This is a genomic window from Hymenobacter mucosus (assembly GCF_900188255.1).
Classification (GTDB): domain Bacteria; phylum Bacteroidota; class Bacteroidia; order Cytophagales; family Hymenobacteraceae; genus Hymenobacter; species Hymenobacter mucosus.
Genome location: NZ_FZNS01000010.1, coordinates 1 through 109,954 on the forward strand (window position 1 = coordinate 1; position 109,954 = coordinate 109,954).

Annotated in this window: 121 protein-coding genes (1 of these 121 cut by a window edge); 32 read left to right on the plus strand and 89 right to left on the minus strand. The window is 58.8% G+C overall.

Annotation, left to right across the window (positions count from 1 at the left end):
* Window positions 1-72: 72 nt before the first annotated feature.
* The 7 genes from CHB83_RS18490 to CHB83_RS18520 all read right to left on the minus strand — a co-directional run bounded on the left by CHB83_RS18490 (window position 73) and on the right by CHB83_RS18520 (window position 3,894).
* On the minus strand, window positions 73-717 hold the full coding sequence (locus CHB83_RS18490; RefSeq protein WP_143437188.1) for a hypothetical protein: 645 nt from the start codon (window positions 715-717) through the stop codon (window positions 73-75).
* Window positions 718-846: 129 nt separating this feature from the next.
* The gene (locus CHB83_RS18495; RefSeq protein ID WP_089333684.1) at window positions 847-1,287 is read right to left on the minus strand and encodes a hypothetical protein; all 441 of its coding nucleotides are present in this window, start codon (window positions 1,285-1,287) and stop codon (window positions 847-849) included.
* Window positions 1,288-1,300: 13 nt separating this feature from the next.
* Window positions 1,301-1,804 (minus strand): hypothetical protein, encoded by a 504-nt coding sequence (locus CHB83_RS18500; protein ID WP_089333685.1) that lies wholly within the window; start codon window positions 1,802-1,804, stop codon window positions 1,301-1,303.
* 217 nt (window positions 1,805-2,021) lie between these two features.
* A complete protein-coding gene (locus CHB83_RS18505; protein ID WP_089333686.1) occupies window positions 2,022-2,225 on the minus strand; it encodes a hypothetical protein in 204 nt (67 codons plus the stop codon).
* Window positions 2,226-2,349: 124 nt separating this feature from the next.
* Window positions 2,350-2,865, minus strand: a complete 516-nt coding sequence (locus tag CHB83_RS18510) for a hypothetical protein (RefSeq protein ID WP_143437189.1) — start codon at window positions 2,863-2,865, stop codon at window positions 2,350-2,352.
* A gap of 16 nt (window positions 2,866-2,881) precedes the next feature.
* Window positions 2,882-3,190: a hypothetical protein gene (locus tag CHB83_RS18515; protein WP_089333688.1), complete on the minus strand. Its 309-nt coding sequence runs from the start codon at window positions 3,188-3,190 to the stop codon at window positions 2,882-2,884.
* Window positions 3,191-3,393: 203 nt separating this feature from the next.
* The gene (locus tag CHB83_RS18520; protein WP_089333689.1) at window positions 3,394-3,894 is read right to left on the minus strand and encodes a hypothetical protein; all 501 of its coding nucleotides are present in this window, start codon (window positions 3,892-3,894) and stop codon (window positions 3,394-3,396) included.
* A 122-nt stretch (window positions 3,895-4,016) separates the two neighbouring features.
* On the opposite strand from CHB83_RS18520, the gene CHB83_RS18525 reads away from it, so the two are divergent.
* Complete coding sequence (locus CHB83_RS18525; protein WP_089333690.1) at window positions 4,017-4,364, plus strand: hypothetical protein; 348 nt, start codon at window positions 4,017-4,019, stop codon at window positions 4,362-4,364.
* 97 nt (window positions 4,365-4,461) lie between these two features.
* On the opposite strand, the gene CHB83_RS18530 is transcribed toward CHB83_RS18525, so the two are convergent.
* From CHB83_RS18530 to CHB83_RS18540, 3 genes are read right to left on the minus strand one after another with little or no spacing between them, the layout of a single operon-like run.
* The gene (locus tag CHB83_RS18530) at window positions 4,462-4,713 is read right to left on the minus strand and encodes a hypothetical protein (protein WP_089333691.1); all 252 of its coding nucleotides are present in this window, start codon (window positions 4,711-4,713) and stop codon (window positions 4,462-4,464) included.
* Between the two features lie 16 nt (window positions 4,714-4,729).
* Window positions 4,730-5,089: a hypothetical protein gene (locus CHB83_RS18535; protein ID WP_089333692.1), complete on the minus strand. Its 360-nt coding sequence runs from the start codon at window positions 5,087-5,089 to the stop codon at window positions 4,730-4,732.
* A 53-nt stretch (window positions 5,090-5,142) separates the two neighbouring features.
* A complete protein-coding gene (locus CHB83_RS18540) occupies window positions 5,143-5,781 on the minus strand; it encodes a hypothetical protein (RefSeq protein WP_089333693.1) in 639 nt (212 codons plus the stop codon).
* 256 nt (window positions 5,782-6,037) lie between these two features.
* On the opposite strand from CHB83_RS18540, the gene CHB83_RS23865 reads away from it, so the two are divergent.
* Window positions 6,038-6,205 carry a hypothetical protein gene (locus CHB83_RS23865; RefSeq protein WP_179225560.1) on the plus strand — a complete coding sequence of 56 codons (168 nt, stop codon included), beginning with the start codon at window positions 6,038-6,040 and terminating at the stop codon, window positions 6,203-6,205.
* A 51-nt stretch (window positions 6,206-6,256) separates the two neighbouring features.
* On the opposite strand, the gene CHB83_RS18545 is transcribed toward CHB83_RS23865, so the two are convergent.
* The 16 genes from CHB83_RS18545 to CHB83_RS18615 all read right to left on the minus strand — a co-directional run bounded on the left by CHB83_RS18545 (window position 6,257) and on the right by CHB83_RS18615 (window position 17,410).
* Window positions 6,257-6,526 (minus strand): hypothetical protein, encoded by a 270-nt coding sequence (locus tag CHB83_RS18545; protein ID WP_089333694.1) that lies wholly within the window; start codon window positions 6,524-6,526, stop codon window positions 6,257-6,259.
* A gap of 146 nt (window positions 6,527-6,672) precedes the next feature.
* Window positions 6,673-6,948: a hypothetical protein gene (locus CHB83_RS18550; RefSeq protein WP_089333695.1), complete on the minus strand. Its 276-nt coding sequence runs from the start codon at window positions 6,946-6,948 to the stop codon at window positions 6,673-6,675.
* 3 nt (window positions 6,949-6,951) lie between these two features.
* Entirely contained in the window at window positions 6,952-7,611 is a 660-nt protein-coding gene (locus CHB83_RS18555) for a hypothetical protein (RefSeq protein WP_089333696.1), read from the minus strand.
* Between the two features lie 477 nt (window positions 7,612-8,088).
* Window positions 8,089-9,297 carry a TraG/VirB4 family ATPase gene (locus CHB83_RS18560; RefSeq protein WP_089333697.1) on the minus strand — a complete coding sequence of 403 codons (1,209 nt, stop codon included), beginning with the start codon at window positions 9,295-9,297 and terminating at the stop codon, window positions 8,089-8,091.
* A gap of 37 nt (window positions 9,298-9,334) precedes the next feature.
* Entirely contained in the window at window positions 9,335-10,027 is a 693-nt protein-coding gene (locus CHB83_RS18565; protein WP_089333698.1) for a sce7726 family protein, read from the minus strand.
* A complete protein-coding gene (locus tag CHB83_RS18570; RefSeq protein WP_089333699.1) occupies window positions 10,024-10,251 on the minus strand; it encodes a hypothetical protein in 228 nt (75 codons plus the stop codon). The genes CHB83_RS18565 and CHB83_RS18570 overlap by 4 nt, the downstream gene beginning before the upstream one ends.
* Window positions 10,252-10,269: 18 nt before the next feature.
* A complete protein-coding gene (locus CHB83_RS18575; protein ID WP_089333700.1) occupies window positions 10,270-10,623 on the minus strand; it encodes a hypothetical protein in 354 nt (117 codons plus the stop codon).
* Window positions 10,624-10,770: 147 nt separating this feature from the next.
* Complete coding sequence (locus tag CHB83_RS18580) at window positions 10,771-11,472, minus strand: hypothetical protein (RefSeq protein WP_089333701.1); 702 nt, start codon at window positions 11,470-11,472, stop codon at window positions 10,771-10,773.
* A gap of 142 nt (window positions 11,473-11,614) precedes the next feature.
* Complete coding sequence (locus CHB83_RS18585; protein WP_089333702.1) at window positions 11,615-12,061, minus strand: hypothetical protein; 447 nt, start codon at window positions 12,059-12,061, stop codon at window positions 11,615-11,617.
* Window positions 12,062-12,085: 24 nt separating this feature from the next.
* Window positions 12,086-12,577: a hypothetical protein gene (locus CHB83_RS18590; protein WP_089333703.1), complete on the minus strand. Its 492-nt coding sequence runs from the start codon at window positions 12,575-12,577 to the stop codon at window positions 12,086-12,088.
* 50 nt (window positions 12,578-12,627) lie between these two features.
* Window positions 12,628-13,005, minus strand: a complete 378-nt coding sequence (locus tag CHB83_RS18595; protein WP_089333704.1) for a hypothetical protein — start codon at window positions 13,003-13,005, stop codon at window positions 12,628-12,630.
* A gap of 145 nt (window positions 13,006-13,150) precedes the next feature.
* Window positions 13,151-13,540: a single-stranded DNA-binding protein gene (locus tag CHB83_RS18600; protein WP_089333705.1), complete on the minus strand. Its 390-nt coding sequence runs from the start codon at window positions 13,538-13,540 to the stop codon at window positions 13,151-13,153.
* Window positions 13,541-13,707: 167 nt separating this feature from the next.
* Window positions 13,708-14,730: a phage Gp37/Gp68 family protein gene (locus CHB83_RS18605; protein ID WP_089333706.1), complete on the minus strand. Its 1,023-nt coding sequence runs from the start codon at window positions 14,728-14,730 to the stop codon at window positions 13,708-13,710.
* A gap of 6 nt (window positions 14,731-14,736) precedes the next feature.
* Window positions 14,737-14,901, minus strand: coding sequence for a hypothetical protein (locus tag CHB83_RS23870; protein ID WP_179225561.1), 165 nt, complete (start codon window positions 14,899-14,901; stop codon window positions 14,737-14,739).
* Between the two features lie 26 nt (window positions 14,902-14,927).
* The gene (locus tag CHB83_RS18610; protein WP_089333707.1) at window positions 14,928-17,051 is read right to left on the minus strand and encodes a DNA cytosine methyltransferase; all 2,124 of its coding nucleotides are present in this window, start codon (window positions 17,049-17,051) and stop codon (window positions 14,928-14,930) included.
* A 5-nt stretch (window positions 17,052-17,056) separates the two neighbouring features.
* Complete coding sequence (locus CHB83_RS18615) at window positions 17,057-17,410, minus strand: hypothetical protein (protein ID WP_089333708.1); 354 nt, start codon at window positions 17,408-17,410, stop codon at window positions 17,057-17,059.
* Window positions 17,411-17,511: 101 nt separating this feature from the next.
* Between CHB83_RS18615 and CHB83_RS18620 the strand changes: the two genes are divergently transcribed.
* Window positions 17,512-17,919: a hypothetical protein gene (locus CHB83_RS18620; RefSeq protein WP_089333709.1), complete on the plus strand. Its 408-nt coding sequence runs from the start codon at window positions 17,512-17,514 to the stop codon at window positions 17,917-17,919.
* A 61-nt stretch (window positions 17,920-17,980) separates the two neighbouring features.
* Here CHB83_RS18620 and CHB83_RS18625 read toward each other — a convergent pair whose 3' ends face one another.
* The 4 genes from CHB83_RS18625 to CHB83_RS18635 all read right to left on the minus strand — a co-directional run bounded on the left by CHB83_RS18625 (window position 17,981) and on the right by CHB83_RS18635 (window position 19,397).
* Window positions 17,981-18,277 carry a hypothetical protein gene (locus CHB83_RS18625; RefSeq protein WP_089333710.1) on the minus strand — a complete coding sequence of 99 codons (297 nt, stop codon included), beginning with the start codon at window positions 18,275-18,277 and terminating at the stop codon, window positions 17,981-17,983.
* 17 nt (window positions 18,278-18,294) lie between these two features.
* Window positions 18,295-18,630: a hypothetical protein gene (locus tag CHB83_RS18630; protein ID WP_089333711.1), complete on the minus strand. Its 336-nt coding sequence runs from the start codon at window positions 18,628-18,630 to the stop codon at window positions 18,295-18,297.
* 4 nt (window positions 18,631-18,634) lie between these two features.
* Window positions 18,635-18,805 carry a hypothetical protein gene (locus tag CHB83_RS23875; RefSeq protein WP_179225562.1) on the minus strand — a complete coding sequence of 57 codons (171 nt, stop codon included), beginning with the start codon at window positions 18,803-18,805 and terminating at the stop codon, window positions 18,635-18,637.
* Window positions 18,806-18,977: 172 nt separating this feature from the next.
* Window positions 18,978-19,397, minus strand: coding sequence for a hypothetical protein (locus CHB83_RS18635; protein ID WP_089333712.1), 420 nt, complete (start codon window positions 19,395-19,397; stop codon window positions 18,978-18,980).
* A gap of 502 nt (window positions 19,398-19,899) precedes the next feature.
* Here CHB83_RS18635 and CHB83_RS18640 point away from each other — a divergent pair.
* The 3 genes from CHB83_RS18640 to CHB83_RS18650 all read left to right on the plus strand — a co-directional run bounded on the left by CHB83_RS18640 (window position 19,900) and on the right by CHB83_RS18650 (window position 25,240).
* Window positions 19,900-20,505: a hypothetical protein gene (locus CHB83_RS18640; RefSeq protein WP_089333713.1), complete on the plus strand. Its 606-nt coding sequence runs from the start codon at window positions 19,900-19,902 to the stop codon at window positions 20,503-20,505.
* Window positions 20,506-20,529: 24 nt separating this feature from the next.
* Complete coding sequence (locus tag CHB83_RS18645; protein WP_089333714.1) at window positions 20,530-23,616, plus strand: T9SS type A sorting domain-containing protein; 3,087 nt, start codon at window positions 20,530-20,532, stop codon at window positions 23,614-23,616.
* A 322-nt stretch (window positions 23,617-23,938) separates the two neighbouring features.
* Window positions 23,939-25,240, plus strand: coding sequence for a tol-pal system protein YbgF (locus CHB83_RS18650; RefSeq protein ID WP_089333715.1), 1,302 nt, complete (start codon window positions 23,939-23,941; stop codon window positions 25,238-25,240).
* Between the two features lie 76 nt (window positions 25,241-25,316).
* Here CHB83_RS18650 and CHB83_RS23880 read toward each other — a convergent pair whose 3' ends face one another.
* From CHB83_RS23880 to CHB83_RS18680, 7 genes are all read right to left on the minus strand, one after another.
* On the minus strand, window positions 25,317-25,469 hold the full coding sequence (locus CHB83_RS23880) for a hypothetical protein (RefSeq protein WP_179225563.1): 153 nt from the start codon (window positions 25,467-25,469) through the stop codon (window positions 25,317-25,319).
* A gap of 51 nt (window positions 25,470-25,520) precedes the next feature.
* Window positions 25,521-26,723 carry a hypothetical protein gene (locus CHB83_RS18655; protein ID WP_089333716.1) on the minus strand — a complete coding sequence of 401 codons (1,203 nt, stop codon included), beginning with the start codon at window positions 26,721-26,723 and terminating at the stop codon, window positions 25,521-25,523.
* Window positions 26,724-26,727: 4 nt separating this feature from the next.
* Window positions 26,728-27,660, minus strand: a complete 933-nt coding sequence (locus CHB83_RS18660) for a hypothetical protein (RefSeq protein ID WP_089333717.1) — start codon at window positions 27,658-27,660, stop codon at window positions 26,728-26,730.
* Window positions 27,661-27,913: 253 nt separating this feature from the next.
* Window positions 27,914-28,537 (minus strand): hypothetical protein, encoded by a 624-nt coding sequence (locus CHB83_RS18665; RefSeq protein WP_089333718.1) that lies wholly within the window; start codon window positions 28,535-28,537, stop codon window positions 27,914-27,916.
* A gap of 121 nt (window positions 28,538-28,658) precedes the next feature.
* A complete protein-coding gene (locus CHB83_RS18670) occupies window positions 28,659-29,600 on the minus strand; it encodes an ArdC family protein (protein ID WP_089333719.1) in 942 nt (313 codons plus the stop codon).
* Between the two features lie 137 nt (window positions 29,601-29,737).
* Window positions 29,738-30,055, minus strand: a complete 318-nt coding sequence (locus tag CHB83_RS18675; RefSeq protein ID WP_089333720.1) for a zinc finger domain-containing protein — start codon at window positions 30,053-30,055, stop codon at window positions 29,738-29,740.
* Between the two features lie 35 nt (window positions 30,056-30,090).
* Window positions 30,091-30,480: a hypothetical protein gene (locus CHB83_RS18680; RefSeq protein ID WP_089333721.1), complete on the minus strand. Its 390-nt coding sequence runs from the start codon at window positions 30,478-30,480 to the stop codon at window positions 30,091-30,093.
* A 214-nt stretch (window positions 30,481-30,694) separates the two neighbouring features.
* Between CHB83_RS18680 and CHB83_RS18685 the strand changes: the two genes are divergently transcribed.
* The gene (locus CHB83_RS18685) at window positions 30,695-31,645 is read left to right on the plus strand and encodes a helix-turn-helix domain-containing protein (RefSeq protein WP_179225564.1); all 951 of its coding nucleotides are present in this window, start codon (window positions 30,695-30,697) and stop codon (window positions 31,643-31,645) included.
* Window positions 31,646-31,663: 18 nt separating this feature from the next.
* Entirely contained in the window at window positions 31,664-32,029 is a 366-nt protein-coding gene (locus CHB83_RS18690; protein ID WP_089333723.1) for a hypothetical protein, read from the plus strand.
* A 2-nt stretch (window positions 32,030-32,031) separates the two neighbouring features.
* Here CHB83_RS18690 and CHB83_RS23600 read toward each other — a convergent pair whose 3' ends face one another.
* On the minus strand, window positions 32,032-32,580 hold the full coding sequence (locus CHB83_RS23600) for a hypothetical protein (RefSeq protein ID WP_143437190.1): 549 nt from the start codon (window positions 32,578-32,580) through the stop codon (window positions 32,032-32,034).
* A gap of 137 nt (window positions 32,581-32,717) precedes the next feature.
* Between CHB83_RS23600 and CHB83_RS18700 the strand changes: the two genes are divergently transcribed.
* The gene (locus CHB83_RS18700) at window positions 32,718-33,275 is read left to right on the plus strand and encodes a hypothetical protein (RefSeq protein ID WP_089333725.1); all 558 of its coding nucleotides are present in this window, start codon (window positions 32,718-32,720) and stop codon (window positions 33,273-33,275) included.
* 38 nt (window positions 33,276-33,313) lie between these two features.
* On the opposite strand, the gene CHB83_RS18705 is transcribed toward CHB83_RS18700, so the two are convergent.
* The 4 genes from CHB83_RS18705 to CHB83_RS18720 all read right to left on the minus strand — a co-directional run bounded on the left by CHB83_RS18705 (window position 33,314) and on the right by CHB83_RS18720 (window position 39,628).
* Window positions 33,314-34,606 carry a Y-family DNA polymerase gene (locus CHB83_RS18705; protein WP_089333726.1) on the minus strand — a complete coding sequence of 431 codons (1,293 nt, stop codon included), beginning with the start codon at window positions 34,604-34,606 and terminating at the stop codon, window positions 33,314-33,316.
* Window positions 34,607-34,611: 5 nt separating this feature from the next.
* Window positions 34,612-35,079 (minus strand): LexA family protein, encoded by a 468-nt coding sequence (locus CHB83_RS18710; RefSeq protein WP_089333727.1) that lies wholly within the window; start codon window positions 35,077-35,079, stop codon window positions 34,612-34,614.
* Window positions 35,080-35,368: 289 nt separating this feature from the next.
* A complete protein-coding gene (locus tag CHB83_RS18715) occupies window positions 35,369-38,032 on the minus strand; it encodes a DEAD/DEAH box helicase (RefSeq protein ID WP_089333728.1) in 2,664 nt (887 codons plus the stop codon).
* A gap of 12 nt (window positions 38,033-38,044) precedes the next feature.
* The gene (locus CHB83_RS18720; RefSeq protein ID WP_089333729.1) at window positions 38,045-39,628 is read right to left on the minus strand and encodes a site-specific DNA-methyltransferase; all 1,584 of its coding nucleotides are present in this window, start codon (window positions 39,626-39,628) and stop codon (window positions 38,045-38,047) included.
* Between the two features lie 157 nt (window positions 39,629-39,785).
* On the opposite strand from CHB83_RS18720, the gene CHB83_RS18725 reads away from it, so the two are divergent.
* From CHB83_RS18725 to CHB83_RS18740, 4 genes are read left to right on the plus strand one after another with little or no spacing between them, the layout of a single operon-like run.
* On the plus strand, window positions 39,786-40,805 hold the full coding sequence (locus CHB83_RS18725) for a CBASS cGAMP-activated phospholipase (RefSeq protein ID WP_089333730.1): 1,020 nt from the start codon (window positions 39,786-39,788) through the stop codon (window positions 40,803-40,805).
* A gap of 3 nt (window positions 40,806-40,808) precedes the next feature.
* Window positions 40,809-41,813, plus strand: a complete 1,005-nt coding sequence (locus tag CHB83_RS18730; protein WP_089333731.1) for a CBASS cGAMP synthase — start codon at window positions 40,809-40,811, stop codon at window positions 41,811-41,813.
* The gene (locus CHB83_RS18735; RefSeq protein ID WP_089333732.1) at window positions 41,814-43,565 is read left to right on the plus strand and encodes an E2/UBC family protein; all 1,752 of its coding nucleotides are present in this window, start codon (window positions 41,814-41,816) and stop codon (window positions 43,563-43,565) included. It abuts the gene before it with no gap.
* Between the two features lie 7 nt (window positions 43,566-43,572).
* On the plus strand, window positions 43,573-44,025 hold the full coding sequence (locus tag CHB83_RS18740; protein WP_089333733.1) for a Mov34/MPN/PAD-1 family protein: 453 nt from the start codon (window positions 43,573-43,575) through the stop codon (window positions 44,023-44,025).
* 105 nt (window positions 44,026-44,130) lie between these two features.
* Here the strand turns inward: CHB83_RS18740 and CHB83_RS24240 are convergent, their stop codons facing one another.
* The 7 genes from CHB83_RS24240 to CHB83_RS18775 form a co-directional block, all read right to left on the minus strand.
* On the minus strand, window positions 44,131-44,262 hold the full coding sequence (locus tag CHB83_RS24240; protein WP_257883430.1) for a hypothetical protein: 132 nt from the start codon (window positions 44,260-44,262) through the stop codon (window positions 44,131-44,133).
* 216 nt (window positions 44,263-44,478) lie between these two features.
* On the minus strand, window positions 44,479-45,270 hold the full coding sequence (locus CHB83_RS18745; RefSeq protein ID WP_143437191.1) for an abortive infection family protein: 792 nt from the start codon (window positions 45,268-45,270) through the stop codon (window positions 44,479-44,481).
* Between the two features lie 96 nt (window positions 45,271-45,366).
* Window positions 45,367-46,086: a hypothetical protein gene (locus CHB83_RS18750; RefSeq protein WP_089333735.1), complete on the minus strand. Its 720-nt coding sequence runs from the start codon at window positions 46,084-46,086 to the stop codon at window positions 45,367-45,369.
* Window positions 46,087-46,387: 301 nt separating this feature from the next.
* Window positions 46,388-47,986, minus strand: a complete 1,599-nt coding sequence (locus CHB83_RS23605) for a DUF7828 domain-containing protein (protein ID WP_143437192.1) — start codon at window positions 47,984-47,986, stop codon at window positions 46,388-46,390.
* Window positions 47,987-48,283: 297 nt separating this feature from the next.
* On the minus strand, window positions 48,284-49,099 hold the full coding sequence (locus CHB83_RS18765; RefSeq protein WP_089333738.1) for a hypothetical protein: 816 nt from the start codon (window positions 49,097-49,099) through the stop codon (window positions 48,284-48,286).
* Between the two features lie 40 nt (window positions 49,100-49,139).
* Complete coding sequence (locus CHB83_RS18770; RefSeq protein WP_089333739.1) at window positions 49,140-52,160, minus strand: Tn3 family transposase; 3,021 nt, start codon at window positions 52,158-52,160, stop codon at window positions 49,140-49,142.
* Window positions 52,161-52,169: 9 nt separating this feature from the next.
* Window positions 52,170-52,856, minus strand: a complete 687-nt coding sequence (locus tag CHB83_RS18775; protein WP_394340158.1) for a recombinase family protein — start codon at window positions 52,854-52,856, stop codon at window positions 52,170-52,172.
* A gap of 171 nt (window positions 52,857-53,027) precedes the next feature.
* Between CHB83_RS18775 and CHB83_RS18780 the strand changes: the two genes are divergently transcribed.
* Window positions 53,028-53,867, plus strand: a complete 840-nt coding sequence (locus CHB83_RS18780) for a hypothetical protein (RefSeq protein WP_089333741.1) — start codon at window positions 53,028-53,030, stop codon at window positions 53,865-53,867.
* A gap of 76 nt (window positions 53,868-53,943) precedes the next feature.
* Window positions 53,944-55,257, plus strand: a complete 1,314-nt coding sequence (gene nhaA, locus CHB83_RS18785; RefSeq protein ID WP_089333742.1) for a Na+/H+ antiporter NhaA — start codon at window positions 53,944-53,946, stop codon at window positions 55,255-55,257.
* A gap of 35 nt (window positions 55,258-55,292) precedes the next feature.
* Here the strand turns inward: nhaA and CHB83_RS18790 are convergent, their stop codons facing one another.
* The 9 genes from CHB83_RS18790 to CHB83_RS18830 all read right to left on the minus strand — a co-directional run bounded on the left by CHB83_RS18790 (window position 55,293) and on the right by CHB83_RS18830 (window position 64,868).
* The gene (locus CHB83_RS18790) at window positions 55,293-56,684 is read right to left on the minus strand and encodes an alpha/beta hydrolase family protein (protein ID WP_089333743.1); all 1,392 of its coding nucleotides are present in this window, start codon (window positions 56,682-56,684) and stop codon (window positions 55,293-55,295) included.
* 180 nt (window positions 56,685-56,864) lie between these two features.
* Window positions 56,865-59,690, minus strand: coding sequence for a TonB-dependent receptor (locus CHB83_RS18795; RefSeq protein WP_089333744.1), 2,826 nt, complete (start codon window positions 59,688-59,690; stop codon window positions 56,865-56,867).
* Between the two features lie 444 nt (window positions 59,691-60,134).
* A complete protein-coding gene (locus CHB83_RS18800) occupies window positions 60,135-60,563 on the minus strand; it encodes a DUF6691 family protein (RefSeq protein WP_089333745.1) in 429 nt (142 codons plus the stop codon).
* Window positions 60,564-61,124: a YeeE/YedE family protein gene (locus tag CHB83_RS18805; protein WP_089333746.1), complete on the minus strand. Its 561-nt coding sequence runs from the start codon at window positions 61,122-61,124 to the stop codon at window positions 60,564-60,566.
* Window positions 61,125-61,141: 17 nt separating this feature from the next.
* Window positions 61,142-61,783 (minus strand): class I SAM-dependent methyltransferase, encoded by a 642-nt coding sequence (locus CHB83_RS18810; RefSeq protein WP_089333747.1) that lies wholly within the window; start codon window positions 61,781-61,783, stop codon window positions 61,142-61,144.
* Window positions 61,784-61,814: 31 nt separating this feature from the next.
* Complete coding sequence (locus CHB83_RS18815; protein WP_089333748.1) at window positions 61,815-62,153, minus strand: rhodanese-like domain-containing protein; 339 nt, start codon at window positions 62,151-62,153, stop codon at window positions 61,815-61,817.
* A 105-nt stretch (window positions 62,154-62,258) separates the two neighbouring features.
* Entirely contained in the window at window positions 62,259-63,614 is a 1,356-nt protein-coding gene (locus CHB83_RS18820) for an MBL fold metallo-hydrolase (protein WP_089333749.1), read from the minus strand.
* 45 nt (window positions 63,615-63,659) lie between these two features.
* The gene (locus CHB83_RS18825; RefSeq protein WP_089333750.1) at window positions 63,660-64,478 is read right to left on the minus strand and encodes a sulfite exporter TauE/SafE family protein; all 819 of its coding nucleotides are present in this window, start codon (window positions 64,476-64,478) and stop codon (window positions 63,660-63,662) included.
* A 66-nt stretch (window positions 64,479-64,544) separates the two neighbouring features.
* Window positions 64,545-64,868, minus strand: coding sequence for an ArsR/SmtB family transcription factor (locus CHB83_RS18830; RefSeq protein ID WP_245855387.1), 324 nt, complete (start codon window positions 64,866-64,868; stop codon window positions 64,545-64,547).
* A 192-nt stretch (window positions 64,869-65,060) separates the two neighbouring features.
* Between CHB83_RS18830 and CHB83_RS18835 the strand changes: the two genes are divergently transcribed.
* The 3 genes from CHB83_RS18835 (at window position 65,061) to CHB83_RS23885 (ending at window position 66,433) form a co-directional block, all read left to right on the plus strand.
* Window positions 65,061-65,750, plus strand: coding sequence for a VIT1/CCC1 transporter family protein (locus tag CHB83_RS18835; RefSeq protein WP_089333751.1), 690 nt, complete (start codon window positions 65,061-65,063; stop codon window positions 65,748-65,750).
* Window positions 65,750-66,067, plus strand: a complete 318-nt coding sequence (locus tag CHB83_RS23610) for a hypothetical protein (protein ID WP_143437193.1) — start codon at window positions 65,750-65,752, stop codon at window positions 66,065-66,067. Before CHB83_RS18835 ends, CHB83_RS23610 begins: the two co-directional genes overlap by 1 nt.
* Window positions 66,068-66,262: 195 nt before the next feature.
* Window positions 66,263-66,433, plus strand: coding sequence for a hypothetical protein (locus CHB83_RS23885; RefSeq protein WP_179225565.1), 171 nt, complete (start codon window positions 66,263-66,265; stop codon window positions 66,431-66,433).
* Window positions 66,434-66,484: 51 nt separating this feature from the next.
* On the opposite strand, the gene CHB83_RS18840 is transcribed toward CHB83_RS23885, so the two are convergent.
* From CHB83_RS18840 to CHB83_RS18880, 9 genes are all read right to left on the minus strand, one after another.
* A complete protein-coding gene (locus CHB83_RS18840; RefSeq protein WP_089333752.1) occupies window positions 66,485-69,382 on the minus strand; it encodes a PAS domain-containing protein in 2,898 nt (965 codons plus the stop codon).
* A gap of 186 nt (window positions 69,383-69,568) precedes the next feature.
* A complete protein-coding gene (locus CHB83_RS18845; RefSeq protein ID WP_089333753.1) occupies window positions 69,569-70,174 on the minus strand; it encodes a hypothetical protein in 606 nt (201 codons plus the stop codon).
* Window positions 70,175-70,204: 30 nt separating this feature from the next.
* Entirely contained in the window at window positions 70,205-70,909 is a 705-nt protein-coding gene (locus CHB83_RS18850) for a hypothetical protein (protein ID WP_089333754.1), read from the minus strand.
* Window positions 70,910-71,083: 174 nt separating this feature from the next.
* Window positions 71,084-71,926, minus strand: a complete 843-nt coding sequence (locus CHB83_RS18855) for a hypothetical protein (RefSeq protein ID WP_089333755.1) — start codon at window positions 71,924-71,926, stop codon at window positions 71,084-71,086.
* Window positions 71,927-71,981: 55 nt separating this feature from the next.
* Window positions 71,982-72,965 carry a site-specific integrase gene (locus CHB83_RS18860; RefSeq protein WP_089333756.1) on the minus strand — a complete coding sequence of 328 codons (984 nt, stop codon included), beginning with the start codon at window positions 72,963-72,965 and terminating at the stop codon, window positions 71,982-71,984.
* Window positions 72,966-72,998: 33 nt separating this feature from the next.
* A complete protein-coding gene (locus tag CHB83_RS18865; RefSeq protein WP_179225566.1) occupies window positions 72,999-73,703 on the minus strand; it encodes a hypothetical protein in 705 nt (234 codons plus the stop codon).
* Between the two features lie 420 nt (window positions 73,704-74,123).
* Window positions 74,124-74,408 (minus strand): hypothetical protein, encoded by a 285-nt coding sequence (locus CHB83_RS18870; RefSeq protein WP_089333758.1) that lies wholly within the window; start codon window positions 74,406-74,408, stop codon window positions 74,124-74,126.
* Between the two features lie 11 nt (window positions 74,409-74,419).
* Window positions 74,420-74,872, minus strand: coding sequence for an alkaline phosphatase family protein (locus CHB83_RS18875; RefSeq protein WP_089333759.1), 453 nt, complete (start codon window positions 74,870-74,872; stop codon window positions 74,420-74,422).
* On the minus strand, window positions 74,869-75,774 hold the full coding sequence (locus CHB83_RS18880; protein WP_143437194.1) for a hypothetical protein: 906 nt from the start codon (window positions 75,772-75,774) through the stop codon (window positions 74,869-74,871). The genes CHB83_RS18875 and CHB83_RS18880 overlap by 4 nt, the downstream gene beginning before the upstream one ends.
* Window positions 75,775-75,987: 213 nt before the next feature.
* On the opposite strand from CHB83_RS18880, the gene CHB83_RS18885 reads away from it, so the two are divergent.
* The gene (locus tag CHB83_RS18885; protein ID WP_089333761.1) at window positions 75,988-76,563 is read left to right on the plus strand and encodes a hypothetical protein; all 576 of its coding nucleotides are present in this window, start codon (window positions 75,988-75,990) and stop codon (window positions 76,561-76,563) included.
* A 115-nt stretch (window positions 76,564-76,678) separates the two neighbouring features.
* Here CHB83_RS18885 and CHB83_RS18890 read toward each other — a convergent pair whose 3' ends face one another.
* The 3 genes from CHB83_RS18890 to CHB83_RS18900 are packed head-to-tail and all read right to left on the minus strand — an operon-like array spanning window position 76,679 to window position 78,519.
* Window positions 76,679-77,590 (minus strand): hypothetical protein, encoded by a 912-nt coding sequence (locus tag CHB83_RS18890; RefSeq protein ID WP_089333762.1) that lies wholly within the window; start codon window positions 77,588-77,590, stop codon window positions 76,679-76,681.
* 41 nt (window positions 77,591-77,631) lie between these two features.
* On the minus strand, window positions 77,632-78,126 hold the full coding sequence (locus CHB83_RS18895) for a hypothetical protein (protein WP_143437195.1): 495 nt from the start codon (window positions 78,124-78,126) through the stop codon (window positions 77,632-77,634).
* A gap of 48 nt (window positions 78,127-78,174) precedes the next feature.
* Window positions 78,175-78,519, minus strand: a complete 345-nt coding sequence (locus tag CHB83_RS18900) for a hypothetical protein (protein WP_089333764.1) — start codon at window positions 78,517-78,519, stop codon at window positions 78,175-78,177.
* Window positions 78,520-78,798: 279 nt separating this feature from the next.
* Between CHB83_RS18900 and CHB83_RS18905 the strand changes: the two genes are divergently transcribed.
* Window positions 78,799-80,451, plus strand: a complete 1,653-nt coding sequence (locus tag CHB83_RS18905) for an IS1182 family transposase (RefSeq protein WP_089333765.1) — start codon at window positions 78,799-78,801, stop codon at window positions 80,449-80,451.
* 41 nt (window positions 80,452-80,492) lie between these two features.
* On the opposite strand, the gene CHB83_RS18910 is transcribed toward CHB83_RS18905, so the two are convergent.
* Entirely contained in the window at window positions 80,493-83,342 is a 2,850-nt protein-coding gene (locus CHB83_RS18910; protein ID WP_143437196.1) for a Tn3 family transposase, read from the minus strand.
* Complete coding sequence (locus tag CHB83_RS24245) at window positions 83,343-83,477, minus strand: hypothetical protein (RefSeq protein ID WP_262490738.1); 135 nt, start codon at window positions 83,475-83,477, stop codon at window positions 83,343-83,345.
* Window positions 83,478-83,586: 109 nt separating this feature from the next.
* Between CHB83_RS24245 and CHB83_RS18915 the strand changes: the two genes are divergently transcribed.
* Window positions 83,587-84,201, plus strand: coding sequence for a recombinase family protein (locus CHB83_RS18915; protein ID WP_089333767.1), 615 nt, complete (start codon window positions 83,587-83,589; stop codon window positions 84,199-84,201).
* A 154-nt stretch (window positions 84,202-84,355) separates the two neighbouring features.
* On the opposite strand, the gene CHB83_RS18920 is transcribed toward CHB83_RS18915, so the two are convergent.
* The 5 genes from CHB83_RS18920 to CHB83_RS18940 form a co-directional block, all read right to left on the minus strand.
* A complete protein-coding gene (locus tag CHB83_RS18920; protein WP_089333768.1) occupies window positions 84,356-84,706 on the minus strand; it encodes a TfoX/Sxy family protein in 351 nt (116 codons plus the stop codon).
* A 108-nt stretch (window positions 84,707-84,814) separates the two neighbouring features.
* A complete protein-coding gene (locus tag CHB83_RS18925; RefSeq protein WP_218823199.1) occupies window positions 84,815-85,189 on the minus strand; it encodes a VOC family protein in 375 nt (124 codons plus the stop codon).
* 72 nt (window positions 85,190-85,261) lie between these two features.
* Complete coding sequence (locus tag CHB83_RS18930; RefSeq protein WP_089333769.1) at window positions 85,262-86,077, minus strand: helix-turn-helix domain-containing protein; 816 nt, start codon at window positions 86,075-86,077, stop codon at window positions 85,262-85,264.
* A gap of 377 nt (window positions 86,078-86,454) precedes the next feature.
* Window positions 86,455-86,895: an HNH endonuclease gene (locus CHB83_RS18935; protein ID WP_089333770.1), complete on the minus strand. Its 441-nt coding sequence runs from the start codon at window positions 86,893-86,895 to the stop codon at window positions 86,455-86,457.
* 152 nt (window positions 86,896-87,047) lie between these two features.
* Window positions 87,048-87,275, minus strand: a complete 228-nt coding sequence (locus CHB83_RS18940; RefSeq protein ID WP_089333771.1) for a hypothetical protein — start codon at window positions 87,273-87,275, stop codon at window positions 87,048-87,050.
* A gap of 306 nt (window positions 87,276-87,581) precedes the next feature.
* Here CHB83_RS18940 and gldC point away from each other — a divergent pair, with 306 nt between their 5' ends.
* On the plus strand, window positions 87,582-87,917 hold the full coding sequence (gldC, locus tag CHB83_RS18945; RefSeq protein WP_089333772.1) for a gliding motility protein GldC: 336 nt from the start codon (window positions 87,582-87,584) through the stop codon (window positions 87,915-87,917).
* A 124-nt stretch (window positions 87,918-88,041) separates the two neighbouring features.
* Here gldC and CHB83_RS18950 read toward each other — a convergent pair whose 3' ends face one another.
* The 5 genes from CHB83_RS18950 to CHB83_RS18970 form a co-directional block, all read right to left on the minus strand.
* Complete coding sequence (locus CHB83_RS18950) at window positions 88,042-88,416, minus strand: hypothetical protein (protein ID WP_089333773.1); 375 nt, start codon at window positions 88,414-88,416, stop codon at window positions 88,042-88,044.
* 36 nt (window positions 88,417-88,452) lie between these two features.
* On the minus strand, window positions 88,453-88,821 hold the full coding sequence (locus tag CHB83_RS18955) for a hypothetical protein (RefSeq protein WP_089333774.1): 369 nt from the start codon (window positions 88,819-88,821) through the stop codon (window positions 88,453-88,455).
* Between the two features lie 13 nt (window positions 88,822-88,834).
* Complete coding sequence (locus CHB83_RS18960; RefSeq protein WP_143437197.1) at window positions 88,835-89,335, minus strand: ASCH domain-containing protein; 501 nt, start codon at window positions 89,333-89,335, stop codon at window positions 88,835-88,837.
* 203 nt (window positions 89,336-89,538) lie between these two features.
* Window positions 89,539-91,200 (minus strand): ParB/RepB/Spo0J family partition protein, encoded by a 1,662-nt coding sequence (locus CHB83_RS18965; protein ID WP_089333776.1) that lies wholly within the window; start codon window positions 91,198-91,200, stop codon window positions 89,539-89,541.
* A 175-nt stretch (window positions 91,201-91,375) separates the two neighbouring features.
* Window positions 91,376-91,681 carry a hypothetical protein gene (locus CHB83_RS18970; protein WP_089333777.1) on the minus strand — a complete coding sequence of 102 codons (306 nt, stop codon included), beginning with the start codon at window positions 91,679-91,681 and terminating at the stop codon, window positions 91,376-91,378.
* A gap of 292 nt (window positions 91,682-91,973) precedes the next feature.
* On the opposite strand from CHB83_RS18970, the gene CHB83_RS18975 reads away from it, so the two are divergent.
* The 7 genes from CHB83_RS18975 to CHB83_RS19005 all read left to right on the plus strand — a co-directional run bounded on the left by CHB83_RS18975 (window position 91,974) and on the right by CHB83_RS19005 (window position 99,210).
* Window positions 91,974-92,213, plus strand: a complete 240-nt coding sequence (locus tag CHB83_RS18975; protein WP_143437198.1) for a hypothetical protein — start codon at window positions 91,974-91,976, stop codon at window positions 92,211-92,213.
* Between the two features lie 100 nt (window positions 92,214-92,313).
* Window positions 92,314-95,037 carry a TonB-dependent receptor gene (locus CHB83_RS18980; protein ID WP_089333779.1) on the plus strand — a complete coding sequence of 908 codons (2,724 nt, stop codon included), beginning with the start codon at window positions 92,314-92,316 and terminating at the stop codon, window positions 95,035-95,037.
* Between the two features lie 111 nt (window positions 95,038-95,148).
* Window positions 95,149-95,751: a hypothetical protein gene (locus CHB83_RS18985; protein ID WP_089333780.1), complete on the plus strand. Its 603-nt coding sequence runs from the start codon at window positions 95,149-95,151 to the stop codon at window positions 95,749-95,751.
* 14 nt (window positions 95,752-95,765) lie between these two features.
* Window positions 95,766-96,194 carry a carboxypeptidase-like regulatory domain-containing protein gene (locus CHB83_RS18990; protein ID WP_089333781.1) on the plus strand — a complete coding sequence of 143 codons (429 nt, stop codon included), beginning with the start codon at window positions 95,766-95,768 and terminating at the stop codon, window positions 96,192-96,194.
* 44 nt (window positions 96,195-96,238) lie between these two features.
* Window positions 96,239-97,690: a M20/M25/M40 family metallo-hydrolase gene (locus CHB83_RS18995; RefSeq protein ID WP_179225567.1), complete on the plus strand. Its 1,452-nt coding sequence runs from the start codon at window positions 96,239-96,241 to the stop codon at window positions 97,688-97,690.
* Between the two features lie 46 nt (window positions 97,691-97,736).
* Window positions 97,737-98,906 carry a hypothetical protein gene (locus tag CHB83_RS19000; protein ID WP_089333783.1) on the plus strand — a complete coding sequence of 390 codons (1,170 nt, stop codon included), beginning with the start codon at window positions 97,737-97,739 and terminating at the stop codon, window positions 98,904-98,906.
* A gap of 79 nt (window positions 98,907-98,985) precedes the next feature.
* Window positions 98,986-99,210 (plus strand): hypothetical protein, encoded by a 225-nt coding sequence (locus CHB83_RS19005; protein ID WP_143437199.1) that lies wholly within the window; start codon window positions 98,986-98,988, stop codon window positions 99,208-99,210.
* A 77-nt stretch (window positions 99,211-99,287) separates the two neighbouring features.
* Here CHB83_RS19005 and CHB83_RS19010 read toward each other — a convergent pair whose 3' ends face one another.
* The 7 genes from CHB83_RS19010 to CHB83_RS19040 form a co-directional block, all read right to left on the minus strand.
* Complete coding sequence (locus CHB83_RS19010) at window positions 99,288-99,650, minus strand: hypothetical protein (protein ID WP_089333785.1); 363 nt, start codon at window positions 99,648-99,650, stop codon at window positions 99,288-99,290.
* A gap of 172 nt (window positions 99,651-99,822) precedes the next feature.
* Complete coding sequence (locus CHB83_RS19015; protein WP_089333786.1) at window positions 99,823-100,269, minus strand: hypothetical protein; 447 nt, start codon at window positions 100,267-100,269, stop codon at window positions 99,823-99,825.
* Between the two features lie 8 nt (window positions 100,270-100,277).
* Window positions 100,278-100,649: a hypothetical protein gene (locus CHB83_RS19020; protein WP_089333787.1), complete on the minus strand. Its 372-nt coding sequence runs from the start codon at window positions 100,647-100,649 to the stop codon at window positions 100,278-100,280.
* 158 nt (window positions 100,650-100,807) lie between these two features.
* The gene (locus CHB83_RS19025; protein ID WP_143437200.1) at window positions 100,808-101,347 is read right to left on the minus strand and encodes a hypothetical protein; all 540 of its coding nucleotides are present in this window, start codon (window positions 101,345-101,347) and stop codon (window positions 100,808-100,810) included.
* 21 nt (window positions 101,348-101,368) lie between these two features.
* Window positions 101,369-103,177: a type I DNA topoisomerase gene (topA, locus tag CHB83_RS19030; RefSeq protein WP_089333789.1), complete on the minus strand. Its 1,809-nt coding sequence runs from the start codon at window positions 103,175-103,177 to the stop codon at window positions 101,369-101,371.
* Between the two features lie 103 nt (window positions 103,178-103,280).
* A complete protein-coding gene (locus tag CHB83_RS19035) occupies window positions 103,281-103,526 on the minus strand; it encodes a hypothetical protein (protein WP_089333790.1) in 246 nt (81 codons plus the stop codon).
* A 69-nt stretch (window positions 103,527-103,595) separates the two neighbouring features.
* Window positions 103,596-108,632 carry a toprim domain-containing protein gene (locus CHB83_RS19040; RefSeq protein WP_089333791.1) on the minus strand — a complete coding sequence of 1,679 codons (5,037 nt, stop codon included), beginning with the start codon at window positions 108,630-108,632 and terminating at the stop codon, window positions 103,596-103,598.
* 186 nt (window positions 108,633-108,818) lie between these two features.
* Here CHB83_RS19040 and CHB83_RS19045 point away from each other — a divergent pair, with 186 nt between their 5' ends.
* The 3 genes from CHB83_RS19045 to CHB83_RS19055 form a co-directional block, all read left to right on the plus strand.
* The gene (locus CHB83_RS19045) at window positions 108,819-109,124 is read left to right on the plus strand and encodes a hypothetical protein (RefSeq protein ID WP_143437201.1); all 306 of its coding nucleotides are present in this window, start codon (window positions 108,819-108,821) and stop codon (window positions 109,122-109,124) included.
* 68 nt (window positions 109,125-109,192) lie between these two features.
* Complete coding sequence (locus tag CHB83_RS19050; RefSeq protein ID WP_089333793.1) at window positions 109,193-109,633, plus strand: hypothetical protein; 441 nt, start codon at window positions 109,193-109,195, stop codon at window positions 109,631-109,633.
* Window positions 109,634-109,699: 66 nt separating this feature from the next.
* On the plus strand, window positions 109,700-109,954 hold the 5' portion of the coding sequence (locus CHB83_RS19055; RefSeq protein WP_089333794.1) for a hypothetical protein. The gene runs 69 nt beyond the window's last position; 255 of the gene's 324 nt are visible here — the first part of the coding sequence; it begins with the start codon at window positions 109,700-109,702; the stop codon falls past the right edge of the window.

Consider the following 109,954-nt stretch of genomic DNA (forward strand, 5'->3'; position numbering starts at 1 on the left):
CGCGGGCTGGAACGATAACTATCTGACCCGGCTCCTAACCTGCGCCCGCGAAAATAACCGAGCGGCTGCTCCCTAGATTTGATGCGTAAGCCCTGGGGGCCCTCCCACCAAGTAATGCCATTCACCCAGGGCCCCAAAGCCGCGGCGATTGTACACGTCGCAGAGTAGCTGAATACCCTCGATCTGATAAGTGCTATGCGGGGAGAAGGCACTGACTAACTGCCCTACCCCGAAGCGGGGCTCAGGCCGCTGCCGGCCGCTGCTCACGTACGCCAGCTGCCCAACAATGCCGAAGGAGCCGCGCCAGCGCTTCTCGTCCAGCGGCCCGACCGCCAGGGCACGTTTCAGGCAGGCAACTTCTTCAGCCACCTCGCGCACGCCAATGGTGCGGGCCAACACAGCAATGGCCTCCTCTGGCGTGTTGCAGAAGATGATCCGGTCGTTTTCACTAGGTAGGCGAACTTCCAGGTGCCCGCCGGCTACGCCTTCGGTATGCTGGTGCAGTAAGCCGTGGGCCACGGGTTCCGGCCCGGCCTCCAGCCGGAAATACTCGGCCGCGTCGATGCGCCGCCCATTCAGCTCAATGGAGTGGCCGGCCCCGGTGGCCCGGATAGCTGTTACCAACCCCGTGTACGGCTCCTGGCGGGTCGTGCTGGCGAGGCTGCCCAGCTGAAAGATGCCGGCCGCAGTGGTCAGCAATAGTAGGGAATTGCGCATGGCAGTAGGGGAAATGAGGCTTACGTTGTTGTTTTTTATACGCAAGAAATGCGCCTCAGTTGCTTCAAATGCGGTTTTTAGGCTAAAAACCACTTTTTATAAGCCCTATTTTTTTCTCCAAGCATCGGCTCAGGCAGCTTGGCTGTAGCTCAGCTCCTGCTGCATCGTTACCCGCAAGCCGGGAAATACCCAGTGCTCCGGCACCCCCAGCGTATCCGTTGCGAAGTCCTGCACGGCATCGAGCAAATGCAGCAGGCCCATTCCCGGCGACTCCTGCGCGTGCCCCCCGTCGAGGCGCGTTAGCAGCCACTGTTTCATTTCCGACACACCCCTCCAATACTGGCGCCGCTGGTTCAGTTCTCCGCCCTGAGCGCTGAAGGCCTCGCGCAGATTGTCGATAAACCGCAGCAGGCGGCGGCCGGCCCGATCTGTCGGCTCTTTCCGGTCCATGGTCCTGCGTAGCCACCGGCGCTGCTCAGCCAGCAGGGCATAGTCAATGGTCTGAAAGAATGCGGCCGCCGCACGTTCTGCGGCCGACTCAGGGGCGGAATCAAACAATAGTATCTGCATGGCTTGGGACTACTTAGCGGCCTTTCTCGGCTAGTTTGCGGCGTTCAATCTGGGTCTTGCACCAATCCAGCAGCAGCGAACAATCCTGTTCGCTGCCTGACTCGCCGGCATCGCGTAGGCATTCCCGCTCCCGGTCAAAATGATGGCTCATGGTAATACGGTTCAGAAATTGCAGCTGCTTTTCCGTTGCCCGGCTTTTCGGCACAACTGGGGCATCCAGCGCTACGCGCTCCGATGGGTTGATTGACGGGCAGTAAAACCAGGCACCATCGGCGTACACGTAGTTCGCCTCCTGCCAACCCACATTAAGCACGGCGGATAGGTAGCAATCGGCTTGAAACCCGCTGAGGTGGGTCAGCGCTACGGCAGTGGCCGGGTCGGTGCAATCCCGTAGGCGGGCTTCGAGCACCTGGGCGTCGGCAAAGGCGGGTACCGTTGCCACGCGCCAAAGTGTATCGTGGACCTGAACGCTGATGCTCGCGCTCACGGGGCCGGTGTAAGGGCAAATAGTAGGCATATCGGGAAGGGGTAAGGAGGCTGCGTTGTTAGTATTTATACGCAAAAAACCGCCTAAACGATGCCGTAACGATGTTTTTTTGTTGTTATATATATTCGTTCAAGGTGCTTACTGCCCGACTGCCCCGCCCCCTTGCCACGCAAGAGTAATCAGCCAAAAAAAACCGCCGTTATACGAGGATAACGGCGGCTGATTTCTTATTGCGTGAAAAATGGCACTAGCCTTTTAGGCCGCTGGCGCCAAGGTGCCAGCCATCCGTGTCGATGATGATTTTACCCGCCGCGTCCTGTATCGTGATACGGTCGTCGCGGAGCCCGTGCGTGTCGCTGGAATCACTGCACGTAAAGCAGATGGAAACCTGGTATTTGGCCAGCAAGGCTTTCAAGTCGGCGCGAAGTTGTTTCTTGGTGGCTGCGTCCATCGTAGTAAAAGATATAATAGTGCATACGTTCCCGGCCTCCTTTTGTTAATAAATAACAACAAAAAAACGGCCATACTAAAGTAGAATGGCCGTTTTACAAGCTACCTTCCCGCAGCTAGTATCTCTATTCCTGCAGGCGTTGGTACTCACTGGCTAAGTCTGCTATAAGTACCGGCAGCAGCTTGGCTAAATCCGTAGGATTCGGCCGCTGCACAACCTGGTTAAAAAACTCGTCGCTGGCATCCACGTCCTCCTCCTGCAGGCCGGCCGCCCGGAGCTGGGCCTTGCCCTCCTCAATGGCGCTGGTCAGGTTGTCGCAGAACACCTGGTCGGCCGCGGCGCGTAGTTGTAGCCGTCCTTCCGTCAGCCGCCGATATTCCCGCTGATAAAACTGCCGGGCCAGCGGACCACCGGCGCCGTAGTTGGTGCCGTTTTCCTTGCAGAAGCTCTTGGCGTGGGCAATCGGCCCCTCCAGGGCGGCCACAAACTCGAAGTACACGGAATCCCATAATTCCAGCACCTGGCTTAGCGTCAGTGCCTGCCAGGCTAGGGCCGTTCCGAGGCGCGCAGCAACGTCGGCCGGGGTCGGCAAGGGCGTTGAGCGCAGATCAACGGCCGTAGGCGTGGCGACCGAGAACATATCCATCTGCATAGGGCTAGGCTTTGCGGTTGCGTTTGCGAGGCAGGGGGCTGCTGGGGCCGGTTATCGCAGTGCCCTGCACGTGGTAGATCACCGGCTGCACGCCCCAGGCTGCGCCGTCAAGCCAGGCGTACACCAGCATACCGCTGCCCTCGGTGAAATAATGCAGACAGGCTTCCCTGTCCCGTGGCCCGGCTCCGAGTCGGATTGGAACGCCGCCTGCCAGCAGCTTCATGGACGCCCAGCTGTCCTCCATCTTCTTGTATACCCGCTTGTAATGCGCGTCTTTTTTGGGGCGGTTGCTGAGCGTCGTTTCGTAAGCCATAGTCTGGTAGGTCTGTCTACTACTTTTACGAATAACCGCTGCCATTTGATGCTTTCAGACACCCCAAAAACAGCCTTAAATCACCTAAAAACAAGCTTTTACCCCTACTGCCCACCTGCTTATTTACCCGGTTTCAAACGATCTGGCAGGGGCAAAAAAAAGCCTAGCCGAAGCTAGGCATTGGCAATATCAGGTGCGGGAAGTTACCTGGTGGCCACCGTGCCGGCACTGGCCATGCGAGCCAACTGGCTTTCCGTGCGCTGGCGGAGCAAGCAGATCTGCTGGTACCCTTTGCGCAAGGCGGGCAAGGCCTGCGCCGGGCTCTGGAGCTGCTGCACCCGCAGGGCCTCCAACGGGTCCCAGCTGCGCTCCAACTCATCGGCAAAGCTTCGCCAGTGCCGCAGTTGCTGCGGATTTTGTCGGGCTACCTGGCAGGCCTGGGTGATAACGGCGCTCAGGCGGCGATACTCGGCAAAGTACGCCTTTACCAGGGCATGCTGCCGGACGCTGCTCAGTTGAGGCGTACCGGTCCAGATCTGGTCGGTTTCGGCAAAGTTCCGGACTGACGTTAGATCATTGCTCAGCATCGAGGGCAACGAAGTGCGAGCGGCTGCCGCGTGGGGCACCTGAGCCTGCACGCGGATAACGGGGCCGGTGGCCAGACCGGCCAGCAGCAGCAGGGTAACTGGTAAGATTCGTTTCATTGCTCCGGGATAAGGGGTTGGGTTGCTGCTAAGTATTTGCAAATAAAAGGCTAACCACCCCATTATGCAACTATATTTGATAGCATAATAAGACCATTGTTTCTACTTAAACGCCTAGTCCGATGCTGAATTTTCCGGAGCCTGCCGCCGGTGAGGTAAAAACCCGTCGCCTATACTATGACTTGCCTTCCGGCGCGGAGGCTCCTACTCCCGATACCTTCCTGGTTAGCATTGGCCAGCTCGGCGGGCAGCCGCGGGTAAACTCGATATACCACGTTGTCAGCGTTCGGGCCCGCAAGGTGCAGCAACCCCATTGCTGCCGGTATTTCCTGCAGGTGCTCCTGGCGCCAGATATGAAGCCCTACACGGAGCTGGTCGTAGCTGATGGGATACCAACTGTGAAAGTGAAGGGCGTCCTTGCTTACCCGTTGTTCTGGTATCCGCGCACCAAAAGGGGTGCCGGCCCCTGACCTGCCGCCCGTTGAAAGGATAGAAATTGTAAGCGAAAAAAGGGCCTCCTGAATTCAGGAGACCCTTTTCGTCTATTGCTGGAGCCCGTAAGGGCAGCTATTCTATTCCTATACGCTGCCGGTACAGCCGCCAGAGTAACCCTGCCAGCAGCAACAGGCCAACCTCACTGAGTAGGCCCAGGGTGTACACTATACCGGCAAACCAATGGTGGGGCTGCAGTAACAGGGGGCGGATTCCTCCGAGTACCATCAGCGTTGTCCCGGATGCCAGCAGGCCTACGGCCTTACTTGACAGTCCTCGCAGGGCCTGGCCATGGTATAAGGCGCGTAGTACGGTGATGATAGTCATTGGGTAGTAAGAGGGCTTAGGCCCCTAAAGCTATGGCCCGGCGCCGGGTTTCCTGCTGGGCCTGCCGGTAGGGCCGCTCCCGCTCGTACTGGGTCGGCACGCCCGCCGCACGGCAGGCAGCTCGATCAGCCTGCCGGCGTACCGTCGTTACGTGGGTGGCCATCAGCCCGGCCGCCTGCGTGGCTTTGAGCCCCCGCGTAACTTTCGTGGTGCCTTCCGGGCAAGAACTCATGTCAACCTCGTGCAGGCCATTCGCTGCCACTTTAATAGTAATGGCGGAATCAAGGCGGGCCTCCAGCACTGGTTTGCTTTCGGGGGTTGCCTGAATATAGAGAACGGCAAAAAGCTTGGCGTCGGGTTTGGTGGCGTGGCTCATCGTTTTGGAATGGGGCTGTAGGGAATAAAAGAGGAGCGGCGGATTGCTGGAGCCTAGCTGTAAGGCTCCAGCTCCCGACCGTACACGTGGGGCAGCGGCTTGGCATTTTGCCCCCGGCAATACCAGTCGGGCAAGTTGGGTACATCCACCAGCACCCCGAGCCAGCCGTCCAGATGGAAGTAGCCCTGCACCTTGCCGGCCCCGATGCTATTCATGTGGATGGTTACGTTTTGCCCGAGCAGCGGCACGAAGCTTTTCCCGCTCCACTTGACTTCCGGTAGCGCGGGCAGGCGCCAGGGCTCAACCGTGGCCTGGCGGGGCGGTACCGGCGTGATTTCCGGAGCTACACTAGGCCACTCTGGATTCTCATTGCCGGCATTGCGGGCCTGCTGATCCGCTAGGGCGGCTTCGAGCCCTTCCGGGTAGGCAATACCCAACCGTTCCAACGTGGCAATTACTTCGGCAACCGTCATGCTGGCGTCCCCGTGGCGCAGGTTGTCGAACACGCTCACCTCCAGCTGCGGGTAGTGGGGCACGTAGGTTTCGACGTTCAGGAAGAAGTACTGCAGCGGGCGGTCCCAGCCGCATAGCACCTGAACCGGGACGCGCTGCTCGGCGGCGTCAGAATCCAGGCGAAGTGCGGGCGAGGCCTGGGCGGCAAGAGCTGAGGCGAAAAAACGATTTTGACTCATTTGAAGGCGGGTAAAGTGGCTTGCGTTGTTGCTATTTATACGCAAGCCGTGATTTATCGTTGCTTGAAAAGCAGCAAAAAACCCGCTCTATTATTTTTAAATGGACATTCTGCTAATAAAATATTTATTTCTCAACGACCTACAACTAAAGCTTAACCCGTCGATATAATTTCTAAAATAATAACACTTTATGAAGTCAATTACGACGTTCAATGTAGGGGGTAGATCAGCAGTCTGCTGCCTCCTGCCAGCTGGTATGCAAACCAGCCTGACTACAGCAATGGTAGTAGCCTACCTTGAAATAATTGTGGGGCCTGGCGGTATAGTTGCCCTACAATATCAAGGCTCGGATGAGGTTATAACCCATGTTGAGGACCCCGTTCTGCTTTCCATTCTAGCGCTGCAGTTGTTCCTGATGAACTAGCGGTGGTAAAGACAAAGAGCCGGCACACGTGCCGGCTCTTTGCTTTTGTAGCTATGGCTGCTTGACTGCCCACCAACTGTAGAGCATAATGGCGCACATCACCGTTACCATGCCGTACATCAGCCCCCGCAAAAAAGTCGGTAGGCCCTGCGCCAGCACGGCAAACGAGGAGAAGAATATCAGCTTGGAAATATGCCGCTCCTGGAAATGCCCCTCGACCCAAAAAGAAAGCATAATGAGCGCCAGGAACCAGTAATATTTCTTGCGCTTATGTGGTGCTGTCGTGACGGCCGCCGCTGGGTGCTGCTTAGGATCTATCATCTTTTCTACCGGGCTTTTGGATGTTGGAAAAATAGGACTGCATCACCCGCACGTGACGGTCGACGGCGGCCTGCTCTTGCCGGGCAATCTGAAGGCTAAGATTTCCATAAGTCTTATCTGGGCTTGAAGTAACTACAGTGAGGGCTCTAATCCCAATAATCCAGTACCGGCCGCTCCGCTTCCGGAATGGCTTCGTAGGCGGCCTCTGCGTCCGTCCTTGCCTGCGTCACGGCGGCAATGCTGGTGGTCACGCTGGCCAGCGCCTGGGCGCAGTACTGCTGCTGCTGGTCTACCGGCAGATTCGCCCGCTGTGCCTGGCGCTTGTAGCTGTTGAATGTCTGACGGTCGAGCCGCAGACGCTCCCGAGAGGCCCGCAGCTTGGTGCGGGCCTGCTCGAAAGTATCAAGTGGGGTCGTGCTCATATACTAAGCGGCGGCGCTAGTAAACATATCGAGCTGTTCGGCCGGCCGAGTAAAGGTTAAGGTATGGCCGGACTCGCGCTGGAGCTTGGCGCGCACCTGGCGGCTGAATTCGCGGTTGGCATCCACCTGCTCCCAGCGCTTGGCACTTTCTTCCTGCCGGCGCTGCTGGCCTAGGCTCTGCTGCACCTTCTCGGCCTGGTTCAGGCGCTGGTGGTAGATGTGCTGGCGGGTGTGCTGGATTACATCCCGTAGAAATACCTGCTGGCGCTCGATAGGCCGCATGTTGTAGTATACTCCAGCAAACTCGCTGGGCAGGTCCACCGGCACCCACGTAGCCAGAAATTCGCGCTGGATAGGCGTCAAGAGCTTTTCATTGCGGTCGGGGTGTTGCTCAGCCAGGCGCAGCTCGTGCAGCAGTTCGTTTAAACGGCGCTCAGCCTCGGTGGCAAACCCGGAAACGAAAGGCAGGCCTTGGTAGGGGGCAGCCTGGGCATCCTCAATGTAGGGTCGGCCAAAGCAGCCGCGGCGGTCTGGGTCGTTGCACAGTCCGATGAACTCAAACTCATGCTTTCTCATCACCTCCGGCCAGTTAACGGCGCTGAAAGCGGTAAGGCGGGGAGCAAATAACGGGGCTGATTTCGGAGCTAGGGGCAGCTTTTTCATGGGGAGGCAGGTTGCTTGCGTTGTATATAGAGGTATACGCGAGGCAGCCACTTTTGTATATAATTAGCAACAACAAAACCTCCCTATTATCCCCCCTGAACGCCTTTTTTCCCAACTGCCCACCCAGCCGCTACCGGCCTTGTCCTAGTTCCCGCCGCATTGTGGGCACGCTGGCCACCCCATGCTATCATCGAGGCAGCTGGCCGTGGTTTTGTAGCCACACCAAGCGCATTTCAGCAAGGGCTCCTTACTGGCCACGGGCGTAATCTGCCGTTGCTGGCACTTGGACTGCCGTTTAACCCGTACCGAAACAAGATCATCGAAAACAGAAGGAGTAGCCATATATGTACTAACGAAGATGGCCCGCTATCGTTAATAAAAGACAACAAAAAAGAGGGCCAAAAGCCCCCTTTTTCACGCTTGTCAGCACATTCTGCCCAACTGCCCGCTTACACTGCCGGCGGCGTCCATAGTGTTTCAGCGCCGTGCAGGTTGATATAGGCTCAATTCCTGCTTGTCCATCTTTACTAGGTACTTGCCAAAACCACCCCCACCGCGCACGAACAGCTCGCCGTCTGCTCCGCTCAGCGAGGCTAATACTTCTTTCTCTGGCTGGGATAAAGACCGCCACAACATGCTAGGCTCCGGCTCGCTGGCTACTGCCGGCAGCAGCAGCTGGTAGCCAAAAGACTCATACAGGTTGATGGCGGCGGGATATTCGGGAGAGAAAAGAGCAGCCGGGCTCAGGTGCCAGGCCATAATGACTTTGCGCCAATGTCGGTTGCGGGGGCGCAGATACTCCGCCAGAAACTTCTCCCCAGACTCTTGCAGGCAGCACCCGGGCAATTCGTCGATGAGTACGGTAGCTGGTCGATGGCCGTTGGCTACGTGGCTGTCGATGGCGTGTAGTAGCAGCCACATGAAATACTGCTGGCGCTTCTGGGCCAGCTCACCGTCGGCCAGCTCGATGCAAAGCTCCAGATACAGTAGCCGGTTGATCGGATGCAGCAGCTCGGCAACTTCTCTTGGAGCAGCATTCATTAAATTCCCCAAGGCTTCGCCATAGCAGAAGATGCGGCCTACGGAAGCAAACCAGGCCATGAACAGCGCGGCATCATCCATAGCCCAGGTTGCGGCGGCCCAAGTACGGGTTGTGGGCGCGGTTACAAACTCAAAGAAAGAAGTGAAACACGGGCCGGTTACCCCAGACCAGGGAGCCTGTTGGTAATAATACTCCAGCATAGAAAACAACTCCACCTGGAACTGCTCAATTCCGCGGCCGGACTCCTGGCCCAGCAGCTGCAGCAACAGCTGATGCAGGGCATGCAGCCCATCAGCTGCCTGAAACTTGGGCTGTAGGAACGGATTAAATCCGGCTTGCTGGTCGGCGTCCACTTCCCGGCAGGCCCCGTCCAAGTACTGCGTAAAGTGGTATAAGGCCCCTTGCCGCTGCTGCAGGCACACCATTACGACTGTTTCTCCATTCTCATACGCATTTCGGGCCAGGCGACCCAACAGGTGGCCCTGCCCGGAGCCTTGCGGACCCAGTACCAGCATGTGATCCGTAGAGGCTTCGCCGGCGCGTATTACCCGCTGATACGAACGGGTAGCAGCACCTTTCAGCCACAATTCACCTTGGGCAAGGGTAGTATTCAAATCTGGGGCAACGGCAACGATGGTTTCCATGGGATTGAGTGGGAAAAGTAAGATTGGGAATGGCGGCTTAGAGTTGCTGTAATTCGGCTTCTAGGAGGGGGGCCTGATAGCGGGCGTAGTAGTCAGGATCTTCGGCAGCGTAGCGTGCCATCAGCGCCCGTAGCTCGTCTTTGCGCTGCTGCCGGGCAATGGCGTGCTGTTGGCGCTCCAGCTTTGCCTGCTCCCGGCGCTGCAGGCGCTGGGGTAATCGGTCGATGAGCTGTTGACGGACGAAGGCGCCCAGCTCGGGTAAGGGAATGTGCTCGGCTGAGGCCAGCCAACTCCCGAGTTCGTGGTTTCGCAGCCTGCTAAGCCCTTTTTCACCCCGACTTTTGAGAAAGGCCTTTACTTCCTCAGCCAGGAGTAGAAAAGCCAGGCTGCGGCGACGGACCTGCTCATGCGGCTGTGCCGGGCGCAAAGTGGCCAGCCCTTCCTCGGTGGCCACCAGTATCCCCGCCCACAATGGAAGCTGGGCTATAAGTCCCGGCACGTGGCGCTGGGTGACCACGAAGCTTACCAGGTCGTAGGCTTGGCTGTAGCACTTCAATTGGTTGGGTACGCGCTTCAGCGTATCGGCATCTCCCTTCAGCTCGTAGCCGTGCATAAAGGACGGGGTGATGTGCACCACGTCGGCCCGGGTTGAGCCCGTAGGCAACTCGTCGACGTGGACGCCACCGAGCAGCAGGGGATACAGCAGAGGCCTGATTGCCGCGTCATTCATGGCTGCTGCTTAGCAATGCTTGCGGACCGACAACCGCTGGGCTGATTTACATAAGACGGGTAGGAGGCCTGCTGCTGCTGCAGTTGCAGGCGCTGAAGCTCCCGCCAACGTTTTTGCAGCTGCTCATCGCGGTACTCCATCACGGCGTAGGCAATCAGGCCGAGAACCGAAATAGTCAGGGATACGCCGATTAAAATGTGGTAGAGAAGTGGGTGGTAGTTCATGGTTTCGGGTGAGGAAGGTTATGGGCGTAAGTCTGTGTAGCGCCACCCTTGAAAGCCGCGCTGGGCCACCGGCGGTATGGGGCGCCACACGGCCAAGCGCACTTTAGGCCCTGTGAATACCTCGGCTACCTGCTGATTTACTCCGTAGCGGTGTATTTCTTCCTCTGTAAAGTCAAGCACCGTGAAGTAGCCGCGGATGTAGCCACTGTGCACCAGGAAGCACAGTGCGCCGGGCCCGCTCTCCTTGGGGAAGTAGCGGCAGGAAAACGACCAGAAATCTTCCTCGCTGTCGCAGCCCTGCAGGATCTTCTCCACGTCGACCCAGTGGCGTAAGTCCCCACGCTGGGGGATGGTCGTAAGTAGATTTTTCATCAAGAAATCAACTGCGCAATCCTGTCAGATAATCATGTTTCCGTTGCTACAGACGAGATGCTTGCCTGTGCCAAGGGATTGTAATGCAATTAAAAATAATTGCATTACAATCCATAGAATTCCCAGCAAAACTTCTGTTTTACTGCATTATGCGTTGTGCATCCGGATGCTGAAAGCGTACGGCATGATAAGCGAAACGACCTCCCGGAATGCGTCCCGGTCTAAGCCATGCCAGGGGCCGGCGGCGCTTGTCGTGTAACCGCTCACATCAGCCAGGGACTGTTCAGCCAGTACCACATGGTAATACACTTGCTGGCCCCGGTCACGGTATTGCTGCATCTGCCGGGCCTGCTCACCGGCACTGGCTCCGTAGCGGGTAATCCGCTCGCTTACGCCCCAACCCAGTCGCTCACCCTCGCCATAATGATACAGCCAGGTGGCGCTGTTCTCCACGGGGTCAAACTGAAGGGATATTCCGGTGACCCGGTAACTTTCGTTCTCCAGGTAAAAGCGAACAAACTCTCCCACGCCGTGCCGGGGTAGCCGACGGCTGGAAGCACCAGCGGCCAGGTAAGCTACTTGTCCGCCTGCATCCGTGAGACGGCTCGACCAACGCGTGATACCGTCGGTCAGCTGGCTTGGCCTGGCCACAACCGCGCGCACAGTTTGTTCCAGCTCCGCATCGACCCGCAGGTAGCAGTCCAGCATGCCCAGCAGCTGCTCTACCGAGTCAGCAAACAGAATCCGATGCTGCTGGCCTGGTAGGTATAATTCGTACACTCCAGCCGTCAGGCCCTTGCGGGCTTGCTGGTCAATCGAAACCGAAGCGAAGGTGGCGGTAGTAGTCATAACGGGAGGAAACTAACAATACAGGCAAAATAAGAAGTTATTTGTTGTTAATTATATACAAACAATGTGCCGTAATGATGCGGATAGCAAGTGTAATTCTGCCTGAGTGAGCATTCTTATCCCTATTGCCCAGGCTACGCCGTCAGGCGGCCAACTCGGTCGGCGGTGCTGGTCGGTTATCCTTCATGGGCGTCAGCCTAGCGGCTCTGGGCTGAAGTATGCCGGCCACAAGCTGTCCTTGCGCATCGCGGCTTTCATCGGCCTTCAGCCACACTTGTTGCACTTTGCGCAGGCTGTTGCAGGCTATCTCAATGTTGCTGGGGTAGGCTGGCTCCAACTCCTGGTTGTCATCAAACCATACCTCGGGCAGCCAGCCGCCAATCAGTTCCGTGGGTGGGCCCTGCAGGCGCAGTACGATGGGATAATCCTGGCCACTGAGTTCATTGGGAAAACCTAAGGCATCAACCTCAAAAGCATCCGTCTCCCACCCGCGCCGGCGTAAGGCCTCGCTCGTGGTAAGAAGCACCAGGTCGATCAGAGTAGCGTCCGGGTTTAACCGGAACACGGGAATGGGTGGTAACGTGGGCATTGATCAGGAAAAAAAAGAAAGGAACTACTCTGCCGTTAAGCCATGGTTACGGGGCGTGCTCAGCAGCGGGGCGCCGGCATGCACGTCGGCTTGGTCACCGGCGCGAAGCGTGGCCTCCAGCAGCCGCTGCAGCGCAGGTACCTGGTCGCGGCCTTGCTGACGGGCCGACGCCTTCTGGCGACGATAGGCCTGGCGCAGGCCGGCCGCCAGCTGCTCCAGCTTCACCCAGGCCGCTAGTTGGTCGAGGGAGGCCACATTCCAGGTGGTCGTGCAGGAATACTGGCTGATGGCGGAATACAGGGGCCCAACGTAGGTATGGCCCTGGGCCTGGCCCGCCTGGTAGTAGATAAAGGTTTCGGTTTCGTGGCCCTCCCGGGTTACATCCATTGCAATGATGGAGCCGACGAATTCACCCGGATGCTGCATTTTGTCAGTGGACGGGCTTGGATAGGCCGCGGCAACTGGATAAGGCTTGTAGTCGCTGGCCAGCGTGGCGGAGGAGGCGATGGTAACCATAACGAGGTGAAAAGGAAATAATGGGAGATGTCTAGCGCGCAAAGTCGGCGCTACTTGCGGAAGTACTCTTGTGCACTGGCCACCAGCTGCTGCATCTTTTTGGCCAGGATATCCAACTGGGCTAACTCACCCGGATCGAGGTCCTGCAGCTCCTGCTGAACCGCCCGGATCTGGGTCTGCACGTGGGCGATGTAGTCGATTTGCTCCTCTCCGTACACCAACCCTTTCTGCTGCAGCCTAACGTAGGCCTGAGCCCGCCGCTCTGGAGCACTTCCCTGCAAACCGGTTACTATGTCCAGCAGACCAGCCTGCTTCAGGGCGTTAACCTGAAATGGGGAAACGTAAGGGCCTTTATGCTCCAGGAAAGCACTCACCAGCGTCCATGGGCTCGCAGTGGCGTTGATCGAGGCAGCTAGCGTGGCAGTCATGGGCAATAGGGAGAAAAGGGTGGCACCGGATGTTGCTAAATATACGCAAGCTTAAAATATTGCGTTGCTCAAAAACCGCAAAAACCCAGATTGATTGAGCAAAAACGACTGAGGGAAGCCATCAGCTCCCCTCGTCGTTCAGCACCTAGAATGGCAGGTCGTTGTCGTCGTCCTCCGTAAAGGCTCCAGCCTTCTCGGTTTCGGCTTTGGTACCGGCCTTCCTACCCAGCAGCTCGATGCTGGTAACGCGAACCTCGATGGTAGGCACGAACTCTCCTTGCGCATTCTTGTAGCCGCCTGGCTTGGGCCGCCCCTGGATCATCACCTGCTGACCTTCCTTCAGATACTCGGCAATTCCGGTTTGACCTTCCTTGCGCCAGATGGTGCAGTCGTACCAGGTAGTCTGCTCGACCTTTTCCCCGGCCTTCTTGAAAGTTTCGTTTACGGCTACGCTGAAGCCGATAGCTTTAGCGCCCTGGGCGTCGCGGACCTGAGCATCTTTGCCGAGGAAGCCGGTGAGAATGAGTTGGTGCATGATGAGGATGAAATAATGGGTGAAAAAAGAGAAAAAAGGAAGTGCTGCTTGTTGTTATTTATACGCAAAAGAAAGCCTTGACGACGACAATTGAGAGCAAAAAAACGGGGTAAATAGGCCCAGAAAAGACTTTCTATCCCAACTGCCCACCTTGCCTTCAACTGGTTTTATTCTGGTTCCGTGTCGGCTTCAACGGGGTCGGGGACGGCATCATAGAGCTGGCAATCCAGGTGGCGGCCGGCGGCTTTTTTTCCGAGCCGCCACAGCCAGGTGCTATCCTCCGGCAGCCACGGTTGGTTACCGTTGATACCGTAATCTCCGCCGCACAGCTGGCCCTGGGGGACAAACTCCCCCCACTGCTTGAACATGAAACTTACTTGGGCCTCGTGGCACTGCTGCTGCAGGCTACGCACCCAGTCCGGGTGTATAGGCCGCGCCTTAGCTCCGGACTCGCCCCCGACAATTACCCAATCCAAGCAGTAGGGCAACACATTGGCAGGATGGTCAAAAGCCGACTGTTCCGCCGTTTCCAGAGCCGGTAAGGTGCAACCTGTAAGGGGGTGCCGGAAGCCAAAGATTTCATCGCTAATCCGGATGCGGGTAAGGTCAACCGGCCCGAGCAGCGGTTCCATACTGACGAAGTGCAGCACTGCCGGCACGCTCAGTAGCCATTGTAACCGGATATCAGCCTGCGTCTGATTTTCAACGGAGGTGCCGAGGAACACATTCGCCGGTGGCTCGCCATTTATCCAGTTGTACAGCCACGGGCCAACGGGGTGCATAAAGGGGGAGGTGGCAAAGGCGTACGAGAGTCCTTCCAGTGTCAGTTCGGGCCGCTTAGTCAGCAACAGCCAGTCCAGGTGCGGCGTTTCCCTAATCAGCATCAGTAGCCGCAGCCGCCACGGCCGCAGCTCATCGCGGTCCTCGAACACATCACCGAGCGAGAGGCAGAATACCCGCCGACGTTCTCCGGCCTGCTGGGCCTCCTCATTCCACTGCAGCGGCAGTTTCCAGTAGTTCTCGGCGGCAGGCGCCCGCCGCCCTGCCGGCCCCCATTCACCCAGCACGAGCGGGTTACGCTTGCTCTGGGTTTCAGCATAGCAGTTTTTACAGCCTGCGGATACCTTCTCGCAGCCCCGCCAGGGGTTGAACGTGTGGTGTGCCCACTCTATCGTTGTGTCTCGACCCATTGGATGCTATTGTTTTCGGGTTGCTTGCTTCCACCGCCGGGCCTGCTTCTGCCGCTCCAGCGTCTGCTGCAGCTCCCGCCAGTGCGCGATATAGAAGGATAGAATCTTGCCGACGTAGTAGGCATAGGCGCCCACGATAAGCAGTAAGGCGCATAGTAGATCTGGGAACATAGAAAGGGCGTTGGGGTGGGAAAACATCAGGCCGCGGTGGCATAGCTGCCTTCATACTCAGTCAATAAATCCTGCAGGCCAGCCTCAGTGAAGGCCTCGTAAATGGCCTCAACAATGCGCTGGCTCATTTTTGGGGGCACAGAATTTCCAATGAATTTCTTCTGATCGGTAGCGCTGCCCAGTAGCACGTAGCCTTCCGGAAAGCCCTGAATTTTCAGCAATTCCTCGACCAGCAACATCCGCATCAGCACGTCCGAGAGGCCATAGACACGCATGAAGCGCCGAATCAGGCGCATCGTGTCGCTGTCGTCGGGTTGCTCTAGCCAGTGCTGGGGCTCAGCCCCGACAACTGAGCTGGCCAGGTAGTGATTGTCACCCGTCAGGAGCGTGGGGCCGGAGTTGTCCAGGCTACGGCCGACGTTGTTGAACTTGTTATCGAGCAACCAGTCCTGCGGCTGCACCACGTAAGGATGATGGCGACTGGCCAGCAGGGGAGGGGCGGGCGCGTCGAGGCTGGTGCCCACGTTATCGAAATTGGTGTTCATCACCCAGGGCTCGGCCCCAGCAATGCGTTCCGCTTCGGTTACGACGTGATGATCATTCGTTAGAATGGACCCGGCCGGGCCGTGCACGGACTGATGGTTGTGCGCCCCGCTGCCATAGCGTTTGTCAAGCCAAACCAATTCCGCTTCCGTCTGCACGACGCCCATGCGGTCGTTGCAGGTCAGGGCACCCGATGGATCTGCAAACCCACTGACGTTGTTGCCGGAGCTGTAATACTTGGTCAGGAAACCCTGCTCGTATTCAGGCTGCACCATGCTCAATGGGGCTTTATCCTGCCGGGCGATAATGGTGTTGCCTGTATCGTCGACCGACTTGTTGCCGCCGTACCAGCCGGGATTTGTCAAAAACTCCCCCGGAAGGGCTTTACTCAGAAATTCGGGCTGCACTACGTCGGGCAGGAACCCACACGCCAGCGTCGGCCCTGGGCCATTGAGATGCACCCCGGGATTTGGCTTACCGGATGGGGCGTTGCTACTACGCTTCAGTAGCCAGGCCTGCCGGGCCTCGGGCGTCAGCTGCACTCCGCCGCTTTCGCCGGAAGCGAGGCCCTGCAGGAAGGCTGTTACCTGTTTCATGTCGCGGCCGGCCACGTATTGACACAGCCCGGCATAAATGCGCTGGAGGGTTTTTTCAACCAATGGATCGGCTACCTGCTCGCCCTTTTTGTTTGTGCGGGTCCGATTGAAAATGCTCCGCCCTTTCAAGTCCAGGCGCAAGCAGGGGCGCACCGGTAGCCACGGTTCGGTACCCAGGGTTTTGCCTCCTTTGGAATGCGTAGCCTCGGGCCAGCGCACCGGCAAGCCCACCTTGGCAAACACCATAAACAAGCGAATCCGCGACGTTCTTTCACCGTAATCTGCGGCATTTAAAAGCCGGTAGTGGCACACGTATCCCAAATCCTCAATGGACTGCTTCCAGCGCAGGAAGTCGCGGCCCTTGGTTCTGGACTCAGGAATCATAACCGGGGAATCTTCCCAGCATAGCTCCCCGATTTCATTCACTACCTGCCGCTGCACCGGCTTGCCGTTCTTGCGCAGCTTGGGCTGACCATCGGGCCGCAAGACGTCCTGCATCACCTTCACGCGGCGCGTGCATGGATTCCCCTGTTTATCGCGCTTTTGCACCAAGGGGCCCCAGGCCATAAACTCGCGTACGTTCTCGACCATGAAGTACAGGGGCTGCACGGCCCGGATGTACCGCTCCATGTGCTCAGCTAAGGTCCGCGAGTCAGCATCCCGGCTCTGGCCACCCTTGGCATTCGAGAAATTGGTGCATTCCAAGGATGCCCAAAGCAGCGCCGTCCGCACCAGCAGGTTGGCGTCTAACCTGGTTATATCCTCAATAAAGTGCTTCGCCGCCTCGTGGTTGGCCTTGTGCGAGGCAATGGCCAGCGCATCGTGGTTGACAACCTGCGTAGTGCTTACCACTTTCTGGCCCTGATAGCGAGCCGCTTCAAAGCCGCTGGTGGTGCCCCCGGCGCCGCAGAACAAATCCGTGGCGGTAAAGAGCATCCAGGAAGCCATTGCCCGGGTAACAATTTGGCGGGCCTGCCCGAACAGTGGCAGCGTTGCATAAACTGCTTGCATCCCCCTTAGCCCTTTAGTTGCACCATCCAGGCCCGCACTAACGCACTATACTCGACCTGGGCCCGGAAGGCCACCGGGCACGCCTCCAGCTCACTCAGCAGCTGCTCTCGGCTTAGCGTACGGCCCTCGCGGCAATAGGTGCCCTGGCGAAGCGACCCGATGGCAGCGCGGGTAGGCGCCGGCGTCAAGGGCTCAAGCAGTGTAATCGTGCTGCTGAGGCCCGCCTCCAGGAAGGTGCTTTCTCCCAGTTCCAGCCAGTCGGAACCGTGACGAAAATAAATGCCGGCCAGCGCAACATACGCCGCAGCTGGAACCGTCAGGGTGGCCGCCGGCGGGGCTAAAGCAAGGGAGGTAGACATGGGCAGTTGGGATTAGAAAATAAGTATTTTGTTGCTTTTTATACGCAATCCCGAATCTATAAGTTCGCCTTTTGCAACTAAATTTAATAGCGCTAATTTACATGAAAATCATTACCAAGTACATTGTTTCGGATTTAGTCGCAGCCTATCTTGCTCGCCTGATTATTGCTTTTCTAATGTCCTATTTGGCAGATACAGCTTTGGTAGACGTGGACTCAGCGTGCTGGATTTTGGACGTAACTATTATCGAAATTTTGGGAGAGCAGGCCCTGCACATTTTGCTGAGTCCGGAAGCAGGGCTGGGGGATGCGTTGGTAATTCCACTCGCCTACTTTCCCTTCCTTCAGCGGGAGCTGGCGCAACCCGAACCGGCCTGCGGCTGGGTGCCGGAAGGAAACGGCATTACCAGCACGGTATACTGGCCGGAGCTGGGCCAGCGCTGCTCGGTTAACCGGCTCCACGGCATGCACTTTGAATACCAGATGGCCACCATGTACGCGTTGGCCTGAGCCGGGCACAAAAAAGGCGGACCGTTGCAGCGGCCCGCCCCTCAGCACTATGCCCGTTTCCTTACCGGAAAGGCATGGCCTCATACACCTGCTTAAAAGAGTGGCCCAACGCTTCAATAACGGGCCGCAGGTGGGGTTCGTCAAATTCACGGCCGAGCTGCACGCACTCACCCCAATCAAGGGTATTGGGAGTGGTGGAACGATCAATCTGCAACTGGCCATCCACGTCGAGGGGCATGGTCAGCAAGGTATTGTCGACAATGCAGTACGCTGCCCCGCTGGGTAGGTGATAGGCAATCAGCAGTACGCCCGGGCTCTTGTCTGACCCTTGCTGCTCAATGGAAAGTTGTTCTGCCATGGGGAGGTAGGCGTGGATTAGGTGGAAGAAGTTGAAACGGTGTAACCGGCCGCCCGCGCCTGAAATGTGGCCTCTTGCCAAGCTCTGGTAAAGCAACCTTCCTGAATAGCGGCGCGCAACTGGGTGACGCCGGCAAAGCAGAACTGCAGACTGGTTTTTCCCAGGGGCTGCAGCAGCTGGTCGGCCTCGGTGGCAGTGAAGCAGCCAATGTCCTGGCCACTGGCCAGCACTACCGAGCATCCCGGCCGCCGCCGCCGACCGGCGGCAGCCGGGAAAATGTCATAGACGACGCCCGCGAGCTGATAGATCTGGCAATACACGGCTTGCCCAACCTGAATACTACGTGCTGACATAGGCTTAGTATTCCTGGTCAGCGGCTAGGGCAGCGCTTTCAAAATCGTCGGCGTCGCTGCTGTATCCCTCGTGGTACTCGTTATCCATTTCCCCGACCGGATCAAAGTTCCCGTACAGGTCCCCGTCCTGTTCCATATTCTCCGCCAGCGGGGTATCGGCTATCTCGTCGTACATAGAATGGTAGTTTTAAATTGCTGTTACAATCTATGTATTTATACGAATAGGGCCGTTTTTTGTTGCTATATATCAACACAAGCAACTACAAACAATAGCATAATTCTGCGGCTTCGGGTATCAATAAAAAAGCCCGGCTCTGGGGCCGGGCTTCTGTACTTTACAAGGGTGTTTAGGCAGCCACGCTCATAGCCTGCTGCCGCTGGTTGTAGCGCGCGAGGGCTTCAGCATCGCGGCGCTTCACCAAGGCCTTATCAGTAGCGGCCAGCAGTTCGAGCATGGAGGTTATCGTATGCGGCCGTTTCACGGCATCGCGGCCCCGCTGCTTTTCCTCTTCGCTCAGCAGGCTGGAGTTCGTGAAGCTGTCGAGCATATCATTCATCAGTTCTCCACCCTCGGCAAACCACTTCAGCCCCTCGCCCAGCCCGAACGAGCCCCCAATGGCCTCCGAAATAGCCGCGCAAAGCACTTCGGCCAATCGGTCCCGCTTGCGACCTGCATAATACACGTTGATGGCGTAGTGGCGGGTCTGCTCACTCAGAACATCAGAGTTAGAAACCAAGTAGCGGCGAACGTTGCTGAGCATATCCATGACGAAAGGGGGGGGGGTAAAAGTGCTTGCCTTATATGGAGTTATACGGAAAATAAGCCCCCATCCGCTAATAATTCGCAACAAAAAACCCCCTTATTTAGCTTCAAACAGGCATTTACCCCCCAACCGCCCCTAATTTCTATTGCCGGTGTAACCTGGCCCGCCTAGATCCTGTATATTTGTCCAAGCTCATATCGGCGGTTGAAGGAGGTTTGCGTTGTAACTCACCTAGTTCGCTTACGATTTGAGGCAAAAGGCCACCGTGGTAACACGGTGGCCTTTTTTTGTGCCCTGAGGGGCCGCTTTATCTAACCCAGCCGACCTTGACTGGCCCACTCGCCCGGCAGTAGAAGCCTGCCCCGTTCCCACCTGGATTGCGCTTGGCAGTCATTTGAATCCTCCTTCTGATCAGAAGTTGTGAGCCGTGTTCCGGAACCAAAAATCCCTCTAACTTCGCGACTAGAATTAGTAGCAAATTGCGATTAATTCTGATTGCTTTAAGATGAAATTCACTCCTTTCAACCTCACAAAAGCTATGCTGTTACGCCCATTTGCTTATTCCGCGCTGCTCTCGCTTCTGGCGCTGGCCGCCTGCAAAGATGATGATATACCTGCCCCCGGCCTGCCTGAGGCAACCCAAACTGGTCAGAATACTGGCGGTGCCAAGGTCGACGGCACTGTATGGTTGCCGATTCAACAGTTCCTGCTTGCCGGCAAACCCTTGGAGGCTCGTTATGCCAAGTCGTCTACGGGAAACGAGTTGAACCTGTATTTCGGCCGCTTCCCCATCGAGCAGGATGATCCATTCAACGAAACCAGCATCAATCTGCACGTGCCCGATATCCGCACTGCCGGTACCGTGCTCTTCAACCAGCCAGCGGACCCCAGATTGACCACGAGCAATCCCGCCTACGCCACCTTCACTTACGGCAAACCCAGCCCGGACCAGGTGCTCATTACCGGTCCCACGGCCACTGGGAAACTGGTGGTCACCCGTCTCGATACGATTGCCCGAGTTGTCGCCGGCACCTACGAGTTCCGTGCTCAGGCACTCTCAGGCACTGGCTCCGTGAACGTGACGGAAGGGCGCTTCGACCTGAAATACTAATCCTCTTACCCTATTCCATTTTTCATGAAAAAACTCTTTACCGGCCTTACCTTACTTCTCGGGGCGGCCTCAGCGCACGCACAAACATTTACTGATCCGCGAAGTCAGTTTACGCAGTTGGTGGACAGCCTGATTGCGCCACTGGATAAGTCGCGAATTCCCGGTAGCATCCTCTATGACCGGGTGCCGGCGCTGGCCAACCTGCATCAGTTCAACAAGTATACCCCCTCATCTGCGTCTCACTTCTTTCAAAGCTACTTCGAGCTGCGCGAATCAGCTTACGGGCTTAGTTCCTTCACGCTGGAGCGCTCGGCTTTGCGGCCCCTGGCCGAGGACCAAACGACGGCTTCAACGTCTATGGGAGGTACGCTGCCGGTCGGCGTGCTAGATTACCAGTTCGCAGTACTCGATACGCTGGCTGAGGAACGCGGTACTATCCGTGAGATTGGCGGCCTGTATTACGATGGGGTAGGCTCCCCGTATCAAACGAACCGGATAACGGTCGTTTCCCCCCTAGCTGACAGCGTGGCCCAGCAAGTGCAGCTGTCGATGCCGGCCATGTTCCAGTTCCAGAATACCAGCCGTACTGTTTCATTCGGGTTGTTGCAGGTTGGCAATTCACAGTTTTACCTGAGCAACAACAACTCCACGCTGATCAACTTCCCGGGCACCGGCGTTCAGAATCTGTCGTTCACGCTCTATTTCTCTGATGGCTCCAGCTCGATTGCGCAGGCCCGCGTCTATGTGAAGCCGCAGCTGGCCAGCCGCCCCAACGGTGCGGTTACCGCGCCGATTTCCCCCAATATCATCAGCGGTAACTGGAGGGATTACGACGGCAATACTACATACGGAGAAGGTGAAGCTATCAGCTATCTCTTTAATCCTCAAAGCAAAAGTGACGGTAAGCTTCGCAATCCACTGATCGTCATGGATGGCTTTGACCCGTCCGACAAGCGTAAAATTGACCGGATCTATGATGATTTCGCCCCGCTGGTTCCGGCACTTGAGGTTGCTGGAAAAGAACGTGACCTGGTTATCCTGAACTTCCCGAAAACTCTCCGTCGCGTAGATACGCCCAGGCAAAATACGCTCTACAAACAGATTGATGGAGGTGCCGATTTTGTTGAGCGTAATTCTCTCGTGCTTGTCGAATTGCTGAACCGTATCAAGCCCCTGATGGCCGACCCGAACCAGAAGGTTTCCATCATTGGGCCCAGCATGGGCGGTCTGATTTCACGCTATGCCCTGGCCTTGATGGAGAAGAATTTTGCCAATTCAGCTAATCCGGCTACGTTCAACAATCCTTATTGGAAGCACAATGTTGATCTGTGGTTTTCTTTCGACGGCCCCCACCAGGGTGCCAACGTACCCCTAGGCGACCAGGAATTTATTGACTACTTCAAGGGCATGTCAGAGTCTGCGGAAGTCAACGCGGCTCGTCTGAACTCCATTGCTGCAATGCAGATGCTGGTGACACACCGCCGCGACATGTCGGGCGGCAATTACCACATCCCGTTCATGCGCAACCTGCAGAATAATGGTTTACCGGGTTCGTTTGGCTACCCTACTCAGGTAAGGCGCGTGGCGCTTGCCAACGGCATCATCAATGGCCAGATGAATTCTGCAGCCGGCAGCCCAGGGGCTTCCGGGTTGCAGCTGGACGTGGCCCGAATCAACGGCAATAAGCGCCGGCAATTCTTCTACCGCTCAACCACGCCCGGAACACAGATTGCAGCCAACATGTATTTTTCCCCGGCTGCTGGCCAGCGGGGAACTGTATTCAACGGGGAAGCGCGTGTGATTGTCGCCCTGTTCAAGCCTATTGAAAAGCGTCGTGAAATTAAAATCACCAGCGGCTCCCAGGGCAGCTATGACCTGGCGCCCGGCGGCACGTATGATTCGCAGTTCCAAATCAAAGACGGCACACTGAACGGCAAGCAGCTTCCTGGCATCGAGTTCCGCTTTACGACTGTACGGCCGCTTCACAGCTTCATTCCTACGGTAAGCGCCTTGGGCTTCCAGTACAGAAGCCTGGCGAACTACAACGGTACCGGCCAGCTGCCGAATCCCTACACCGACCTGTCTACGCGCGCTCTTGCCTGCAACGACGAAACGCCGTTTGACTCGTATTACGCCTACCCTTACAACAACGGCTCGCACGTGACCCTGGATGGGCCAGCGCAGCAGTTCGTTGTTCGCGAGCTGTTCAACGTCACCCAGCCGGTCACTTTCGCGGCAAGCAATCCTACCTCTATGTGCCCGAATGCCACCACGGCCCTCGCCATTGTAGGCTGCGGTCAGCGTCAGGGACCTATTACCTACAACTGGAGCCTCACCGGCCCGGCCGTATTCATGAATACGGGCACGAATTCCTCACCCAACGCGGACATTTATCAGAGCATCCGCAGCACAGGTGCCGGCACTATTACGGTTTCCGTAGTGGCCGTGCGCGCAGGCGCTGCCCCCAGTCCTGCCGCCACCTATTCGCTTAACTCCGTGGCCACCGCAACGCCACTGAATGCTTACGTCGTACTGCAGCCTGGTCAAGTACGTATCTGCCCGTACAACACGGTTACTGTTCGGGCTGATGGCCTCACGGCCGGCCCTTACACCTGGACCAAACGTACCATCCGGCCAGGTATGACAACAACGCCGCAACGGATCACGACTACCACGCCCGAACTGCCCGTTGCTGTGCGCTACGATGAGGTAGAAGTTACCGTAACGGCTCCGGGCCTTTGCTCCGGCACCATGCTTCCACTGGAAACCATCTACGTAGGGCCGGATTACGACCCCAGCGGCGGCCGTACCATCTGCGACCCTTACACGTATGAGCTGGGTCCAGTCCCCTCGAATCAGTACCTGCAGGTAAGCACGCTCTCCTCGACGAATCCTGCTGAAGCCGCTGACGCAATGCGCCGCCCGGACGATGAAAATCCCCATGCGTATCAGGCGGATCTCTACAATGACCGCGGTAAAAAGGTCAAGTCCGGTAATACCCGAAACGGACGGCTGCGCTTCGATACCCAGGATTTACCCAGCGGTATCTACCACATTAAATTCCGTCGAGGCAGCCAATCTGAGTCCCGCAATATTGTAATCCAACACTAACCTTTTCCCGCTTCTACAGCAAGTCCCGGCTAATCATCACACGATGAGGCCGGGACTTTTCTTTTACATCGCACTTGAAATATTATAACCATATTTGCAACTAATATTAGCTGCGCTTACCTATCTATTTACCTGCCTGTTGCTTCCTCCGCCACATTCGCAGACAGTCGGTATTTGTTGACTCCTGCTCACCCTCTGAGTACAGTTCAATTTTTCCTGAAACCATCCCAATTGCTTAGGGCCACTATCCCCAGCATTGGATTACACGCAAGCTATGAGCCTGATTAGTACAAATCCTGTTTACAAGCAATTTGCTGGGAAGATGAAATACCTGGGCCTGGCCTTCTCCACCGTTCTGTTCGCGACGGCCGGAGTGCAGGCCCAACAACGAGACTCGGTAGAGCTGCCCCGTCGAATCGAGCTGCAGAACGTGGATGTAGCTCCGTCGGCCGTCGATACAAAGGGCTGGCTGCTGCTGGACAACGATGTTAAAACTGAATTGGAGGGAGGAGTCTCCAACCTCTATAACTTCAAATTCGATAGGGCTGAAAGGCAGTTCCGTTCCTTGCGCCGGCGGTATATGGACCATCCGCTGCCCTATTTCCTGATGGGCCTGAGCGCCTGGTGGAAAATCGTTCCCACCAACGTCACCACCAAGCAGTTCGACAAGACGTTCTTCGCCTACATGGATACTGCCACGACTAAGGCGGAAGCCCTTTACCGGCAGGACAACCAGAACTACGAGGCCTGCTTCTTTCTGTCGGCTGCCTACGGCTTTTCCTCCCGGCTGCACGCTGAGCGGCATGATTTCGCCCGGGCTACGATTGAGGCAAAACGGGCGCTGGACTATCTAGAGAAAAGCCGTGAGGCCAATGGCCTGAGCCCGGAATTTCTCTTTGGCCAGGCTCTGTTCAATTACTACGCGGTCTGGATCGGGGAGGAAAAACCCTGGCTAAAGCCCGTGCTGTTGTTCTTCCCCAAAGGAAACAAGCAGCTGGGCCTGCAGCAGCTGCGAAACGTGACACAAAATGCGGTGTACACGGGTCCGGAAGCAAAATTCTTCCTGGTGAAGATTCTGACAGGGGAGCGGGAAAACCGGGCGGAAGAAGCATTTCCGGTACTTCAGCAACTGGTGCGGGATTATCCGGACAACCCGTATTTCCAGCGTCTCTATGCCCTGCAATGCTTCAACAAAGGAGATTTCCGGGAGTGTGAGCGGGCCAGTCAGGATATACTGGATAAGTATAATCAGGGCCAGCCGGGTTTCGACGGGTTTGCTGGCCGCTACGCCGCCTACTTCCTGGGCTTCATCCGTAGCAACAAGTACAAGGACGTGGCCAAGGCAAAGGGGTACTATCAGCGGTGCATTGTGTTCTCGGAGACTACCGATCAGGTAAAGGGCGGCTATTACCAGTTTGCCAACCTGAGCTTGGCCCGCATTGCAGTAGCCGAAAAGGACATGCAGGCTGCCAAGCGCTATTATCAGGCCGTGCTGGGTGCCGCTGAACGCCGCTCCTCGGTATACGAGGAAGCCAGGACATTTATGCGGGTTAACCGGCGGCCATCCTCCACGACGGCCACGGATACTGCGCCAACGCGTGCCATGGCCAGCCGCGACCGGTAAAGGCGCCCGATATCGCACAAAATAAGAAGGGCCCGGTCAGATTGACCGGGCCCTTCTTGCGTTCTGTACGGCTGTCTTATGCTTTGGTGGGGGCTTCGTGCTCCACCTGCGGGCCGTCCTGGGAGGCCATCGACCATGCAGTTTCAAGGCGTTGGTCCAGCTTTTCAACCTGGAAGTTGGCCGCTACCTGCTCTTCGCTGGTTTGGGGGGTGTTCATGGGCTTGCTCATGGGTAAAAGTAAATAAGGGTTTGTACTCCGAGGAAAGATGAACCCACCGACCTACTCGGCTAGAATCGGTGGGGTTAGTGTATTCGCTGCCGCGCAGCGGCGAAGAAGATAACTGGCCAGTAAGCGCCCCCACACCAAGTAGAAGGCGGCGGCAATCAGCTGCTGCTCACTGATGGCGGCGGTGCCCTGTAGCAGCCCCATCAGCAGGGTCGGCACCTGGGCAGGCAACCGGAGAATGGCCTCCCCATGATGAAACAGCGTCAGGCTCAGCAGCAGCACGAAAAAGAAGCTGTTGCCCAGCCCGTATAGCAGCAAAGCCATCTTGGGTCGTAGCAGCACTTTTCCGCGGCTTGTAAGCACCCGCAGGGCGCTGGCACGGGTGAAGGCTTCTCGAACGACCTGCGTGGCGCTGAGCAGCAGATTTGGCTGGTTGGTCAGGTCGGCCAGCATCCAGTAGCCGTCCCGGCGCACAAATGGATTAAACTGCCAGATGGCTGAAACTGTGATAGTCGTGCTGGCCAGCAGTAGGGCGTGGGAATCCGTCGCCACATACGCCAGGGCCAGACCGGTGGCCAGCAGCAGCTGCGCCACGATGCCGCCCAGGTTGGCAATCATGCGCTGGTGCCGTGAGGCTTCCCAGATGCCGGTGATATCAGCAAACAGGACCGGAAACACGTAGGCGTAAAAGCCAAAGCCAATCCCGCCGTGACGGATTCCCAGCCGGGCACACGCCGCAATGTGGCCTACCTCGTGCAACAGTACCGAACCATAGAGCAGCGGGATAACCACGGCATATTCGGCAATGCCCGCCCCGCGTATGGGAGTGCTTTTAAGCAGTATTCCTCCCAACAGCCCTATTTGAGCGGCAACGAGCGGCCAGAATACAGCCGGCCGGTACAAGGGCCGCAATGGGACGGCCAGTAAGCCAGCAGCAGTAGGAGATAGCAACGGTATCTGCAGGGCGATATGATCCAGCAAGGACCGCGCATCGACCGGCGGGACCGGCTCATCACGAAGTAGTGAGCATCCACCGAAGCGGCCGGTAATCAGCCGGGTAAACTGCTCGATGTCAAACGCAGTCTGAAATGTCTGATTGAAACGCTCCAGTGCCTGCGCGATGGTCGGGGACTGCAGCAGAATACGGTACAATTCCGCCGCGTCGGCATTCACGCGCACATATTGACCTGACGGGGCCGTAATCAGCCACGTTTGCTTGTCGAAGGCGCTCAGGCGCGTATTATCCACCAGTAGCATAAGTTTAGGCTACTACCGTGTCGTCAGTCATTGATACGTGTTCCACCTGCATCCGAGCCTGGTCAACAGTGTGCTGCACTCGGCTCATTTGTTGGCAGTAGGTGGCAATGCGCGGCCTCAGGTAGGCAGCCAGCTGCTCCAGCCCGAGCGACGTGGCCAGATCCAGGCTGCGCTGGTAATGCTGGCACCCGAGTTCCATCAGCCTGAGCGCTACACCTGAGGTATAGAGATACTTCTGCTGCAGGCTGACTGGTACTTGGTCGGGGTCTATGTTGTGCTCCATCAGCCAGGCCGATACCTCGGAATGAGCATAGGTATACTGGTTCTGTTCCCAGTCCTGCACGAAATCTTCAATGTCATCAAAATACTGGCTGCCGATATGGATGCCGGCCAGACAAGCCAACACCTCGTCTACAGGGGCAGAATTCTCCCCCAAGCAGCTCATGGCATAAGCCATTGCAAAACAGATGGCTGATTTGCCGGCAGCCAGCTCCTCGAACTGCTGCACTGTTAGGGCCGGGCGCAGCTCAGCGTACTTCTTTTCCTCCAGATTGGCGGCCATGTAGCGCTGCTTGCACTCATCGAAATGAACCCAGAACGGGCTGCCATCGGGGAAAAGCCTCGTTAGCCCGTGTACGGCCGTCTCCTGCAGGGACATTACTTCAAACAGGTGGCGGGCCTGCAGGGCACCCTGCTGGGTGGCCGGCGAGTCCACCAGCTTATCAATCCCAATAATGAAGCTGAAATACAGGTAGCTGTGAATGGTTAGCTCCTCCAGCTGGGGCAGGCGCACGTGCGGAAACAGCGGGGCCAGAAATTGGGGTAGCTCCACGTAGAATACGTAGGCATTGAGGGTTTTCGCCCCGATAAGCTGCTGTTTGAACTGCTCGCTGATGCTTAGCTCAGCGACGAACTGCTGAAGGGCCTGGGTGAACACGGTACCGGATTTATTGCTGCGTGGGATTGCTTAGTACCAGGGCGAAGCTGGGATACACGCGTAACATTCCGGATTCTTGGAGGCCGCCCGTTACCTGCCGCTCATTGGTTCATCAAACATAGCAAGTAAATCTTTATGCTACTAAAATTAGTTGCAATAACAAACTCTGCTTGTCCCCATAACGCACAGAAACCGCCTGGTTTAGGCGGTTTCTTGCTTAGCTGCATATCGTAAGTTGAGTCCTGGCAGGCTGCTAGGAAAGATACTGGGCGACTGGTCCCCCGGCAAGCACGCCTGCCGCTGCACCCGGACGAGTGAGCATAGCATCAGCGGCCACACTTAAAACTGCCGTATCGCCTTGATCAAGCATTGTCAGCTGCTCACGCAGCACCCGGCAGAGTGGGCGCCAGAACCCGCTATCAGAGATGGCCAGCGCCCTGCTCAGGCGCACGCGACCCTTGGTGGCCGAGTCCGCCACCGGCTCCAGCAGCACGATCTGAAGCGTTGCCGGTTTGGCGGCTACCGCATCCTGAAGCCACTGCTCGATTTTGGCTCTGGGAATCTTGCTGAGTTGAATATCGGCCATTACCGGCGACAGCTCACCGGCCTGCGCCGCTAGCAGCACCAACGGGATACCCTCCAGCGGTACCATCAGGTTTACGCTAACATCCGCAAAGCCCCAAGCGTCCAACAATCGAGGCAGATCCGGCGCATCGCGGCCCGGGCCCGCGCGGTGCACCAGTACCAAGCCACCTCCCTCCAGCAGATGCAGCTGGGTGAGCCTGCGCTTAGAGGGCAAAGGCAACAGCGCATTGACGACGGGCACGGGCAGCAGCACGGGCAGTTGGGCTTGGGGAGGTTGGCAGGTGGTAAACATAACGAAAACGGGCTAAAAATGGAGAAATTACCATAGGCTGGGGGCAGGCTCGATGCCTGCCCCCAGCCTATCGCGGCCGCGCAACCACCCGGCGCGGGGCCGGGTGGCTGGGGTGGGTCGGCTACTCCTCGGCCGGGGCCGCCTCGTAGGTGGGGGCCGTTTGGCCGGTGATGTGGTAGAAAGCTTTCTGGGCAAGGCTGGCAGCGGATAAAACCAGCTTCTTGTCGTTTTTCAGGGCGTTCAGCCAGTTCTGAATGTAGGCCGTAGCGTTGTCGATGGTGGCCGACATATCAAGGCCCGCGGCGGCACTTAGGAAAGCGGCGGTCATTTCGGCCGTTAGTTCCTCCTTGGCGTAGGTGGTGCTTCCGAAACCCGCGTTTTCAACCAACTCGGGACGGTTCAGGCGGCGCTGGTGGCCGGTGCTGTGGGCCAATTCGTGGAATAGGGTGGCGTAGTAGCCTTCAACCGAGTTGAACGTCTGCGGGGCGGGCATCAGCACTTCGTCGACGGATTTGCGGTATAGTGCTTGGTCGCCCTTAAAGTACAGGCTAGGGCCTTCCAGCTCACCCATGTAATTCACGCAAATCCGCTCGGCTTCGGCGTGGGGCTCATGCTCGCGAGTTTGCAGCTCGGGCAACTTCCAGTCAACGCCGTCGATCTGGGCAATGTTGAAAACGGTCGAGTAGCGCAACAGGGGGAAAACGTCCTTTTCACCGGTCTGCTTGTTCTCCTTCTGGATGTGCGAGAAGTACACGACCATCATACCCTTTTCACCCTTGCGGACCTGTCCGCCTACCTGCTCGGCCTGCTTATAAGTCATGAACAGCGGATATTCGTAGGGCAGCATACCCAGCAAAAACGCGTTGATGCTCTGGTATACGTGACCGCTTACGTAGTTGCGCGGGGCACCGGCACCGGCGTTCCACGGCTTGCGCCACGGAATAATGCCGCCTTCTAGGGCCGTTACGATGCGGTCGGTAACCATTTGGAAAACGTCGGGCCGGGAGGCGGCAGCTTTGCTGGCGGCGGCTTTCTTGGGGGCGGTGGCAGTGCTCTTTTTCATAGGAAGGTAGGTTGCTTGCGTTGTATATAGTTATACGGCAGCCGCCCACTTTTGTATATAGAAAGCAACAAAAAAAGCCCTCTATTATCCCTGTTAAAGGATTTTCTCCCCAACTGCCCCGACTCAAAAACCGTTACTCAGGCCGCGTTACGAGTTGGGCTGTCAACGGCGGCAAACAGGCATGACTGCACGGGTGCTGCCGGCATTTTGTCTGTGGCTGGGACTGGAGCGGCCTCGGGCCGGGGGTCGTCGCCCCATGGGGTTATTTGCTTGCCATACTTCTGTATTTCCTCCTCCCGCCATACTGTATGCGCAGCGGCACGGCGGGGCTTGTGGGCCGCGACAATCGGGCCGCTGTGGCCACTGGGGCGAATGCAGTAACTGCCGGCGGCGGCGTGGCAATGAGGGCAGGCTACCTCGCGGTAATCGTAGCGGTTGGGGTCCATTTCAGCCATGCTGGGAGGGATTGGGGCAATAGGGAAGAAGTAGCTTACAGCAGGTCGCTGATGGTGGCAAAGGCCTGATTGCCGACCAGTCGCACCTGACTGGCCGAGTATACTGCGCGGCGGTCCTCCTTGCGAAAGAAGTGGCAGGCTGTGTAGGGGTCGTAGCTGATGGCCGTAAGGGGCTGGCCGGGGATACTGGTAAACGTGCCCTTTGCAAAGGCATGCACATTCTTGCACCTGTCCCGCAGCACACGCTGGCGCCCGGCTTCCTTTACTTCCAATTTCACGTTCTGCAGGTGCACGTCGGGCAACGTGGCCACCACCCGCTCTTTACCGTCGACTTTGTACAGTACTGACCAATAACCGTTGTGCTTCAGGTTGCGGTACACTTTTACCTGCTGGCCTTCTAGGTCGATGGTGAGGGGACGAATCATAGCAGCAAGTCTGTTGCTATATATACGCAAAACTGCTGATTACGTTGATAACCCACCGCGCTATTATCAGCTGCAATTGTGCTGAAATCGCACATTTACCCCTGTTGCCCCTTATTGCTTGGTCGCGGAAATGTTCCTTTTTAGAACATGCTTTCATGGCCCAACCAGACCAAATAGTTTTGTCTCATTCTACAACCCATCAACCGTAACAGCCTTGAAACTCAAATCCTTTATCGAGCTGCGCACCGCGGCCGGCTTGACCCAGGAGCAACTGGCCCGGCGCATGCACATGAGCCGAACCCCTTACCAGAAACTGGAAGCTGGCCATACTGTGCCGAATATTCTTCACCTCCAGCGGCTCGCCGCAGCCCTACAAATCAACATGAGCAACCTGTATACCTTCTCTGAGCAAGACACTCCGCGTACAGAGTTGCAGTTTATGCGCCAATCCATGGAGAGCATGATTTATTCGCGGCTGGGGGCCGTGGACGGTTACGACGAGCGTATTCCCTTCGATGAGCTGGAGGAGCATGATTGGGATTGGCTCCGCTTCAACGGCATTGAAACCAAAGCCCAGTATGAGGCCGCCCCAACTTTCGTGTCCCGTACCAGTGACGCCGCCCACGCCGTGGTTTTCGCCAAAGTTGTTCAGGATATGGATATCTATTCCTGGTTTCACCATGGGCTCATTCACGATGAGATGCTGGTGAAATGGTGGAACGAACACCAAGCCACCTATGAACCCTACTTCACGTTTGAAACTACGGCATTCGGCCGCGTAATCAAGCGCAATGAGATTCCGGCGCTGGCTGAGCCGGGTCTTACCCTACCTTCACCATCTCCTCAGCTGGAGCAGCTGCAGGGCGAGTCGGAAGAATTCTGGCAGGTTATTCAGCAGCAGTCTACCGCTCAGCATATCGCATTTGGACTGCATGAAGCTGTGTATGGGACTAATTCCTTGCGCTGTGAAACTCTACAGGCTACCCTGTCCCAGGATAAAGCGGCATATAACCGGACACTCACGCGCTTAATAGGTCTGGCCTGGATCACACCTGACCTGAGCGCGGAGGATGTGGTATTTATGGAAGAACGCCGCTTGCAGAGCGGGGAAGCTGACCCGGATGGACTGTATGCCGAGGCCGCCGGCCGGTGGCCACAAGACTAGGTGATTTATCTTTGCTGCATGGAAATTCAACCCCTTCGTTTTACTCTCCAGGCGACTGATCCTGCACGCTCTATCCTTACGCCTACTGTCGTCAACATTGACAACTGGGATCAGCTGCGTGATGTGGAGCTAACGGAGCTACGGCTAACTGGAGGCCTCGATTTATCGACGGCCACGCGAGTAATCGGTCTGAATGCCTGGCTGGCCATTTCGTGCCGTCCGCTGCCGCAATTGGCTCAGCCGGGGGGCAGCTATCAGGTGGACCTGATCGACGAAAGCGCCGTGAGCATCACAGCTACGCTTACCAGCATACAGGATGTAAGCAGCTTAGCTCAGGAATTGAACAAGCTGATTGAGCCCATGCACGGTGTAAGAGGCCGATAAGCTCACTTCTTGCGCGGCGTGATAGTGTAAGCGGCATCCAAGCCATCCAGCGCCTCTTTGATCCGGCGCAAATGCACCGCGTCGTCTGCGTAAAAGTCAATGTAATACCGATTGTCCTTAAGCTTTCCCCGGGTGTAGATACGGGTACCCTGGCTGCCGGCCCGCCATACCACGTTATAGTACTGATTCTGCAGTGCTTGATCAGCTGGGTCAACTGCCAGCAGCAGCACGCGCATAGGCATCTCGTCTGAAATGTAATCCGGCTCCTCCTGACCGACCAAAGCCAGAATGGACTCTTTGGAAACGGGTGGCGGAAGCTCCGGCAGCGGCCGCCAGTGCGTCACCCACATCCAAGGCGACACATTGTATATGTCCCCGTGTTGGTCCTGCCATTGCTGGGTTGGGTAGTGGTAACACCCGACGGATATATACCGCTCGGTAAACCTTCTCACTACTACAATTTCAACCAACTCCGACCACTCCGGCTCTTCACCGATAAAGGCGGGAGACCGTTCGGATGTCAAGTACCAGTCAGGACCATCTGAAGCCATAGAGGAGGGAGTAAGAAACTGCAGCAAGTTAGTAAGAGTGCCTACTATGCAGCTATCAAAGCAATGCGCAGCCAGGATCTAGTCTTTTTCTGCGGTCTAATTATTCTATCTTGCTTCCAATGTTTTAATCCCTCCTTATGAAAAAAACCATATTGATTTCCGCCTTCATTGTATCGACACTAATTGCTCGCGCACAGTCACAAGACTGTAGCACCGTAAAAAAGGAGAATGAAGTGTTGCGTGCCCAAGTTACCGCATACGAAGCGCGTTTAGGTATTGGCAAGCAAGGGGTCACCGTCACTAGCCCCGACCCGACGCTGCAATGTAAATTCCTATCCTGCACTGCCAGCCGTAAAACGCAAACAGCTGTGCTTTCCTTTTTGGTGAATAATACCGCTGCACCTGTTCCGATCGGTTTAATCAGCAGCCTATACATTCATTCGGGCAATCGGTCCCGTGCCGTGGATGAGCAAGGTACCGAGTTCGGCAGCGGCAAGATCTTGGTTGGAACCAGTGACACACCTACGCCATTGCCAACCGGAGTGCCAATTAAAGTGACGGTTGAGTTGCTGAACGTGCCAGTTCAAACTACCAGATTCAACCTGATTGAGGCTGTGGTAGTGAAAGATGCCCCTGGAGGCCAGCAACAGCACGTTATCGGCTTCCGCAGCGTACCCATTGTTTGGAAACCCTAGGCTCCTTTTACTTGGCGTAGTTCTGCCTATACTGCTTTCTAGCGCACTTGCAGCAAGTCGCTGAGCTGCGTGGTATAGGCAGGACTACGCCAAGAAGCCTTCGCAGCCCAGGGAGCCACCGCCAAGCCTGGGGCCGGTATGGCCGTAGCCAAGCGCACGGTATTCTTACCAAAGCGCCGGTTCAGTGCATCCATCTCTGCCATGATGAGGCTCCGCTTCTCCGATGGGGGCTCAGCGCAAAAGAGTGATAGTTGCACCTGCCCGGCCGGCTCCAGTCCATCGAGCACGATGCCGGCCTTCACGTAGCGGCCCGGCTGCCAGATGGCCGCCAGGACGGCGCGGGCCTGCGTCAGCAGCTCACCGGTATCATTGGTAGCCCTTGGAAGCGTAACGACAGCCGAAAAGGTGTAGGGTGGCGGTTCCAACCCATAGCGGCTCTTGCTGACAAAGACTGTCAGCATGTGGGCGGCATCAGCCTGCCGCCGCAGCTTTTCGGCGCCACGGGAAAGGAACGTGGCTACCGCGCCCAGCACGTCGTCGAATGATGTGAGAGCCTGACCAAAGGACCGGGAACAGCAGATACTCTGTCGACGCAAGCTCCCGTCCTCGCTGGGGGCCAGCCCGTGACAGGGGTAGCCCTGCAGCTCGCGCACCAGACGCGCTCCGACGACACCGCCCAGGTGCTTGCGGGCAAAAGAGTCTGAGCACGCGGCCAGTTCCGCCGCCGAATAGATGCCGGCGGCTGTCAGCTTGGCTGCGTACTGGCGGCCTACGCCCCAAACATCCTCCACGGCTACCTGCTCCAGGGCCCAGCGCCGGCGCTCATCCGTATCGAGGAACACCACGCCGCCGTGCTCCGGCTGCTTTTTAGCCAAGCGGTTAGCGAGCTTAGCCAGCGTTTTTGTGGGTGCGACGCCCACGCAGTTCGGCAGGCCGGTGCGCTTCAGCACTTTGGCCCGTAGGTTCCGGGCGAAGGTATCCAGGCTGCCCAGGTAGCGTTCCATGCCGTGCAGGTCCATGAACGCCTCGTCTATGGAGTAGATTTCAACCTCGGGGGCATTTTGCGCCAGGCAGTACATCACCCGGCGCGACATATCCCCATATAGCGGGTAGTTGCTGCTGAACACGTGTACCTGGTGGCGCTCCAGCAGCTCTTTGACCTGAAAGTACGGATCGCCCATCTGCAGGCCCAGAACCTTCGCCTCAGCCGAGCGGCTGATGATACAGCCATCATTATTTGACAGCACCACTACGGGTTTTCCTTGCAACCGGGGTTGAAATACAGATTCACAGTTGCAGTAAAAGTTGTTGATATCGAGCAACCCAAACATGGCTTCTAATCTCGGGTGCGCAGTAACGCGCCCATTTTACCCGGGATCAGTTCATGTAGTACATGCGTAACCACTCCCCATATCTGCACGTCGCCGGCATCGTGGATCTGCCAGGGTTTGAAGGCCGGGTTTTCGGGCTTCAGCCACCAGGCCCCGTCCTCACACCATAAGCGCTTCACGGTGCATTCTCCATCAATTACGGCCACCACAATGTGATTGTGGTCAGCTTCCATCTGTTTGTCGACGGCTAACAAGTCGCCTTCGTGGATTTCCGCGCCCGCCATACTTTCGCCCATTACCCGTACCAGATACGTTGCATCCGGATGCCGCAGCAGCAACCGGTTCAAGTCGAACATTTCCTCTATTTCATCACTGGCCGGACTTGGAAAGCCAGCTGGAACAGAGCAGCTGAATAGGGGCAGTAGAAAGGGGATGTCACTATCAGGAACCGGAATTAGTTCTACGGTTTGCATGGCGCTTGCAGTAGGTGAGGAGTACAAGTATACGCTTCTACTAACTTATTTAGCCATAAGAAGCTAAAACAGGTAGTAATTCAAGTATAGCGTTTCTACAATTGCCTACTCAATTTTATGGGCAGCCCATATGAAAGGCCCACTGCGACTCTTTACATTTGCCTCCGGTAGTCCCTTTACAGGTGTGTGGGGGACTATTAGGGCGGTAGACCGCTAACCACGCCGATTGCAACAAAAAGCCCCATCATCACTGATGGGGCTTTCCTTTTTCATGGGAGAGAGATCTGGATCAGATGCCTTTGACTAAGTTGAGAAAGTCGTCCAGCTTGTATGCTCCATCTACAACCCGGCGTTCATACACCATGAAGAAACGGAATGCGTTACCGGCTTTCTGAACCCAGTACTCACCCAGTTTGATTTTCTGCTCCGCATCGAGGTGATCTCCTTTGGTTTCTACCATCAACGTTTTGCCGCTCTTGGTCTGGATGATAAAGTCGGGATAGTGGTTTAGAAACCCATTAATCCGGAAGCCTTTGCGCTCCAGATTACGCGTCCAGAAGGCAATGTTGGGAAGGTTGGCCAACTCGTTGATAACCCGTTCCTCAAAGCCATTGATCTTGCCTTCCTTTTCGTAGAGCGACTTGGCAATGTCCTTGCCCGTGTCGCCCGGCGTAATCTGAGCCGGCAGCGCATAGGAGGGCTTCATCAGGATTTTATCCTGATCGAGGAAGTTGCGAAACTGTTTCAGCGCGTACGCCTCCGACAGCTGCCGGATTTTGTCTTTTATCTTCTGGGTATAAGTATGCTCATGATTAGCAAAGTCCGTAAACTGTTCATCCGTAAAGTCCTCCAGAATGCGCTTTAGGTAGCGCTCAATCTCTTTGTCGGCAATCGGGTACAGATTGCCGATGAGGCTCATGATACGGCTCGTAAAGTTCTTTACGCGGCTTTCCTTGCGGGACGGATCGAGAATGAACGTCATAATGCGCTCCTTCGCGTCGCCGTCGATACGGGTGAAGGTGGGGGTTGCTTCCTTTTTGGTTTCATCCAGATCCACGCGATAGAGTTCTGAGGAAACCCCATCGAACTTGATGTCCGTATTCTCCTTCCCGAGCTGGAAGCCTTCGAGGAGATAATCCTTTTCCAGCAAAACAGTATCACCTTCTCCGCTATCAAAAAGAGTGGCGGAAGGCTTTTTCCAGAAAAACTGGGGAAGCAATAACGTTGCTGCCTGCTCACGGAATAGCTCTTTGACGGGGTATGTTTTCACGAGCGACTGGAGGGCTGTTGGGAGGAAAGGAGCACCGCTGGCTGTGCTGGCGGCTACAGTTTTTTCAAACTCAGCCTGTTGAGCCAGGGCCACTTCTGTAATGGCCAGCACCGAACCCGCCGCTGGCGTGGCAGGAAGTACCTGTGGGTGTGTCACCGATACGGCCGAGGCTGCTTCATCCGTTACCGGCTCGACGGGAGCAATCTTACCGAAATCAATATCGGCCAGTTCATCGGCCGCAGACGACTGAGTAGACGGCCCATCGAAGTTTAGAGGGGCTTGCACGAAGCTGGCCAGCGGATCAGGCTTAGGAGTTAGCGTATTAGCATCAGCTACTTTATAGTCACGGGAGCTAAAGCCGGCTTTATTCAGGCCCACCACGATTTTGTCGAGCGTATCTAGAAACTTGCTGGAGGCCGTCAGCACGTAGCTCATGTTGAGCATGGGCGCCTGATGCGGGGCAACATATGGCTGGCGCAGCACGCGTCCCAGGATCTGCTCCACGTCCACGGCCGACGACTTATCGGCCAGTGAGGCCAAGATGTAGGCAAACGGCGCGTCCCAGCCCTCTTTTAAGGCATTCACCGTGATGATATAGCGAACCTGGCACTTCGGCGATGACAGGTCCTCATTCTTCAGCTCGTTGAGCCCAGCCGTTTTGATGCGTATATGTTCAGCCGGGATCTTGCGGTCGATGAGCTTCTGTTTCAGCAGCTCGAAAGTCGTATTGTCATCGGCTGTCTTAGGCTGCGCCTGAAACAGCACAATAGGACGGATATAACGGCCGCCTTCCTTTTGCTCCCTCTTGGCTTGAAGCTCCAGGTTTCGCTGCAGCTGCAAGGCAGAATTAATGACTTCAGTCCGGTCGTTGTGATTGTAAACGATAACCGGCAACTTCACCATGTGCTCCTTTTTCAGGGCCAGGGCATCTACGAAGCTGATAATGTTGCTGTTCTTGCGCGGGGTAGCCGTCAGGTCAAGAATAAAAGCCGGGTTCAGATTTTTGAGCATGTCCACGCTCAGATCACTTTCGGCGTTATGGCTTTCGTCAACAACTACTACCGGATTCAAAGCCTGAATTACGCGCATGAGGGTGATATCTTCCTCATCGCCCAATAGAGTACCGAAAGACTGTAAGTTGCCGTTTTCCTGGTACACCTTGCGGTCCTCCTTGTTGCGGGCCCGCAACGAGTCGAAGCTGAGCACTACCAGGCTCAGCTGCTCCTGCACCGAACTGGCCGAAAAGCCGCTACCCTGCAGTAGCGCCGTTTTATCATACACTTCCACGCGGCCGGCGAAGTGCGTGCTGATTTTCTGCCGGTAGGGGTGGCCAGCGTTTTTCAGATTGCGCAGCGTCTGCTCCAGAATCGTGACGGAGGGCACCAGCCACACTACCGCTTTGGGGCGGTCGGGAGGAAAAGCGCTGAATATCGTGCGCAGGGCATTGGCCGCCAGAAACGTTTTTCCGCCAGCAGTGGGCACCTTGACGCATACGTGTGGCACGCCGGGTACAGTGTTTTTGTAGGGCTCCACGGCCGCGCTGGGAAAGGGCTGCAGGGGCGTACGCGGGTGCATGGCCCAGAAGTCGTGGAACGCGTCGGGCAGGTTCTTGGTGGCCTGCACGCAGTCTAGAAAGCGGGCTAGGTCAGTAATAACCTCCTGCTGGTAGGGTTTTAGCTCCATATCGGCCGGATATTAAAAGCGCGAAATGTCGCGGGGAATTTTTTTGAAGATGATGCCGTGCCGGGTCATAAACTCAGCCGGGAGCAAGCAGTTATCGGCGTAAATAATGTACTGGCCAGCGCGGGTGCGCATGGTGGCCAGAAAATTATGGTTGAGAGTAGTTACGGCGTCCGGATCGTAATGGAAGTAGTAGGCCGTATTATCATGTTGGGCCAGAAAAGCATCATTGTCGTCGTTCGAGGGAGCGGGCAGCGGCTGCTTGGTTTCGGCGTAATAGATGTACCGGCGCAGGCCTGCCAGTCCGGCCTGCTCATTCAGCTCACCGGAGGCTGTAAATACAGCCTCCCCCAAGGTGTAGTAGTCGAAGCTACCACCAGTACCAGGTTGGCTGGCATACCCCTTCATGACCCGCTTCACCCGTTCCGCTGTGATGTGCTCAGCGTAATCTTCCATCTCCGTCAGGATGAACTTACGGTTACCACCATCCTGCTGATTCAATTTTAGTACGGCATGGGCTGTAGTACCACTGCCAGCAAAGCTGTCAAGGATTATGCAATCTGGATCGTGCGGGTCCGTCACTTGTCCAATCAACATCTCAGGAAGTGCCACTGGTTTCGGAAAGTCGAAAACACCCTGGCCCAGAATTGATCCTATAATTTTTGTTCCCTCCGCAGTACTGGTGGACGTAATGACGGAAGAAATAGACTTGTATTGACTGGCCATTTCGTCGGAAAACACCTTTTGACGGGGCCGACCATCTGGTGACGCAGGAAATAGAATGCGCCCTTCGCTAACACGTTTGGCCATTGTGTTTTTATCAAAGCGCCATCCCTTGTGAGGCGGGGGATAAATATCACCTGTAGTTGGATTAACCAAGTCATAGTGAAGGTTGGGCCGCTGCTCCTTCGTTGCCAAGCCCGTAACGTCAGCACTCCTCCATGGGCCCCGCGGGTCATTATCTGGGTTCGAGAACTTTGTCAAATCCTTCTCTACGCCGCGTAACTTCACTAAATCAGTTTTACGATAAGTCAGGATATATTCATGATCATTCGATACGCCTGTAACAGCTCTTGCATCCTCACTAACCCTTGATTTCCAGATAAATTCGGTGACAAATTGTGCCCGCCCGAATATCTCATCCATCACGATACGCAGATATGAGATTTCATTGTCATCAATTGAGATGAATATAATACCATCATCCGCTAGCAGTTTATGCAGCAGCTTCAGACGCGGGTACATCATACACAGCCACTTGTCATGGCGTGAAAGATCTTCGCCTTCTTTGCCCACTACTTGACTGAGCCACTTCTTGATTTTGGGGTCGTTAACGTTGTCGTTGTATACCCACCCTTCGTTCCCGGTGTTGTAGGGAGGATCTATGTAGATGCACTTAACCTTATTCTCATATTCGGGCAACAGAGCTTTCAGGGCTTCGAGATTGTCACCGTGAATGATGCGGTTACCGCTGTCGGCTGGCTCGGTAGTTTGAGTACCGTCGGCTAGGGCACCGTACTGGTGGTCAAGGAGCCGAAAAGGAACGTCCTGGTGATGGTTGATAACCTTATCTTTACCAATCCACTGAAGGGTAGGCATGCGTTACAGTCGTATCGGTGAAACCACTAAGGTAACTCCCGGCACGCACCCAAGCTAAATTTCGACCTGATGGCAGCCAGCACTGATAGCGCTGAGAATGCCAAGTCTCCGGGTGCAGTCATTCAATTTATTGCTCATGAAAGAGATGATAGGATAGATGGAAACAGAAGAAAAGACATTTAAAATCTTGTGCATAGACGGGGGCGGCATCAAAGGGCTCTACTCAGCTACAATTCTACAGCACTTGGAGGAGCAGTTCGACTGCTGCATCTCTGACCGTTTTGACATGCTGTGTGGCACGTCTACGGGTGGCCTCATAGCGCTGGCTCTTTCCTTAAGAATCCCTGCTGCTGAGATAGTCCAATTCTATCGGGAAGAAGGGGCCAATATCTTCCCGCAGTACACAAAAAGCCGTTGGATTCACCGCTTCATCAGCGGTTTCAAGCAGATCACTTGGAATGGCAAGTTCAGCGATGAGCCTTTAAAGAAAGCCTTGCAAAAGGTGTTTGGTGAAAAGGTACTGGGGCAAAGTGAAAACCTGCTTTGCATTCCATCCTACACTATCACGGATGCCCGGCCCTGGATTTTTAAGTTCGATCATACGGAGGGAAAGCTGAACCGCGACAACGGCATCCGCTACGTGGATGTGGCACTGGCCACCAGCGCTGCTCCAACCTATTTTCCCGTGGCCGAGAACCCGGACTATCACAATAAGCAGTTCATTGATGGTGGGGTATGGGCGAATAATCCCACGTTGGTTGGCTTTCTGGAAGCCCTGACCTACTTCGTTGGCAAGGACAAGGAATTTAAGAAGCTCAGTATCCTCTCCGTAAGTAGCCTCACCCTGACAGGTGGTACCCGAACCGGTAAGAAACGGAATAGATCCTTTTTTGGGTGGCGTGACTCGCTGTTTGAAACGTCCATGACGGGTCAGAGTCATTTCACGGATCACTTCATGACCAAGATGAATGAGGTAAACGACGTGGATGTGAACTACCTGCGCATTCCCAGCCCGGACATATCGCACGAGCAGGCCGGTCAGGTGCAATTAGACGTGGCTACTGAAAATGCCCTGGACTTACTGGCTGGCAAAGGAGATGATCAAGGCCAACGTTTCCGAAAAGACCCCAGAATTGCTGAATTCTTCGCCCACCCCAAACACTACAAAACCCACTAATACATGGCTAATTGCGACTCTATTTTCAAAGTGTTTGATGAGGATATTATCCTCCATGATACCCGGCGTGATAGCCTGAAAAAATCGCGTAAGGCACTCCGAAACCGCATCAAGGAGTATTTCAAGGAGGAGAAGCCAGACGAAATCAAGCCTAAGTTTTATGGCCAGGGCTCCTTCATGATGGGCATTGCCATCAACCCCATTCCGAAGGTTGTCACGGAGGATGGGAAGGAAGTGAGCAAGCACAAATACGACGTGGATGACGGTATCTACTTCATCGGCAAAGAGTCGGAACGTAAAGCAGTCCAGACCTACCACAACTGGATCTGGGATGCGGTAGATGGCCATACCGATACCCCTCCGGTTGACAAAAACACCTGCATCCGGGTGATTTATCACGACGGCCACAACATCGACCTGCCCATTTACTTTCTGGTCAAAGGCGACGACGATGCTGTGCCCCAACTCGCTCACAAATCCAAGAGCTGGCTGGACAGCGACCCCCGGGAGTTCGTGACGTGGTTCACCGGTATAGCCGACGCGCAGAAAAAGGACCAGCTACGCAGCCTGGTTCGGTACATGAAAGCCTGGGCCGACTACCAAAACAACTCTTCCGGCACCAGTAAGATGCCCCCTGGCATGGTAATGACCATTTGGGCGGCAGAAAACGCCTGCTACAACGAGCGGGACGATGTTGCCCTGCGCGATACGCTGCAAGCCATTCGCGATACGCTCACCGATGCGTTTGAATGCAACCGGCCTACCGTGCCGGCGGGGGAAAATCTGTTGGATGACTATAAGTACGAGGAGTACTTTCTTGGCCGGCTCGATGCGTTTCTGGAGTCAGCTAAACAAGCGGTGAACGAAACCAACCAGAAAACGGCCTGCGGAAAGTGGCAGACTCACCTGGGCCCGCGTTTTCCCTGTCGCCTCGCGGAGGATAAGGACATGGGTGCCCGGGCTTACGGTACCCCGGCCATTATTCAGGAGAATGCGAAAAGTGCCTAGATGATGGATTTCAAACGAGCCCGGCAGCAGGCACTCACGCAGCTGCAGCTGACCAACTGCTGCCGGGTTCTGAGTTCAGGTGAAGTTGCGGCGCGCAAGCTCAAAGAGTTTGTGGAAGTCTGGTTGCTGGATGCGGAAGTATTCGGCCCGGATGATCAGGTCCGGCCGCTGCAGCTGCTGGTGGGACTGCCGGCTGATTTCCCGCTGGTGCTGCCAACCATCTACCTAGAGCGAGCCGACTACCAACAGCTTCGCTACCTGCCGCACGTCGATACCTCGGGCCTGGTATGCACGTTCGACCCGGAAACCGTTCGCGTTAATCCGGAAGATCCGGGGGGCATTGTGCGCGACTGTGTGGCTCAGGCTCGACGGTTGATTGAGCAAGGCCTGGCGGGCACAAATACGTCCGAATTCCAACAGGAATTCATTGCATACTGGGAAAACGAGTACGGAAAGAATGATGAGGTAGCGGGTGGGATTTCCTTAACGGCCACGCCGTTACCAGCTGGCCCCTGTTCACTGCTTCATCTGGCCAGAAAGTTTGGCGGCTACAGATTGATATTACCTGGTGCTGACGCCGACACTACCCAGTTCAAAGAAGTCGTGCAACGGCAGGGCATTGCCATCGAGCCGTGTCCTGCTTTTCACCTGGGCGAGCTGGGAGAGGTTCAGCCGCCATTTGCGCTCAGCAACGGGACGGCGTTATCACTAGTACAACAGCATTTCCCCGGCCAGTTGGCTGCCCTGCAGCAGTATCTGAACGGCGCCACGACGCCCCCTCTCGTCCTGTTTCATAAGCTGCTGGCCGGCCAGGTGCGCTACTTCGGCTGGTGGCATGCCCTGCCCGGACTGAACCGCAAGGGGTTCCGCCCGGGCAAACTCTCCGCCGTCGAGATACTGACCAAATTTGAGCGTCCTCGTCCCGTACAACGCCTCAGCTTTGATACGCTGACCGCACAACGCCTGACCCAACGCACAGCCGGCGAAATACCTGCCAGGAAGTATACCTTGCTGCTGGCTGGCCTTGGTAGTATCGGCTCCAATCTACTGCACTATCTGGCCTCTTTTCCCTTACAGGAAATGCGTCTGGTGGACCCCGAAAAACTGGGTCTGGAAAACGTGCCCCGTCACCTACTGGGCATGGAATACGTGAACTTTGGAAAGGCAGAAGGCCTGCAGCGCTACCTGGAGCAGCAGCAGCCGCTACGCCGGGTAACCATCCGGAAGGATTCCATTGCGCAGGTGGCCCTGCAGGAACCGGCTTACCTGAATGAGTGTGATGCCATACTACTCGCTGTCGGCCGTAGTGCTGTCGAGCAGTACCTGATCGAGCTGCAGCGTCAGGGGGTGCTGACGCGCCCCCTATTCATCCTGTGGGTTGAGCCCTACCTTGCTGGTGGCCACCTGCTGTACTTTCCTCCTAGAAGTGAGGTCAATTATACTAGTCTGTTCGACGATGGCTACTATATCTACAACGTGGTGGCCACCGACGAGTACCGCAAGCCCCAGCACCGGATGCTGTTAAAAGAGGCCGGCTGTCAGACCAGCTACGTGCCCTACTCGCAGGAATATGTTACGCTGTTTTTGAGTCGTGTGCTACCCGAATTGCGCGGGCTGCTGCGGGCACCTTCTGCGGATGCTTGGGCTTACACGTGGCTGGGCAACGAGGAGGCCCTGCAGCAACAAGGCCTGGCCAAGTCAGCATTTGCCAGCGACATGGCGGAGGGTGAGTTAATCAAAACAAAACTGTAGCCCAGCTATGCTCTATCAGATTGGCAAGCATACCATTGTATTTCACGTAGGCGCCTTACGCATCCTGGAACACTACATCCAGCGCGGAAAAAAACAGCCTGAAGCCGGCGGAATAATATTGGGCAAACTCATAGGGGACGAGATCCACATCATGCGGCTGTCAGTGCCCACCCTATTCGACAAAGCATCCCGTTACAACTTCGAGCGCCACGCCCATTCCGCCCAAATTGTCATCGACTACGAGTTTCACAACAGCGGTGGGGAGATGATCTACCTGGGTGAGTGGCACACTCACCCGGAACCGCATCCTACCCCCTCGGGAACAGATAGGGATATGATTCGCAAGCAGTATCATAATAAAGGCAGGAATACAGATTTTCTTCTGTTAGTCATTCAAGGCCTGGAATCAAAGTACGTGGCCATTATGGAAAACGGCCACCTGACTGAATACGCCAGCTGATACGTCAGCAGCAGAGTAAACGCGCAACTGCCTTGACTTTTATGGGCTGAGGGCCGTATCTTTATAGAGTAAAAAATAGGGGAAGCCTTTCGGCTCCCCCTACCATTACTTCCAGTGTTCGAGCAGCGCCACGGCGCTTCCGCCCACCAGAAACCCCAACAGCCATTTGACCAGCTCCTGGGGTATGCGGAGTTTAAGCGTGAACTTAAAATCCGTTTCAGCACGTTCCTTTTCCATCTTGTCCGAAGAAGTTAAGGTGTGACTGCACCCACTTCTTGAAACCCTGGAGGCCCCCCAGCCCTCAGGGTTTCGCCGTTTATAGGCAACCGAGTTGGCGGGGTGGATACCGTGCGTTACCCCTAAGATACAAAGAAAAAACCGCATTTTCAGGCTGAAAAGGCGGTTTTTGTTCATTTCTGGCACCCTCCAGCAAGTGTATTTAGCACATTGGTATCAGGTGGTTGCGGCGGCTTCCTCAATGGATTCCACGAACTTAATGAGCGCAGTAATATTCCTGAAAATCAGAAAGCTTTCCTCTCGATTCAATAAACTGTTGTCGTGGGCCAGACTCTCATTGTTGCGCACGGCGTTGAAAGAGGAAAGCAAATTGACAGAAAATTTCAAAATCTTCAGTGACATATCGGACGTGATTCTTCCCGTGCCCTCTAACACGTTGACATACTTGCCAAAAACTGCATTCAAGGTTTCCTCTCGGGTAGTAGGAATGCCCCGATTACTGCATAGCTGCCGGAAGTATTTAATCAAAAAAGTATGCAGCCGGTCTAACCCCGTAGCCGGCTCACCTCGTTCGATACTCTCTACTACCTGCCTCGCCAGCAACCGGAAATTATCGTCGTAGGTCACCGCCTTTAGCTCCTGCAGGTGCTCTGCTCCCTCAACACCTAATAGCCGCTCATACGTCTGCTGGGAAGCTATATACGCCTCTTTCTCATCCTCAGGTATCTCCTCCTCGCCGCCTTGCTGCTCCCAGTACTTCGGAACAGCTGCCAACAGTTCTCGGAGCACAGTACCAACTACATGATCCGGCTCCTGGCGCCAGAACACGCGGAGCCTGTTTGCCTTGGAGGTGCCGTTTTCGCTGTATTTTTCATCTAAAATATTCAGGCCCACACTGCTCGCAACCAATGATTGGAGTGTCCCATTATTAAACCCGAGTACGAACCCGGTGCTCATGCGGAATAGCTTTTCCAGCTTCGTTTTTTCCTGGAATTGTAGGCTGGACATAGTTAACTGGGTTTGAAGGGCCAATGCGGCTGCTTCAAATCTAGGCATAAGCTGAATCATGCCGGCACGCTCATTTAAGGTAAAGCCCGGTATAGCTTAGGCTACTCCTATGTGCTGGTGGCCGACGTAGTGTACCATATGCCGCCGCAGAAACGCGCCCAGCTGTGGTAAGCCCAATTGCTCGGCCAAGCTCAGGCTGCGCTGGTAGTGGGCGTGGGCGTGGTTGATAGCGGGCTGGTGGTCCTCCCGGTCGTCGTAATACTGGCTGGCCAGGTGAATGCCAGCCAGACATTCCAGCAGCGGCTGCATGGAACGGCCCTGTTGGTTGAGCGTGGCCAGCGCGTGCACGATGGCGTAGCAGATAGCCGCTTTACCGGCTGCTACCTCCTCTACTTGGTCCTCATCCCATACCTGCTGCTCGGTGCATTCCCGCTGCAGGCGCTGCGCCTCCGCGTAGCGGCATTGGCACCGGTGATAGTACTGCCAGAAATCCTGCTCAGGCGCAAATAGCCGTGACAAGGCTCGAACGGCGTACTCGTGCAGGGTAAGGCAGTCAGTGAGCTGCTGGCGGGTCGGGCCGCCCTCTTGGCTCAACAGTTGATCGGCCGTCAGCACGAAGCGAAAGTAGAGATAGTTGTTGACCGTCAGTTCATCGAGCTGGCTAGCACTCACACCGGGAAACAGCGGGGCCAGAAGCGGCGGCAACTCTAGGTAAAACAGGTAGGTCTGTAACTCCATTTCACTACCAAGTTGCTCCTTGAAGCTGGCGCTTAGGGGCAGAGGGGCAAGATGCTGACGCAGTACCTGTAATGACATAATTGGAGAGGCGCGGGAAGGAAGATCGACTATCTGAACGGCACCGCCTTCCCCTCAAATCCGGTTGGTAGGTGCCTGCTCGTCAAACTTACAGACAAATTCGCATCGCAACTATATTTAGTCGCATACACTATTCACAAACTTCTCATTTTGTTAGGTCTAGTCAATACGTAGCAGGGCTTTATGTCGTGGTTTTGGTAATAGCTGAAGCCCTGTCAGCAATCGTTAACCAAGGCCAATAGTCTACCATCCTGGCGGTAAATCAATAAACTTATTAGGGATATCAGGGGCGGGATCTGTATTAAGAAAACCGCCCCTGGATAGCTCGGCTTTTAAGTTCTGACAATGCACGGTCAACTGTACGTAAGTGCGTAACAGCTCCCGTAAGGGCCTCGATTTGTTCAGCCAGTACCTCCTCTGCTCGTTGCTGGCTGGATTCCAGTTGCTGAACATACTTGACCTGCTCGGCTTGGTGGAGTTGGCCTGCAGCTTCCTGCTGTGTAATGCTGACTTCTTCTGCTGCAAGCTGCTGCTCCAGTTTTGCAAGCGATTTTTCTTCAAGTCCAGCAGCCTGCTCCTGCTCTGCCAGTCGATGGTTAGTTGTTCGGACTCGATGAAATGTTTCTCGTCGCTGCTCCAGCTCTGTTCGTCCTCGGCTAAGCGTACGGCTTCGCTCTCGTTCTTCTCCCAGAGCATCTTCAAGGAGTCGGCGAGCTGGGTCAATTCGACGCCTAGCTTCTGCACTCGCTGCTCCACTGCCTGATGAAAGGTCATGTGCTTCTGCTGCAAGCAGACGTCGTACTCGTGCTGTAGCTGTGCTAAGATCTTGCTGCTTTCCTCTAACTGCTGATTGCTCGCGGATAAGTCGGATTTCTTCCTCCTCAATTGGTCCAATGACTCGTTCCGCCTCTGCTCGATATTCAGCTTGATACGCGCGGTCCTCGTCTGCCTGAGCTGCTGCATCCGCTCGGTCCGCTGCTGCGTCCGCTGCACTGTTCTTGCGTTCCTCTGCTGCTCGAATTCGCTCACGTTGGGCAAAGAAGTCGCGGACACCAGGCTCTCCCATAAATCGTTGAAGTGCTCTAATTCCTTCTCTAAGCTCGAAGAGCTGGCATTCGTAGGCTTCGGTGCCAGCTGCTGGTATCTCGTGTAGATTCCCTCCAGCCAGGCCCGCTGCTGGGGATGCATTAAGTCCAAAGGGGGGATGCTGTTCTCGCTCATGATGATAAAGCCACTTTCGGTTGCCGACCCCATCCAGTATGCGCGCAATTTCCTGGTCGGATGCAGCAATAGGAATTGTGATTTCCAGCGTATTGAGTTGCATGCGCTGCAGGCCGACGAGTTTATGATAGTCGACGGCGTGGGTGACGTGGATTTCTATTAGAAGTAATGCGCTACCCTGGGCATCAGTAAAGGTGATATCAGGTCGGCAAATCAACTGGCGGCCGTTGGATGGCTGCTGCAACTCGTGCTCCGCCAGATAAAATATGCGCCCATCCGGCGCCGCAAAGAAGGACCTTTCCGCCAATACCTGCGCTGCCTCTAGCGGTTGCGCCCGACGCAAAACCGGTAGTCTACCCTCATACCCAGGAGCCGGGTAGGGCTGCACATCCGGAACCATCACCCATTTTCTTTCCAGCAACAGCCGCTTTGCCTGCTTGTGGGCATGAGACTCGTCCTGGTAGTCGCAATTCTCACCTGGGGCCCAGAAACGGGCCTGATGACGAAAATAGGGTGTTCGTTTAGGGCCTTTGCAAAAGGACAACGGCCGACGACAGCCACGGCAAAAGTATTGTACGTCTCTGGCTTTGCGGGCATCGGCAACATGCACGATCTGCTCCTGATCGTCCATTGCAAATACGAACCGGCGCTTCGCCAAAGAGTGTAGATGAATGCTCATGCGAAACCGCTTCGCGCGGAAATGTAAAAATCAACCACCTGGTAAGGCATGAAGTACCGAGATGCTACCACTTCATATTTAGACTAATGCCGTGCGCTGCGTGCTGGCCAGTCTGAAGCAACACAACCTCTGCTAGCCCAAGCAGCTGTCCAACTTGTTTGAGGGCGCTGAGGCGCCTGCACGTGCGCAAATTGTCAAACCGTTTCCGGAGGTGCAGGACAGCGCTTATTAAAATTCACCCCATTGACACCCAGACTTAACTACCGGCACAAAGAGCCTGAGGCAAGTAGGGAACGACTACTCAGTTGAAACAAACGCTTCCTTGCGTTTCCTTTCTTGTTGGTCAACTATGGTGCTGGTCGCTACATCAAGCATCATCCCTACGTAGACTTGCTCCCCTGCGTTTTGATCTGATTTTGTGAAACCTAAGAGCGTAACACTCGAACAATCCGCTGCAAAAGGCTTCTCGAAAGTTACCTTGAAAGTACGCGTTTGGTGGGGCTTAAATGGAAGTTGATAAGTGGCGGTAGTTGCGCGTTGCGCTCCAGCCACGTAGTGCAGATCTTGACCCGTGCTGGTCGTTAGGCTACTACCGCCCAGCTCATACACCCGACTGAACCGGTTAAAACTTGTATTAGCAGCGCCGGCCCCTTCCCCGAGGTTGAAGCATGCCGACTGCAACCGAAAGTAGTCCGGAATCGGAGCCTGCATTGGCTTATCATAAGGATTGGTCATATCAAAGGAAAACGTCAGTAGCTTTCCATCTAGAAAGGATGGGGCAGAATAGGCATCCTTTTGCAGTTGAAACGCCTTCTTGACTGTTTTAAATGCTACGTTATAAACACGCACTTGATAGTAGTAGGGGCTACCCGGAAGATTTTCTACAGCATGGGAATAGTCAGTCTGTACCGTGTCTGCTGGCCATGACGTCACGGCTGGTTCGCTTGCCGCAGGAACAGCACTGGTAAAGTCAGTAGGTTCGGAGCTACAGGCGGCAACCAGCAGCAATAGCGGAAAGTATTCGTAGCGCACGTTTGAGAACTGAAAATTAAGTTGAGCTTTCTTACTGGTGGGAAAGATGTTGAATAAGGCGCCAATTAGTGCCTTTGCCATCGGTATAGGGGTAGCGCAAGAGTAAGAACAGAAATTCCCGTTAAGGCAGTTGGGCGAGCTGTTCTTCCAAACTGGTCGGGTCGCGTAGCGGACGCAGCTGTCCGGCGGCAATGCCTTCAGGCAAACTAAAATCGTAGCGGCCCAGCATGTTGATGTGCTCGTGCAGCAAGGGCGAGAGGCGTGCCACGTCGCCCGGCTCCGGCGGTCCGTCCACGGCTTGGTGGTGTTCCAGCGCTTGCTGCAGATAGCGGGTGTTCCACAGCACCAAGGCGTTGACGACCAGCCCGAGGGCTCCCAGCTGGTCTTCCATGCCCTCGCGGTAGCGCTGGCGCAGTTCCCCTTTCTTGCCATGGAATACCGCCCGGGCCACCGCGTGCCGCCCCTCGCCCCGGTTGAGCTGGACCAGGATGCGCCGCCGGTAGGCCTCGTCCTGCACGTAGGCCAGCAGGTAGAGCGTTTTCTCCACCCGCCCGACTTCGGCCACGGCCCGCCCCAGCCCGGAGAGGGTACCGGCCCGTTGCAGGGTGCGCATCACGGCCGTGGCCTTGACCTTGCCGAGTTTGAGCGAGCCGGCCAGCCGCAGCATGTCGTCCCAGTGCTCGGCGATGAGCCGGGCATTGACCACGTGGCGGCTCAGCGCGTTGAGCGGCCCGTAATCCGCCTCTTTTTCCAGGCGCCAGAAGCGCTGGTCCGGCAGGTCGGCCAGGCGGGGGCTGAAGCGGTAGCCCAGCAGCGAGAACAAGCCGAACACCACGTCGCTGTAGCCGTGGGTATCGGTCATGATTTCCCGCGGGTCCAGGCTGGTTTGTTGTTCCAGCAGCCCGGCCAGGATGAAGAGCGAGTCGCGCAGGGTGCCAGGAATGACGATGCCGTGAAAGCCCGTGAACTGGTCGCTGGTAAAGTTGTAGTAGGTCACCCCGCGCTGGGAGCCGAAGTATTTGCGGTTCCAGCCAGCGTGAATCGTGCGCACGGTCACCACGAAGCGCATGCCGTCGGCCGAGGCCACTTCCCCGCCGCCCCAGGCCTGGGCCAAGGGCAGCCGTGCCTGGGCGTCGACCAGCTGGGCGTTGGCCGCCGTCAGGGTTTCCACCCGCAGGTAGTTTTGCTGTACCCAGGAGAGGTGTGGCAGCGTCAGGGCCGGTACGTCCGCCCGGGCGACGGTCTTCAGGCCGATGTTGCAGGCCTGCGCCAGCAGCACGGCGCAGATGCTCTGTGGCAGGTCAGGCGCAGCCGGCTGCCCATCGGCCACGTGGGTAAACGCACGGGCGAAGCCGGTGAAGGTGTCCACTTCCAGCAGCAAGGCGGCCAGTTCCACCTGGGGCAGGCGCTGGGCCAACTGCACCCGCAGTGTACGCAGGCCGTCCGACTCGGTTTGGGCGGCCAGCGCGCTGACGCTCACGTAGGGCTGTCCGTCTCGCTCCAGCACTTGCAGGGCCGTGTTGTGGGGCAGGTTCGTGCTCACCTCCGTGTAGGCCGCCACCAGTTGTTGCTGCCAGCAGGCTAGCTCGACCTGCGGGTCGGCAGAACGCCCCAGGGCCCGGGCCACCGAGTCGCGGACCTGCTCCCAGGCCTCGCCGCGCAGCAATTCGGCGCGCGGGTCGCCGTAGCGCTCGCTGCGGCGCACGAACACATCGCGGCGCCGCAGCGCCTGGTGCAGACGCTCCACCACGCAGAGCGTGTAGGCGGGCGGGTGGACCTGGCCTTTGGCCGGAAACACCCGCCGCGCCCACCGGGGCGGCACGACGGTGCGCGGGGCCGCGGCCCACTTCGGCTGGCACCGGCCGCCGGCTTCCTGAACCTGCAGGAACCGCCAGGCATCGAGCAGGGGCTTGGCGGCGGGTGTGCCCTCGAACACGACCCCGCGCAGCAACGCCGGCAGAAAGCGCCGCACCGTGGCGTAGCGCGTACTCAGGGCTTGTACCAGCGGGTCCTCGTCGCTGCGGGCCAAACTGTGTACCGCATCCGCCGCCTCGCGCAGGGTGTCCTTGCTGAAGCGGTCAAGCACGTGCTGGCGCAGGGACGCAGCCGGCACGGCGTCGTCGAGTAGCAGGCGCACGGCCTGCTCCAGTACCAGGGCCGCCTGGTCCAAATCCTTGAGCGAGCGCAGGCGCTCGCGGCGGCGGGTCGTTTCCCCGCTTAGGGCCAGCGTAGCCATCAGCCCGTCGAAGAGGTCGAGCAGGTCGTCCGTAGCCGTGCGTTCGAGCGTTTGCGCGAACACGAGCAACGTGGCCAGGCGGCGCTCGTCGCTCATGCGCCGCAGGGTCTGGGCCCAGGCGGACTGCGCGTGCCGGGCCAGGCGCGCCAGCCGGGCTTCGGGTAAGTCCTGCACAGGCACCTCGCCCACGCCCAGGGCCCGGATTTGCTCCAGCCGGCGCAGGGCGGCCACCAACGCGGGGGCCGAAATCCGGGTAGGGGCCGTGCGTAGGACTTCCAATGGGGTGAGGCGCTCCCCCGGCTCTACCTGCAGCAGCGCTTCCAGAGCCGCTTGCTGCACCGGGCTCAGGCGAGTACGCAGCTGGCGGTAAAGGTGACGCCCCGTGCGCTCGCGTACCCGGGCAATCAGGCGGGCCAGCACCGTGACGCCGGGCAGCACCACGCGCTGGGCCACCAGGTGGGCCGTGGCCAAATCGAAGAGCACGCTCGGCCGTACGGTGCTGGTGGCCACCTGGGCATAGAGCCAGCGGGTGAGCCGAAAGGCCTGCTGCCCATCAAACGCGTGGTACTGCAGGTAGGCCTGAATCAGAGGCTGGTGCTCGTAGCCGGTGTTGGGCCGGTTGCCGTACGGCGCCAGTTGCTCCGGCGCCAGACCGAGTTGACGGGCCAGCGTCTGCACCACGACGGGCGGCACCTGCAACGGGTTGACCAGAAAGGTGCCCAAAAACCGCAGCGTCCCCAGCTGCACGGCACAGCCCAGGCGGGTGTGCGGCAAGCGCCGCGCTGCCAGAAACTGCTTATCGGCCGCACTCAGATAGAAGAACCGGGTGAGCTGCTCGGGGCTGGGGTCGGCGTGGTACTGACCGTAGCGCGCGGCTTGCTCGTCACTGAGAAACTCGACGGGCATACGCGACGCTTACGGGCTGGCCGGGCTGCCGCCCGTCGGAACGCCCAGGTGGGCGAGGTAGCGGTAAATGGTGGCCCGGCCGACGCCGAGCAGCTGGCCGATTTCGGCCACCGTCTTGTCCTGCTGCAGGTAGAGCGTTTTCGCGGCTTGCGCTTTCGATAAGGCTTCTTTGGAAAGTCCCTTCGGTCGCCCGCCCTGCCGGCCGCGGGCGCGGGCGGCGGTCAGGCCGGCTTTCGTTCGTTCCCGGATAATATCGCGCTCAAACTCGGCCAGCGAGGCAAACAGGTTGAACATCAGCCGGCCCTGGGCCGTCGTCGTGTCCAAGTGGTCCTGCAGGCTGACGAAGTGGATGCCCTTGTCCTGAAAACTTGTCACCAGCGTGACCAGGTCTTTGAGCGAGCGGCCCAGCCGGTCGAGCTTCCAGACCACGAGCGTGTCGCCCGGCCGCAGGCGGGTCAGCAGGTGTTGCAGCGCCGGACGCTCTTTCACGGACGATACTTTTTCCTGGGCTACCTCGGTGCACCCGTAGGTTTGCAAGGCATCGGTCTGCAGGTGTAGCTGCTGGTCGGGGGTACTGACACGGGCGTAACCGAAAATCATAGGCGGTATTCTCAGGAAGTCAATAGACGCAAAGATAGTGAGCCGTTGATTTATGAGAACACCACATGAGACATTTATTCCCCGTCTCAGGTACATCCCAAACTACTTTGACCTCTAGGCCGAAAAAACGGCCGTTTTCCGAGACACCCTAACCTGCTAGAATCGACTAGCCAGCCTTAGCGTTGTTTTCCGTTCCTACTCTGGTGCAACCCCCGCACCCGCTAAAAGCCGCCGCCATAGTCTTGGCGTAAATTTCTGTTCTTGCCCTTGCGCTACCCCAACATCCGGACCGCTGGTGCCCCTGCAACCACGGCCGATGAGGCCATGCGGACCTGGGGGCATCAGCGTACGCTTGGTGGCCAAAACGACTGCCCGGTAAAGGTGCCGGTACCCGCCACCGGGTTTACTTTGTTGTTCACGCTAGCCGTACGCCGCCATTCACTGTTCCTACGCATGAAACTACGTTCCCTGTTGCTGCTCGCTTGGCTTGCCGCTGCCTGCCAAAGCCAGCCCGACCGCGCCACCGGGCCGGCCACACCCCCAGCCAACGCCGGGCCGCCCGCGCCCGCACCGGCCCCCACGGCTCCGCTCCGCTCGGCAGCCGGCCCGGCCAAGCTGGCCCTGACGGCTAATGCGCTCCAGATAGTGGATACTGAATCGGGCTCCACCCGCGCCATCCCCCTGGGTCAGCCCTTTGCGCAGCTGGTCCGGACCGTGACGGCGGTGCTGGGGCAGGCCCCCGCCCGCGTGGGCGTGAACGGGGAATGCGGCGCCGGTCCGCTCAAGATGGCCACCTGGGCCAACGGCCTGACGCTGGCCTTCCAAGAAAAACCCCGCCGCGCCGGAGCCGCCGGCCGGCCGTGGGAGTTTGTGGGCTGGGCGCTCTACTCCGGCCGGAGCGCGGGCCCCGCTCCAACCACCGTAGCCGGCGTGGGCCTCGGCTCCACCCGCGCCGAAATGGAACGCGCCTACGTCATCACCGTAATGGAATCGACCCTGGGGCAGGAGTTCTCCACCACCTCGGGCCTCTACGGGCTCTTCGACGGCACCGGCCCGCAGGCGCGGGTGGCGGCGCTGTGGAGCGGTACCAGCTGCGTGTTCCGCTGACCCGGGGCGCGATGCCCCGGCCCCTCCCTCGCCGCGCAATGACCGTTGCCGGCCCGCCTGCTCTTCTAAGCTGCTGATGTTTATCCGCCCCTTGATTCGCCCTTTCGCAGAGTTCTTCCGCCGCGAAGCGGCGAGTGGTATCGTGCTCATGCTGAGTGCGGGGCTGGCCTTGCTGCTGGCCAATACCACCTGGGGCGTAGCCCGCTATTTCCCCGCCATCTGGGACCTGCACCTGCGCCTGGCCGTGGGGAGCCACGTGCTCGACCATACGCTGGTGGAATGGATAAACGACGGGCTGATGACGGTGTTTTTCCTGATTGTGGGCCTGGAAATCAAGCGCGAAGTGCTCGACGGCGAGTTGGCCTCCGTGCGGCAGGCGGCGCTGCCCGTTGCCGGGGCGCTGGGCGGGATGCTGGTGCCGGCGCTGCTGTTTGCCGCCTTCAACCGCGGCACCCCCACGGCCGGGGGCTGGGGCATTCCCATGGCCACCGACATTGCCTTCGCCCTGGCCGTGCTGCAGCTGCTGGGCCCGCGCGTGCCGCTGGGCCTGAAAGTTTTTCTGACCGCCCTGGCCATCGTCGATGATTTGGGGGCCGTGCTCGTCATTGCCGGCTTTTACACCCAGCAGCTGCACGGGTCCTACCTCGCCCTGGCACTGGGCACCTGGACCCTGCTGCTAGGGCTGAACGCGCGGCGGGTGCGCAGCCTGTGGGCCTACCTGCCGCTGGGGCTGGTGCTCTGGTATTTCGTGTTGGAATCGGGGGTGCACGCCACGTTGGCCGGGGTGCTGCTGGCCGGGGCTATTCCGCTGCGCATTCCGTTCTCGCGCACCGAGCTGCTGCGCCGCGTGGATGAGCGCCTGGCTCTGCTGCGCGCCCAAACACAGGCGCCGGCGGCCGACCCGCGCGTCATCAGCGAAGAACTGGAAGAATTGTACCTACGCAGCAGCTCACCGGCGCAGCGCCTGGAGCAGCAGCTGCACGCGGTGGTGAGCTTCGGCATCATCCCCCTGTTTGCCTTCGCCAACACCAGCCTGGTGATTGCGCCGGCCGCCGTGCGCGGGCTGCTCTCGCCGCTGGGGCTGGGCATTCTGGCCGGGCTGCTGCTGGGCAAGCCCCTGGGCGTGGGGGCGCTGAGCTGGCTCGCGGTGCGCCTGGGCTGGGCCGCGCTGCCGCCCGGCGTGCGTTGGCGACACCTGTGGGGCGCGGGCGTGCTGGCCGGCATCGGCTTTACCATGGCCATCTTCGTGGCCCTGCTGGCCCTGGGCGAGCAGTCGGTGGATACCGACACGGCTAAGCTGGCCGTGCTGGTGGCTTCGGGCATGGCGGGCCTGCTGGGCTATGGGCTGCTGCGCACAGTGCCTGCTTCACCCGAAGAGCAGGCCTCCTAAACGCGGGGCGTCCACCAGCAACAACGGCCACCCAGCTAGGGCTTGGTGGTGCGCTGCACAATCCAGGCCCGGATGGCTTCCAGCGCCTCGGGCGACATGGTGGGCCGGGGCTGGCCGTTCACCAGGGGCCAAGTGGCCGGGTCGCTCTGAAACAGGTAGTTCACGCCGGGCAGCTTGCGGCTGCTCAGGTTGGGGTTGGCGCGCAGGGCTTTGGTGAGCAGCGGCAGATTAGGCTCCGGGGCCACGTTCACGTCGGCCGCGCCGTGCAGCAGCAGCACCGGGCACCGCACCCGCGCCAGGCCGGGCAGCGGGTCGAAGCGCAGGTAGTCGCGGAAGCGCTTGGTGGTCATTTCCGCCGCCCCGGCCCGGGCCGAGATGGTGTCGGTGCCGCCGCTGGCCTGCAGCAGCAGGTTGGCCACGATGGTGCGGGCCTGCTCGGCGTTGGTCAGGTTCAGCACCATGTCCACCAGCAGCTGCTGCTGCTTGGTGGCGGCGGCGACCTGCGCCGCCTCCGCGCCCATGCTCTTGAGCAGATTGACCTGCTGTTCGACCAGCAGCGCGCTGCCGGGCTGGCCGTGGGCGGCCAGCCCTACCACGAAGCTGGGCGGCAGCGGCTGGGTGGCGCTGAGCAGCCCCACGTTGGCCCCCACTCCGTGCCCGACGACGCCGATGTGCTGCACGTTGATTTCCGGACGGGTGCGCAGGTAGCCGAGCGCGGCGTGCACGTCGGCGGTGGTTTGGGCCACGTCGGCCAGCGTGCCGCCGGTCTGGCCCGAGCCGCGGCTGTCGAAGCGCAGCACGGCAATGCCGCGCCGGGTGAGGTAGTCGCCGAGCTGGGCCAGCAGCGGGTAGTCGCCCACGGTGCCTTCCCGGTCGTAGCCGCCCTGGTCGGCCACGAGCACCACGGCCGCGAACGGCCCCTTGCCGGCCGGAATGGTGAGCATCCCCCCGAAGCGCAACGCGTCGGTGGGGCTCACGTAGCTGACTTCCTCTTCGCGGTAGGGCGGCGTGAGGCGGGTTTTGGGGGCCGTGACGGGTGCCATGGGCTGCACCAGCTCCAGGGTCATGGGCGCGGAGTAGCCCGGCTGCTGCCAGCGGCCGGCCAGCTGCCGGCCGCCGCTCAGCACCCGGCCGGCAAAGCGGGTGCTGAAGTCCTCCACTTCCAGCACGATGGAGTCGCCCAGCAGCTGCACGCGCACGGGCAGGCGGTCGAGCTTGCGCTGGGGCACGTCGAGCGTGGCATAGAAGCCGCCGCCGGTGAGGCTGACGAGGCGGAACACCACGTCCATCTGGGCCCCGGGCATCTGCAGGGGGCCTTTCCAGTAGCCGTCCAGGCCCGGCAGCGCAACCGGGGCCGCGGCCCGCGCGGGGCCGGGCAGCCAGCAGCCGAGCAGCACCAATACGAGTAACACAAGAGCGTAGCGCACAGCGGTAGGGAATAAAGGGTAGAGGCAGGCCAGCCGGCCAAAAAGAGGGGTAGAGGGCAGTGCCGGTTTGCCAAAGCCGGCCCCCCGCCCCGCCGGCTGGCGGCAGGGCGGGGAGCCGGCGGTAGGGTACCCGGCGCGGGCACAGCAGCCGCTACTGCGGCCACAGCACCTGGTGGTTCGCTACAAGCCCAGCGTGTAGGCGGCTTTCAGGTAGAAAAAGGCCCCGGCCGTGCCCATCTGCACGCTCTGGTAGGGGGCAATGTCGCGGTTGTAGGGGAAGGAGGGCGTCCGGTTGTAGGTGCGGCGGAAATAGGCCTCGAACTCGGCCGTGGTGGCGAAGCCTTGGGGCGGGCGGCCGTTGGCGGCGGCCTGGCGCAGGTTGTCGGGCAGCACGTTGAGCAGGTTGCTGGCCCCGCCGGTCAGCTGCAGGCCGGCCGTGGGCTTATACGTCAGCATCAGGTCGGTTACCACTTTGGGGCGGAACACGAGGTAGTAGCTGCCGAAGTCCCAGCCCTCGAAGTTGTTGTCGTAGTAGGCCACCTCGCCGAAGTAGGTGTTGCGCAGCTGGGCGCCCACTTTGCCGGTCTGGTACTCCACGCTCAGCAGCACCTTGGCCGCGGGGCTGCCGGTGGTCAGCAGCGAGAGCTGGCGCGGGTCCAGGTACTGCTGCTGGCGCTGGGTTAGGGGCAGGTCGGGGCGGTAGCTGGCGGGCACGGCCACGGCCCCGCGCTGGCGGGTCTGGTTGAGGTTGGCGGCGGCCGTCAGGCCCAGGTTGTGGCGGCCCGGCTCGGTGCGATAAGTAGCTACCAGGTCGAGGCCGCGGGTGCGGGTATTCAGCGAGTTGGTGTAGAACTGCGCGCCCACCATGTTCACGCTAGTCAGGGCCTGGTCGAAGGCCGCGCCCAGCCCGGCGCCGCGCCCGAACAGGTTGGACACCACAATCCGGTCGTCGATGTCAATCTGGTAGGCGTCGGCCGTGAAGGCCAGGCGGGCCGTGGGCGTCAGGGCCAGGCCCAGGTTGAGGTTGCGGGAGGTTTCGGCTTTCAGGTCGGCAATGCCGGCGGCGCGGGCGGCGGGGCCGGCGTTTTCCAGAATGCCCACGAAGAAGGTGCCGGCCGCGCTGGGAAACGGAATCAGCTGCCGGTAGCGGCTCTGCTGCAGGGCCGGGGCCCGGAAGCCGGTGTTGAAGCCCGCCCGCAGGGCCAGCTGCTCGAGCAGGGCCAGGCGCGTGGATACCTTATAGATGAAGGCCGAGCCGAAGTCGGAGTAGTTTTCTACCCGCAGCGAGGTGCCCACGGTCCACTTCTTGGTTACGTCGGCTTCCACGTCGAGGAAGGCGGCGGCGTTCTGGCGGCGGGCCTCCACGCTCAGCTGCGGCGAGTAGCCCAGGAAGCCCTGCGAGCCGGGCGTGGTGCCGGGCGCGCTCTGGCCGTAGTCGGTGTAGGCGGCGGGCTCGCCGGGCAGAATGGCGTAGGCGTCGGTGCGGTACTCGCCGCCCACGGCCACGTTGGTGCCGGCCAGCAGGTTGCTAAACAGGCGGCTCAGCGTGGCATTGCTTACGTTCTGGGTGAAGCCGAAGCCCCCGGCGTAGATGTCGGTGGGCGAGGTGGCCCCCATCGTGGGGTTCACCGAGTTGGTCACGTCAAAATACATCCGGTTCAGGCCGAACGTATGGCTCACATCCAGGCTCCACGCGCCCAGCTGGCGCACCGCGCCCAGCGTGGCGTGGGCGTCGTGGATGCGGGAGTTGCCCAGCGGCTGGTAGCCCAGCTGGTAGCCGGGCCGGTTCACTACCTCGCGCGGGTTGACGGAGGGCAGCACCCAGGTGGAGGCCGACTGGCCGCGCCGGTGGGCGTAGCCGCCGAAGGCGTAGAGGCGGGTGCGCTCATTAAGCTGCCGGCCCGCGTTGAACATGCCGCGCAGATTCAGCATCCGGGCCTCGCCGTTGCGCTGCTCGTAGTCGGCGTAGGTGCGGTTGTTGGCCCGCAGGAACGAGTCTTCCCGGGCCTGAATGAACGAGTACACCGGCTGGGTGGCTCCGTCGCGGGCGTAGCCGCGACTGGTGTAGCCACGGTAGTCGGCGTCGGCCGTCAGGTTCAGGAAGCCTTTCTCGCCCAGCTTCAGGCCCTTGTTCACCGAGAGCAGCGTGGCCAGCCCGTCGCCGCGCGAGGTGAGGCCGGTTTTGAGCAGCACGTTGCCGCCCTGGTTGTCGGCCTTGAGCTGAAAGTTCATCACGCCGGCAATGGCGTCGGAGCCGTACTGGGCGGCGGCACCGTCGCGCAGCACTTCCACCCGGTCCAGGGCGTTGGCCGACAGCGCGTTCAAGTCGGTGCCCACCGAGCCCACGCCGCGGTTGCCAATCAGGTTAATCAGGCCCGTGGTGTGCACGCGCTTGCCGTTGAGCAGCACCAGGGTCTGGTCGGGGGCCAGGCCGCGCAAGGAGCTGACGTCCACGTGGTCGGTGCCGTAGGTGAGGGTCTGGCGGGTGGAGTTGAACGAGGGCACCAGGTAGTTGAGCAGATCCGTCACGTCGGACTGCGGCACCACGGGCAGCACCTGGCGCATATCCACTACGTCCACCGGGGCCACGGCGTCGAGCTGGGTGCGGTCGGCGCGGCGCGTACCGGCCGCTACCGTGGCCACGCTCAGCGCCACCTCGTACTGACTGGGCTTGTCGGGCAGCAGAAACACGTTGGTGAGCAGGCGCGGGCGGTAGCCGGGCTGGGCCAGCTGCACCAGGTAGGGCCCGCCGGCCAGCAGGGCGTTCATCGAGAACTGGCCCGTGGCATCGGTGGTGGTGGTGCGGCGGGTGCCGGTGGGCAGGTGCACCACCGTCACGGTGGCGCCGGCCAGGGCCTCGCCGGCGTCGGTGCGCAGCGTGCCCCGGATTTCGGGGCTGGCAGCCGGGGCCTGGCCGGTGGCGGGGGCCTGCGCCAGGGCGGCAGAAACGGGCAATGCCAGGCTAAGGCCGGCGGCCAGCAAAGAGCGGGTAAACGGTGTACGCATTCGGTCTAGAATAGCAGGTGTGTGCAAAAAAAGCGGAGCAAGGGCCCAACGGTCAGCGCGGGGCGGGGCAAGCAAGCCACCCGGTAGCGGGTGAAAACATTGTAACTATCATATTATACAATTGAACTATGGCGTGAGTCTTCAAGCCAACAAGCCCAACCAATTCCGCGCCGGGCAGCCTCAACAACGCGCAGGTGGCGGAATAAGCGAGCTATTGGCTCACCTATTCCACCACCTGCACGTGCAGCAGCGTTGCTGCCTACGCGACGACAAAGGTACTTTCCAAATATGAAAAAGTGAACCTTTATTTTTGGGTCAGCCTAGCTAACCACCAATAAGCGGCCGTTGCTCACCCGTTGGCAGCGTGGCCGTTAGCGCGTAATGCCGGCTCTGCTGCCGGAGGCGCATCGCCGTCCCAGTTCATCCCAATATGGGAATAAGCCCTTAGTGCGGCAGCCTTTCGCGCAGGGCGCTGTAGGTCCAGGTGCCGGCCAGGGCGGCCAGAATCAGCACGGCCGCGCCGGCCACGCCGCTGCCCAGCTGCGCGAACATGGGGCCGGGGCAGGCGCCGGTCAGGGCCCAGCCCAGTCCGAACAGAAGGCCCCCAATCCAGACGCCGTGGTTGTATTTCTTGTCAGCGATGGTAATTTCCTCGCCGTTGAGGGTTTTGAGCCGGTTGCGCTTGATGAGCTGGATGGACACCAGGCCCACCAGAATGGCCGAGCCGATGACGCCGTACATGTGGAAGCTCTGGAAGCGGAACATCTCCTGGATGCGCCACCAGCTCACCACTTCGCTTTTCGTGAGGATAATGCCGAACACTACGCCCAGCACCAGGTATTTGAGGTATTTGAGGTATTTCATAAGAGTCATTTAAAACAGCAGCGGGTAAATCACCCAGGTCATCAGCAGGCCGCCGGCAAAGAAGCCGATGACGGCCACCAGCGACACCCACTGCAGATTGGAGAGGCCCGAAATGGCGTGGCCCGAGGTGCAGCCGCCCGCGTAGCGCGTGCCGAAGCCCACCAAGAAGCCGCCCAGCACCAGGAACACCCAGCCTTTCCAGTTGGCTAGGTTATCGAGGGCGAACAGCTCTTTGGGCAGTAGGCCGGTAAAGTCGGTCAGGTGCATCTGCGTCTTTAGGTCGCGCACGGTGGCGGCTGAGATGCCGATAACATCGGGGTGGCCGAGCACCCGGTAGCCGATGAAGCCGCCCAGCGTAATGCCGAGCACGAACACCAGGTTCCAGAGTTCGGCCCGCCAGTTGTAGGTCAGGAAGGGAATGCCGGCCGGCACGCAGGCGGCGCACACGTGGCGTAGCGAGGAGCTGATTCCCAGGGCCTTGTTGCCGATGAGCAGCAGGGCGGGCACGGTCAGACCAATCAACGGGCCGGCCACGTACCAGGGCCAGGGTTGTTGCAAAAAGTCAAGCATAAACACAAAAAAGAGGGTTAGGAAGCGAGGGGTTCGTCTAGCCGGCGAAAGGCGCAGAACACGAAGGGTTGGTTGGTGTCGAAGGGGGTGGTGTGCACCGCCGACTGACAGCGCAGCCGGGCAAAGCCCGCGGGCATCTGCGCCGTCAGCGAGGCTTCGTTGTACTGGCGCACCGGCAGCCCGCTGCATCGGCCGGGGCCATCGAGGGCAAAGGCGCCTAGCACCAGGTACCCGCCCGGCAGCAAGGCCTGGCGGGCAGTTTCGAGGTAGCGGCCCACCTCCGCCGGGTTGATGAGGAAGTGGAAAGCGGCCCGGTCGTGCCACAGGGCGTAGCGCCGGTCGGGCTCCACCGTGCGGATGTCGGCCTCCAGCCAGTGAACGGCCTGGCCGGCGGCGCCCAGCCGCTGCCGGACATTGGCCAGGGCCCGGCCGGAAATATCCAGCACGGTCAGGTCCTGGTAGCCGTCGGCCAGCAGGAAGTCCACCAAGCGGCTGTCGCCCCCGCCCACGTCCAGGATGGGGGCGTGGCGGGGCAGAGCCAGGGCTTGAATGAACGCCAACGACGTAGCGGGCACGGGCTGCGTCCAGCTCATTTCGTGGGGCTGCTTGGCCGCGTACAGCGCCTCCCAGTGCTGCCGCGAATCGGGTGATACATTCATAGAACAAGTGAAAAAGCCGGGGTGAAAAGCCTTAGCGCGTCAGCGGCCCCGGCCAGTCGAGCACCCCGCCGAGCAGGTTGCTGACCTGCCCGAAGCCGGCGGCGGCCAGCTGCCCGGCGGCGTTGGCCGAGCGGGCCCCGCTGCGGCAGTACACGAAGGTGGGCCGGGTCTGGTAAAGGGCGGTGATGCGCCGGCCGAAGTCAGGCGCCGTAACGTCGATATTTATTGCGCCGGGCAGGTGGCCGCCGGCAAACTCGTCGGGCCGGCGCACGTCCACGAGCACCGCGCCGGGCTGGCGCAGGCCCTCGGCAAACTGCGCGGGCGTGAGGTTCTGGAAAGCAGGAGCGGAAGATTTACGGAAGCCGAACATGGCGGAGGTTGAGTGAATGGCAAGAAAAACAGCCCGTTGTGCTTCTGCTGCGCTCAGCAGGGCGTGCTGGCGGGGATTCTTCTTTACCGGGTAATGGGTTGGGAGTTAGTAGGTCGCCGAAGCGGACTGAAAGGATTTCACGGCCTCGCTCAAATCCAGCACTTCGGTGCCGGGCAGCGCGTCGGCCACGATGCTGGCGCCGGCCGCCGAGCGGTAGCCGCCCGCGCAGTGCACCACCACCGGCTTACCGGTGGGAATCTCACTGGCCCGCTCACGCAACTCGGGCAGGGGAATGTTGATAGAACCATCGAAAATGGGCTCCTCGCGGTGCTCGGTGGCGTTGCGAATGTCCACGATGGTGTAGTTCTCCGGGTGCTCCCGGAACTGCGCCACGTCCAGCACGGGCATGGTGGCTTCGGTGGCGGGCGTGCCCACCAGCGCGCCCTTAATCAGGGGCTCGTAGCCGATTTTGGTGGTTTTCTGAATCAGGTCTTCCCGCGTGGCTTCGTCGGCCGCCAGCAGATAGAACGACTCTTCCGGCCCCACGATGGAGCCCAGCCAGGTTTCAAATTTGCCGCCCTGCTGGATGTTGATAGCGCCTGCTGCGTGGCCTTTTTTGAACTCCGCTTCGGGGCGCGTGTCGATGACCACCACGCCGGCTGACAGCGCCGTGCCGGGAGCCAGGCGCGGCACCTGCCGCACGCTGGGCGCGTAGGCGGGCGCGCCGGCCTTGTTGAGGGTCACGTCGTAGCCGAAGTATTTGGGAATGAACGGCTGGTCGGCCAGCAGCTCTTGCACAAAGTCTGCCTCGCTCAGCTCGCGCAGCATCGGGTTGCCGAACTTTTCAGCGACGATGGTGCTGAGACTGGCCCCACTCAGGGCCTTGCCGCAGAGCGAGCCCGCGCCGTGGGCGGGGTACACCACCACGGTGTCTTCGAGCTTCATCAGCTTGTCGCGCAGCGAGTGGTACAGCTGCTTGGCCAGCTCTTCGCGCTTGGCCGTCATATTGCCGGCACTCTCGCGCAGGTCGGGCCGGCCCACGTCCCCGATAAAGAGCGTGTCGCCGGTGAATACCGCTTCATCATAGCCCTCGCGGCGGAGTACGATGCTGATGGAATCGGGCGAGTGGCCGGGGGTGTTCAGGGCCCGGAACGTGAGCTTGCCCACCGTAAAGTCCTGGCCCTCGTCAAACGCTTCGTGGGGGTAATCGGCCCCCAGCAGCTTGCTTACGCGGATGACGGCGCCGGTGGTCTGAGCAATTTCCAGGTGGCTGCTCACGAAGTCAGCGTGGGGGTGGGTTTCGATGACAGCCACGATTTTCGCGTCGTTGGCCTGGGCGTAGTCGTAGTATTGTTGCGGGTTGCGGGCGGGGTCGATGAGCACGATTTCGCGGGCGCACTCGCTGAGAATGGCGTAGGAGAAATGGGCCAGGCCCTTGTCTTCAAACTGTTCGATTTTCATGGTCGAAACGAAAAAAACGGGTGAGAGAAAGCGAAATGGGAGTGGTTAGCTGTGCTGAAACAGCAGCTCTTTGAGGAGAATAAACGTGCCCATGGCCAGCGTGAACCAGCCGAACGCGGGCTTTAATTTGGCCCCCGGAATGAAGCGAGCCAGGTAGGTGCCCAGCACGATGCCGCCGAGGGCAAAGGCCAGGAAGCCCGCCAGAAACGACCAGGCAATGGGCGTGCCCGCGCTCAGGTCGCCGGTGAAGCCAATCAGCGAGTTCAGGGCAATGATGGCCAGGGAAGTACCCACGGCCAACTTCATAGGCAGGCGGGCGCCCAGTACCAGCGCCGGAATAATCAGGAAGCCCCCGCCCGCCCCCACGAAGCCCGTGAGCGTGCCCACCACCAAGCCGATGCCCAGCACGAGCGGGTAGTTGAAGGCGTGTTTGGCGGGCAATTCCTCGTCCAGCACCTGTTCAGCTTGCTTGCTGCGAATCATCGACACAGCGGCCACCACCATCAGCACGGCAAAGGCCACCAGCACCAGCAAGTCTTTAGTAAAGACGATGCTGCCCAGGGTAAACAACTCGTGCGGGATGGCGGGCATGAGCACCTTGCGCACGGCAAACACGGCCAGCAGCGAGGGAATCAGAAAGACCAGGGCCGTTTTCAGCGACATCAGACCCTTGCGGAAGTAGCCCCACGCGCCCACCACCGACGTGCTGCCCACCACAAACAGCGAGTAGGCCGTGCTCAGCACCGGGCTCACGCCCATCAGGTACACCAGCACCGGCACGGTGAGGATGGAGCCGCCCCCGCCCATAATGCCCAGGGAGAGACCAATGAAGATGGCGGCGAAGTAGCCGAAGTAAGGAAGCATGCGGGGGTAACGTATGTAATTATGAAAGGTTGTTCATGTATTACGGCAAAAAAAAGCCGCGCTGGCTTACAAAAAGGTGCAGGTGGCCAGGCACTGAATCACGTCGATGACTTCGCGCATTTTCAGCGAGTAGTAGATGTTTTTGCCGTCGCGGGTGCTGCTGAGGATGCCCTTCAGCTTCATGCCCGTCAGGTGGTGCGACAGCAGGCTCTGCTCCACACCCAGCTGCTCGCTGATGTCCGATACCGCCAGGCTGCCCTGACTGGCCAGCAGCTGCACCACGGCAATGCGCGTGGGGTGGGCCGTGGTCTTGAGGATAAAGGCCACCTTCTCCATCTTCTCGGTGGTCAGGTTCAGGTCAACGGCCGGCGCAGGGAGGGGAGTGCTCATGGGATGGGGCAAATGTATGAAACAATCTTCATGTGTCAAATACACGGCGCTAACCCGTCCAGTGGCGAGTTGGTTCCGCGCGGCGAAAAAGGCTGGCTGCCGGCCCGGCGACTGGCCGCCCGGCCCGCCGTTTCGCGGCAACTTGCGTACGTACCGTGTTCATCCTTCTTTCCACCTTATTTCCTCTCTGCTATGCGACACCTGGAGCAACACCGCACGCACCGCATCGGCTGGCTCCGGGCCGCCGTGCTGGGGGCCAACGACGGCATCATCTCCACGGCCAGCCTGGTGGTGGGCGTGGCCGCTTCCAGCGCTTCGCGCGAAAGCGTGCTGGTGGCCGGCGTGGCCGGCCTGGTGGCCGGGGCCATGTCGATGGCCACGGGCGAGTACGTGTCCGTCAGCTCGCAGGCCGATACGGAAGCGGCCGACCTGGCCCGGGAGCGGCAGGAACTGAAAAACAACCCGCAGGGGGAGCACCAAGAGCTGGCCGCCATCTACGTCGAGCGGGGCCTGGAACCGAAGCTGGCCGCGCAGGTGGCCGAGCAGCTGATGGCCCGCGACGCGCTGGGCGCCCACGCCCGCGAGGAGCTGGGCATCTCCGAACTCCTCTCGGCCAACCCGGTGCAGGCCGCGCTGGCCTCGGCCGGCACGTTCACGGTGGGCGCGGCGCTGCCGCTGCTGGTGATTCTGGTGGCCCCGGCCGCCACGCTGGCCTGGTCCGTGTCGATTACGTCGCTGCTGTTTCTGGCCGCGCTGGGCGGGCTGGCGGCCTACGTGGGTGGCTCCGGCGTGGGGAAAGCCGCCGCGCGCGTCACGTTCTGGGGCGTGCTGGCCATGGCCCTCACGGCGGTTGTCGGGCGGCTGTTTCAGGTAACGCCCTGATGAAAGACGCGCGGCCGGTTATGGTGGGGCGGCCGGCGCGGCGGGAGAACCGGGCTTGGCCCTACTCCTACCGCCCGGACCGGACCGGGAAGCCCCGGGCGGGCCTACTCTGCCGGTTGGCACTGCCCGGAGCGGGCAACCCGCGGGGCAGTGGCCGGACTGCGGGGCAATACGGCGGCCGACGGTGCGGGCCGGGAAAGTACCGGGGGCGCGGACGGAGCCGGGGGCGTGCGCCAGCGGGCCACCTCGTGGGCGGTGTAGCGCCGCCATACCCCTTGCCGGAAGCAGGCCAGGCAGCACGCCAACAACAAGAATAAAACGTATACTCCCATAGCGAATACCTTGCAGGACAGCCAGTAGCAGCCGGCGGCTATACCCCATCGGCCGCCGAAAAGTTCGGTAGTTGGCGCGAAAAATTCTCGTTGTTGCTGGGTGGCCCAGCAACAACGAGCAGCGGTGCCCACCGGCCGCGGAGGCAGCCGGGGTAATAGGTTACTCTTATCCTGTATCCGATGACAGGCCTGGAACTTGCACTAAGTGGACTGCTACTCGTCGTCAGCGGCGTAGCCGTCGGGCTGCAGCGGCGCTACCGCGCGCTGCGGCGCCGGCACCGACGGCTGCAGCAGCTGCACGCGCAGGCCGAGCAGCAGTTGCGCACGCTGTGGGCGGGCAACGACCAGTAGCCCGGCGCGGCCGGGGCGCTTGCCGCGAGCCAGGGCGACGGCCGCCCACCCCTATCCGGCGGCGGGTTCCCCCGCGGCCAGCGGCAACTGAATCGTGAACGTGCTGCCTTGCCCCGGCTGGCTGCGCACGGTGATGGTGCCGCCGGCGTTGTCCACGATTTTCTTGACCGTGTACAGCCCCACGCCGGAGCCTTCCACGTGCGAATGCAGGCGCCGGAACAACCCGAAGAGCTGGGCCTGCTGCTCTTCCGTCAGGCCCAGCCCGTTGTCGGTGACGGCCAGGAACACGGCGCGGGGCGTGCAGTGGGCGCGCAGCTGCACCACGGGATGCCGGGCGGGGTCGGCGTACTTAACGGCGTTGCTGAGCAGGTTGTAGACGATGCTGCGTAGGTGGCGGGGGGTGAAGGAAACGGTCGGGCAGGCCGCCACGTCGACCTGCACCTGGGCGCGGGCGGCGGTCAGGGCCGGCCCCAGGTCCAGGCACACGGCCTCGACGAGGGCGGTCAGGTCCACGGTTTCGGGGGCCTCGTCCGGCGCCTGCTGCAGGCGGGTGAGGTCGGTGAGCTGGGCGATGGTGAGCTGAAAGCGCTCCACGGCCCCCTGCATCATGTCCAGCAGCTGGGGCACCAGGGCCTGGGCGGGGCCGTCCTCGGCCAGGTGCTGGCGCAGGGCCAGCAGCAGGCCCTCGATGTTGGTGATGGGGGACTTCAGGTCGTGCGAGGCCGTGTAGATGAAGTTGTCCAGGTCCCGGTTGGTGCGCGTGAGCTGCGCGTTGGCGGCGGTGAGCTGGTGGGCCACGTCCTGGAAGCCCTGCTCGGCCTGCTTCTGCTCGTGGATGTCGATGGCGGCCCCCACCCACTGCAGCACGTTGCCGGCCGTGCCCAGCACGGGCACGGCCCGGTCCAGGTGCCAGCGATACTGGCCGGTGGCGGCCACGCGCAGGCGCAGCTCGGCCTGAAAGGGCTGCCCGCCGGCCACGGCCGCCAGCCAGGCCTGCAGGAAGGGCTGCTGGTCGTCGGGGTGCACGTACTGCTGCCAGCCCAGGCCCTGGCCGTTGGCGGCGGTGGTAAACCGCTCCCAGTGCGGACTCAGGTAGGTGGTCTGGCCCTGGGCGTCGGCTTCCCACACCACCATGGGCGTGGTTTCGGCCAGGTGGCGGAAGCGGGCTTCGCTGCGCTCGGCGCGCTGCTGGGCCTGCACCTGGGCCGTCACCTCGAAGGCAAAGACCAGCACGCCGTCGACCTGCCCGTGCTCGTCGTGGCGGGCCTGCTGGATGTAGTTGAAGTAGCGCTCCTCCAGCGGGCCGCCCGCGGTGCGGGCCACCGGGATGCACATGCCCAGCTCCTGGTGCGTGCGGCCCGTTTCGTAGACCTGGCGAAACGTGTGGTGGACGGGGTGGCCGGCAATTTCGGGGAAGGCCCGCAGCAGCGGCTGACCCGCCAGCGGGCGGTCGGGAAACAGCGCCTGGTAGCCGGGGTTCACCAGCTCGTAGACCAGGTCGGGGCCGCTGAGGATGGCCACGGCGGCCGGGGCCTGCTCAAAGAAGCGGTGCAGGCGCTGGCGCTGCAACTCACGCTCCTGGGCCTGGGCCTGGGCGGCGGCCAGCACCTGGGCCTGCAGGGCCTCGTTCTGGCGGCGCGCCCGCACCTGCTCGGTTACGTCCACGCTGAATACCAGCGTGCCCGTGACCTGCCCCGCCCCGTCGGTGAGCGGCTGGCAGAGCACGTCCGCGAAGCGCGGCACCCGCTGCCCGGTGGCGGGGTCGTGCAGGGCCAGGGCCAGCTCCGCCTCCGCGAAGGGCCGGCCTGTGCGGTACACCTCGTCGAGGCGGGCCACGAAGCCCTGCGCCGCCAGCTCGGGGCAGCAGGCGGCCAGGGGGACGTTTTCGGCGGCCCGCTGGCCGGTCCAGGCCCGGTAGGCGTCATTACTGAACACGTGCCGGTGCTCGGGGCCGGCCAGCGCGGCCAGGCTGGCGGGCACCTGGCCCAGCAGCTGGTGCAGCAGCTGGTGCTGCTGCTCGGCCCGGGCCAGGGCGGCCGCCAGCTGGGCGGTGCGCTCGGCCACGCGCGCTTCCAGCTCCTGGTTGAGCTGCTGCAGCTGCTGGCGGGCCCGCACCTGCTCGGTCACGTCGTAGGAAAAGTCCAGCACCCCGCGCACCTGCCCCTCGGGGCCGCGCAGGGGCAGGAAGAAGGCGTTGAAGTACACCTGCTCCGGCTGGCCGGCGCGCGCGAAGTCCACCTGAAACGGCAGCTCCGTGCCCACGAACGGCTCGCCCGTGCGGTACACCCCGTCGAGCACGTCAAGAATGCCCTGGCCGACGAGTTCGGGCCAGGCTTCGCGGATGGGCTGGCCCAGCAGGTCGCGCCCCGGGGCCAGGCGCTGGTAGTAGGGGTTGACGAGGGTGAACACCTGGTCGGGGCCTTCGTGCACGGCCACGTGGGCGGGCAGCTGCATGAGCAGCTCGTAAAAGCGCTGGCGCTGCATTTCCGCTTCGGCGCGGGCGGCCTCGGCCGCCGCCTGGCTGTCGAGCAGGCGGGCGTGGGCCTGCACGTCGGCCGTCACGTCCTGGGCCACGTGCAGAAGGTGCGCCACCCGGCCCTGGGCGTCGAGCACCGGGGAATTGCGCGGCTGCCAGTGCCGCTCAACGAACTGGCCGGGGCGGGCGGGGTCGGGCACGTCGTAGCGCTGCGGGGCCATCTGGTGGGGCTGGCCGGTGGCCAGCACTTGTTGGAGCGAGGCCAGCAAGTTGCGCGGCCCCTGGGCCTGGGGCGTCTGCGGGTTGTCGGGGAAAGCGGCGAAGATGGTCTGGCCCACCAGCTGCTCGCGGCGGGTAAGCGTGGCGGCCAGGTAGGCGTCGCTGACGGCCTCAATCACGAAAGCCGGGGAGAGCAGCAGGCAGGGCTGGGGCAGGGCCGCCAGCAGCAGCTCCACGTCGGGACTAAGGGACATAGTGGTGCGCAGGTAGAACGGTGGCCAGGCCGAAGGTAGGGCTTTGGCGGCTGGGTTGCTACCCTGCTCAGATGGCGAAAGGCAAGCAGGTACGCACCGGCCGCAAGCGTCCCGCGCCGCGCCGCTCAGCAGGGCTAACGGGAATTTCTGTTCTTACTCTTGCGCTACCCCGTATACACGCCTTAATTAGCGAAGCGTAAGGGAATCGAGCGTTACAGATTCGCAAAGCTGTTTCGGCATCAGGCATGCACGGATATAAAACTTATGCGGGTCATCCAGATTACTCGTTTTCAGCGCAATGTGAAGTACATTATCCGTGCGGCTAAAGATGCGGCGGAAGTAATGATCCTCCGCATCGGCAAGTACCCAAGAATAGGTATCAAAGTGGCCTAGTTTTGAGTTAGACGCAATGGCCATTACGAGCTGCGTGCGCGGTGTGCTGGTCAACGTGTCAAGGGCAAAACCATGAGTGTAATCCGGTTCGCTAAAAAGCCCGCCCCCTTGGGGCTCCCATTTCCGTTCTAGCCAGGCCTCCTTGATCTGAACATCGATTGAATCGCCCAACCGAATTTGCTTACTGCTGCAGGTTAGTTGGCGGATGAATACGTTGCGGAGCCGCCGCGAAAATGCAGAAGAAGGGCTGATAGGATAGGTCGGAACTACCTCGACCGTTTCACTAGCGACTGTGGGCACCGAATGATTGACCTCAGCCTGTGGTGAACTATCAACGTTACATCCTGTGAGGACGGAAAGGAATACTATCGGCGACAGGGTAAGAAGTAGTCTAAGCATCAGGGAAGAAAGGTACTACCAACGGCTCGGCTATTCAAGCGGTGGCCCCAGGTCCCAGGCCGCTGATTCAATTCGCTCGCGCAGGTAATGCACCTCGCTGGCCAGGTCGCGGATATCTTCTGGCAGAACCTTATCACCGAGCAATAATTCTACCTCAGCGCTGAGCATATGCAGGCAGGACGCATGGTAGGCAAGTTGCTGTCGAATTTGGGTAAGTCGCTGTTGAGTCGGCCGTGTGTTTTCTCCTTTGATTTCGGATAAAACCTGCCTTGTGGTAAACTGAAGCGTGGCCACGTTCTCCTCATCCTCCTCCAACTCCAGCAGCATAAAGCCGGCGGCGAGGGCGGCACGTTCCGCAGCCTGGAAAGTCTCTTGCCCAAAGTTTCGGCTGATAGTAATTCGCTGTTCCTGGCGGTCCTGCAGCAAGTGTGGTAGGATTACATCGCGCAGAGCGTTGCTTAGGTAGTGCTGGCCGCGATGCGGCGGCGGCACGAATACGTGCAGATCTGCGAATCCGTGGTCGAGCACTATGCCGACGTACTGTTGCCCGTTGCGAATTAAGTACGCTTTGTTGCCATGCTGCATGGAATCAGACTCGTCGGGTCGTGGCATAGCCAGCCAAACCCGCGCCCAGCTAACGCTTTTCGTCAACGGCCGCTGGATGATGATTTCAGGGCCTTCTGCACCATTGGCCCGGTCAAGTAGGCGACTCAGGCTTTCGTTTGTCATGGTCATGGTATCCTATAGTAAGACTCGGCACCCTGTTGGCGTTGCGGGGCGTATTGCACTTTTCCCGCTTCCCAGGCCGTCCAATCTTCAGGACTTAGCACTAACTGTACAAAGGCATCATATACTACATCGTGTCTCTCCAACGTATGTAGGCAGGTGTAACACCGGTGCATTATCCTTCTACTCTTTTTTTAACTTACTGAGCAAGTGCGTCCGACTATCATAATTCTTTGCCAGCTCGAATTTGATATCATCCTTAATGCTGGTGTCTCCCCCAGGCCTACTCTCCATTTTTCTCCTGGAGAATGAAGGAGAATAGGCCCTGTCGTGGGCGAATGTCAGCAGTATATGATCGTCTTTGACATACAAGGATTCACAATTCTTCCGTAAACCGTTTAAGATGATCTGTTGCAAATAAGGGTCTTTTGTAATACCGCGAACCTCGGCTTCCTCCCAGAAATAATTATCCTTCCCTACCACATTGCGACTGTTTTCAAAGAACTCGAACTGCAAAGAATTGACAGCTCTTAGCAGCGTAGATCTATCATCTTCACGGGGCTCATATTGGGTAAATACCGCTAGGTTCAGTTTCTCCAGAGGGTTGTCAGCGTCCACATATAGATTAATCAGATTGAAAATCCGATTGCACTGCATGAAATCTAATACGGTAGAGCCAGAGTTGGACAGTATCAGCCTATAGCTTACATGCTTGGCCAAACTTTTATCATAAACGTCTATCTGAGCTTCTATTGTTGTTTTTCGAGTATACCCTTCTCCACTTTGTTGCTGCGTAATCTGATGCAGCTTAACGTACAAAATGCGTAGTGGGCAGGGGTAGTAAACAGCCTTATCCAAATACCCGGGACGAAGCACGTAGGTGTCAGCTTTGCCCTCTGCTCTTTCCACTTTGAGTACTGGTTCAAGCATTAAATTGTAATGCCTTCTACTGCCATAGTGAGCTATATACTCACCTAGCGTATCAACTTGCTCGATGGTCAAATAATCGACTCTATTTAGAGACATTGTTTTCGGATTTAGGCAACTAAACACATGATCGGTTACGCCTGCTGGTCATTCCTTACAGGCCTAAATCGTTGACGGCATTATGCTGGCGGACGCTATCAATACGGGTATAGCGCCGAATCATGCCTGTAGTCTTGTGCTTGGTCTGGTTCATAATCTTCGAGTCGTCGGCCCCGCCCAATTTGGCAATGGTAACAAATGAGGCCCGTAGGGAGTGAGCTGAATACGCTGCGCCCAGGTAGCGCTGTACCAACTCGTTCAGCCACATACTGCTGAGCCGCTTGCGACCGAGCCGCTGGCCTTTGTTGAAGGACAGAAACAACGGGCCGCTGCTGCGACCGTTAGCATCCAGCACTTGAAGCCAGTCCTTTACGGCCCGCACGGGGCAGGTGCGCCGATCAGAAGAGTAGACCACGGCTTTTTCTTCCGATTCACCTTGCTGGTTGGTTTTGCTTTCGCGCAGACGAATGAGTAAACCGTCGTCGTCAAACTCCAGATCCTCGACCTGCAGCTTTACAAGTTCATCGCGGCGAAACGCGCCGGCAAAGCCCAGCAGCAATAGGGCCCTGTCCCGTACGCCGTCGGGGCGCTCCAAGGAGATACCTTGCACAGTCCGCTTAAAATGTTCCAGCGTAAAGGCTTTGGCCTGCTTGGGAGCCACCTTCTTTTGCAAACTGATGCCCTTAATCAGGTCTTTTACCGTCTCATCCAAAACTGGGTTTGGCAACTTGGCCAGCCGGTGAGCCTTGCTTATTGAAGCTAAATGACGCCGCACGGTAGATACCTTCTTTTCGCGGGCCAGGTATACCAGAAAGCCTCCGACTGTAGCCGCCTCCGCCGGTAGCGGGATGCGTCCGTACTCCTGGCACCATGCGACGAAACGCTGCCAGTCACCAGCATAAGCTTGGCGGGTTTTTTCGGAGCCCTGCTGACTGCGAATCAGGTAATCGGTCGCTTCCTGGGTAAACTCGTCTATGCTTCGAGCTGGACCGACCTCGTGCGTTTCGTCGGACAAGGCCGTAGGTAAGTGCATGCTCATGTAAGTGCCTACTAGAGAATGTAGAGTGCAGGACTATTCCTCATTTGCTTGACTAGTAGTGCCTCTGGATTTGCGGGTGGTCCAGGCAGTCAGTAAAAAAGAAAGTAGAATCAGCAGGTAAATGGGTAAGGCCATCTGTTGGCGAATAAGGATAGCCCAAATTCCGGTGGCTTCCTCTGCAGACTCTGCTTCTACAACACCATCAGCGTGTGATACTTGGAGCTTATCATAGCTATATAGACTGGAATGCCAAAGCCGCACCTGACGCTTCTCTTTGCCGGCTAAATCGTCCAAGAAAATCTTACCCTGTGATTTACCATGGATCATTCGGCCATCCTTGCCCATTACTTCAAACTCCACATTCTGCGGAGCCAGAACAGCTACCTCTTTCAGCGGCTTATTACCGGCATTTTCCAGTTCCAGAACCGTCAGTTGTGGCGTGCCATCGAGAAACCTATTCAGTGGCCGTTGCAGGATAAAAGGGCTGTACATTTTGTTATAAAATTCAAAAGAATCACGCACCTGGTTATGAACAGCCAGCGGGGTCAGGCGCAATGTTCTGTAATAGGCCCAATGCATTAAGGTATCCTGGCGGGCCATGGCCGAATCCTGCTTATCATGCTGCAGCAAGTACTGGGGTACTATTAGCGGCGAAGTATGCCGCTTAATTCGCAAGTCACCCGACGGAGTATTGAACCATACCCATATACCAATAGCCGCCCCAATGGCTGTTAACATGGTAGCCGTGTTATTCCACGTAAAATCAAAACCTGAAAACTTCATTTGTACTAGCGCGTCAAGCAGGTGAAAAGGTTGATCAAATTATTGGTTGTTCGTTAGCGACGGAACAGCCAGCGTACGATGCGCTGAGACAGGAAGAAGCTGAAGGCATGGATGCGTGATATATTAAAGAATGTCAATACTAAGAGCTGCCCAGCGAAATGATCCCGATAATTCTAAATCCAACTATAGCCAACGATGTACGAGTGAGTATAGAAATTCTAAAATATAGAATCTCGAATCAGCTTCAAAGTAACAAGAATTGGTTACGATAACAAAGCGTTATCGTAACCAATTACTGAAAAAGACAATAAAAAACCAGATAGTGCAAATACCTGGTTTTTATTTTGTAACAGTGCAAGAAAGTACAATTCGGAGTTAGTCCCGCTTATATATAGAGTTGTTAATATATGCAATCCATGATAAAGGCCAGAGCAACACGTCTAAACATATTGCTTTCCATATATGCTCCTGAACGGCAGGCGCGGGCTCCGGATCGAGCACGTCGGCAAACTCCTCATTCACCTTGTCGTTCCATTCCTCGATGTGCTGCTCCCAGGATTTACCCTGCTGCTGGAGCTTCCGGATTTTGCGGAGATAAAAGTAGATGGCCGACAACGCCCCGGCCAACAGCCAAAGCAATATCTTTTGGGGGAACGACATGGTAACGGGGTCTACTTTTCTGGATAAGAATTCAGGCAAATTGCCCGGTACTTCAGATACAACTCCTGGTAAGGCGCCAGGGCCGGATGCCGGCTGAACTCCTGATCGGCCCAAGCCCAGGCCCGAACTTCCCGGCCCCGCTTTTTGGCGTTGTTGTCTTTGTCCTCCAGCGCCAGAACCTCCAGGTCGAAGCAGTGGCCCAGTTCGTGCAGTATGTCAAACACCAGTTCCGCGCGGCTTTCCATATTGACTGGATGGGGCTTGATCCGAATACGAAATAGGTAGCCATCAGTATCGTCGATCAGTGGTGAAGCATACGACCAGGGCTCATTGTTGTAGGCCACGGCTATACGTTCCAAGTCAGCGAGGCGAACCAGATCCGCTACCACGTGCTCCAGACCTGGCTCATCGACCCGCTGCAGCATCGACCCGATGCTGCGGGCCAAATCATCTTCATTCTTCATAGGGCAGCGACGCGGTAACTGAGGGCCAATTTGAAGGCAGGGCCTTTTTCTACGATGGGATTTACGGGCGTCGGCTCGTTGCCCAGGCCAATGTAGTCAATGGTCGCCGGCCACTGGTCGCCCTGCTCGAATACATCGAGCCGGCGGGTTACGGAGTAGGCCGCCGTCGCCCGCAGCGCCCAATGATGACTAAGGTATGCTTCGACAAACACGCCGTAATGCCCCTGCAAGTACTGGAAATACCGGTTGCGGTCCTGCAGCCGGTAAGCCGTATTGATGCCGTTTAAGTTGAAGCCAGCCGCGAGCCGTGGCGAAGCCGCGTAGCTTAGGGTAAACGTGGTAGGCAGGTCGCCAAAGGCCCGCCACCGCTGGCCTAACTGCCAGTCGAGCCCCAGCAGCAGCACGTATTGCGGTCCGTAGAACTGCTGCCGGTAGCCCAGCGTCAACCGGTATGCCCGGCGGGCACTGCTTCGGTAACTGGCCCGCACCACGCCGCCCCAGGTCAGGTCGGCGGCCTTTACATCGCGCAGGTCGGAATTAAGGGCCGGCAGTGCCAGGGCCGTCAGCTCCAGCTGCGGGCTTACCCGCTGCCGGTACCCGATCAAGGGTAACAGGCCCGTCACGCTGGCCACCGGGAAGCCGGGCCGTTCCCCGCTGAAGCGCAGGTGCTCCAGGCTCAGGCCAACCAGAGCGCTGCCACTACTATCAGCTGAGGCCAGTACCGGCGCAATAACATTGGCCCGGTATACATCGGCGCGAAACGTGCGCGGGGCTTCCCCTGAAAGTCTGAGCGGTAAGATTTCGTAGCTCAGGCCCAGGCCTTCAACATATCCCTGCGCCAAGCCGGCTAATGGAAGAAACGACCCTAGGCTAATGCAGGCTGCCAAACGAGTAAGTATCATGGATGAGGAGCGCCGCTGCCCTTCGCGGGTGCTAGTTACCGGCAATGAGTTTCTGAAGCGTATATATAAGGAGTAGGGGGAACACAACTACTCGGGATTCTGGGCGAAGATAAAGGCTTCTATATACGTTTGTAGCCTCTTAATTTTAATCACTATCATTGCCAGTAATCTTACGAGATACCCCATTTCTCACCCAGTATCCAGCCATTATCCATGAAGAAATTTCTGCTCTTACCGCTTCTCTTAAGCTGGACTACCACGGCTTTTGCTCAAACAACAGACTGTGCCACTCTGACAAAAGAAAATGCCACGTTAAAAGATAAAGTTGCGGCTTATGAAGCACGGCTTGGGATTGGTGTTGGAGGGGCAACCGTGGCTGACGGGGACGACGCTCTCAAATTTGCCTTCGTTACCTGCAAGGTTAGCAAGGCTACTCACAAAGGGACCTTGGTAGTGCAGGCCTCCAACTCCGGGGAGCCGGTTCTACTGGTTCTTAGTGGAGCTGGGGCGACCAATCTTGCCTCGACGCACTCCACGCTAGTAGTGGACGAGCAAGGTCAAGCTTACAAGTCAGATGATCTTAGCCCATTGGTAGGTGGGAAAGCAGATGGAGCGAATGTAATTCCAACCAAGGCACCCGTAAACTGCACAATATACCTGATGGGAGTACCTACCAGCATAACACGGCTAAATTCAGCTACCCTTGCTTTCTCCAAAACAGGCAGTGACAAAGAGCGGAAACTACTCAAAACAACTGTTAAGAATATCCCAATTACATGGGTACCTTAATTAGTGCGTGACTATTTACAAGAAGACCCCTCCTTAAAAGTGCCCCGTTTAGCTAAACGGGGCACTTTCGTTTACTACTTATCCTCCGATGTTCGGGCAGTAAGGCAGAAGGCAGTTAATTGTTTTGACAAGTATTCTTGCGGGCCTCCATGAGGCCTTGAATCATTTTCTCCAAGTCGTTCTCCCCGCTGAACATGGCCAGGTGGAAAAAGGTAGGCTTTGGCTCCCATACCCGCTGCAATTCTTTAAAGAGCTTCGCGGCCTTCTTCGGGTCGGCCTTCATTACATGGGCCACGTCCTCGACGGTAGCGTACTGGCCGGACGCAATGATGAGCGCGTTCTGGCTCAGGCCCGATGTGGCCGGGGCGGCTTCCGCTGGTGCCTGGGTTACGGGTTGCACCGTGCCGGCCCCCGGGTTTTCGTCGGCGGCAGGCTCCTGCTCCTCCGGGTAGTCCGGAATCCAGTCGCTCACGTCGTGGATACCACCCAGCAACCGGTTGATTGTCTGCTGGGCCTGCTCCTGGCCTAAGTTGTCATAATCAACAATTTCCACATTCAGGTCGGGCCGCTGGTACACGATTTCAGCTACTCCACCCGCTACGCTGATAAGCGCGTCAGGCCGACTGGCCACCTGGTCGAAAGCCTCCACTGTTTCACTGCTCAACTCAACGGCTGGGTCGGCCGGCAACCAGTACACGGGCAAGGGCGCGAAATCAGGCAGCCAGCCTGGCTCAATATCTTCCGTGGCGTTGTCGCCCAGCGCATCGAGCTTTTTGAGGTAGGGCGTAACCAGGGCGCCCAACAGGTCGGCCACGTTGTCGAGGTGTTCAATCAGGAACGGGGCCGCGCCCTGCTGCTCCAGCCGCCCCCCTAACTGCCGTAGCAACTGCTGCTGCCGGCGCAACAACGCCAGGTCATACTGCACACTGGCCACCGGCAACAGGGCTCCCAGCGCCTTGGCCCACTCGGGCATTGAGGTTGGCAGCACGTTAGGGAGCAGAGTTTCCGGGTCAAAAGAGAGTTTCATATGCTAGAATTAGAGCTAGAAAACTGGAAAAAGGGGCGGCACTAGGCCACCAGCTCGCATTCCTGCACGCCGATAACCCCGTCCGTATCGACGCGAATATCTCCCGCGTCGTAGGTGTCAATCACGGTGCCGATGGTGCGCTCACCCGCCGCCGAACGGCTGGGGTAGCTCACGCGCTGACCAATGAGCAGATATAACGCCGCCTCCGCCTGACGTACCTGGGCAATAGCTACGGCCCGCTCCGGCGTCTGGTAGGTGGCCACGAAGTAGGCGTGGGCAAGGCTAGCGGCGTGCATCGCCTCGGCCGGGCTGACCGGGTAATGATAGGTAATGAAGGCCTCCCGGCAGTAGGCCCGCATGGTGCCAGCCAGCTCGGCCACCCGTGCCCGGATGGCTACCATATCGAAACCGGCCTGCATCAGCCCCGGACAGTTATCGTCCGCCTCTATGGCCATGAAACTGTCTAGTAGCTCAGTCGCATCGCGCTGCACCTGTTCGCGGCTGGGAATGATAATCTGGGCGGCGGTAATACACATAGGAGTAGAAATTAGAAGCTGGTAATCGGAAAGCGGGTAGGCCAATACTCAGGCAGCATCCGGCAACTGGTTGAATAACTGCCACCACAAACCGGCCCGCGCGGCATCGCTCAGCCCCCGCTGAAGCTGCTGGGCTACTTCTTCCCCCCGGCCTAGCTGCTCAGCAAACTCGCGGATTTGCTGCTCGTCCTGCTCCTGGCGGTAGCCCTTCACCCAGGCCTGCATCACGGGTACACCCTGCCCCACTACCAGCCCGGAAAGCAAAGGCCAAAGGTTGGCATCCTGGGCGGGTACTTCCTGAGCGCCCCGCTGCTGGGCCTCGCGGCCGAACGCGTGGGCTTGCTGTTGCTGAATAGTAGTGTCTACGGTCGGGGCGGGGGCAATATGCAGCATGATTCGGGGGCGATTAGAAAGGCTTGCGTTGTCCTATTTAAACGAATTACGACCCTTTTTTGTTGCTATTTATCAACAAATAAACCCTCTTTTATTGCTGAAAATGCTGTTGTTTTTCAACCTATTTTTTACCCTACCGGGTTGGGCATTTGCCCCCTACCGCCCACAAAAAACCAGCCGCTGGAGCTGAGTGGGGTTCTTCTTCCAAAAGGATACTGTTGGCGAATTGGTTTCCAGCGGTGAGAGCTACCTTCAGAGGTACCTTAATCGCTTCTGCTGATGAGCCTGCACCCCCAACCCAACGCGCCCGTTCCACCCCAAACGCGCCAGGTCGCGCAGGCCGCTTTTCCGCACGGTAACCGCTACTTGCAGTTGCGCGATACGTTGGGTACGCTGTATGACGATGCGCTCTTTGCCGATCTGTTTCCCGCACGCGGCCAAACAGCCCAGGCACCCTGGCAGCTCGCGGTAGTGACGGTGCTGCAATTCGCGGAAAATCTCTCCGACCGCCAGGCAGCCGATGCCGTGCGCAGCCGCATCGATTGGAAGTACCTGCTGGGGCTGGAGCTGACCGACCCCGGTTTTGACTTTAGCATCCTCTCGGAATTTCGCCAGCGGTTAGTGGCCGGCCACGCCGAGCAGCGCCTGCTCACGCACCTGCTGGCGTGCTGCCAGGACCACCAGTGGCTGAAAGCCGGCGGCAAACAGCGCACGGACTCGACGCATGTGCTGGCGCGTGTTCGGGACATGAACCGCCTGGAGTGCGTGGCGGAAACGATGCGCTTCGCCCTCAACCGCCTAGCCGCGCTCCTGCCCGAGTGGTTGGCCCACCACCTCCAACCGGAGTGGGCCGCCCGGTATGGCCCCCGTGCCGAAGAGTATCGCCTGCCGCACACCACTGCCCAGCGGGTCGCGTACGCCCAGCAGGTTGGGCAAGATGGCTGGTGGCTGCTGGAGCGCATTGCGGACGACCCACAAGCCGCCTTCCTCTGGCAAGTGCCGGCAGTTGACATCCTGCGCCGGGTCTGGATGCAGCAGTTTCGGATAGAAGATGGTCAGGTGCGCTGGCGCGTTGAAAACCAGGGCGAATTACCGCCTTCGGCCCAGTTGATCAGCTCGCCCTATGATGTCGAAGCCCGGTATAGCCGCAAACGCGCCACGACGTGGGTCGGCTACAAGGTGCATCTGACCGAAACCTGCGAGGACGAGCAACCCCACCTGATAACGCAGGTGGCCACCACCGTCAGCACCGCAGGCGATTCGGACACGTTGCCCCACATTCAGCAGGGCTTGGCCGACCAGTCGTTGCTCCCGTCGCAGCAGCTGGTGGACACCGCGTACGTCAGCGCGGAGCTGCTCGTGCAGAGCCAGCAACGCCATCGGGTGGAGTTGGTTGGCCCCGCGCGAAAAGACCAGAAGTGGCAAGCCCTAGCGGGGCAGGGGTATGCGGCGGCGGATTTCCACGTGGATTGGGACGCGCAGCAGGCTACGTGTCCCCAGGGGCAGGTGTCGCAGTCCTGGGTCAGGACGCTGGAAAACGGCCAGCCCCGCGTCTTCATCCGGTTTTCCCAGAAGCAGTGCGGGCCCTGTCCCGTTCGGGTGCAGTGTACGCGCACGAAGCGCCGCGCCATCAAGCTGCGTGCCGATGCCCCTTATCACGCCTTGCAAGCGGCCCGGGCACGCGACAAGCGGGCGGACTGGACGCTGCTCTACAATCACCGAGCAGGCATCGAAGGCACGATTTCGCAAGCCGTACGCGGGTTTGGCATGCGGCGTTCCCGCTACGTGGGCCTGGCCAAAACCCATTTGCAGCACGTCTGTATCGCCGCGGCGGTGAATCTGTGGCGGATCGTGGACTGGCTAAATACCGTGCCGTTAGCCCAGACTCGTCAGGCTGCTTTTGAGCGATTGATGCCTCCGGCAATGACCTAAAACCAATTCGCCAACAGTATCCAAAAGGGCGGATTTACACGTTAAGCCATCGGTTCGCTGGGATGGCGGAGCGGGCGGCGGTGTAATGGGTCGAGGTGGGCCGGGTTGGCAAAGGAGTATTTACCGAGTCGGTTGATGTGCTCGTAGCGGCTAGGAGATAAGGATTCGAAGTGCGCCTCCTTGACCGGATAGCCTTCGGCCCGCAGTTGCTGCACTACCTCCTGCATGTACACGGTGTTCCACAGCAGCACGCAGTTGGTGAGCAGCGTCAGGCACCGGGCCGCTTCGGATTGGGCCTCCTGTTGCTTACGGCGAATGACGCCCTCGCTGCCAAACCACAGCCAGGCACGCAGTGCGTGCAGTTCTTCGCCCTTGTTGAGCTGGGCGTGGATGCGCTGGCGCAAGGGCTGGCTTTGCAGGTAGCGCAGGATGAAGCGGGTCTTGATGAGCTGGCCGTAGGCCTGCAGCACGTAGGTCAAGTGATTTTGCCGGGGATAGGCCTGTAGCTTACCGATGAAGAGCGAGGCCGTAACCCGGCCGGATTGGATGGAGCCAGCCAGGCGCAACAGCTCGTCCCAATGCCGTCGGATGTAGTCCGGGTTGAGCGTGCCCGTGAACTTCAGGTCGGGATAGGTCCAGTCCTGGCCCCGGATTTTGTAGAGCCGCTGGTCGGCGAGGTCCCGCATGCGGGGGCAGAAAAACAGGCCCAGCAGGTCAAACAAGGCAAAAATGATGTCCGAGTAGCCCGCCGTATCGGTGGTGTGCTCGGCAATAGCCAGGTCGGTTTCGTTGTCGACGATTTCATCGAGCACCACCGTGGCATCGCGGAGCGTTGCCGGCACGACTTTGCTGCCGTACTGCGCGTACTGGTCCGAGGAATGGGTTTGCATCGTCACGCCTCGGCCGGTGCCAAAATAGGTGGGCAGGGCCCGGGCATTGCGCACCTTGCCGCTGACGGCAAAGCGCTGGCCGTCGGACGAGGAAAAGGTGCCGTCGCCCCAGTAGGACGCTAGCCACTGCCGGTGGTGCTCGTTGACCAGGAGGTTGTTGGCTGATTTCAGGGTTTCGTCGCGCAGGTAATTCGAAGCCGTCCACCACAAGGATTGGTACGGCAAGGCGGCGCTGCGGGCCATGTCCGAGAGGGGGATGTTGCAGCCCGTGGCGAGCAGAGTGGCCAGCAGCCGGGTGTCGTGCTCCTCGCCGCGTGGCGCGTGCTCAAGCCCGGGCAAGTGCGCCGTAAAGCCCAGCCACGCATTGACTTCGACCAGAATATCCGTTAGGTCGACGGCTGGCAGCCGGCGGCCGATTTCCTGCTGCAGGGCCTTGGCACCGGCTGGCACCTCCTCGGCTGCTGGCCGCGTGACCACCAGCTCGCCGGCTTCCAGGCGCACGTCGCTGCCGGCCTTTAGTAGCTGCCGCATTGGGCCCAGCAAGTCTTCCAACTCCTGTAGGCGCTCCGTGAGCCGGTCCGTGGTCACGGGCGGTAAGCCCAGTTGAGCGCAGCGTTCCGGGCGTACCCGCTCCCATTCGGCCGGCGGGATGAGGTAGCTGCTTAGGTCCGCGTAGCGGTGCGAGGGGGCCACGTACACGTCGCCTGAGCGCAGCCGGTCACGCAGGGTGGCCAGTACGGCCAGCTCGTAGGCTGGCCGCTGCTGCTCGGCGCTGAGCTGGTCGCCCAGCACAAACTTGCGCCAGGTTGGTTTCAGGAAGTCGGTCGGGGCCTGCTCGGGCAGCTTGCGCCGCCGGCCCGTCTGCAACTCGCTGACCAGTTGCAGGGCAGCCCCGAAGTCGTCGCCGGCAAAGCCCTGCCGAAACCCGAGCTGCTCCAGCAACCGGGGCGTAAACTGCTTGAAGAGCGGGTAGCGCTTGGCCAAGAAGCTCAGGTGGGAATGGCGGGTCGGGTAAAGCATCGTTTGCACGGCTTCCCAAGCCAGGACCAAGTCCTCGCGCGGCACCTGGGCGTAGATACTCGGCCGCACCTGCCTGGCCGGGGTCCGGTCCTCGTCGAGCACGATGGCCACGGCCTGGGCCAGCGTGCGCAGGGCCGTGTCTTTGGCCGCCACCACCTGCTGCTGGTATTGGTCGTGGGCCCGGCGGGCCTTGGCCAGGCTCTGTTCCCAGAAGGCATCGACCATGCCCAGCACCTCGTCGGTCAGCGTCAGGTAGCTCTCGCGCACAAATGCCACGAGCACAGGGTAGCGTTTGGCGGCCGGCAAGCGCTCCAGGTGGCGGTTCGAGCGGCTGCGGGCCAGCAGCGCCAGGCGTTTTTGCCGGTTTGGGTGCAAGCTGCTTACATCCCAGGCCGCGACGCTGAGGCCGTCGAGGTAGCGCAGTTTGTCTAAGGCTGTGGCAATGGCGGCTGGGTTGCTGGCCGTGGCCGGCTGCACCAGCCAGCGGTGCCGCGTCAGGTTCCGCCCCGCTTCGGGCAGCAGCAGGGCATCCAGCTGCTGGCGCACCTCGTCCGTGAGCAGGGGCGCCAGGCGCCGGTACGTCTCCTGGGTGGCCAGGTCGCTAATGCCCCCGACCAAGCGCTCCAGCGTGCCGATGGCGGGCCGCACGATGCGGGCCTGGTGCAGCTTCCGGCACGTCATGGCCAGCAAGGCCCGGTCGCGGTCGTGCTCCAGGGCCCGCTCCACCAGCCACGGCTCCAGCCAACTTACGTCCAGCGGCTCCCATTTGCGGTACCCCAGGTGCTTGAGCACGGCAATGAAATGGTCGCTGCGGGTTTGCTGCCGGGCACCGTAGCCGGCCAGGCGGCCATCCCCCGTCTTGAGTTGCATCGCCACGAAGGCCACGGCTTCGGGCGGCAGCTGGCTGGTCCAGGCCTCGGGCAGAAAGCCCATCAGACGCAGCACACCCAGTTGCAGCGCCAGGCCCATTCGGTTGGCCACTCAGCGAAATGGTACCAGAAACGCGTGGTCGGCTTCCGTCAAGTGGAAGTGCTGGCGGATGTCGGCTTCGAGCAGCGTGGCCGGCACGGTCTGGTAGTGCAGGCGCTCCGGGGTGGTGAGAAAATCTTGCGGCATGGGTTATCAAAAAGGGTCAGCAAAACCACCTGCGTTTTTCGGGGCGGCAAGGCCGATTTTACGCCCCAAAAAGTAGCTTTGCAAAGGAACTCCTTTTTGATAACCCCCGATGCCCGTTCACCCGACTGACCAGCCCAAGCGCGTGGCACTCTACGCCCGCGTCTCTACCCTCGATAAAGGACAGGACCCGGAGACGCAACTGCGGCCGCTGCGCGAGTATGCCCAGCGCCGAGGCTTCGCCGTAGTCGAAGAATACGTGGACCAGGCTTCAGGCACCAGCGAGGAACGAACCCACTATAAACGGATGATGGCCGCCGCCAAGAAACGGCAGCTCGATGTGGTGCTGGTTTGGCGCTACGACCGCTTCGCCCGCTCCACCCAGGCGCTGGTCAATGCGCTGAAGGAGTTTCAAAGCCTGGGCGTGGACTTCATCTCCTACCAGGAAAACATCGACACCACCACGCCAACGGGCGAGTTGATTTTCCACGTTATGGCCTCGCTGGCGCAGTTTGAGAGCGCCCTCATCAGCCAGCGGGTGCGCGCTGGTATGGCCCGGGCCAAAGCCCAGGGCAAGCACGTGGCCCGTCCCCCGCTGGCCCAGGTTAAGCAGGAAGCCATTGCCCAGCTCCTGAGCGAAGGCCTGTCCATGAACCAAGTTAGCAAGCAGCTAGGCGTGGCCTATGGCACGGTTTACAATTACGCCCAGAAGCTAAAAAGTGCTTAGCGTATAAATCCGCCCTTTTGGAAAAAAGAACCCTTTTCAGGGGCAACTAGCGTAAACGCTTCGATGGATGGTTTTACCGACGGCTAATTCTGGGATATTCCACGCTCCTCCTGATTCTATCTGCCAGTCACTTCCCGGTGATATTTAAAATAGTCTAAGTGCCTTTTTTCTTTGACTTGTTCGATATCTTGTTGTAGTCGATGCATAAGCCTAAAAAATAGTCGAAGTCCGTTTGCCTTTTGCTACCCTCCGGATTTATGTAGCAGTAGCCCTTGTACTCTTTGCCCTTCATCAACATGGTTTGGTAACCAATCCTTTCTGCAACTTCCTCCTGTAGCACCGGATTGAAGCGCAGCATCAGCTTGTCGTCACTCACACAGACGCAGGTTTTCCCGTTCACCATAAAATTCAAAACCGCGAACATTTCCTTCTCCTCAATTTCCAACCCTGGCAGTTCTGCCAGATATTCCCTTACTCGGTCTGCAAGCTTGAGGTCGTAGGGCATGGTCTTGAAGTGTTCGGTAATGGTATCTTGAAAGACAGCTTTATGGGCTAGGAAAAGCCCCGCACAAGCAGCAACGGCTGTTACTGCCTGTGCGGGGTGAAAATCAACTTATTCTTGGGAGTGGAGGCCAATTATATTGCCTTCCGTGTCCATGAGGATGGAAACAAACCCAAACTCACCAATAGACGTCTTGGGGTTGATTACGCTACCGCCGGCTTTTTCTACCCGACGCTCTTCTGCGGTGCATTCCTTGGTAGAAAAATAAACGATGGTGTTGTTGCCATTCGCAACCCGGTCAGCCTTTTCCACCAAAGCCCCAGAAGCGTTTGGGCCTTCATTATTCGAGGGGAAAGCGGCTTGCCGGCCCCATTCGGTCGGAAACTCGACCAGCCGGATGTCAAAGACCGTTTCGTAGAAGTGCTTGGCGCGTTCCAGATTCGACACCGAGATGTCAAACCAATTGACAGGATTTGCATGCATCATTATGAGGTTGTTTGGGTTACGCAGCAAAACTACCGCGCCCTAAAACCTTAAAATTGGATAAATGCGACGGCGCTATTCCTCGCCTTCAAAGATTAGAGACATGTCCAGGGTACCGCCAAAGAACTCCTTGGGGGTGATGCCGGTGAACTCTCTAAAATCCCGGATGAAATGAGCCTGGTCGTAGTAGTTTCCTTCGTAAGCCAGCGTGGTAAGGCTGCCCGTTTTTTTGGCTCGCAACAATTTGAGCGTGGCCTGAAGCCTCGCGATTTTGGAAAGCTGCTTCGGACTCAACCCAATCATGGCGGAGAACTTGCGTTCCAGCTGTCGGCGGTTGATGTTAATTAGATTGGAAATCTCGTCGATAGAAGGCTGGCCTTTTGCCTTCAGGATGGTTTCCACGCTTGCTTTTACGAGGAAGTTATCGGCTTTGGCATCGGTTAACCGGTTGAGGAGAAACGCTTCAATCACGGTTATTCTTTCCGGGGTCGCTCTGGCATTCATTATTTGTTGTTCGAGGTCCTTTCCCTCGTCGCCGAATAGCACTTCTAACGGAATAGCGGCGTTTTCCATAGTTCTGATGGGGGCAGGTGCAAACGGTAAAAATCCGTCGGGATGAAAGCGAACGAAAAAAGTACCGGTTTCGCCCGTTGGCCCCACTTCAAACGGTCGCGTCAGCTGCCCAATTAAAAAGCACCGTGGCAGGGCAACGGGGCCTCCTTGCTTCGGGAAATGAGTGTACGGGTCGCCGTAATGAAAAATTAGTTTCATGGAGCCATCCGGCACGATAGTGTTGTTAGTCGGTGTCGCGATTCTGGGACCTTCCAATGACCAGTAACACTGGACGAACGGTCTTAAGTCGGGGGTAGGGTCAAAAATTTGATGGTTCATGACATTTCTACTTGTCTTACAGATTATTGACAAAACGTCGATAGCAGCGCACGCGGTAAAAGAGTTTCTCCTTGCTCGCTAGTTCTGTTCCTGCTTCACAGGTGCTGCTTCATAAGATTAAGTTACTACCAACAGAGAGGGGCTCTCAAATTAAGTAAGCAGGCGGTCACCCCCCTACTGCCCCACACTTTTTGATGCTCTCCACTCACGCCCAGAAGCTAAAGAATGCTTAACGTGTAAATCCGCCCTTTTGCAAGAAGAACCCCTGAGTTCTGGGTGATTACCTCTTCCTGGCCGGGGGCGGGCTCGATGCCCGCCCCCGGCCAATCGGCACCGGGCCAGCCCCGCCGCTAGGGCAGGGCACTGGTAGGGGGCGGCTACACTGGCCGCCCGCCCTGCACTTCATCCAGTACCTTGCGGCAGCTTCCGCGCTGAGCCAGCATTTCACCGGCTACCTTCGTTTTCAGCACCCGGCGCACTTGGCGACGAATGTAGGCCAGCACTTCCTGCCCTTCGCGCTGGTGGTAAGCTGCGGATACTTCTACAAAGGCTTTCAGGCTGCGGTTGCCTCGGGCGCTGTTGCAGTTCAGGCAAGCCGTAATCAGATTTTTGTGGTCGGAAATTGCCCCGCCCAAGCTGTAAGGCTTCAGGTGGTCGAGCGTCAGCGTTACGCCGGCTTCGATACCTTTACCGCAGTAAGCGCAGCAAAAACCGTCGCGCAAATAGATGGCTAGACGCTTCTTAGGGGTAATCCAGTTCTGGCCCTGCGTGCGCTTTGGGCGGTCAGTAGTTGCGGCGGTGGTTGGGGTTGGGCACATGGTCGGAGCGGTTAAGGAGAGAGGAAGGTTGCTTGCGTTGTATATAAGGGTATACGTTCGGACGCCCCTTAGCGTTTATAATTAGCAACAAAAAAACCCTCTCTATTTACCCCAAACAGCATTTTCCCCCAACTGCCCCGCTAACTGGCCAGCTATTCCTCGTCCTCTGGTACGGCTACTACAGCTTGCACGCAGTTCGGGCACCAGGCTTGTCCCTCCGGTATTTCCAGCGGTTCATCATTTTGATTCTCTACCGCCTGCGCGGCCTGGGCAGCCTCAGCCAAGTATGCTTCTCCCCCGCACGTGGGACAAGTACCGCAGACGGCAGAATCAATCTCGTCGTACACGAAATAGATATTTTCAACTGGTACATTTTGCATGGGCCAACGGGCAAATTTGTTGTTATTTATACGCAAATCGTGCTCATTTCGCTGAGGATTAGCTTGTTTTTTTCAGGCCCTTGGCTCGCTTTTCACCCTGCTGCCCATTTGATTATCTGTCATTTATAGCGGGTTTTATCAGGTGAGGGATAGGAGGGGTTCAGTCCGCAGGACCGTAGCGAAGCGGAGCCCCGGATAGCCCGACCCGCAGGGGCACCCCCAAACAGACATATTGCATTAATCGGACTTTTATTCTGCACCGCATCAGCAAACTGGGTATTTTTGACAACACCAATTGCCCTCTTTATGAAGAAGTCTGAACTCCGCTTTACCGTCACCCTCGACGAGCAAAAAGTACCCGAATCCATTACCTGGCAATCTTCCGATGAAGCCGGCGACCAACCCAACGAGCACACCGCACACGCCGTCAATATTTCGATCTGGAACAAACAGGAAGCAGGCACCATGCGAATCGGCCTCTGGACGAAAGATATGCCAGCGGCCCAGTTGAAGCGCTTCTACGTCGATACGATTGGCGCCTTGGGGGAAGATGTAGCCCGCGCCACCGACGATACGGCCATGGCCGACCGCATCAATGAGCTGTGTCACCAGCTGCTGCAAGCGCTCAACACGGAAGCGTAAACTGCACCTGCCTCCTCTCGCTGCGGCAGTTGGGAGTAGCCCCCGCACCCTATTTGCAGAAAAACAAAGGCACTTGGCTCGCGTGAACCAAGTGCCTTGCTGTTGCTAAACTAAACGAGTACCCTTACACTCGGCTGGATATTCCGGCCTGCTTCAGCAGCTCCTGCAGGGTGGAGTACAGCTGCTTCTGCTGATGCAGCAACAAGGCCTCATCTACGACCAGCAGCATTACTACGCTAAGCCACCCCAGGCTTCCAGCTACCAGCAGCGGCGGGAAGGGCGCGCTCAGCAGCAACATTGCCAAGCTGGTAATCAATGCGCCCCGCGTAAGAGGCGGGAGCGGCCGCGGTACCCGCAAGTAGCAGAGTAGCATAGACAGCAGAATACTGGTCAGGGCGCCGGATAGCAGTAGCAGCGGATACGCCTCGACGAGGGCTCGGAGCCCTTCCAGCAAAGAATCACCAATCTGATCCGGGAAAAGGTCAATGGGAGTGAGCATGGCTGGCAGCGTAGTGTGGAAGGATAGAAAATGTGCTTATCGCCGGCGCTTGGGCGGTTGCAGCACCCCCGGCATCCATTTATAAAGAAAGGTGCTGTCACTCGGCGTTAGCCGTGACGTGTCGTGCGTGGTCCCAAGCTTCGTTAGGGTCGTCACGGCTTGGCGGGCTACTTTATGACTCATACCCGGGGGCAAGGTCCAGCTCACGGTTGCTGTATCGTAGTTCTGCACTGTCTGGGCCGGGACGGGCCCGCCCTGGGCGTGAGCCCCAGCGCTGAGCAGTAGCAGGGCGGGTAGTACCTGGCGGCGGCGTTTACGCTGCCAGAAGCGTCGCACTTTCTTTCCAAGGTGAATAGCAGGCAGGCTCATCAGAAACAGGGCAAAAAGAATGGAAATAGTAGTCATGAGTGAAAGGGCCTTAGCGAGCTGCCAGCGCGAGGCCGGCATACACCTGGTCACGGATTATGTCCGGCAGCGTCCAGATGCGCTGCTGACCCGCGCAGCCTAGCAGCTCGGGCAAGGCCTGGGCGTGCTCCAGCCCCCAGGCAAAGCGCCCCGGCGCGTAGTCGCCAAATGCCCGTTCCTGCGCGGTAAGCGTTGAAGGGTCCAGGTTAAGCACATTGGCCAGGGGAGCACCGGCAGGCGCACCAGGTGCTAGAATGCGGGACATACTCCGCAGTTGGGTAAGCCCGATTACGCCCCCTCGGGGCAGCGTATCATAGCTCAGGCCGTATGCGGCCAGTGCGGCGCTGATATGCTCATCGGCGGTGCATAACTCCCGCACCTTGCGGGACGTGCGTTTGCTGGCGTGAATGGCCAGCGCCCCGCGCTGATGAATCAGCCAGGCGCGGGTTTCATTGGTTTTCAGGCCCAGAACGACAAGCGTAGCCCAGGGCTGCATGAGGGAAACTGCAAGCATAGGAGAAGAAATAAGGGATGGCCGGGGGTCTGCCGCAAAGGGGGCAGTTGGGATAAAAACGGCGAAAGTCCCCCTACTGCCCCGCCGCCAATGGGCCAGGGAAGGTAGGGTAAAGCAGCTCTTAATGCAACTAATTTTGATAGCGTAAAATCAAAGGAGCCGCAACAGTCGGCTGACTATTGCGGCTCCCGGTGCTGGCTGCGTTACGCTGCTTGGGCGGTAACTTCCTCCTGCTCGGCTTCGGCATGAGCTAGGTCGTCGTCCTCAGCGTCTAACTCCGGTGTTGTACCGGCCCCTGCGGCTGACTCCTTGCGGGGGCGCAGGGTGCGCGGGTCGTACTCGCGCTCAAACAACTCCTGCGCCGCCTCAGTCAAGCCCTCCCGCACTTGCGGGGTGCCGACCAAGCTGGCGGCGGTCTGCTGGTAGTCAGTCCATTCATTGCTCAGGCCGCGGTGGGTAACGGAGAACAGCAGCAGTTGCGTCAGCAACGCCTCGGTAGGCGCGTATTTCAGTACTTGTTTGACGACCCATTCCCGGTACGGCACTCCCTTCGTATCCGGCCCCTTCTTGCCAACTGGCTCCCAGCCCCAGGTGCGCGACAACTCGGCCAGCGTCAGCAGATCAATGTTGCGGCCCTGCATCAGGCTTTCGGCCACAACTGCTGCCAGCACCTGTACCCGCCCCTGCTTGGCTTCGTCGGTGCCCCCTTGCAGGGCGTGATAGCTCCGGTCTGCCAGCACCCGCTTTCCTGCCTCTTTCAGCAGCCGCTTCTGGCGGGTTTCCCGGTTTTTCTCCCCTTGACTAAGCTCGGTCTTTCCTGATGCTACAGCCTTAACCGCCTCTTGGGTCAACGTTACCCGTACCACTTTTGCCGCTTTGGAGCCATCGACATACACGCCGACCACAGACCCCTTTTTGGCTTTGGTTTCCTGGTATTTATCGGACTTCAACGAACCCGCTGGCGCGTCTGACCACCGGCTCGATAAGCGTACTACCGTGGCATCCCCGGCCAGCTCCTTCTGCTCGTTGAATACCCGTTCAACTTGGTTGGTCAGCTTAGTTTGCCAGCACACGCTATCAAGGCAGTGGTCTTTGTTATCGTCGGCCATATCCGAGAACAGCAACACGTTGCAGCTGCTGCGCTTGGGGCAATGGGTGCAGGCTCCGGCTGCGGGAAATACGGTGGCATCATCGAGCGGCCACGGTGCGCTGCCAAGCACTTGGCTTTCCCGGCGCACGAAATTGGTAATGCTCCAGTCCGAAGTCACCTGCTTGGGGTGTCGGACGCTCAGGCAGCGTTGCTGCACGTCGAGGGGCCACCGGCTAAGTTCCTCTGCTGCCGATAACGTGAGCTTGTCTTGGCGTAGGTCCGTCAACCACTCCGCTAACAGGCCGCTAATGGCGCGGCGCTGGGTTACCCAATATGCCGATTTCCCCAGGTAGGCACAAATCTCGTCGGTCGTCATATTTTCAGCGGCTAATTTGCCGACTGCTACCGCCTCATCAGCCGGATGGGGATTTTCCCGAACGATGTTCTCAGCTAGGCGAATTGCCTCCGCTGTTTGCGCGGTCATTCTCCGCACAGTAGCCAGAATGGTCGGCAGCCCGGCTAATTCGCTGGCGGCGTGGCGGCGAAAACCAGCAACAAGCGCGTGGGTACAGCCCTTAATCGGCTCATCAAGGGGCCGAACCGTTACCGGCTGAATCAGCCCCCCTGCCTTGATGCTGTCGGCCAAGGCCTCCAGCCCTTCACGGCTCATGGTGCTGCGGTAATTGTCGGCTACATAGATTGCCGATAGGGGGAACTCCTGCAACGTAACTGCGGTGTTTTCTTCGGGCAGAATGCTCATCGTTGGCTGGCTCATATGGGCTACGGAAAGGGGGTGAAAGATATTTGCGTTGTTGTTATTTATACGCAACAATGCCGACCAGAGTTGCAGAAACGCCCTTTTTACTGAAATTATCCTCTCGTTCTTTACGCAGAAAAAAAGGCCCGACCACCTTGGCAGGTGTCGGGCCTTTGGCCTCGTGCTGGCGGGGCTATTCCGCTCCCCAGCCGACAAATAAGTATTCGCCTTCCTGCTGGCTGGTTGGGGCACGGAGGCAGACCGCGTTGGCCTCCCGCTTGTCCAGTACGTCCATGCGCTCCTCGTCCTCCAGAAACGCCGCAGCTTCCTGCCCGCTGGCCTGCCACTCCGCAGTCAGGTCGTGGTACTCAATGATGGTATAGAACCCGCCGCTGTACGCGTCGATGCCATCCTGCTCATTAGACTCATGCTGCAACCGCCGGAAGGCGTCATTCATTGACGTACCCAGCCCGCTGACGGCAATATCTACTGCTCCCATTGTTGAGTTTATTTGTAAGCTAAAATCCAAAAACCGTGTTGCTCTTTATACGCATTTTTACCCCTCTGCGTTATGGTTTCGCAGCACGTATGCGAGAATAATTTATGAAACAAGTATGATCCCGGCAGCTTGGCAAAAAAACAACAATAGGGTTTTGAATTAGAATAACGTCATTTTTTGTTGCTTTTTATACGCAATCAATTGTAACTAGCGGCGTGGTTCTACCCCTAACGCCCAAAATGATGCTACTAGAATTGATTGCATTATCCGGGACTTTCTATCTTTGCCCATCATGGTCGTAATCAGGCACCTTATCTACCGGGCAATGCGGCTCTCTGAGCCGCTGCTGGCCAACTCTCGCTTGGTGCCTTGCCTCCGGTCGGATGGCTCCTGGACCCGGGGCCGCAATGGTAACGTGCTGGTCTGGATGGAAACAGCGGCCGGCCTTAGCCAGCAGGTGGTACCCGGCCGGCAATTAGGGTGGCAGCTGCATTTGCCAGGCCGGCCCTGGCTGCAACCCCCGGACGTGTGATTGCCCTAGCTGCCCCTACTGAATTGTGATTACCCCCCGCTCCTCCTTCCTCCACCTATCGCCAACCCCAAACCCCTTTTCCATTTTCCAACAAGAAAATATGCGCCCACTTCTGCAATTGTGCACGCTCGGCCTCATGCTGAGTGCTCCCATCGCTTCCTTTGCCCAACAGGCCGCCCCAGTAGAATACTACGGTACTGTCCAGACCGACGCTGGTGAGCCTTTACCCGGCGCAACAGTGTTCATCAAGGGAACATACATTGGCTCGACCACGAACTCAGCGGGCACTTTCCGCCTGATGGTTCCGGCCAACCTCATTCCCGCTCCGCTTTCCATTTCCTTCGTCGGCTACCTGACCTCGACGGATACCCTCACCCGCTCGGTGCGCCCCCTCTCCGTTATCATGCAGCCCTCGGCGGCCCTGATTAATGAAGTAGTAGTATCGGCTTCCCGCGTGGAGGAAAACATTCTCCGGGCCCCGGTAACGGTCGATAAGGTAAATACCCTCGGCATTGCCCGCATGAGTCAGCCAGACTTAATTACGGGCCTGGCCCGTCAGAAAGGCGTCGATGTGACGACCAGCGGCATGTTTATGGCCAGCCTCTCTACGCGCGGCTTCAGCGGGGCCACCTCCGAGCGGCTGGTGCAGCTGGTGGACTACATGGATACCCAGTCTCCCAGCTTGAACATCAACGCCGGTAATGCCCTGGGGCTGCCGGAGGTTGATATTGCCAGCGTCGAAATCCTGCACGGCCCTTCTTCGGCCCTGTACGGCGCCAACGCGTTTAACGGCGTAGTGCTGACCAACTCGAAGTCCCCCTACGAGTACGAGGGCCTGACCGTGCGCCTGCGCGGCGGCAACCGCGACTACCTGGATGGCCAGCTACGATACGCAAAACGCCTGGGCCGCAAATTTGCTTTCAAGGTGAGCGGCAGCTATGCCTCCGCTAACGACTGGATTGCCAGTAATTATGATGCCCTGGGCGAATCCTACGCCGCCGGTAACAACCGGGCGGGCTCCGGCCTCGGCTATGACGCCGTAAACCGCTACGGGGACGTGGGCAATACCTTCGGCGCGACGGGCGGGGCCCTGGCCGGAAAAACGGTGTTTATGCCTGGCTGGACGGAACGCGAGCTAATAGCTGGCGACAACAAAGCTAAGCTTTACCGTATCGTGCCGTCCCTGCACTACCTGGTGACGGACAAGGTGAAGGCCATGGTAGAATTCAAGCGGGCTTCCGGTACCACGGGCTACCAGTTTACTAACCGCTACCGCTTTAAAAACTTCGCTACGAATCAGTGGCGCGCGGAACTGAAAAGCGACAACTGGTACGTGCGGGGCTATTCAACCCAGGATTTCGGCGGCAACACCTACGACCTACCATTTACTGGCGCATTCATGCAGACGGCGGTTGATCCGAACAGCACAACCAACGCCACGTACGCCCAGCAGTATTTCCAGGCTTATGCCGTAGCCTACAACACGTTCCTGGCCCGCAACCCGGGCAACACGTCCGGCGCAGAAGCCGCCGCTCAGTCGGCTGCATCGCCTTTCCAGCTGACAGCGGGCAGCCAGGCCTTCAACGACCTGCGCAGCAAGGTAATTTCGGACCCTACGCCGGGCATCGGCTCCCGAGTGAACCCCAGCTCCATTCTCAACGATATTTCCGGCCAGTATGACTTCCGCCTGAAGCCATTTAGCCTGATCGTCGGCGGGGCCTATCGGCAGTATCGCTTGGGCTCCGACGGGCTACTGTTCAGCGACCGGGAAAACAAGCGTCTGGTCAATGACGAGTATGGCGCATACGCCCAGGCCTCGAAAGAGCTGCTGAACAATCGACTGAAGCTCACGGCGGCCGGCCGGGTGGATGATAGCAAGAACTTCGATCCGGTATTCTCCCCCCGTGCTTCTGCCGTATACTCGCTGGACAAGGGCCACTCGCATAACTTCCGCGCCAGCTACAACCAGGCGTATCGTTCACCCACTCAGCAGGGTCAGTACCTGAACCTGGATCTGGCCCGCGTGCTGCTGGTGGGCAACATTGGCAACGGGTTCGAGGGCTACACCACGGCGGCCGGCAGCCAGCTGGGCCGCATCCTGCGGAACCCAGCAACGGCGCAGCAGGAACTGGATGCCTACGCATCTACTGCTGGTCGTCTAAAGCCGGAACGCGTGGCTACCTGGGAAGTTGGCTATAAAGGGCTGTTGGCTACCAACTTGGTGCTGGATGTAAACTACTACAACTCGCGCTACAACGACTTCATTGGTCAGGTTCGGCTGATTACCAATGTCGATGGCTCCAAGCCAACGCTCCAGCAATTGGGCGCTGCGGCCGTAAGCCCCCGCCCCTTCCAATCAGGCAACACCCGCGTAATTCAGGTGCAAGCCAACGCGAATCAAGAAGTTAAGACGTCGGGTAGCGTAGTGGCCCTGACGTATACGCCCCTGAAGGAGTTCAACGTGACGGGTAACTACACCCTCAACCTGTTGAACCGCGATAACCTCCCGGAAGCCTTCCAGACGTACTACAATACGCCCAAGCACAAATTCAACCTGGGCGCTTACGGGGAAGTGAAGAAAGTACTCTCCTACTCAGTGAACTACCGCTGGGCTGAGGGCCACTTGTTTGAGTCGCCGTTCGCCGCGGGTCAGCTGCAGGATTACTCCAGCCTGGATGCTCAACTTGGTTACATGCTGCCGAAGCTGGGAACCACGCTGCAGGTGGGTGGGTCAAACCTGCTCGATTCGCGCAACATTCAGGTGTACGGCGGGCCTCAGATCGGCCGTTTGGTGTACGCTGGCTTGTCGCTCGACATTAAGTAATTCACTGAATCCGGCGGGCTCCTGGGTATTTCTTCACGGAAATCCAGGAGCCTTTTGGCTTTTAATTCCTCTGCTGTTGCCCGACACATAGCCCTTTACTGCCCCCCTATTATGAAGATTCTTCGCCTTACCTTTCTTACCCTGCTTACCGCAGTTCTGGCCGGCGCCGCGTCTGCTCAGACGCTTACACTGGACCATCTGCTGAAGCTCGGAACCCTACCGACTGATGTGCCCCTGCAGAAAATGACGGCTGCGCTTTTTCCCGCTGATTGGTCGTACCGGGGCCACGTTGCCCAGACGGATGAAGTGTATTGGACGGCCAACGCGACGGACTATGAGTTCGACACGGAAACCGAGGCCGCAACTTCCTGGGTCAGCCTCCGCCCCATGCCCACCGGCGCCATGGACGTTCTTTTCAAAACCAGTCACGGCCGCAACTTCGAGCCAATCCGCAAAGAACTGAAGCGGCTGAAGTTTCCAGTTACTCCAGTAACCTGCCTGGAATGCCAGGGGGAACGGTACACGGGCCCAAATTACACGATAACGCTTTATACGGGCAAAAAAGCGCCCTACCCGTTCATTGTGGTACTGCATCAGGAACCCGTCGACTCTACTCCGGCGCGCACGCCTCAGCTGGCTACGCCGGGCGTTCAGCCGGCACCGGCTCGGGAAGTCACGGATAGCAACCTGGTTGGCCAAACGCTTAATCCTTAGTCCTACCGACTGTGATGCGTACGCTCCGACTGCTCCTGCTCACGACCGCGGCCTGGCTGCCGTTCCTTGCGGCCGCCCAATACTCGCCATCCTCCCCTACGGCCACTGATACCCTTGCCGCGCCCGTAATGATGGGCCTGGAGGGTTCCGTAAATGACGAGTTGAACAATCCTATGTCCGGAGTCTCAGTAATGTTGCTGGGGGGTAAAATCCCGCAGATTTGCATTACCAACGCCCGGGGGCACTACCTGCTGCAGGTGCCCAGCACCGGCGGTACTGTTTCAGTATCCTTCGAGGGCTACATTTCCCAGCAAGTTTCCTTCCGCAAGGTGGAAGGAATTGATTTCGTGCTCCAGCCCCAACCCGGTTTTCGCCGGGAGCGAAAAGAGCGCGACATTTACCGTCGTCATAACAAAGCGCTCAGCGCCTATCCTAATCAGTAATGTCCGGCACCTACGCTGGTCCTTACCCTCCCTTTCTACTGCTCATGCTCCGTTCAGTTCTGCTGCTACTTCTCCTTGCCACGGCCCTTCTCGGGGCCGTGCTCGTGTTTAATACCCTCCGATTTACGCCGCCTGCCGCCGTTGCGCTGCCGCCCGCCCCGGCTCTGAGCCTTCCCGATAGCGCCGTCAGCCATTTCCGCCAGGCGCTGCGGTTTCGCACTGTATCCATCGACGCGGGTGCCGCGCCTGACTCCAGCCAGTTTCTGGGTTTCCAGCGCTTTCTGCAGCGGGCTTACCCACGCGTGCACGCTCAGCTGAAGCGGGAAGTAATCAACGACTATACGCTACTCTATACCTGGCAGGGCCGGGATGCTCAGGCCGCGCCGGCCGTGCTGATGGCCCACTACGATGTCGTACCTGTGGAAGCCAGCACGGCCGCCCAGTGGACGCATGACCCGTGGGCCGGTCAGGTGCAGCAAGGCCGGGTCTGGGGCCGTGGGGCAGTCGACAACAAAGCCAACGTAACGGCCTTGCTCGAAGCCGCGGAAGATCTGTTAGGCAACAACTATCAGCCGGCCCGGACGCTGTATTTCGTGTTCGGCCATGATGAGGAAGTCGGTGGCCAGCGCGGTGCAAAAGCCGTTGCCCAGCTACTGCAGCAGCGGGGCGTTAAACCAGAATTCGTGCTCGACGAAGGCGGCTTTGTTACTACCGACCGGGTACCGGGCCTGCAGGGAACACCGGTGGCGCTGATTGGCACCGCCGAGAAGGGCTACCTCTCGCTGGAGCTTACGGCGGATCTGGCCGGTGGCCACTCCTCAATACCGGAAGCCGTTACGGCTACGGACCTAGTAGCGCAGGCCCTGGTGACGCTGCGGGGCCACAACTTCCCAGCCCAGTTTACGCCCTCCATGCAGGATTTTGCTGCCCACATCGGCCCCCGTCTGCCGTTTGTGCAGCGCCTGGCTTTTGCCAACGCCTGGCTGTTGCGCCCGCTGATTTTAAAGACCTACCAGAAAACCGCCAGCGGGGCCGCGGCCGTTCGCACGACCCTTGTACCAACTATCATGCAGGCCGGGGTGAAAGACAACGTGGTGCCCACCCGGGCCAGCGCCACCGTTAACCTGCGCCTGTTACCCGGTACCAGCTCAGCTGAGGCCGTGGCTCAGGTGCGGGCCCTGCTGCCGGATGCGCGGGTACGTGTAACGCCGGTGGGGACGATATCCGAGCCGTCCCCCGCCGCGCCGACGGCCGCCCTGGGTTACCAGCGCATCGAGCAGGAAATCCGCCGCCAGGTACCGGGCGTGATACCAACCCCTTTCCTGTTCGTGGCCCTCTCGGATTCGCGGCATTTTCAGCCCCTGACCGGCCGCATCTACAAGTTTTCTCCCATGACCAACCCAGCCGGCCTGCACGGGCTCAACGAGAGTCTGAGCCTGGCCAGCTACGAACAGTGCTACGGCTTCTACCGGGGCCTGCTGGGTGCAACAGAATAGCGCATCTCATTTCGGCTCCGCTTGTCCACTTCTGCCTCCTCCAACGATGAAAACCAAAGTTCTACTGCTGCTGATTCTACTCAGCCAGCTGCCGGCCCTGGCTCAGGTATCGGCGTTCCCGGATTCCGTGGCCTCCCGCCTGGTTAAGACCGCGCCGGTAGTATTCCTGGGGCGCCCGCTCCAGAGTGAGCTGTACTACGATGAAGCGGCCGATAAAACCTTCATTTCAACCGCCGTGCTGGTGCTGCATGTGCTGCGCGGAGACAGCGTAAAATACGGCACCATCGAGCTAACGGAGGAATCTCCGGTGCCGCATACCGGCGTGGGTCCTAAGCACTTGTTCGGCAACCGCAAGTACGTCTACAACATGGATGCGCAAATGTACTTCTGCATGCCCTCCCGGATGCCGCGCAACCCTTACCCCTTTGCCACCAGCAACCGGGCCCGCGTGAGTCCGGCCCGGGTCGGCCCCGGCTTGTCGCCTACTATTCAGTTTCTGACCTCCGGCGGGGCGGAGCCGACCCGCATTTACGGCCTGGGCCGCGAATTCGCCTCCACTGCCAGCCTGTATCAGCACCTAAGCAAGCTGGGTCGGCTGAACCTGCCGGATGTGAAGTTTGGCAAGTATCAGCGTCCCTTTACCTACAATGATGGCCGTGAGGCCTGGATTGGCGTCCCTACTTCCCCTGCCAGCAGCCTGCTGGACCCACTCACGCCCGAGGAAATCATTCAAGCCCGTAATGGCATCCTGAGCGCTCCGTTCGTTTTCACCGGTCTGGTTGAAAGCTCGACCCGGTTTGAGGGTCCGGACGGAACGGCCTACGTTTCGGAGCTGGTGCAACCCGTCTGGATTTTTCGCAGTGGTGGCCAGCTGCAGAAAACAGGGTTGATCGAAGTGGTGGAAACGGAGGATGCTTACGCCAAGGGCCTGCGCCAGAATGTGCCCGTAGTGTACTTCGCCACCGAAAGCTCACTGCCGGCGAACCCCGCCACGAAAAGCCAGGTGCTGATGCCTACCATGCGGGCCTATAAAGGTGACCTGCAGGCCAAGATCATGATCGGCAAAGTCGGCACCGTGCTTGGCTACAATGGGTTGTACCAGAGCTTCACGAGCCCGCAGGAAAGCTGGCAGTACATCAACCGGCTGCCCGGCGTCACGCCTTGGCTGCCGCCGTCGACTCCTGCTGCAGTCACCAGCGCCAAGGCAACTAAATAAAGCTCCAGCCGCCGTATGCCTCTATTAAAAAATTTGCAATGATTCCGCTTGCCGGTAAGGCATCACCCCTATTTAGGGCGTGACTCAACTAATTGTCCCGAGCCTAGCAGCCATGGTGGCTGCCGCTCATTTGCTCTTACTGGCCCTGTTTCGCCTCCTGGCGTGGGTCCTACTGAACGCCAGCATGGTTGCTGCGTTTGTGCTCCTCTGCAAGGCTGTGGCCGCTGTATGTGCCCTGATTACCGCTCTTATCGGATTGGTAATTGCCAGCGACCGGCTACGCCGCCGATTTCGACTCTGGTAGCAAGTAAGCTACGCCACTACCGCCCCCAAGGTCCACTGCGGCTTTGGGGGCGGTGTTGCTTAGGATGGTATGCCACCTTACTTAGCGTCCTCACTCGGGGCCCCGCTTTCCTCATCAACATTCTTCTTGCGCTTGATGCCGTTAGGATGGCGCTTGCGAGGCTCGCGGATAACCAAGGGATCATTGTGAGTATGCGCCATCAGTTCCGCGGCAATTCGTTCGACGGGTTCGCCCATCCAGTAGGCCAGCCGGTAGATCTCAGCCAGGCTCAGATCCGTCGGCTGCTCCCGCCGCAGTAAGTACGTCCGGTACGTCATGCCCAATTTCTCCTCGATGGTTCGCACGGGCGCGTTCTTAGCGTCGACCATTTGCGCGAAGGTTCGTGCAGCCGGCGCCGCCGGAATAGTTTGATCAGGATACTGGGGCGGGGGCTTCGGCATACGGAAAGATGGCTATTAGTAGCATGTGTGTCAAGGGGTACGTAGGGTAGTAGTAGCGCTGGTTTAGAGCGATGGTTGCTCAAGAGCAACACCCAAAATTAGGGGTTGCTTTTTAGCAACAAAAAACCCCGGCCCATCGGGCCGGGGTAGTTAAGGCAGCTAGCCATAAAACCTAGGGCATTACGCCCAGCTTTTCGCTCCACTGGAGCGTAGCAGTTCGGTACTGCTGATCCCGGCCACTGGTCGGCGCGCTGTTTACCTTCTGGCCCTTGAAATCCCCGTCTACGTAGATGGAAAGGGTTATTCTGGTAGCGCTCATACTCTCGGCCGAGAGTGTTAGCAGGCTGATATCCTTAACGTCCGTGAACTCCTTTTCCCACCGCAGAGTGCCAGCTGCGGTTACCACAGCAACGGCCGCCTGGGCAGGAAAAATATAGCTCACTGTATTTAGTGTGGGTGTGCTAGCAGGTGTGCTAAAGGGTTGGTCGGCTTCCGCAACGAACTTTACTGCGTGCTCATTTTTAGCCGGCGTTGGGTCCTCTTCAACGGAACCGCCGCAGCTGGTCAACATTGCCCCAACCAGGGCCAGTAATGAGAGAGTACGCAGGAAGGGTTTCATGGGAAAGGTTAAGGTATAATAACTACGGGCTTGGCTAAACCGGTGTAAGCATATGGGGCAGGTAGTAAGCCCTGAGGTGCCTTCTGGCGGCGACAGGGCCCACCTTCAGTTACTTCCTCGGGTATGCTGACGCGGTAGCCGTAGCGCCGGAATATTTTCTGGAAAATACGCAGACGAGCTGTACTGAAGGCGGTACGAATCATCCCCTGAGAGCCTTTAGGCCCAGTCAGTAGTGCGCGTACAACGGCCTGGGGTAATTCGGCATGCCGGCTGATGGCTGATACGTTCCAGGGGCGCAACGGATCGTCGGTGCGCTCAAACCATTTCTGCATGTGCTGCCAGTCCTCAGGCTGTTCAAATACTGTGCGGCTTGTGCTCATAAGCAGGAGTGGGCTTAGCCCGTTTTTAAAGTGAACAAACACAGACTCCTGCCATCAGATTTAGTTGCACAAAAAAGCAACATTAATTGTGCCAATGATGCCAAACAGGAGCCTGTGAATGCAATTTATGATGCAATCATTTTAATTCGCTTATGTTGCTATTTATTTTTTGTATAAGCGGACTTACTACCCTTCATTTTGAGTGATTTAAACTGTTTTACGAAATTCTGAGCATCCTTTTTATCCCAGCTCTTGGCCTCCTCCAACGTGACTTTGCCTAACGGCGCGGAATCTGCCCCATTGGTTACGTACAAATTCTCCGTCTTACCCCGCCGAATACTCCATTTGGAATCAATCTGATGCGCCACCTTGGCCAGCTCATTTTCAAGGGCCTGCCGGATGCATTGTTCAGCTTGTTCAGCGCTGATTTCATTTAGCAACGGCTGGGCCTCTCCCTCCGCCGTAAAGTTGAAATACTTCTCATTCCAGAGCAGATACACGACGTTATTCCGATTCATCCCGGCTTCGATAGACTTTTTCTCCCAAACGCCCACTTTACGCTTCTCCCGGGCCCGGCCTTTCTCGATGGCTACGATTGCCTGCTCCACCGAAACCGTGAAAGGGTCGCCCTCCAAAAAGTAGAATTTCTCATCGTAGCGCAGCCAGGCGCCTTTCTCGCCTGTCCCGCTTGTAATCACCTTGCCTTGCCACTCGCCTACCTAGTGCGCCTTCTTTGGGGCAGGAAGATCCACTTCGGCGGCCGTACGCAATTCAGTAAGCCGGTTGTCAAATGCTGGCACTACCTCCGTAAACCGCCGCCGCCCTTCCGCTACCTCATCAAAATCGGCCTCACATTTGGCCGTAAAATCCAGGTTTACAATGTCGACAAAATAGCGTAGCAGAAAGTCGGTTACCCCATTCCCTCGCTCGGTGGGAACCAGCTTGTTTTTATCCCCTCCGATGGTTTCCGTACGGGTTTCCTCGCGCAGCTTGCCATCCTCCCATATCAGGGTCTTGGCCTTCACCTTCGTACCGGTAACACTGCCGTTGGCCACGTACTCGCGGGCGTGAATGGTGCGCAGGGTACTGGCGTAGGTGCTGGGCCGTCCGATCTGCAGGCGCTCCAGTTCCGCCACTAGCGTTGCCTCATCAAAGCGTCTGGGGGGCTTCTGACTGCGGCCGGCGGCGCGGGCGCGGCGTAGCTCCATCACTTCCCCTTCGCCTACGGGATGCTGCAGGGCCGCTCCTTCGGCTCCTTCGGCAAGGGCCGCATCTTCATCGACTTCCTCCACGGCTTCCTGATAGGCTTTCCGGTAGCCTTCAAACCGCAATACCCGCACTTTGCTCTGGAAGGTCAACCCCTCTGGTCCGGGGCGGGCGGCGGCAACTAAAATAGTGGTCTGGTCATACTTGGCATCACTCATCTGCGAGGCCAGTGCCCGGGCATAAATCAGCTGGTAAAGCTGCTGTTGGTCGACGGTATCGCCCGCGGTGGCCTGCTCCCAGTGAGTCGGCCGGATGGCCTCGTGAGCACCCTGGCTGCCCGCTTTCTCCCGGAAGGTGCGCCCACTCCCCCCCACGGCATAATCTACCCCGAATTGCTGGCGGATCTGCGTGGCGGCCTCCTGGCGGGCCTCCTCGCTTAAGTTGACGCTATCGGTTCGGATATAGGTTATATGGCCGGCTTCAAACAGCTTCTGGGCCAGGTCGGAAACCTGCTGTACGGTCAGCTTCAATTTTTTTACCCCATCCTGCTGCAGGCTGCTGGTCGAATACGGCGCGGGTGGACTCGTGGCCACTGGCTGCTGCTCGATGCTCAGCACGGCAAAGTCCCGGGCCTGGCTGATGCGCTGCAGCAGCTGTCGGGCCTCCTCCTCGGTTTGAGGCGCCTCCCCTACCCAGCGGGCCGGCAGCATTTCGGCCGTCCGCGTCCGGAATACGGCGCTGACGGGGTAGGTTTGTTTCCCGCTGAACGCCTGGATGGTTCGCTCGCGCTCAACCACCAGTCGGGTTGCCACGCTTTGCACTCGCCCGGCCGAGTAGCCTTTGCTTTGAAAGTGCCGGGTCAGCAACGGAGAAATTTCCCAGCCAACCAGCCGATCTACGGCCCGGCGACACTCCTGCGCCGCTACCAGGTGGGTATCAAGCTTGCGGGGCTGGGCGACGGCCGCCAGAATGGCCGGACCAGTAATTTCCTGGAAAGTGACGCGTTTGGCAGTTTTTACGTCCAGGCCCAGCACCTGGCACAAATGGTAGCTGATGGCTTCGCCTTCCCGGTCAGGGTCAGTAGCCAGATAGACGTTCTCGGCTCCTACCTGCCGGACCTTGGCCTTTAGGTTGGCTACCGTCTTTTCCTTATCGGTATTGATGGCGTAGTGCATCCGGTAGTTGTTGCTCCGGTCGATTCCCAGGTCGCGTAATGGCAGATCCCGGATATGGCCTACACTGGCCTCCACGTGCCAGCCCTGGGGTAACAGGGCCGTTATCTTTTTGATCTTGTTGGGGCTTTCTACGATCAGCAGGTTCATGCTCAGTTGGGGGGGTTAGTTGGGGCGGCAGGGAAAAGAAGGCCGCCGGGGGCATGAAGCCAGCCCGACGACCTTCTTGTCTGGAACCTGAAGCCCGCCCCGGTTAGGATTTTGATAGCCAGTTGCAAAGCATCAGGCCGAAGAAGGCCAGTGCGGTGCAACCGATGCGGAATTCCATTTCTTGCCGCCACAAGGCCAGCCGTTCCATCCGGGTGAATGGGTCGAAAGGCGTATTGCGCCGGCGCTCCATCAGGGCGCGGCCATAATGGTAGAGGTAATACCCGGCAGTGGGAATCCCTCCCAGCAACAGTCCCCAGCCCAGCAGCACAAGTAGTTCGTAGTTATTCATATCAAGAAAAAGTAGAGTGAAAAAACTGAGAATGAACGCTCTGTCTACGGGTGGTGGACGAGTTGAGGTTTAGCTTCGTTCACGTTCCATGGCCGCGCCTGCCGTGGCCCTTTCCTGGGCCACGTCGCGGGCTCCCTGTAGACGAGCGCCCCGGTCCTCGCCATTTTCCTTCACCTGAATACCGCTGCTGTTGGCCGCTTTATCCAAGGTGTCGTTGATGTGCTGGATGTTGGGGGCTTTGGTATGGTAGCTCACCGGCATTTCGATGTGATTACCGACCACTTTGGCTTCCCCGACGATGGCCCCGCCCTTGCTCAACTCGCCCCCGATGGTTTCGGCCCGGGCCTTGCCTTTTTCGGGCGTGTCGTCAATTGAAATGATGGCCTGGTTGAATTTACCATTGCGCGGTTCCAGCTCCGGACCGGGCTGCTGGGGCTTTTGCTCCTTGACGACAATGCCCTCGCTTTTCTCGGCCTGGTCGAGCACCTTGTTCACCTTCTCCAGATTTTCCTGCTGGGTGTGGTAGGAGTAGCGGATAGCCCCTCCCTGGACTCCGTCGTTGCGCTCTCCACCGGCACCCACCTGGGCCCCGGCTTTTTGCAGCGCATCCCGAACCGTGGCCGTGCGGTTACGCTCCTCGTCGGTATCCCGAATGAGCACAACGCCCTGCTGCCACTGCCCCGGCCCCTGCGGGGGTCCGGCAGTATAGCCAGAGGCTGGAGCAACGGCCGTGCCGCTGATGGCTGGCACTTCCCCCCCAAACTGCTTCTGCCGCTCCCGCTGCTGCTCTAGTGGCTCCTGCAGGCTGACACCAGGCTGTCGGCCTGCAACTTCCAGGGCTTGGGCAATGCCCGCACTTTGCGGGCTTACCGCGTAGCTGGCCGTAAAGGTGCTCCGGCTCAACTCCTGGCCTGGGTCCTTCTTCTGCAGCTCCGTCACCGAAGCCCCCTGCTTCTGCAATTCTTCCCGCAGCTGCTGGGCCCGTTGCTGGCCTGCTTCATCGACTACGCTAATGCCAACGTGCCGGAAGGGCTGCTCGCTGACGCTGGTAGTCGTGGTGGCCACTGCAGGCTGCTGCACGGGGGCGGCCTCCACAACGCGCTCCGGTGCCCGAACGGGGGCCGGCTCAGCGGCCCGCTCCGGGGTACGTTCCGCGCTGGCGGCCGGGGCAGCTGCGGGCATTGGCCCGGCCACTTCGCGGGCCGCGCGGTGCGTTTCAATGACCTCCAGCACCTTATCCTGACGAACGGCTGCCGGATGAAAGCTAACCGTCATTTCCCGGCCCCCGGCTCCGTCCGGAACGGTGCCGCCGATCTGCGCGCCTGCTGTCACCAACTTGGGCACTACAGGCGCCAACTCATCGTCGCGTCGTTCTCGTAAAACCTGCGTTTTCCAGCCTTCAGCGGGGTAGTAGTCCCTCGTCTGCTGCACCTTCTCGGCCTGATTCATTCCCTGATGCCCGGCTACTGTTGTTTCACGGGCCGGCTCGGCGCTGCGGGCAGCCTCCGGGGCAAATGAGAGCGACACACCCGGTTCCCGCTCCCGGCGCTCCAGCTCATAGCTTCTTTCCATGGCCTGCCCGCCGCGCTCCTTATAAAGCACCGTATCGGCCTGTTGAGCCGTGCGCAACTGCTCCGTTATCTGGGGTAGCTCGGGTTGATCAATACGGTAGCCAACCATGATGCGCAACTGGTCGCGGCCGGCCAAGTCCCGGTGCGGCTCAATGGCCGTTACGGACGCGCCGGCCTGCTCAAACTCCTTCCGCATCACCCGGAGCTTATCGTCATTGTAGCCTACCGCCGCCATGTTAATTTCCGCGTACCGGTAGGGGTGCTCGATGGCGGGGCTACGCTGCTGGTCGTTGGCCAGATCAAAAGTCGGTGCTTTCTGCTGGCCGTTGTTCTGCTGCTCGGCCGCGGCGGCCAGCAGAATACCGCTGGTCAGGGCGCGGTCCTCCTGCTCGCGCTGGCGCTGGGCTTCCGGACTGTTAGCCTGCCGCTGCTGCTCGGCCCGCTGCCGCTGCAATTCCTGCTCGGCCTGCTGCCGGCGTAGCTCCGCTTGCCGGGCTTCTTCCTGGGCCTGCAGGGCGACCTGCCGCTCCCGCTCCACCGCCGCCAGGGCCTCGCGGGCCTGCTGCTGGCGGGAAGCTTCCTCTACCTCAATGCCCGGGCTCCGCTTCAGTGCGTCGAGCACATTGGCCACTCCGAGCGGGTTCTGCTCCGTCTGGTAGGCTATCCGCACTTCCTCCCGGACAAAGCCGCTTGGCGCTTCTAGCCGCCGCTGGTCCTGAATCAAGACCCCATTGGCCCGAAGGTCGTCGAGAATCTGGGGAGTGCGGGTAGCGGCATCCTGGGCCTCCGTCAGCCGCACTAAGCCAGCAGCCCAGCCCCCGGCCTCACCCACGGCAATGCGGCGCTCCACGTCGTAGCGGTTGCCGCCGTTTTCACTCATCTGCCGGGTGGCCTCGCTGATGGCGCCCAGCCGGGGGTCCTGCAGGTGGAAGCTGACCAGTTGGGTCTGCTCACCCTGCCCCTGCCCAGCCAACGGCACGACAACGCCCCCTGCTTTTTTGATGGCCTCCGTTTGGTCTTTCAGCTCCGGGCTGCCAGCTGGAGCCGTGCTGGTTACGGCATAGGTAACCCACTCGGCGCTGTTGGAGGGATAAGCATTACGCAAGGAATTGACAGCCCGGCCGCCGCCTTGCTCCTCCAGATTGAAGGTATTAGCCGCCAACTGTCGCACCTGGCGGCCCTGGGCGGGTTCTTCCACCACAACGCCCGGGCTGCGCTCAGCAGCGCGTAGTACGGCTTCGACGCCGGCCACTGTGGAACCGGGGGTAGGGTCGTATTTGAAGTCGATCTTACGCTCCATGATTCCGGTGGCGGCTTCGCGCTGCACGATGTTGCCCACGCCGGCCCCTTCCGCCTTCAGGTCTTTCCAGACCTGCACGGCCCGGTTTTCCTGCCCGGCCTTGTCATCCAGCACTATAATGGAGCCCCGCTGGGTGCCAATTCCACCCAGTTCCTGCACGGTTTGAAAGCGCTCGTGCATGGTTTTATCGGCCTGTTGTACGGCCAGTATCAGCGGCCCCGGCTGGCCCTTCTCCTGCAGGGTCGGCATCTTTTCGGCCAGCGAAAGTGCCCCGTCCAGATTCTGACGGTCAACCCCGCGCAGGGGCAATATATTCCGCTCCTCTACCGCCCGGCTCAATTCCGTCAACCGGCTACCTGGTAGCGTCATGCCCTGCTGCTCCAGGTTCTTACCCAGCTCGCGGGTTGCCGAGCTGAATTCAGCCTTGCTTTCCTGTAACTGCCGCTCAGGCAGTTTCTGCACCTTCAGCGTGGCCAGGGCACCGGCCCCGCGGCGCTCCTGCGCGTGGGCCTCCGGCTCGGTCAGCGTAACGCCTGGCGCACGCCCGATAATCTCCAGCTGGGTATTGATGGCCTTCCGCTGGGGCTCGGGATCGGTTACCAGGTATTGCGCCTGCAGCTGCGTAGTGCGGGCTCCAGTCGCCTCATTCACTTCCTGCTGCCGGTCCAGAATTCGCAATCCGGCCCGTTGCAGATCTTGTTCAATCTGGCCGGCCGCGCCGCCGCCGCGCTGGCGTTGATTCTGCTCGATGATTTCCAGCGTCACGGGCCGCTCGATGGGGGAAGGTGTCACCTGCAGGGCGGCCGGTACCGGCGCCTTGTCAAACCCGGCCTGCTCGCGGGCCCGCCGCAGACGTTGTTCCGTCAGCTGGTCGGTCAGATCCTGGTTATAGTCCTTACTGCGGGCCGCTTCCCACACGAAAAAGCCGGGCGGCGTACGCTGAGCCTCTGGCAAGGAAGCCTCACGCTGGGTCTGCAACTCCTGCACTAGGCCCCGCAACTGAGGTAACTGGTCGTTGGTAACGGTAACCCGGGCTACGGTCTGGTCGCTGCCCATGCGGACAACTTCGAGCGAAGCGGCCTGCTCGCCGCCCTCCTTCTTCCAGCCGTCTACTTTCTCCTGCAGGCCGGCCACGGCGGTACGCCCCTCGCGCTGACGCTCGGTTTCAAAGGTAATTTTCAGGTCCGTATGGTAGTCGCCGGCCCGCATGGCCCGCCACGTGACGTTCCCGCGTTGTTGCTCCGGCGTTTCGGCGCCAGCCTCCAGGGCCACATTTTGACGGGGTGCCCGGAAGTCATTCAGATAATTGAGGTTAAACCGTACCCCGGCCGCGTCGTTGTCGTTGGCCATCACAACCTCTTTTGGCTGCTGGCGGTCAATGACCTTCTGCATCAGCTCCACCTGGCGCTGCGACACGGTGCCGCTGCTAGTCAGGTACATCGTATTCGGCCCACTGCCGCCCGGCTGTTCCAGTTGGTACTTGCTCATGGCGTCGATGGGACTCTCCCCAATAACGATGCGCTCAACCGCAGTGCCCTTGCCTTGGGTGGGGTGGCTGGCCCAGATACCATCTCGCGGACCGGGCATCTGCGACTTAAAATTGTGGTTGCGCTCCTCGTAGGAGGAGAAACCACCCTCGTTGATGAGCGGAAATACCGTGTTCTTGTGCGGGCCATTCTGCCCGGTAAATACGCGGCCCGCAAAGGCTGGGGCATTAATGGTGTCGTCGCTCAGACCTCGTTCCCGCAGATAACTCTTATCGGTCAGGGCAGGCTGCACGCCCAGGGTCCGCTTCAGCAACTCGTCGCGCCGCTCGCGGGGGTCCTCTGGCAATGACGCATCCGGGCCGCGTTCAGCCTGGCGGGTACGCGAGGGCTCGGGCCGTGAGGCCAGTTGCTGTCGGTCCTGCTCCGGGCCGCCTTCGCCCAGATACTGCCGCAGCTGCTGCCGCGTCTGGCCCAGATTCAGGCTGTCCCGGGTCTTAACAAAGTCGACAACTGAGCCGCTGTCTTTCGTGTCACGGGTATTCATGTACACGTCGCGGCCGTCCTTCTGGCTTACGATCAGTACTTCCCCGCCCTTCTCCAGCTTGTGCCAGGAGTCATTACGGGCCTTTTCGGTTAGCTCGTACCCGTAGCGGCTCGTGGCCAGGGGTACGATGGGAATCTGGTCTTTGAAGCGTTCCAGCTCCGAATCATCATTGGGCCGCGCGCGGCCTCCCGTCGGGGTATTCATGGGCAGTTGGGATAAGTGAGAAAATGGACATTAGGTAGACAATACTACGCAAAGCCATGCCCTTTACCACGCAATTAATCTTGATTGCTAACTTGCGACTAGAAAAAGTTGCGTAAAGTCTTTTTTGAATCGGTTTTTTCGCATCTTTGGCAGCGCATAGCAATCATATTTAATCGCATCAAAGCCGTGAACCCCTATGTCTATCTGATTCTCGCCGGCTGGCTGTCCGGTATGGGCATTGTGGTCTATGTGGTATTCGACAGAATACGCCGTGCTGCCCACAAAAGGGAACTAGACAAGCGTTTGGCCGCCCTTAATCCCCCACCGCCCGGTCAGAATCATGACTCGCTGCCCCGCACCACTTACCGCCTCGAACCGGCCCTGCCGCCCCACAAGGAAAACCAAGCTGAGAAGTACGCTGAGTACCAAGCCCAGCAGGCGAAGTGGAAACTCTGGCAGCAGCTAAAGAAGCAACCATTACCGAAGGCTTAGCCTTCATAGAAGTTCCATTTTTTCACCCTTTACCCTTTTCACATTTTTTTCACTTTTTCACTTTTATCATGAACACTGTTCTAAGCAAAATCTCGCAAGGCTGGGCCCGGGCAAAGGGTGCTACCGAGACTGTTGCCGCTGAAGCAACGGTTGCCTTCCACAAAGCGCAGCACCAGACTCACAACATGAGCAAGTGGGACAAGCGCATTTATGGCACCCTGATGATTCTGGGTGGCTTCATGGGCCAGGCCAACGCTCAGGGCGGCGTAGGTTCCACCCTGACCTCCTTCAAGGCCACGGTACTGCTCATCGCTCAGGGCATTTTCGCCGTGTTCCTGATGATTGGCCTGGTTAAGACCGCTAAGAAGTTCATCGGCGGCGAACCTGACGCTATGACTTCGATGATGTGGCTGGCGGGTGGCGTGCTCCTGTTCTGGGGCTTCAACTCCCTCAAACAGCAAATCGTGGGCAACACCGGTAACAGCGGTGGTGGCGGTAACGTGGACTAATTGAATCCGGGAGTAGGGCGGCACCTGCGTCGCCCTACCCTACTTCATTTTTTACATCACGTTTCGATGCGCTCCTACAAAAGCATTGAAAGGCCGGCCCAAGTTCTCGGAATGGATATCCAGAGCTTGGGCCTTGTCTTTGGCCTAGTAATCGGTGGCGGAATGCTCCTGGCCCTGGTCAGCATGGGCACTACAGTAAATCCGCTTGTCTACCTGGTTCTGATCGTGACGGCGGTAGGGCTATTCTTTACCCTCCGGTACCTCAATAAGAACCGTCCCCCAGGCTTTTTGATGGGCTACGTCAGCTACCATCTCCGCCAA

Bases quoted from the DNA above. Each gene is read 5' to 3' on its own strand.
- CHB83_RS18490 (WP_143437188.1), bottom strand. From the start codon at position 717: ATGCGCAATTCCCTACTATTGCTGACCACTGCGGCCGGCATCTTTCAG.
- CHB83_RS18495 (WP_089333684.1), bottom strand. From the start codon at position 1,287: ATGCAGATACTATTGTTTGATTCCGCCCCTGAGTCGGCCGCAGAACGT.
- CHB83_RS18500 (WP_089333685.1), bottom strand. From the start codon at position 1,804: ATGCCTACTATTTGCCCTTACACCGGCCCCGTGAGCGCGAGCATCAGC.
- CHB83_RS18505 (WP_089333686.1), bottom strand. From the start codon at position 2,225: ATGGACGCAGCCACCAAGAAACAACTTCGCGCCGACTTGAAAGCCTTG.
- CHB83_RS18510 (WP_143437189.1), bottom strand. From the start codon at position 2,865: ATGTTCTCGGTCGCCACGCCTACGGCCGTTGATCTGCGCTCAACGCCC.
- CHB83_RS18515 (WP_089333688.1), bottom strand. From the start codon at position 3,190: ATGGCTTACGAAACGACGCTCAGCAACCGCCCCAAAAAAGACGCGCAT.
- CHB83_RS18520 (WP_089333689.1), bottom strand. From the start codon at position 3,894: ATGAAACGAATCTTACCAGTTACCCTGCTGCTGCTGGCCGGTCTGGCC.
- CHB83_RS18525 (WP_089333690.1), top strand. From the start codon at position 4,017: ATGCTGAATTTTCCGGAGCCTGCCGCCGGTGAGGTAAAAACCCGTCGC.
- CHB83_RS18530 (WP_089333691.1), bottom strand. From the start codon at position 4,713: ATGACTATCATCACCGTACTACGCGCCTTATACCATGGCCAGGCCCTG.
- CHB83_RS18535 (WP_089333692.1), bottom strand. From the start codon at position 5,089: ATGAGCCACGCCACCAAACCCGACGCCAAGCTTTTTGCCGTTCTCTAT.
- CHB83_RS18540 (WP_089333693.1), bottom strand. From the start codon at position 5,781: ATGAGTCAAAATCGTTTTTTCGCCTCAGCTCTTGCCGCCCAGGCCTCG.
- CHB83_RS23865 (WP_179225560.1), top strand. From the start codon at position 6,038: ATGCAAACCAGCCTGACTACAGCAATGGTAGTAGCCTACCTTGAAATA.
- CHB83_RS18545 (WP_089333694.1), bottom strand. From the start codon at position 6,526: ATGATAGATCCTAAGCAGCACCCAGCGGCGGCCGTCACGACAGCACCA.
- CHB83_RS18550 (WP_089333695.1), bottom strand. From the start codon at position 6,948: ATGAGCACGACCCCACTTGATACTTTCGAGCAGGCCCGCACCAAGCTG.
- CHB83_RS18555 (WP_089333696.1), bottom strand. From the start codon at position 7,611: ATGAAAAAGCTGCCCCTAGCTCCGAAATCAGCCCCGTTATTTGCTCCC.
- CHB83_RS18560 (WP_089333697.1), bottom strand. From the start codon at position 9,297: ATGGAAACCATCGTTGCCGTTGCCCCAGATTTGAATACTACCCTTGCC.
- CHB83_RS18565 (WP_089333698.1), bottom strand. From the start codon at position 10,027: ATGAATGACGCGGCAATCAGGCCTCTGCTGTATCCCCTGCTGCTCGGT.
- CHB83_RS18570 (WP_089333699.1), bottom strand. From the start codon at position 10,251: ATGAACTACCACCCACTTCTCTACCACATTTTAATCGGCGTATCCCTG.
- CHB83_RS18575 (WP_089333700.1), bottom strand. From the start codon at position 10,623: ATGAAAAATCTACTTACGACCATCCCCCAGCGTGGGGACTTACGCCAC.
- CHB83_RS18580 (WP_089333701.1), bottom strand. From the start codon at position 11,472: ATGACTACTACCGCCACCTTCGCTTCGGTTTCGATTGACCAGCAAGCC.
- CHB83_RS18585 (WP_089333702.1), bottom strand. From the start codon at position 12,061: ATGCCCACGTTACCACCCATTCCCGTGTTCCGGTTAAACCCGGACGCT.
- CHB83_RS18590 (WP_089333703.1), bottom strand. From the start codon at position 12,577: ATGGTTACCATCGCCTCCTCCGCCACGCTGGCCAGCGACTACAAGCCT.
- CHB83_RS18595 (WP_089333704.1), bottom strand. From the start codon at position 13,005: ATGACTGCCACGCTAGCTGCCTCGATCAACGCCACTGCGAGCCCATGG.
- CHB83_RS18600 (WP_089333705.1), bottom strand. From the start codon at position 13,540: ATGCACCAACTCATTCTCACCGGCTTCCTCGGCAAAGATGCTCAGGTC.
- CHB83_RS18605 (WP_089333706.1), bottom strand. From the start codon at position 14,730: ATGGGTCGAGACACAACGATAGAGTGGGCACACCACACGTTCAACCCC.
- CHB83_RS23870 (WP_179225561.1), bottom strand. From the start codon at position 14,901: ATGTTCCCAGATCTACTATGCGCCTTACTGCTTATCGTGGGCGCCTAT.
- CHB83_RS18610 (WP_089333707.1), bottom strand. From the start codon at position 17,051: ATGCAAGCAGTTTATGCAACGCTGCCACTGTTCGGGCAGGCCCGCCAA.
- CHB83_RS18615 (WP_089333708.1), bottom strand. From the start codon at position 17,410: ATGTCTACCTCCCTTGCTTTAGCCCCGCCGGCGGCCACCCTGACGGTT.
- CHB83_RS18620 (WP_089333709.1), top strand. From the start codon at position 17,512: ATGAAAATCATTACCAAGTACATTGTTTCGGATTTAGTCGCAGCCTAT.
- CHB83_RS18625 (WP_089333710.1), bottom strand. From the start codon at position 18,277: ATGGCAGAACAACTTTCCATTGAGCAGCAAGGGTCAGACAAGAGCCCG.
- CHB83_RS18630 (WP_089333711.1), bottom strand. From the start codon at position 18,630: ATGTCAGCACGTAGTATTCAGGTTGGGCAAGCCGTGTATTGCCAGATC.
- CHB83_RS23875 (WP_179225562.1), bottom strand. From the start codon at position 18,805: ATGTACGACGAGATAGCCGATACCCCGCTGGCGGAGAATATGGAACAG.
- CHB83_RS18635 (WP_089333712.1), bottom strand. From the start codon at position 19,397: ATGGATATGCTCAGCAACGTTCGCCGCTACTTGGTTTCTAACTCTGAT.
- CHB83_RS18640 (WP_089333713.1), top strand. From the start codon at position 19,900: ATGAAATTCACTCCTTTCAACCTCACAAAAGCTATGCTGTTACGCCCA.
- CHB83_RS18645 (WP_089333714.1), top strand. From the start codon at position 20,530: ATGAAAAAACTCTTTACCGGCCTTACCTTACTTCTCGGGGCGGCCTCA.
- CHB83_RS18650 (WP_089333715.1), top strand. From the start codon at position 23,939: ATGAAATACCTGGGCCTGGCCTTCTCCACCGTTCTGTTCGCGACGGCC.
- CHB83_RS23880 (WP_179225563.1), bottom strand. From the start codon at position 25,469: ATGAGCAAGCCCATGAACACCCCCCAAACCAGCGAAGAGCAGGTAGCG.
- CHB83_RS18655 (WP_089333716.1), bottom strand. From the start codon at position 26,723: ATGCTACTGGTGGATAATACGCGCCTGAGCGCCTTCGACAAGCAAACG.
- CHB83_RS18665 (WP_089333718.1), bottom strand. From the start codon at position 28,537: ATGTTTACCACCTGCCAACCTCCCCAAGCCCAACTGCCCGTGCTGCTG.
- CHB83_RS18670 (WP_089333719.1), bottom strand. From the start codon at position 29,600: ATGAAAAAGAGCACTGCCACCGCCCCCAAGAAAGCCGCCGCCAGCAAA.
- CHB83_RS18675 (WP_089333720.1), bottom strand. From the start codon at position 30,055: ATGGCTGAAATGGACCCCAACCGCTACGATTACCGCGAGGTAGCCTGC.
- CHB83_RS18680 (WP_089333721.1), bottom strand. From the start codon at position 30,480: ATGATTCGTCCCCTCACCATCGACCTAGAAGGCCAGCAGGTAAAAGTG.
- CHB83_RS18690 (WP_089333723.1), top strand. From the start codon at position 31,664: ATGGAAATTCAACCCCTTCGTTTTACTCTCCAGGCGACTGATCCTGCA.
- CHB83_RS23600 (WP_143437190.1), bottom strand. From the start codon at position 32,580: ATGGCTTCAGATGGTCCTGACTGGTACTTGACATCCGAACGGTCTCCC.
- CHB83_RS18700 (WP_089333725.1), top strand. From the start codon at position 32,718: ATGAAAAAAACCATATTGATTTCCGCCTTCATTGTATCGACACTAATT.
- CHB83_RS18705 (WP_089333726.1), bottom strand. From the start codon at position 34,606: ATGTTTGGGTTGCTCGATATCAACAACTTTTACTGCAACTGTGAATCT.
- CHB83_RS18710 (WP_089333727.1), bottom strand. From the start codon at position 35,079: ATGCAAACCGTAGAACTAATTCCGGTTCCTGATAGTGACATCCCCTTT.
- CHB83_RS18715 (WP_089333728.1), bottom strand. From the start codon at position 38,032: ATGGAGCTAAAACCCTACCAGCAGGAGGTTATTACTGACCTAGCCCGC.
- CHB83_RS18720 (WP_089333729.1), bottom strand. From the start codon at position 39,628: ATGCCTACCCTTCAGTGGATTGGTAAAGATAAGGTTATCAACCATCAC.
- CHB83_RS18725 (WP_089333730.1), top strand. From the start codon at position 39,786: ATGGAAACAGAAGAAAAGACATTTAAAATCTTGTGCATAGACGGGGGC.
- CHB83_RS18730 (WP_089333731.1), top strand. From the start codon at position 40,809: ATGGCTAATTGCGACTCTATTTTCAAAGTGTTTGATGAGGATATTATC.
- CHB83_RS18735 (WP_089333732.1), top strand. From the start codon at position 41,814: ATGATGGATTTCAAACGAGCCCGGCAGCAGGCACTCACGCAGCTGCAG.
- CHB83_RS18740 (WP_089333733.1), top strand. From the start codon at position 43,573: ATGCTCTATCAGATTGGCAAGCATACCATTGTATTTCACGTAGGCGCC.
- CHB83_RS24240 (WP_257883430.1), bottom strand. From the start codon at position 44,262: ATGGAAAAGGAACGTGCTGAAACGGATTTTAAGTTCACGCTTAAACTC.
- CHB83_RS18745 (WP_143437191.1), bottom strand. From the start codon at position 45,270: ATGTCCAGCCTACAATTCCAGGAAAAAACGAAGCTGGAAAAGCTATTC.
- CHB83_RS18750 (WP_089333735.1), bottom strand. From the start codon at position 46,086: ATGTCATTACAGGTACTGCGTCAGCATCTTGCCCCTCTGCCCCTAAGC.
- CHB83_RS23605 (WP_143437192.1), bottom strand. From the start codon at position 47,986: ATGAGCATTCATCTACACTCTTTGGCGAAGCGCCGGTTCGTATTTGCA.
- CHB83_RS18765 (WP_089333738.1), bottom strand. From the start codon at position 49,099: ATGGCAAAGGCACTAATTGGCGCCTTATTCAACATCTTTCCCACCAGT.
- CHB83_RS18770 (WP_089333739.1), bottom strand. From the start codon at position 52,160: ATGCCCGTCGAGTTTCTCAGTGACGAGCAAGCCGCGCGCTACGGTCAG.
- CHB83_RS18775 (WP_394340158.1), bottom strand. From the start codon at position 52,856: ATGTACCTGAGACGGGGAATAAATGTCTCATGTGGTGTTCTCATAAAT.
- nhaA (WP_089333742.1), top strand. From the start codon at position 53,944: ATGTTTATCCGCCCCTTGATTCGCCCTTTCGCAGAGTTCTTCCGCCGC.
- CHB83_RS18795 (WP_089333744.1), bottom strand. From the start codon at position 59,690: ATGCGTACACCGTTTACCCGCTCTTTGCTGGCCGCCGGCCTTAGCCTG.
- CHB83_RS18800 (WP_089333745.1), bottom strand. From the start codon at position 60,563: ATGACTCTTATGAAATACCTCAAATACCTCAAATACCTGGTGCTGGGC.
- CHB83_RS18805 (WP_089333746.1), bottom strand. From the start codon at position 61,124: ATGCTTGACTTTTTGCAACAACCCTGGCCCTGGTACGTGGCCGGCCCG.
- CHB83_RS18810 (WP_089333747.1), bottom strand. From the start codon at position 61,783: ATGAATGTATCACCCGATTCGCGGCAGCACTGGGAGGCGCTGTACGCG.
- CHB83_RS18815 (WP_089333748.1), bottom strand. From the start codon at position 62,153: ATGTTCGGCTTCCGTAAATCTTCCGCTCCTGCTTTCCAGAACCTCACG.
- CHB83_RS18820 (WP_089333749.1), bottom strand. From the start codon at position 63,614: ATGAAAATCGAACAGTTTGAAGACAAGGGCCTGGCCCATTTCTCCTAC.
- CHB83_RS18825 (WP_089333750.1), bottom strand. From the start codon at position 64,478: ATGCTTCCTTACTTCGGCTACTTCGCCGCCATCTTCATTGGTCTCTCC.
- CHB83_RS18830 (WP_245855387.1), bottom strand. From the start codon at position 64,868: ATGAGCACTCCCCTCCCTGCGCCGGCCGTTGACCTGAACCTGACCACC.
- CHB83_RS18835 (WP_089333751.1), top strand. From the start codon at position 65,061: ATGCGACACCTGGAGCAACACCGCACGCACCGCATCGGCTGGCTCCGG.
- CHB83_RS23610 (WP_143437193.1), top strand. From the start codon at position 65,750: ATGAAAGACGCGCGGCCGGTTATGGTGGGGCGGCCGGCGCGGCGGGAG.
- CHB83_RS23885 (WP_179225565.1), top strand. From the start codon at position 66,263: ATGACAGGCCTGGAACTTGCACTAAGTGGACTGCTACTCGTCGTCAGC.
- CHB83_RS18840 (WP_089333752.1), bottom strand. From the start codon at position 69,382: ATGTCCCTTAGTCCCGACGTGGAGCTGCTGCTGGCGGCCCTGCCCCAG.
- CHB83_RS18845 (WP_089333753.1), bottom strand. From the start codon at position 70,174: ATGCTTAGACTACTTCTTACCCTGTCGCCGATAGTATTCCTTTCCGTC.
- CHB83_RS18850 (WP_089333754.1), bottom strand. From the start codon at position 70,909: ATGACCATGACAAACGAAAGCCTGAGTCGCCTACTTGACCGGGCCAAT.
- CHB83_RS18855 (WP_089333755.1), bottom strand. From the start codon at position 71,926: ATGTCTCTAAATAGAGTCGATTATTTGACCATCGAGCAAGTTGATACG.
- CHB83_RS18860 (WP_089333756.1), bottom strand. From the start codon at position 72,965: ATGAGCATGCACTTACCTACGGCCTTGTCCGACGAAACGCACGAGGTC.
- CHB83_RS18865 (WP_179225566.1), bottom strand. From the start codon at position 73,703: ATGTTAACAGCCATTGGGGCGGCTATTGGTATATGGGTATGGTTCAAT.
- CHB83_RS18870 (WP_089333758.1), bottom strand. From the start codon at position 74,408: ATGTCGTTCCCCCAAAAGATATTGCTTTGGCTGTTGGCCGGGGCGTTG.
- CHB83_RS18875 (WP_089333759.1), bottom strand. From the start codon at position 74,872: ATGAAGAATGAAGATGATTTGGCCCGCAGCATCGGGTCGATGCTGCAG.
- CHB83_RS18880 (WP_143437194.1), bottom strand. From the start codon at position 75,774: ATGATACTTACTCGTTTGGCAGCCTGCATTAGCCTAGGGTCGTTTCTT.
- CHB83_RS18885 (WP_089333761.1), top strand. From the start codon at position 75,988: ATGAAGAAATTTCTGCTCTTACCGCTTCTCTTAAGCTGGACTACCACG.
- CHB83_RS18890 (WP_089333762.1), bottom strand. From the start codon at position 77,590: ATGAAACTCTCTTTTGACCCGGAAACTCTGCTCCCTAACGTGCTGCCA.
- CHB83_RS18895 (WP_143437195.1), bottom strand. From the start codon at position 78,126: ATGTGTATTACCGCCGCCCAGATTATCATTCCCAGCCGCGAACAGGTG.
- CHB83_RS18900 (WP_089333764.1), bottom strand. From the start codon at position 78,519: ATGCTGCATATTGCCCCCGCCCCGACCGTAGACACTACTATTCAGCAA.
- CHB83_RS18905 (WP_089333765.1), top strand. From the start codon at position 78,799: ATGAGCCTGCACCCCCAACCCAACGCGCCCGTTCCACCCCAAACGCGC.
- CHB83_RS24245 (WP_262490738.1), bottom strand. From the start codon at position 83,477: ATGCCGCAAGATTTTCTCACCACCCCGGAGCGCCTGCACTACCAGACC.
- CHB83_RS18915 (WP_089333767.1), top strand. From the start codon at position 83,587: ATGCCCGTTCACCCGACTGACCAGCCCAAGCGCGTGGCACTCTACGCC.
- CHB83_RS18920 (WP_089333768.1), bottom strand. From the start codon at position 84,706: ATGCCCTACGACCTCAAGCTTGCAGACCGAGTAAGGGAATATCTGGCA.
- CHB83_RS18925 (WP_218823199.1), bottom strand. From the start codon at position 85,189: ATGATGCATGCAAATCCTGTCAATTGGTTTGACATCTCGGTGTCGAAT.
- CHB83_RS18930 (WP_089333769.1), bottom strand. From the start codon at position 86,077: ATGAACCATCAAATTTTTGACCCTACCCCCGACTTAAGACCGTTCGTC.
- CHB83_RS18935 (WP_089333770.1), bottom strand. From the start codon at position 86,895: ATGTGCCCAACCCCAACCACCGCCGCAACTACTGACCGCCCAAAGCGC.
- CHB83_RS18940 (WP_089333771.1), bottom strand. From the start codon at position 87,275: ATGCAAAATGTACCAGTTGAAAATATCTATTTCGTGTACGACGAGATT.
- gldC (WP_089333772.1), top strand. From the start codon at position 87,582: ATGAAGAAGTCTGAACTCCGCTTTACCGTCACCCTCGACGAGCAAAAA.
- CHB83_RS18950 (WP_089333773.1), bottom strand. From the start codon at position 88,416: ATGCTCACTCCCATTGACCTTTTCCCGGATCAGATTGGTGATTCTTTG.
- CHB83_RS18955 (WP_089333774.1), bottom strand. From the start codon at position 88,821: ATGACTACTATTTCCATTCTTTTTGCCCTGTTTCTGATGAGCCTGCCT.
- CHB83_RS18960 (WP_143437197.1), bottom strand. From the start codon at position 89,335: ATGCTTGCAGTTTCCCTCATGCAGCCCTGGGCTACGCTTGTCGTTCTG.
- CHB83_RS18965 (WP_089333776.1), bottom strand. From the start codon at position 91,200: ATGAGCCAGCCAACGATGAGCATTCTGCCCGAAGAAAACACCGCAGTT.
- CHB83_RS18970 (WP_089333777.1), bottom strand. From the start codon at position 91,681: ATGGGAGCAGTAGATATTGCCGTCAGCGGGCTGGGTACGTCAATGAAT.
- CHB83_RS18975 (WP_143437198.1), top strand. From the start codon at position 91,974: ATGGTCGTAATCAGGCACCTTATCTACCGGGCAATGCGGCTCTCTGAG.
- CHB83_RS18980 (WP_089333779.1), top strand. From the start codon at position 92,314: ATGCGCCCACTTCTGCAATTGTGCACGCTCGGCCTCATGCTGAGTGCT.
- CHB83_RS18985 (WP_089333780.1), top strand. From the start codon at position 95,149: ATGAAGATTCTTCGCCTTACCTTTCTTACCCTGCTTACCGCAGTTCTG.
- CHB83_RS18990 (WP_089333781.1), top strand. From the start codon at position 95,766: ATGCGTACGCTCCGACTGCTCCTGCTCACGACCGCGGCCTGGCTGCCG.
- CHB83_RS18995 (WP_179225567.1), top strand. From the start codon at position 96,239: ATGCTCCGTTCAGTTCTGCTGCTACTTCTCCTTGCCACGGCCCTTCTC.
- CHB83_RS19000 (WP_089333783.1), top strand. From the start codon at position 97,737: ATGAAAACCAAAGTTCTACTGCTGCTGATTCTACTCAGCCAGCTGCCG.
- CHB83_RS19010 (WP_089333785.1), bottom strand. From the start codon at position 99,650: ATGCCGAAGCCCCCGCCCCAGTATCCTGATCAAACTATTCCGGCGGCG.
- CHB83_RS19015 (WP_089333786.1), bottom strand. From the start codon at position 100,269: ATGAAACCCTTCCTGCGTACTCTCTCATTACTGGCCCTGGTTGGGGCA.
- CHB83_RS19020 (WP_089333787.1), bottom strand. From the start codon at position 100,649: ATGAGCACAAGCCGCACAGTATTTGAACAGCCTGAGGACTGGCAGCAC.
- topA (WP_089333789.1), bottom strand. From the start codon at position 103,177: ATGAACCTGCTGATCGTAGAAAGCCCCAACAAGATCAAAAAGATAACG.
- CHB83_RS19035 (WP_089333790.1), bottom strand. From the start codon at position 103,526: ATGAATAACTACGAACTACTTGTGCTGCTGGGCTGGGGACTGTTGCTG.
- CHB83_RS19040 (WP_089333791.1), bottom strand. From the start codon at position 108,632: ATGAATACCCCGACGGGAGGCCGCGCGCGGCCCAATGATGATTCGGAG.
- CHB83_RS19050 (WP_089333793.1), top strand. From the start codon at position 109,193: ATGAACACTGTTCTAAGCAAAATCTCGCAAGGCTGGGCCCGGGCAAAG.